The organism is Mycobacterium ostraviense (assembly GCF_002705925.1).
In the GTDB taxonomy this organism is placed as follows: Bacteria; Actinomycetota; Actinomycetes; order Mycobacteriales; family Mycobacteriaceae; genus Mycobacterium; species Mycobacterium ostraviense.
The window spans coordinates 5,698,812-5,813,184 of the sequence record NZ_NKRE01000001.1; the positions used below are offsets into that span (position 1 = coordinate 5,698,812).

Genomic DNA, 114,373 nt, shown 5'->3' on the forward strand with positions numbered 1-114,373 from the left:
CCGCCTCCGCCGACACCGGGAATGGTGCCGCCACCGCCGCCGGGTCCACCGCCGCCGGTGGGACCGCCCGGGATGTTGCCGCCACCGCCGCCCGGTCCGCCGCTGCCGGTGGGCCCGCCCGGGACACCCCCGCCACCGCCGCCGGGTCCGCCACTACCGGACGGACCACCCGGTGCCGGTGACGTTTCGGACGGCGGCATGCTGGACGGGGCCGTCGTTGTCGTCGTTGTCGACGGCGTCGTGCTGCTGCTCGGCCCTTTGTTGCCGCCGCCACAGGCCACGGCCATGACCAGCATGGCTCCCCCGCCCAAAACCGCGAACGCTGTCCTGGCTTCAGTTCTCATCAGAACCCCACTTTCAATTTCAGGCGCATGCGCCGCATACCCCTGGATGTGCTGATGCAAACGGCGGGGTTGGTCCCATGGGAAGCTGATGACAACCGCGGAGGCCGCAGCCGGCTGCCGTCGGCTGATCAAATTCGATGCGCTACGCAAATCGGTCTACGAGTGCGCCGGCCCCGCGATGCAGCGTTTCCGGACAGTTGGCAGAGGTCATGCAAGGTCGTGACCATTCCGTCGTGACGAGCTCACTTTGACCGACGTACCGCACCGTGTCCGAGATTGCTTCCAAGCGTTTTCTGGCAACATGTTATTCGTTCGAATTATTGTGTTTGGCGTCCGACTTATGCACGCATAGATGGCAGTGCCGACATTCCGAAATGTGAGGGAAAAATTGAAACTTCAGGGTCGGCAAATAATATTCTCCCCTCAGTCGGAAGTCGTTTACATTGACACCTAAGCGCCCGATCACCATAGCGCATGTAAAGAAAGTTGGCATTGGCCAGGCGATATAATCACATTTATGTAACGATTCTATATCGTATTGATGAATCCCATCAGGACTTTGTCCTCACCGCGTAGTTTGTGCGCAACGCGCGGCTCGCGCCGGCTGTGCCGGCCGCCGGCGGCTGCCGGCCGAGAAAGGTTGAAGTCATGAATTTCGCAGTTTTGCCCCCGGAGATCAACTCGGCTTTGATCTTTGCCGGTGCGGGGTCCGAATCGATGCTGGCGGCCGCGACGGCCTGGGACGAGTTAGCTGAGGAGTTGGTCTCGGCTGCGGCTTCGTTCCAGTCGGTGACGGCTGGGCTGGCCGCTGGATCTTGGCAGGGACCGGCGTCCGCGGCGATGGCCGCAGCGGCGGCGCCTTACGCGAGCTGGCTTTCCGCGGTTGCGGCGCGGGCGCAGCAGACGGCCACGCAAGCCGGCGCCATGGCGGCCGAGTTTGAGGCCGTTCGGTCGGTGATGGTGCAGCCTGCGCTGGTAGCGGCCAACCGGAATCAATTGCTGTCGCTGGTGATTTCCAACTTATACGGGCAAAACGCTCACATCATCGCGGCTATGGAGGCTGCCTACGAGGAGATGTGGGCCCTCGACGTGTCTGCGATGTCTGCCTACCATGCCGGCGCTTCGGCCATTGCGTCGGCGCTGACGCCCTTCAACCCGGCTTTGGTAGCCCTAGCGGAGCTGCCGGCTCGGTTGGCCGCCGCACCGGCCATGGCAGCCGCCGCCAAAGCTGCCGTCTCCAGCTTCCCGAGCACGATGAGCAACTTCAGCGTGGGCTTTGCAAACGCCGGTTTCGGCAACGTGGGCAACGCGAACCGCGGCGCTTTCAACCTGGGTGCCGCAAACCTCGGCAGCTACAACTTCGGCAGCGGAAATATCGGAAGCTTAAATCTCGGCAGTGGAAATATCGGCAACAATAACCTCGGCTTTGGCAACCTCGGCAACAATAACGTCGGCTTCGGCAACATAGGTCCCGGTTTGACGACGGCCCTGAGCAATTTTGGTTTCGGTAATACCGGCAGCAACAACATTGGCTTCGGGAACACCGGTAGCGGCAACATCGGTCTCGGAAACACCGGCAACGGCAATATCGGTATCGGGCTGAGCGGGAACAACCTGACCGGGTTTGGCGGGCTGAACTCGGGCGCCGGCAATATCGGTTTGTTCAACTCGGGCAGCGGCAATATCGGCATCGGAAACTCCGGCACCGGAAACTTCGGTATCGGAAACTCGGGCAACAGCTACAATACGGGCATCGGTAACTCGGGCGAAGCCAACACCGGAATCTTCAACGTCGGCATCGCCAACACCGGATTCGGCAATACCGGCAACTACAACACAGGCAGCTTCAACGTCGGCAGCTTCAACACCGGCGCCTTCAATCCGGGCAACACCAACACCGGTTACTTCAATCCCGGCAATCTCAACACCGGCGTGGGCAACACGGGCAACGTCAACACCGGCGCCTTCATCTCAGGCAACTTCAGCAACGGCTTCTTGTGGAGAGGCGATTACCAAGGCCTGATCGGCTACTCGGGCACCCTGACGATCCCCCGCATCGGCCTGGACCTAAATGGCTTAGGAGATTTCGGACCAATCACCGTGCCGTCGATCGAGGTGCCCCAGATCGGACTAGGCATCGATAGTTCCGGTGCCGTGGTGGGTCCGATTACGGTGCCGCCAATATTGATACCAGAGATTGGTCTGGGCATTGATAGTTCCGGTGCCGTGGTGGGCCCTATTAAGTTGCCGCCGATCACCATCCCAGAAATCGGCTTGACGGTCAACAGTTCCGCTGCCGTGGCGGGCCCGATTACGGTGCCGCCGATTGGAATACCCGAGATAAGTCTGGGCATCGATAGTTCCCAGGCCCTGGTGCGCGAGATTACGGTGCCGTCGATCTTCATTCCCCCAATTGGTCTGAACATCCAAAGTTCTTATGCCGTGGTAAACCCGATTAGTATCCCGCAAGTCACCCTCGATCCGATTTGGTTCTCGCTCAACAGCCCCGGCCCGGCGCTGTACTACATCAATATCCCCGAGTCCCCGCTGGGGCTTGGCTTGTTCGGCATTACTCCCACCGTAGGCACGGTCGGACCGGGCACCATCGAGCTATCGGTAGGACCGATCATCGTTAGCGGGGGTATCGGCTCCGCCACCTTCTTCCCGAACGGCTACTCAATCCAGCAGATACCGTTAAGCCTCAACGTGACAGGTGATATCGGTTCGTTCACCGTGTTCCCGGATGGTTACACCCTGCCGGAAATTCCGTTGAATATCAATGTGTCTGGTAAAATCGGGCCGTTGACCATGTTCCAGGATGGCTACACGCTGCCCGGAATCCCATTGAATATCAATGTCAGTGGTGGTATCGGTCCGTTCACCATGTTCCCGGATGGTTACACGCTGCCCGGAATCCCATTGGATATCAATGTGGGTGGTGGTATCGGTCCGTTCACCATGTTCCCGGATGGTTACACTCTTCCGGAAATTCCGTTGGGTATTAATCTCGGTGGCAATATCGGTCCATTCACCACGCCGTCCATCACCATCCCCGCAACCCCGCTGGGCCTGGATCTGTCCGGCGGCGTCGGCCCGATCAACATCCCGATCAACTTCGGGGGTACGCCGGGATTCGGAAACTCCACCACCAGCCCGTCATCGGGCTTCTTCAACAGCGGCGCGGGTGGCGCATCAGGATTCGGCAACGCCGGCCCGGGCGGCTCAGGCTTCTGGAACATCGCTGGAAGCCTCGGTAGCTCGGGCTTCCTCAACGTGGGGCCGCTGGCATCGGGCGTAGCAAACTTCGGCAACACGGTGTCAGGCCTCTACAATACTAGCACCCTGAGCCTGGCGACGCCGGCTCTCAACTCGGGTGTCGCTAACGTCGGCGACCACTTGGCCGGCCTGTTCCGCGGCGCCACGGCAGGCGCCACCACCCTCAATTTAGGCTTCGCCAACCAAGGTGGCCTCAATCTCGGCAGCGCGAACCTTGGTGATTACAACCTGGGCAGCGCAAACGTCGGCAGCTACAACCTCGGCGACGGGAATGTCGGAAACGCAAGTTTCGGTTTCGGAAACATCGGCGGAAACAACGTGGGATTCGGCAACGTCGGCAGCGGCAACGTCGGCTTCGCAAACACCGGCTCAGGGTTGACGCAGGCGCTGCGGAACATCGGCTTCGCGAACATCGGCAGCACCAACGTCGGGCTCGGAAACCTGGGAAACAGCAACATCGGTTTCGGCAACACCGGCAATGGAAATATCGGTATCGGGCTCAGCGGTGACAACCAGGTCGGATTCGGCTCCTTGAACTCGGGTACGGGCAATATCGGTCTCGGCAACTCGGGCAATGGGAACATCGGCTTCTTCAACTCCGGCAACGGAAACTTCGGCATTGGAAACTCCGGCGACTACAACACCGGACTCGGCAACGCGGGCGCTGCCAACACCGGGTTCTTCAACGTCGGGAGCGTCAACACCGGCATCGCCAACACCGGCAACTACAACACGGGCAATTTCAATGTGGGAGATTTCAACACGGGCGATCTCAACCCGGGCGACACCAACACGGGTTACTTGAACCGAGGTGACTTCAATACCGGTTGGGGAAACACGGGCAACGTCGACACCGGTGCGTTGATTTCGGGAAACTTCAGCAACGGTCTGCTGTGGCGGGGTGATTTCCAAGGCCTGATCGGATACGCGGGCACCCTCACGATTCCGGCTATCCCAATGGACCTCGATGTGCTCGGCGGGATTGGGCCCATTACGGTGCCCGATATCACGATTCCGGCTATTCCGCTGGACTTCAATGCGATCGGCGGGATTGGCCCCGTTACGGTGCCCGATATCACGATTCCGGCTATTCCTCTGGACCTGAAAGCGATCGGCGGGATTGGCCCCGTTACGGTGCCCGACATCCCCATTCCCGCAATTCCGCTGCGATTCATCGAAGACGGCAGTGCGGGACCCATCACGGTGCCCAGCATTGTGGTTCCCCCCATCCCAATTGATCTCCTTGCAATGGCCGGGATTGGCCAGATCACGGTACTCTCCATACCGATTCCGGAAATCCCCGTGGGTTTGGGCGTGGGCGGGCAGATCGGTCCGGTCGGATTCCCCGGCATACCCATTCCGGCACTCTCGCTGGGCATCCAGATAGATATACCGGTAAGCGTGCTCCTGCAGGAGCTTCCGCTCAACGTCGCAGACGTCATTACCGGCTTCATCGGGCCCGTCCAGCTCAGCGAGTTCACCTTGAGCATCCCGCTGGTGGGTGGCACCTCGCCGTCGACCATCGGTGGCTTCACGATCCAGCCTTTCGGCCTGAACGTTCCGTTGAGCGGTAGCACCAGCGCGGTTGACATCCCTGGCTTCACCATCAATGCGGTCAGTTTGGAAATCCCGTTGAGTGGCAGGACCGGAGATTTCACCATCGAGGGCTTCCAAATCGGCAAGTTTGAGCTGGATATCCCCTTGTACGGTAACACCAGAGCGGTTACTATGCCGGGCTTCACTATTGCCCGGTTCGGCTTAGACATCCCGTTGAGCGGCACTACCGACCCGGTCACCATCCCGGGCTTCACCATCGACCCGTTCGGATTGAACATTCCGCTGAGCGGCAGCACCAGCGCCTTCACCATCCCCGGCTTCAGCATTGGCGGATTCCCGCTGAGCGCCGAACTCAACGGCGGCTTGGGACCGGTGGATATCCCCATTGACATCGCGGGCACTCCAGGGTTCGGAAACCTCACCACCAGCCCGTCGTCGGGCTTCTTTAACAGCGGGGTGGGGAGCACTTCGGGTTACGGCAATGTCGGATCCGGAGTTTCGGGCTTCTGGAACCAGGTGCCGAACCTGCTGCCCGGAGGACTTTCCGGCTACCAGAACTACGGCCAACTGGCGTCAGGCGTGGCCAACTTGGGAAACACCATCTCGGGTTACTACAACACCAGTACGGTTGGGTACCTCACGGCGGCGCTCGACTCCGGGCTCAGGAACATCGGCCAGAAGCTCGCGGGCTTCTTCCGCACGTAGCACCGGGCCGCAACCGCACCGGTAGGGGGCACGGGCCGCCTGACCGGCGGTGTCGTGTGGGAAGGCTGCCTGCCCCGCCTTCTACCCTTCCTTGGTGATCAACTTCCGCAGCGCCACGCGATCGGGCACCAGCAGCTCTTCGATGCGCGGCTTGTTCACCTCGGCGACGATGATCTCGCCGACGTCCTGGTTGACCTCGCTGAAGATGCCGTGCGACTTCATCTTTGAGGTCTGATACTGGTTGTCCTCGGTCGGCGTGACGTAGTAGACGGCGTCGGCCTTGAACCGGTGGACCAGCCAGAGGTGGATCAACGTCATCAGCCGCTTCTGCCGCAGCTTCTGCGCGAAGGTGTTTTGATCGCGCACCGTGAGAATGCTGCGGCCGTGCCGGTCCTTGATGGGGTCGAAGACGACGTTGGCCAGCGGCTCGTCGTCGTTGCCGTAGATCCCGAGTTCGAGCACGTCCGAGCCGGCGCGGCGGGGCCGCAATTGCACCCGCAGCTTCTCACCGAGCTGGTAGTGCTCGCTCCACAGCGCCAGCCATTCCTCCAGCAGCTTCTTGGGCACCTCGGTCTGCACCAGATGCTGGTGCTGGGTGGAGCCTTTGCCCATCGCCTTGGTGGTCGCCGTGCGCCCGGACGAGGCGGCCAGCGCCGCGTCGCTGCGCGGCCCGCCGACCAGGGTCTGCGGTGTCCGGTAGGGCGACTCGACCAGGCGCATCTTGCGCTGCAGGCGGGCCAGCGCAAGCATGCCGTCTTGCTGCAGCGAGGTGGCGAACTCCTCGGCCGCGACGCCGTCGATTTGATGTCCGCCGTAGGTGATGAAGTTGAAGACGAAGCCCATCTTGCCGAGCTCAACGGGGAACTGCTTCATCTCCTCGTCGGTCATACCGGTGGTGTCCCAGTTGAACGACGGCGAAAGGTTGTAGGCCAGCATTTGGTCGGGGAACTCGGCATGGATCGCCTCGGCGAATTGCCGGGCATCGGCTAGATCGGCGGTCTTGGTTTCCATCCAGAGGATGTCGGCAAACGGTGCGGCGGCCAGCGACTTGGCAATCGCATACGGAATGCCGCCACGGACCTGGTAGTAGCCCTCCGGGGTCTTGGCCAGCTCGCAGTCCCACCCCGGGTCGGCGCCCAACTCCTTGGCTTTTGTCCGCGCGGCGTAGAGCGAGGCGCGGCCGGCGAACGCCCGCCATTCCTCGGGACTCATGCCTACGGATTCGCCTTCGCTCTCACCGAACGCGAGAACGTCGGCCACGGCTTCGCCGTACGTCATCAGCCCGGCGTCGTCCTCCCAGGCGGCCACGAACCGCGACTCCACCTGGTCGAAGAGGTCGTCGATCGATGTCATGCCGTTTTCCCGCCAGGTGTTGACGGCATCGGTGATGACGCCCATGATGCCTTGGCGCTCGAGCCAGGCGGTGGCCGTCGCGTACTCGCCCTCGGCGAGCGCGTAGAGAAGGTGGCCGTTGAGTTCTTTGACGCCCAGTTCGTAGAAGCGCCGCAGCATCGCCAGGAAGCACGCTTTGTACGAGGGAATGTTGAGGTTGGTGGCGCCGAGCAGGAACGGCTGGTCACGTTCGTCGGCTCGGCTGTCGATCAGGTTGGCGGCCTCGGCATCGGTGCGCGCGACGATGATGCCGGGCACCCCCATGACGTCGAGTTGGAAGCGGGCGGCGTTGAGGCGCTTGATCTGTTCGTCCGACGGCACCAATACCTTGCCGCCCTGGTGACCGCACTTCTTGGTGCCGGGGCGCTGGTCCTCGATGTGGTACCCCGGCACGCCGACCTCGACGAAGCGGCGGACCAGGTTGCGCACGTGCGGATCACCGCCGTGACCGGTGTCGGCGTCGGCGATGATGAACGGCCGGAAGTCGTACACCGGGGCCGCAGTTCGCTGCTGTTCGGTCATGTTCAGCCGCAGATACTCCTGGTTGCGGTCGGCGGTCAGCAGTGCCCGCACCAGGACGGCGGCGTCGTCGGGCACCTGGCTCAGCGGATAGCTGGCCAGGTCGGGACCGGGATCTTCGGTGGTGGAACCCTTGGCTGACGTCGCCCATCCGCCGAGGTAGATCGCCTCGATACCCATACGCTTCATGCTCACCGCCTGCCCCGGCGAGTAGGGGCCGAACGTGGTGATGCTCTTGTGCTCGGCGAAAAGCTCGCGCAGGCGCTCGTAGAAAGCCGCCGCCGCAGTGCGAGCCACGCTGTAGTCGACCGGGATTGTGCCGCGCTGTTCTACGACCTGCCGGGCAGTGTAGAGCCGGATGATTCCGGCGAAGCGGGCACTGTCGAAGTATCGCTGCGTCTCGGTGACGTCTTGCTCGAATGGTGTACGGACCTCAGTGTCCGTTTCGGCGATAGCCATGGGCTTGCGCTCCTTTGTGCGCCCGATTCCGCTGACGCAGAGAGTGTATCCCTGGGTTGGGCAGTTAATTCACCGGCTGACCGGGTGGTTACCTACCCGGTCCGAGATACGGGGGTGAGGCCGCGCAGCCGGTGGCCAACACGCCCGGGAGCGTGAGTTATGTCCAAGGGCGCGCCGGCTCGTTCAACCAATCCCGCTGACGCCGGACGAACTCCGCGTCGACGACGCTTCCGTGGCCGGGGACGTAGACGGCGTCGGGTCCGCCGAGTGCCAGTAGCCGATCAAGCGTCGCAGGCCAGGCCGCGACATCGGAATCGGCGTCGATCAGCGGATCGGCGGACTCCTCGACGAGGTCGCCGGTGAAGACCACCACTGGTTCGTCGCTGGCGGCTGCGCCCGGAACCACTACCACCAGGTCCGCAGTGGTGTGTCCGGTGCCCGGATGGGTGACCGTGACGGAGCGGTCGCCGAGATCGATTACCGCGTCGTAGATACCTCGCCGAGGTGGCCGCAAGGCGGCGATCGCGCGGTCGATCTGCACCGCGTCCGCGCCGTATTGCAGTGCATGGGCGCGCAGCTGATCGGTCGCCGACGACAGATAGTCGACAACCTCGGGAGCGGCGTATATCTGGGCACCGGCGAAGCCCGCTGACCCCAGGACGTGGTCAAAGTGCTTGTGTGTCAAGACAATATGTGTTACCCGGCAATGGGCGATCTGGCTGACATCGGCCTGGATCGCGGCCGCTTCAGCCAGCGTGGTGCCGGCGTCGACCAGCAGCGCCGTGCCGCAGCCCAGCACCAGGCCGACCGTGACGTCGCAAAACGGCAGCCGGCAGCGGTACACGCTTGCGGTCAGCCGCTCCCAGCGGTAATGCACAGCTAGCACGATAGGCCGCGAAGCCCGGCGCTGTCCCAGCCATTCCGGCTTGGTACCGGGCGACAAACGGATTGCCGGCGTGTTCAATCGCAAGGGACTCCCCGCGTGCGGGGTTGCGGCAAGGCCGGGTGCTGCGAGTAGACGAGCCGATTCGGAGGAACACAATGCGTGCAGTCGTTATCACCAAGCATGGTGACCCATCGGTGCTGCAGGTGCAGCAGCGGCCGGACCCGCCGCCGCCCGGTCCGGGCCAGCTGCGGATTGCCGTTCGCGCCGCCGGGGTGAACTTCGCCGACCACCTCGCCCGCGTCGGCCTGTACCCGGATGCACCGAAGCTTCCGGCGGTGGTGGGCTACGAGGTCGCCGGGACGGTCGAGGCCGTCGGCGAAGGTGTCGACCAAAGCCGGGTCGGCGAACGTGTCCTGGCCGGAACACGATTCGGCGGCTACGCCGAAATAGTCAACGTGGTCGCGACCGACTCGGTGGTACTTCCCGAGGCGTTGAGTTTCGAGCAGGGCGCCGCGGTTCCGGTGAACTACGCGACCGCGTGGGCGGCACTGCACGGCTACGGGTCGTTGCGCGCCGGCGAGCGGGTGTTGGTTCATGCGGCCGCGGGCGGGGTGGGCATCGCGGCGATTCAATTCGCCAAGGCTGCCGGCGCCGAAGTACACGGCACCGCCTCGCCGGGAAAGCACCAGAAGCTGGCCGAGTTCGGTGTGGATCGTGCCATCGACTACCGCCGCGACGGCTGGTGGAAGGGCCTGGGCCGCTACGACCTTGTGCTCGACGCACTCGGCGGCACCTCGCTGCGGCGGTCCTACGATCTGCTGCGCCCCGGGGGAAGGCTGGTCGGATACGGGATTTCGAACATGCAGCAAGGCGAGAAGCGCTCGTTGCGCCGGGTGGCTCCGCACGCGTTGGCGATGCTGCGCGGCTTCAATCTGATGAAGCAGCTCGAGGACTCGAAAACCGTGATCGGTCTCAACATGCTGCGGTTGTGGGACGACCGTGGCACCCTCGAGCCCTGGATCACGCCGCTGCGCGAGGCTCTTGACGAGCGTACGGTCCGGCCGATCGTTCATGCGGCTGTGCCGTTCGCGGAAGCGCCGGCAGCGCACCGGATTCTGGCGGCACGGGAGAACATCGGCAAGGTTGTCCTGGTCCCCTGAGTCCTGGAACGCCGGATGGCGGCTCCATTGAATGTTGTTTTAGCCGGCGCGGAGTTGGCTATGTTTCCTCCCATGGCCGTCACCGAGTCCCGCGAGCTCGTCATCGAGGCGACGCCCAAGGAAATCCTAGACGTCTTGTTCGACCTCGAATCCTTGCCGCAGTGGTCCGCGATTCATCGAAAGGTCGAAATTCTCGAGCGCGACGATCAAGGCCGTCCGACCAAATCTCGGCAAGTGGTCAAGGTCGTGGGCATCAGCGACGAGCAAGTGCTGGACTACTCGGTTCACGACGACGGGGTGAGCTGGACCTTGGTCAGCGCCAGACAACAACGCGGGCAGCAGGGCCGTTACACACTGACCCCGGACGGCGATTCCACCCGGGTTCGGTTCGAACTCACCGTAGACCTGCTGGTGCCGCTGCCGGGATTCGTCGTCCGACGAGGCGCCAAAGGCGTGATGGACACTGCTACCCGAGGCCTTCGTGACCGGGTGTTAGCGGTCAAGGGGCGCGCCGGCTAAGGCACGGCGCAGGCGCACGGTTGATCGTCGATCGGCGGCATCCGGCGGCTGAAACCGCTTTATTCCGCAGTCGCTGCGCGCGACACTGTCCTTATGAAACTCATAGCGGCGCACCTACTTAAGTCGATCGCCCCGGCTTTCACAGGGATGGCTCTAGTGCTGGCATGGGTTGGCGACGGCGGCGACGGCAACCCTCGAAAGCTTTCGTCGGCGCCGACCCTGGTGACGGCCGGCATCACGAAGGCGGCACCCGCCGGCGGGCCATTGACGATCAGCAGTCCCGCGTTCGCCGACGGCGCGCCCATCCCGGTGCAATACACCTGCAAAGGGGCCAACATCGCGCCGCCGCTGAGCTGGTCTGCGCCGTTGGGGGCAGCGTTGGTGGTCGATGATCCGGACGCGGTCGGGGGAGACTACGTCCATTGGATCGTGATCGGAATTCCGCCCGGAGCCGGCAGCTCCGCGGATGGGCAAACTCCTGCCGGAGGCACCAGCCTGCCGAACTCGGGTGGCCAGGCCGCATACAGCGGGCCGTGCCCGCCCCCGGGCACCGGGACGCACCACTACCGGTTCACCCTTTACCAGCTTCCGGCCACGCTGCAGCTTCCCCCGGGATTGGTTGGGTTGCGTGCGGCTGAGGCGATAACGCGGGCCACCACGGCGCAGGCCCAACTCACCGGAACGTTCGGAGGCTGAACCGATCCCGTCGGCTACCGGTCGTCCAGTGCCTGATAGGCGGCGTTGTAGCCGGGAATGAAGATGATGCCGGGACCGCCATGGCATCCGGCACTGCCGAGATATAGACCGTCGATCGGAATCGGGAAGTCGCGAAATCCTTTGGGTCCCGGCCGGTTAGGGCCCATCAAATCGGGGTGCAGCAGCCCGTGGCAGAAATCGCCGGCGGGGGCGCCGAACATCGTTTGCATGTGGTGCGGCGCGAAGGTGATCTGGCGGATCACGATGTCTTTGAAGTTCGGGGCGAAGCGGGTGATCTTGTCGATAACGCGTTGAGCCATCTCATTTTTGAGGTGGCCGTGTTGGTTGCGGTCGGCTTCGACCGGGAAGGCGTAGGCGAACGCGCTCGCGGCGTGCTTACCGGGCGGCGCAAGGCCGGAGTCGTGCACCGAGCTCCCTGGTGATTTGGCTTGCCGTGGGGAACTGCACCGAACCCGCGATCTCGTGCCGGAAGCCCTCGATCAACTCCACCGTCGCCGCCGTCCCCCGCGTAGGTGTTGGCTTCCAGGCACAGAGTGCGCAGGCCCGCGCGTTGCAGAACCGCGGCGGCGGTCAGCCCGTTGTGCCCCGCTCCCACCACAATCGCGTCGTAGTCGGTCATCTTCCCAACGATATGTCAGTACTGACACAATGAGGAGATGTCAGTACTGACTACTGCCGGCCGGGTTACCATCGGTCCGAAATGACTGTGCTTCGCAAACCGCCCAACCGTCGTGAGCTACGCCGGCGATCCACGCACGAAGCGCTGCGCCGGGCCGCGCTGAAAACCTTCGCCCGCAAGGGATTTGCGAATGTGACGGTTACCGAGCTGGCGCGGGAGGCCGGGGTGACCGAGCGCACCTTCTTCCGGCATTTCCCGACCAAGGAGGCGGTGCTCTTCCAGGACTACGAGACCCACCTGGAATGGCTGGCCGAGGCGCTTGCCCAGCGTCCGCCAGCCGAGCCGCTGTTCGATGCGGTGCTGGCCAGCGTCGCGGCGTTTCCCCATGACGTGGAGGTAGTCCGCCAGGCCGCTACCGCCCGCGCCGAGCTGATCAGTGCGGACCGTATCGCGAGTCATCTGCGGGTAGTGTGCAGGCGTCGTTTGCGCGGGTGCTGACCGAATTAGTGCGCAATCGGCACCCGGAGATGCCCGACATCGATCTCGCCGCCGAGGTTGCGGGCTCGATGCTGGCAGCGGCACTGGTTGTGGCAGTTGAGCATTGGGGTCGCAACGGTTGTGCCGGCGATCTCGGTGAGCTGGTGGTGGCCAGTGTGGATTTGGTTCGGTCCGGTCTGGCGCCGCTGGCTTAGTCTTAGTCGGCTTGCGGTTGCGCACTCCTGGAATGGATGTCGGCGACCGGATACGCGGTCTGCACTAGTGGCGCGCTTCGGCGGCAGCCGACGACATGGTCGCGGTCTTAGGGTGCCAGCCTGATAACGCCCGGCGGCGAGGGGCGTGCCGGCGGCGGCTGCACCGGACCGGCTCCGCCATTGCCACCACTGCCGCCACTGCCGCTGCCACCGCCGCTGCTGCCGCTACCGGCCCCGGGCTGAGGGCCATCAGCCGGAGGCTCCACGACCTCTTGCGGCGGTGGTGGCGGCTCTTGCGGTGGTGGCGGTTCTTGCGGTGGTGGCGGTTCTTGCGGTGGTGGCGGTTCTTGTGGTGGCGGCGGCGATTGCTTTGATGGCGGCGGCGCCGCGATCGGCGGGGGTGGTGTCACGATCTGCGCCGTGGGCGGCGGTGATGCCGGAGTCTGCGGCGGACTCGGTAGCTGAGGGTCGCCCTCAGGAACCGCTGCGATCAGCGAGGTGAGCATCGTGCCAAGTGCGTTACCGGCCGACTGGTCCCCGTAGCGGCCCGCCACGACAGCACCGCCATCCGTCAACGGCAGCCGGATCGTGGCGATGCCGGTCGGTTCGTGCCACGTCGCCGGCATGTTGGTCATGTCCAACGCCGGCGGCGTTAGTACCGCGCACCCCGCGTTGACTGCGTCTCGGGTGTACGTGGCGATCCAGCCGGTCGGTTCATTCGATTGCGGCGCCGGAGTAGCCGTGATGGAAGCTATCTTGCCCCGGTCGTACGGACAGTAGATCTCCACCGCCGCAGTGACGAATCGGGTCATGGTGGACGTGACGCGCGCGGCGGGATATCGACGCAAGGTCGGGTCCATGTTGTAAGCGTCATTCCGCAGCCCGTCGACTATTTCGTGTACCGGCATGCCGCCGTCGAGTTTGCGACAAACTTTGTGGGCTGCGGCGATCACGCGTGGCACATTCGAGAGGGCGGGGATTTCTTTCTTCTCGAGCAGTGCCAGGAATTGATCGTCCTGGTTCGGATCGGCCGCTGCCGCGCCGCCGTCGAGAATTGCTGTGCCGGTTACCACCACGACGGCGCTAACCAGGGCGCCGACGTAACTAGTGATGCCGCTGAACATGACAGGGCTTCCATTCCGCTAGAGGCGTCACTTGGCGGGCTTTGGATCGCGATCTACGCCGCACGAGTGGCTGTTCAGTTACGTTTCCCGGATATCTCCATATCTGTCGTGTGTTTTCAGCCTGCCACACATATACCCCACCTGGGTAGGGACGAAAGGCCTCTAACTTGGGCCGGGCCGCAGGGTTGCCTGCCAAGGCCGCCGCGCGCGGCCGCGCTTCGCCGCCGTTAGCCTGTAACGAGTGGCATCCGGCGGCGACAGCAGCAGCATGCCTTCCCCGAGAACAGCCGACGGTGCGGCCGCTGATGGTCTCGGGCACCCAAAACGGCCGAGAGGACTGCTCTTTCGTCCTTAGCCGGGCACGGTACTCACCGGAGAACTCGAAGGAGCGTGGCAATGTCGCTGACCACCCGCCTGACCGAATTCTTCGGGATCGAACATCCGATACTGCTCGCGCCGATGGCCCTGGTTTCCGGGGGCAGGCTCGCGGCGGCAGTGACCATAGCCGGGGTCTGGGTTTCGTCGGCGGCGGCTACGGCGAGGCCGAATGGCTGCGAACCCAAATCGGCGAAACCGACGGCGCGCGAGTCGGATACGGGTTCATCAGCTGCAGCCTGGCCCGCAACCCCGGGCTGCTCGACACCGCGCTGGCACGGCAACCCGCAACCATCATGCTGTCCTTCGGCGATTTGACGCCGTTCGCCAACCGCATCCGCGGCGCCGGAGTTCCGCTGACCGCGCAGGTGCAAACCCTGCACCAGGCAGGCGTTGCCCTGGCAGCCGGCGCGCAGATCATCGTGGCCCAGGGCGCCGAGGCGGGCGGGCCGGAATGGGTGCCCGGTCGACGTTCACGCTGGTGCCCGACGTCGTCGACCTCGTAGCGCAACGCTCGCCGGAAACGCTGGTGGTGGCCGCCGGCCGCGTCGCTGACGGCCGCGGACTGGCGGCCGCGCTGGCGCTCGGGGCCGACGGCGTGCTCGTCGGCACCCGGTTCTGGGCGTCGACCGAGGCGCTGGTGTCACAGCGAGCCCGGCAGCGAGGCATCGACGCCGGCGCTGACGACACCGTGCGCACCAGGGTCTATGACATTGTGCGGCAGCGTGATTGGCCTGACGAATACGACGCTCGAATGGTCGGCAACGCCCTGACGGCAAGGTGGCACGGCCATGAGGCCGAATTGTCGGCCCGGTTGCCGGACGTACTCAATAAATTCGAAAGAGCCACTGCGGCCGAGGATTTCAATGTCATCACGGTTCTCGTCGGCGAGGCGATAGGACTCATCCACGACGTTCGCCCCGCCGCTGAGATCGTGCATCAGATGGTCCGCGCCGCGGCACGAATCCTGAATCAGTAAAGCGGCGACCACGCCGATGTTCGCAGCAGCCGGCTCTGCCACTGGTCGCGGTATTTCAGTGCCTCGTACATGTAGCTGCCCGGCCCCCGGTGCTCCGGCGGAGTGTCGTTGGTCAGCAGGTGCATCAGCGCGGCATAGTTGTTGGAGTCGTCAATCTTTTGCCACAGCATCGCTTCTCGGCGCCGGTAGCTGCCGTGTGCGACCTGGAAGCAAGCCTGGATGTCGAGTATCCGCATGCCGGCGGGGGCCTTCGACAGCGGCCGGTAGTAGATCTCGTCCCAGGAACGGATGTAGTCGTCCAGCGGCGCGTAGGGCCAGCCGGTGTCCTCCATGAACAGGCTCAGCGGATAGGTCGCACCGTCGGTGGGGACCGCTGCCAGGTCCACCGCCTGCAACGGGGACCAATCGACTGGCAGCAAGATCTTGCCCGTCGCGTCGTACCGGAGCTTGTCGAGCTCGCGCATCCAGGGCCGAAGGTCGCCCTGCTGGGCGCGACGTACCAGTCGCTCCCAGGCGGCGCCGTCGGTGATCGCGGTAATGGTGACGACGGTGTAGGAGGCCCCGGAACCATGCGCGTGGTTGGTGTACCAGAGCAGCCGAGCATCGTCGTCGGTGGCCAGCGTCGGCATCCAGCCGTCCCGGTAGGCGGCCTCGAACTCATCCTGCCGCGCGCCGACCACCCGGTGGGTCTCGTGGAGGAACAACATCCCAACTCCCGTTCAGCCCCAGCTCAATCCACGCCCGAGATCAACGCGGCCAGCTGACGGCGATTGACTTTGCCGGTCGCGCTGTACGGGATGGCCTCGACGATCGCCAACTTCTCGGGCAACTTGAAACACGCGATCAGATCGCGACAGTGTGATCGCAGCTCGTCCAGCGTCACCGGACTGCGGACCACCACCGCGGCCCCCACCCGCTGGCCCATCTCCTCGTCGGCGATTCCGGCGACGGCGACGTCGGTCACCGCCGGGTGGGAACGCAGCGCCTCCTCCACTTCGATCGGCCCGAACTTCTCTCCCCCGCGATTGATGGTGTCGTTCACCCAGCCGCTCGGGTAGAGATAGCCGTCGGCATCCTGTCGGCCAAGGTCACCGGTGTGCAGCCATCCCTCGGTGACGTTCTGGGCGGTCTTGACCCACAACTCGCCGACCGTTCCCGGTTCGACATCCTCGCCGGTGTCGGGGTCGACCACCGGCACCTCGACACCGGGCAGCGGACGGCCGACGGATCCCGCCCGCGCCGGGTCGTGATGGTCGTCGGGCAGCAGCGTCGTATACGCACCAAGCGTCTCGGTCTGGCCGAACACGTTGGCAAAGGCCACGTGAGGAAGTGCCGCCATTGCCCTGCGCACCAACGCGCCGGGCGCGGCGGCGGCTCCATAGGCGATGGCGACCAGCGAGGTGAGATCGGTGCTGGCGAAGTCGGGATGGTCGAGAATGCGTTACAGCATCGTCGGCACCAAGAAGGTGGCCACAACCCGGTGCCGCGACACCAGACCCCAACCACTCACCGGCGTCAAACCGTGTTTGCACCACCGAAGTGTTGCCCGAGTACAGGCTGCCCAGCATGCCGAGAGCACCGCCGACGTGGAAGAAGGGCACGCACATCATCCCCACCGACGGCGTCGCGTCCACCCGGAACGGTGGCGACATTCGTTGGATCCGCGTCGTGAGCTGCCGGCCGGTGATGCCGACCGCTTTGGGGAGTCCTGTTGTGCCGCTGGTGAACAAGATCAAGGCCTCGCGGTCGTCGACGTCTTCAGCCGGTGGCGCCGCTGCGGCGCGGTTTTCATCGACGAGATCGGTCACCACCGTCAGCGCGCCGGCGTCGCGGACCCGGTCCGCGTAGGCAGCCCCCGCCACCGCCACCGGCGAGCAGCCGGCGCTTTCCAGCAGCACTCGCAGCTCGGCGGGAGTCAGCGCCGGGATCATCAACGCCGCCGCGGCACCGATACGCGCCGCCCCGAGCACGGCCGCGATCGACAGCAGACTTCCGCCGTCGACGACGGCGACGCGCTCGCCGGGTCCAACCCCATGGGCGGCGAGGCCGACGGCGCACTGCCGCACCGCCGCACCGAGGTCGCCATAACTGATCCAGCGCTCACCGAAGATGAGCGCCGCCCGGTCGGGAGCGCCGGCCGCGGCCGCGTCGATGATGGCGCCGACGTTCATCTGCGGCCTAATACAGGGGTGACCACGCGGAGGTGCGCAGTAACCGGCCGGTCCACTGGTCGCGCAGGTCCAGGGCGTCGTACAGCCAGGTGCCCGGGGCGCGGTGTTCGGGCGGAATGGGTCCGGAGCAGGTCCAGCAGGGCCTCCGGCCGCCGGATGCGCTGCATCAAAATCACCTCCCGCCGCAGGTGGCTGCCCAGCGCGGGCTGGAAGGCGGCCTGGATGGTCAGCATCGACGACGGCCGCTCCAGGCTGCGGGCATATACCGCGCCGCAGCGGTCGATGTACTCCTCGAACTTCTCCTGATAGGGCCACATGGTGTCTTCCAGGTAGAGGGTCAGCTCGTGCTCGCGCCCATCGGACGGCACCTCCGCGACCGACATGTCATGCAGCGGCGACCACGGCAGCGGCACCAGTAGTTTGGCTTCGACGTCGTGACGAAGCTCGTCTAGTTCGCGCATCCACTTCTGCAGATCGCCTTTTTGCACCCGCAGCGCCAGGCGTTCCCATGCCGCACCGTCTTCGACGGCGGTGATGGTGACGACGGTGTATGCAGGGCCGCTGCCGTGTGCGTGATCGGCATACCAGAGCAGGCGGGCGTCGTCGCCGGCGGCGAGCATCGGCATCCAGCCGTGGCGAAACGCAGTCTCGAAATCGTCTTCCGCGCGCCCGCGCACCTTGTGTACCTCGTGCATGAACAGCACGCCGAGACCTCCCACGCGGCGCCGCCCGATGAACGCCCTCGTCCACGGACGCTAATCCTGAGCGTCCGGTCTGTCCACGTCGGGGTTGACAGATGCCGCATGCCAACTAGGACACCGGCCCCGAACGGGACCGGTTGGTCCGTATCACGCTGTGCCCGTTCGGGTTTGGAGAACCTGGGCGCCGTCGCTTGCAACGCCGCCGCGGGGCTGCACACGGCCGCGACGGCATCGAGCCTGCGGCTGGGGCATCGAGCCTGCGGCCAGAGACGACCTGCGCGACCACGTGGCGCAGTAAGCGCAGGCTCGATGCCAACATTTGCCGAATAGCGGCCTGGGCGCCGCGCCCACCGGCACGCGGGACGGCCCACTCCGGCGCCGCCGCCTGTCGAACAGCCGGGCCGATAGCGCAAGACTCTCAACGGCCCAGGTGTTGTTCGCCGAGCCACCCGGCTGCCACCGTCCCGGAACTGCGAAGCATATCTGGACAGTCGAGCCGAGAATCTGGTTTGCTCCAATCGGAAGTCGTATTCACCCGGCAGGAGTTCGCGCATGGCCCGACTTGACGTGCCGGACGGCCCCGGCGGCGAAGCCGCGATGATCTGGACGCTGCGTCCCGAGCTCGGTGGCATGGTCGAGCGGATGATCCGCGGCGCATACCAGCAGAGCATCGTGCCGGCCGACGAGCGCGAACTAACCAGGATGCGCATCGCGCAAATCAACGACTGCGTCGCGTGCTCGGGCTTTCGGGCGCCGTCGCTGCTGGACGCCGGCCCGAAAGCCCCGGCACCCGAGCTCTACGACCACGTCGCGGACTACGCTGGCTACCCCGGCTACACGCCACGCCAACGCCTTGCCATCGAGTTCGCCGAGCGCTTCGCCACCGACCACGCGTCGCTGGACGAGGCATTCTTCGGGCGGCTGCGGGCGCTGTTCTCCGATGCGGAGATCCTCGATTTGACGCTGTGCGTCGCGGTGTTTCTGGGCCTGGGGCGTTCACTGACGGTGCTCGGGATCGACCAGTCCTGCGCGATAGACATCTAGGAGACAAATGGACTTCACGTGGACCTAACCTCGGTCGACGAGCTGCTCACCACCACACGGTCGGTACGCCGACGCCTCGATCTGAACCGGCCGGTGGGCCGTGAGGTGATTCTCGAGTGCCTGCGGCTGGCCACCCAAGCGCCCACCGCCAGCAATGCCCAGGATTGGCGCTGGCTGGTGATCACCGACGCCGACAAGCGGGCCGCGATCGCCGACATCTACCGCAGCGTCGGCGCCGAGTATCTCGCCCGGGCCGCGGCCACCGCGTCCGATCCGCAGACCCAGCGGGTGTATCGCAGCGCGTTCGGCCTGACCGAGACGCTGGCCCACGTTCCGGTGCATGTCATTCCCTGCCTGCAGCGGCGCATCGACGAAAGTAACCGGCTGGTCGCCGCGTCGGCCTGGGCGTCGATCATCCCGGCCGGCTGGAGCTTCCTGCTTGCGTTGCGGTCCCGCGGATTGGGATCGGTGTGGACGACGATGCATCTGGCAAAGGAGAAAGAGGTGGCCGGGGTGCTCGAAATCCCGGACACGGTCACCCAGGCTGCGCTGTTCCCGGTGGCCTACACCATCGGCACCGACTTCCGTCCGGCCGCGCGGCCGCCCGTGGAGACCATCACGTATTGGGATACCTGGGAACAGCCTGTTGGAGAAAGCTGATGCAGTCCTACACCGTGCGATTTCACGTCGACGCGCCCCCGAGCAAGGTGTGGCGGGTGCTGCATCCGCCCGCGCCGCCGAATTCTCCGCGGCCGCGGGTGCTCAGGTGGCCGACGGGCAGCATGGAGATTTTGCACGAGGGAGACGAGGCCGGCGAAGGTCTGGTCCGCACCTGCATTTTCGAGGTGCCCAAGTACCTGCTGTCCGGCGGCAAGGGGCGGTCGTTCGAGACCGTCACGGAGGCAAAGGTCAACAAGCTGTCGCGGTATGTGGCGGTCGGCGCGCCGCTGTGGTCGCGCGCCGAGGGCTATCACCAACTCGACGAGCAGGCCGACGGCAGCACCATACTGACGTTCCACGAGACCTATCACGCCTATAACCCGGTGTTGCGCCTCCTCCTCGAGCGCCCGGTGCACGCGAAGATTTCCCGCGACAACCTCAAGACGTACCAGCACGCGCTCGGCTACGCCGGCACGGTGCGGCGACTGGACTGAACGGCTGCCCGCCGGCTCACACCAACGCGGTGATTACCGCCAACACGGCGATGCACCACGCCAGCGCGGCAATCAGCACGCACAATGACCCAACCGCGGCCAGCCGGTCACTACGGTTCGCGTTTTCGTCCATGGTGACGGCGAAACTACTGGGAATTCGCCGGAATACGTCCGGCCATGCCACCCGGGAGGCGGCCCGCTTGACACCGGTCGGGTCTTCTTTGGTACGGCGGCGCGGTGCCACCGTGGTCCCGTTGGTGACGAGCACAAAGCCCACCACAAACGACGCGACACCCATCACGACGAGCAGCACGGCAAGCCACAGCATCGTGTCCTCCTTTACTGCCGATCCGTTACCGGTGTTGTTGGCTCCAGTTGCATTGCGGCCCAACGTGGTAGGGGTACCCTGTCCCCCGTTTGGGGAAACGACGCTCGCCGTCGTCGCCGGCTGGTGGTGCGCACGTTCTGGAACTCGTTGGCGCACAATGCACTTGCCGAGCATGCCTGGGCCGGCCGGCACTGGTCAGGAGTCGGCATGGCCGCGAAGTCGATGCGCCTTGTTCAAAGACGCCGGTGGGAACTCGGGCGCCGCGTCGTCGGTGCCCACGCCGGCGATTCGTACCTTGTCGGCGGTTCGAAATTGGCTGCCCGCCCCGGTAGGCTGCTGAGCTATGAGTTCGAAGGCGCCAGCCGCCCGATTTCTTGCTGCGGGGCTGATCCTCGCTGGCTGGGCCGGGTCCGCAGGTGTCGCCGCTGCCGACCCGCAACCGGCACCGCAGCCCGCACCCAAGACGACCATCGATCACGACGGCACCTATACGGTGGGCACCGACATCGCGCCGGGCACCTACAGCTCTGCCGGACCCGTTGGTAACGGCACCTGCTATTGGAAGCGGTTAGGCAATCCCGACGGCGCCCTGCTCGACAATGCACTGAGCAAAAAGCCGCAGGTAGTGCAGATCGAACCGACCGACAAGGCATTCAGGACATCCGGCTGCCAGCCCTGGCAGATCACCGGCGAGAGCAATGCGCCAGCCGAATTACCGGGCCCTGCCGCAGGCGCCCAACTGCAAACCGATCTGGCGATCCTCAACGGGCTGCTCGGCCCGACCGGCGAACGGGTGCCCCAGTCCTGACGGCCGGGTGACGCGGCCATGCCTGACCGGATGCAACAGATCGTCGTCATCGGCGCCGGCGTCAGCGGATTGACCTCAGCGCTGTGTCTGGCCGAAGCGGGATGGCCGGTGCACATCTGGACCGCCGCGATGCCGCAGGACACGACCTCGGCGGTGGCCGGAGCCGTCTGGGGCCCGGTGTTCACCCAACCTGTTGCCAAGACGCTGGCTTGGACGGCGGAATCGCTGCATGTGTTCGGCGAACTCGCCAAGGACCCCGCCACCGGAGTTCGCATGGCACCGGCCCTGACCGTCGGTGACGTACCCGTGGGCGCGGAACTGCCGCCGCAGGTCGCGTTGATCCCCGACCTGCGGCCGGCCGATCCGGCCGAAATACCCGAAGGCTTCCCGGCGGGGTTTCGCTCCACGCTGCCCATGATCGACATGCCCCACTACCTCGACTACCTGACCAAGCGGTTGGCCGCGGCCGGCTGTGAGATCGAGATCCGACCGGTGCGGTCGCTGGCCGAGGCCGCCGACGCGGCACCGATCGTGGTGAACTGTGCCGGTCTCGGTGCCGCAGAGCTGACCGGCGACGACACGTTGCGGCCGCTTTTCGGCCAGCACGTTGTCATGGCCAATCCCGGTCTGCGGCAGATATTTCTGGAACGCAACGACGCCCCGGAATGGGTCTGCTACTTCCCCCACCCGCAGCGCGTGGTCTGCGGCGGTATCAGTATCGCCGACCGCTGGGACACGACCGCAGACCCCGCGGTGACCGAACGGATCCTGCAGCGCTGCCGGGGGATCGAGCCGCGGCTTGGCCAGGCCCCGGTGATCGAGACGATCACCGGCCTGCGTCCCGACCGTCCGTCGGTGCGGGTGGAATCCGAGCCGCTCAGCCGGGCGCGGTGTATCCACAACTACGGTCACAGTGCCAACGGAGTAACGCTGTCGTGGGGATGTGCGCGGGAGGTGGCGCGCCTCGTCGGCGCGCCATGAGCGTCAAGCCGGTGGCGCCAGCGCGTTCTCGACAGAGGTGTACATCGGCAGCAGGCGACGCAGGCCGCACGCCGCGATGGTGCGGGCCACGATCGGTTGGTTGCTGACTAGCCGCAGGTTCACGCCACGACGGCGGCACCGCACCGATTCCTGGGCCAGCACGGCATACGCGCACGACCCCATGAACTCGAGGTCTCTGACGTCAATGACGAACGGACCCGGCGCGATGGCGATGGCGGCGCTGCGGGTCACCAACCGTTGCCAGAGTGTCTCGTTACTGGCATCGATGTCACCACCGACGTGGACCACTACCGCCGAGCCGGTAGATTCGGTGACCGCCCGTAGACCGCTTTGCGCGTCACCTAGTTGCAAACTCAGCCGCGTGCTCGTGGGACCGGAGGATGCTCCGAGCGCGACAGTGTCCATCTTGTGCAACGTCCCGTCCGTCGTGTGGTGCTAAGTGCTGCCATCCTGGCTGGGGGAAGGCGCGCGGGTGATCGTCCTGGCTAGGAGTGCTGCCCTGTTTTCACAGTGGTAGTAAGCATATGTGTAACAGATCCTGAAAAAGAAGGATGTCTAAAACCAAATTTTGCGTAATTCATGACGGCGGGCACGTTCTTGGCTGTGCGACCACCGGGCGCGGCGACATCACTACTATCTGACCAAAGCTTGCTACTGCTAAGAGAAACCGGCCAATAACGCGGTGAGCATCGATTACACGCTGCGCGACCACATTGTCACCATCACAATCAACCGCCCCGAGGCGCGCAACTCCCTCGACATGGCGCATTTCCGCGACCTCGCCCACGCCTGGGCCGCCTTTCGCGATGACGCCAATGCCTGGGTCGCCGTCGTCACCGGCGTTGGGCAGGACTTCTGCACCGGAGCCGACCTCAAGAAGTTCATCCCTGAGCTGACCGGTGATCTCCCCCGGCCCGAAGGGTGGGACAAAGACGACGCCATCCATGCCGTGTTGCATCGGTTCCCGCTCTACAAGCCGGTCGTCGCCGCGGTGAACGGCACGTGTGTCGCGGGTGGCTTCGAAATGCTGGGCCTGACCGACATCCGGGTGGCGGTGCCCGAGGCGAGATTCGCGGTGATGGAACCCAGACGCGGCCTTTTCGCCGGCGGCGGCAGCACCGTGCGACTGCCCCGCCAGATTCCCTACGCGTTAGCCATGGAACTGCTGCTGACCGCCGACCTGGTGGATGCGCAGCGCTCGCTGGCCATGGGGCTGATCAACCGCGTGGTCGCGGCCGACCGGCTGATGGATACCGCCTATGACTACGCCGCGCGGATCGCCGCCAACGCTCCGCTCGCGGTATCGGCAACCAAGCAATCCGCCGTCGAAGGCCTGGCACTCGACCTGGAGTCGGCATACGACAACGAGACCCGGCACAGCGACCGCATTTTCCAGACGCAGGACGCCAAGGAAGGACCGCGCGCGTTCGCCGAGAAGCGACCGCCGCGATGGCAGGCACGCTGACCGGTTAGCCGTTGCGGCTGCGCGCGGCGCGGCGAGTCAGCAGCGACAACAGCCAGCTCACGATGGACAACAGGATCGCGGCCCAGATTGCGCTCCACCAGAAATGGTCGATCTGCAGACCCCAGTGGGTGGTGTCCTTGGTGATCCGGGCGGTGATCCACAGCATGAACGCATTGATCACGATGTGAAAAAGACCAAGCGTGACGATGTAGAGCGGGATCGACAGGAATTGCACGATCGGCTTGATGATCGCATTAACCAATCCGAAGATGACCGCGACGACGAAGATGATGCCGACCCGCTGCAACGTCGTATCACCGCCGACAAAGCGCACCCCCGGGACGCACAGGGTGACCACCCACAACGCAAAACCCGTCAACGCCGCACGAACCAGAAAAGGGCCCATGCGCCGATCCTGCCACTAATTCAGCGCGTAGAAGCGCTGGGCGTTGCGGCCGCCGATCTTTTCGCGCGACCCTTCGCTGATGTCGGACCGGGTGCGCAGATGCTTGGTGCTCTCCGGCCATTCGCCGTCCCAGTGCGGGTAGTCGCTGGCGAACATGATGTGGTCGTCGCCGAGTACATCGATCACACCCGGCAGAATCGGCTCCTCCGGCTCACAGGTCACCCAGATGTTGCCGGCCCGCCAGTAGTCCTGGGGGTCGCGGCGCCAGCCGCCCTCGATCCAGTCGCCGCGCTTCTCGTAGTGCTCGTGCAAGCGATCGATGAAGAACGGCACCCAGCCGGCGCCCGCCTCGAGGAAGGCGACCCGCAATCGGGGATGACGTTCGAAGACCCCGCCGGAAACCAGCGCCGTCATCGCGGTCATCTGGTCGAACGGAAAGCTGATGCAATGCACCTGGATGTAGTTGGTGAAGCGGTCCACGCCGATCTTCGGCAGATGGATCCCCGGGGCGCCGTGGATGCCGAGCGGCATCTCCAGCTCGACGGCGGCGGCGTAGAACGGGTCAAGATCAGGATGGTCGAGGTTGCGCGTCTTGAGTGCCGGCGGGACCAGCGTGGCGACCAACCCCAGTTCTTTGGCCTCGGCCATGATGTCGATGGCCATCTGCCCGTGTTCGATCGGGGTCACGGCGACGCCGCGTAGCCGGCCGTTGGACGGCGCGCAGAAATCGGCGATCCACTGGTTGTACAGACGCGCGAAACCCGCAGCGAACTCCGGGCTTTCCAGGCTGGGCACGCACAGCCCGAGGCTGGGATACAGCACCATTGTGTCGAGGTGATCGCGGTCGGCGTCACTCAAGACACCCTCGGCGGTCGCGGTGTGGATGTCGCCTGCCGTGGTGATCCCGTGCTGGGGTGGGCAACCGGCGCCGGGCCCCGCGTCCTCCGGGTAATTGCGGCCTTCGATCCGCAGCCCTGGTCGTCCGTCGGTGCTGGGTTGGACGTATTCCGGCCAGCGCTTGAGCGCTTCGATGGCCAGCGACGGGTTTTCGGCGACGTGTCCGTCGGCATCGATGATTCGCATGTTCCCGAAGTTACTCGCGCGCTTGGCATACCCCAAGGTTCGCGGGCGCGCGCGCGTGCTGCACGATGCTGACGTGACCACACCGGGGCTGACGGTCGACCAACGAAACTCGTTCATTGCGGCGTTTCTGGGCTGGACGATGGACGCCTTCGACTACTTCATCGTGGTACTGGTCTATGCCGACATCGCAAAAACCTTCCACCACACCAAGACTGAAGTCGCATTCGTCACGACGGCCACCCTGGCGATGCGCCCGGTGGGTGCGTTGCTGTTCGGGCTGTGGGCCGATCGTGTCGGCCGGCGCATTCCGCTCATGGTCGACGTGATGTTGTATTCGGTGGTCGGATTCCTGTGCGCCTTCGCGCCGAATTTCACCGTGCTGGTGATTCTGCGCCTGCTGTACGGCATCGGCATGGGCGGCGAGTGGGGGTTGGGTGCTGCGCTGGCCATGGAGAAGGTTCCGGTCGGCCGGCGCGGGTTCTTCTCGGGGCTGCTGCAGGAGGGCTACGCGTTCGGCTATCTGCTGGCCACCCTGGCCTGCCTGCTGGTGGTGAACTGGCTGGGTCTGTCGTGGCGCTGGCTGTTTGGCCTTTCCATCATCCCGGCTCTGATCAGCCTGATCATCCGCTACCGGGTGAAGGAGTCCGAGGTGTGGGAAGCCGCGCAGGACCGGATGCGGCTCACCAAAACCCGAATTCGCGACGTGCTGGGCAACGCCGCGATCATCCGCCGGTTCTTTTACCTGATGCTGTTGATGACCGCGTTCAACTGGATGAGCCACGGCACCCAGGACGTCTACCCCACCTTCTTGACCGCGACCACCGACCAGGGGGCCGGGTTGTCCACCGCGACCGCCCGCTGGATAGCGGTCGTCTACAACATCGGCGCCATCATCGGCGGCCTGGTTTTCGGCACGCTGTCGCAGCGCTTCAGCCGCCGCTACACCATCGTTTTCTGCGCGGTCTTGGGGTTGCCGATCGTGCCGCTGTTCGCCTACTCCTACACCGCGGCGATGCTGTGCCTTGGTTCGTTCCTGATGCAGATCTGTGTGCAGGGCGCCTGGGGGGTGATCCCAGCTCACCTGACCGAGATGTCGCCGGACGCCATTCGTGGTCTGTATCCCGGTGTGACCTACCAGCTCGGCAACCTGTTGGCAGCACTGAACCTGCCCATTCAGGAACACCTGGCCGCATCGCACGGGTATCCCTTTGCGCTGGCCGCGACGATCGTACCGGTGCTGACCGCGGTCGCGATCCTGGCAATGATCGGCAAGGACGCCACCGGTGTCCGCTTCGGCACTGCCGAAAGTGCCCTTATCCCAACCGAAGTCACCTAATCCGCGCCCCGCAAGGTGCGTCGCAGCAGGTGCATGGCCACCGTGGTGGAGCGCTCGCGGATGTCGGACCGGTTGCCGGGGAGCCGCAACGTGCGGGTGACAGTGCGGCCATCGGCGAGCAGCACCGTGAAGCACACCGTCCCCACCGGCTTGTCCGCCGTTCCCCCTCCCGGTCCGGCGACCCCGGTGATCGCGACGGCGGTGTCGGCGCCGAAGCGTTGCAGCGCACCCGCCGCCATTGCCTCGGCCACCGGTTCCGACACCGCGCCGTGCGTCTGGATCAGGGCCCGGTCGACGCCCAGTAGCTCGGTTTTGGCGTCGTTGGAATAGGCGACCACGCCGCCGGCCACGTAGTCCGACGAACCGGGACGATCGGTCAACCGTGCCGAAAGCAGCCCGGCGGTGCAGGATTCAGCGGTTGCTATCCGCCGTCCGGCCAGCAGCCGGGCGACCACATCGTCGATCTGGGAACCGTCTTCGGAGTAGAGCTGTCCGCCGTGTTTGTTGCGGAGCAGCCGGGTCAGCTGGGTGTACACGTCCGCGTCATGCGGCTCGTATCGGGTGACCATTTCTATCTCGCCGCGCCGCAGGCAGGTGGTGATCTCGAGCCGGTCGTAGCCGGGAATGGATGCCTGTGCGGCACGCAGGGTCTCGGCAAGACCGGACTCGGGCAGGCCGAACATCCGCACGGTCTCTTGCCGGTAGACAGTTCGGCCGGCGATCGCCTCCTGCGCGGCGGACGTCTGGATTGCTGTGCGCCACATCGGCTGTAGCTCGCGCGGGGGTCCCGGCAGCACGATCACCGCCGGCTTGCCGGGCACGACGACACCTGGTGCGGTGCCCACCGGATCGAGCACCTGCGCGCCGGCCGGCACCATGGACTGCTTGCGGTTGGCTGCCCGGACGGCTTCGAAGTCGCCCGGGTTGAAGTGGGCCATCAGCTTCTTGAGGATGTTGGCGATGGTGTTCTCGACCTCGGTGTCCAATACCAGCTCGCGGCCGCAGAACCGGGCCACCACTTCGACCGTCATGTCGTCGGCCGTCGGCCCCAGACCGCCGCTGGTGACGATCAGGTCCACGCCCTGGTCGGCCATGAAGCGCAGTTGCGCCTCGATGTCGGCGGGGCGGTCGCCGCAGATGGTGATGTGGGCCAGTTCGACCCCCAGCTCCAGCAGCCGATCGGCGATCCAAGGCCCGTTGCGGTCTTGAACCCGCCCGGTCAGGACTTCGGTTCCGGTGACGACGATGCCCGCGCGTGCGCTCACCGGGACGAGCCTACGTACCGGGTTGGCCTGGTTCCCCGGGTTGGCCTGGTTCCCCGGGTTGGCCTGGTTGGCCGCCCGCGCCGCGGGCGCCACCGGGGCCGCCCGCCCCGCCCTTGCCGGGCTGACCGCCGGGGCCTGGCGCTCCGCCCATGCCGCCGTCACCGCCTCGACCGCCTTGGCCACCCGGCCCGCCGTGGCCACCCGGCCCGCCGGTACCGCCCTGGCCACCTTGTCCGCCTCGACCTCCGGCGCCACCTCTACCCCCGGCCCCGCCGGCACCGCCTTGGCCACCTGCCCCGCCCGGACCGCCGGGCTGGCCGGGTGAGCCCGCCGAGGGCGTGTCGGCGTTCATGCCCGTAGGGCCGGTGCTGAGGTAGGACAAAGAGCCATGTGTCTGCCTTCCTGCGAGGCGCCTGGTTTGTGCGCTCGAGTCAAACTACCCGACCTGTCTGACGATCCGCGATGATCTGCGGCCGGTCTGCGACGGGCTCGTCCGGTTGATGATCGTTAGCCATCGAGGCAGCTGGTGCCCGCCGCCGTTGGCGACGGCGCGGCGCGCTCGCGCCCAGCAATAGCGACCGGACTCAGCCGTGCGTACCAGGGGGTGCCGGCCGTGCCGTTTGGGCTGCCTGCCGTCGCCACCGTTGCCGGCAGTAGCCGGGTCGATACACATTGCGTTCGTTGGCTGGATACCGCTGCAGCGATCGCCCGTTGTTCGCCGGCGACGCTCTTGGTATTTGGTGGTGATGCCAGTGCTCGCCGCGCAAGAATGTGTGAATGATCGACTTAGAGGTACTTCGGGCTGACGTGACCAAACTCGAGGTCGACGCGATCACCAACGCCGCCAACACCCAGCTTCGCCACGCCGGTGGCGTCGCTGCGGCGATAGCGCGCGCCGGCGGACCGGAAGTGCAGCGCGAATCAAACGAGAAGGCGCCCATCGGGCTCGGGGAAGCGGTCGAAACCACCGCGGGCGTGATGCCGGCGCGCTACGTCATCCACGCGGCGACGATGGAGCTCGGCGGACCGACCTCGGCCGAGATCATCAGCCGCGCAACCGCTTCGACCCTGCGCAAGGCCGACGAGCTGGGCTGCCGCTCGCTGGCCCTGGTGGCATTCGGAACCGGTGTCGGCGGGTTCCCGGTCGAGGAGGCGGCACGACTGATGGTCGACGCCGTTCGTCGCCACCTAGCGAATTCGCTCCAGCGTGTTGTGTTCGCGGTCCACGGCGACGCGGCCCAGCGGGCGTTCACGGCTGCCGTGCAGGCTCACGGTGACAGATAGCGTTCGACGGACGCGACTTTCTGCGTCATCGCGTCCACCGCTCCCTGACGCCAGTCGGCTTTGATCACCGTGCTCACCCGCGGCGCGCGAGCGGCCACCGCCTCCACCGCGCGCTGCACCACCGCCATCACTTCTTCCCAGGTATCGCCCTCGATCACGGTGAACATCGAATCCGTCTTATTGGGCAGGCCGGAATCACGGACCACCCGAACCGCTTCGGCCACAACCTCGCCGACACCCTCCCCCACGCCCAGTGGAGTGACGGAAAACGCGACCAGCACCGACATACTGACGAGACTACCCAGCGCGTTCGCGGTCAAAGCCGGCCTGGCAGCATCGAACTCCATGCGGGTTCTGGTCCAACGGGTCTCATCGGCGGCGGTGGTAGTCGACGGCGAGGTCGTCGGCGCCATCCGGCCGGAGCGACAGGGCCTGCTGGCATTCGTCGGCGTCACCCACACCGACGATCCCGACAAGGCGCAGCGCCTCGCAGAAAAGCTGTGGAACTTAAGGATTCTCGACGACGAGAAGTCTGCTTGCGACGTCGGCGCACCGATCTTGGTGGTCAGCCAGTTCACCCTCTATGCAGACACGGCAAAGGGCCGGCGCCCGTCGTGGAACGCCGCCGCGCCGGCCGCCGTGGCCGAGCCGCTGGTCACGGCGTTCGCCGAAGCGCTGCGGGGGCTCGGCGCGCACGCGCAAACCGGAGTCTTCGGAGCCCACATGCACGTGGAACTCGTCAACGAGGGTCCCGTGACCGTAATGCTGGAGCTATGAGCGCAGAGGACAGCCCGTGACAAGACCTGAATTCGGATCGCTTCGCTCCGACGACGACCAGTGGGACATCGTCAGCAGCGTGGGCTACACCGCGTTGCTGGTCGCGGGATGGCGCGCGCTGCATGCCGTCGGCCCACACCCGCTGGTCAACGACGAATATGCCCAACACTTCGTCGCCGCGTCCGGGGACCGGTATCTGGCCGAGCTGCTTGCTAACCCCGGAACCTCCGCCGACCAGACCGCCTTCCCCCGGCTTTACGGCGTGCAGACCCGGTTTTTCGACGACTTCTTCCGGTCGGCCGCCGACGCCGGAATCCGGCAAGTGGTGATCGTCGCCGCCGGCCTGGACTCACGCGGCTATCGCCTTGACTGGCCCTCTGGTACCACGGTTTTCGAGATTGACCTGCCCAAGGTCCTGGAATTCAAAGCGCGCGTCCTGGCCCAGCGGGACGCCGAGCCCAAAGCCCGCCGCAGCGAGGTGCCCGCCGACCTGCGCACCGACTGGCCGACACCGCTGAAAGCGGCCGGCTTCGATCCGCGACAACCCGCCGCCTGGTCGTTGGAAGGCCTGCTGATGTATCTGACCGGCGAAGCCCAAGACGCGCTCTTCGCAAGGATCGACCAACTGTCGGCGCCCGGCAGTCGAGTTGCCGTGGGCGCCTTGGGCACCCGCCTCGACCACCAGCAGCTCACCGCTCTGGAAGCCGCGCACCCAGGGGTCAATCTGTCTGGGAACGTGGACTTCTCGGCTCTCAGCTATGACGACAAAACCGAACCGGCGCAATGGCTGGCCAACCGCGGGTGGGTCGTCGAACCCGTCCGCAACACCCTCGAGTTGCAGGCCGGCTACGGAATGACGCCCCCGGAGGTGGACGTGCAGATCGACAGTTTCATGCACTCCCAATACATCACGGCGACTAAGGCGTGAGCAGAACCTTCACGTCGTCGCCCGTCCGGGAACCCGCTATCGCATAGCCCTTGGCCGCCTCGTCCAACGGCAGCGCCGTGGTGAAGATGCCGTCGACGTCAAGGCGTCCCGATCGAAGCAGCGGGATCAACTCCGCCCAGGTGCGCTGCACCGGCGCAATCGTCAGTCGAAGCGTGATGCTACGCAACAGGCAAGCCAGGGCCGGAAGCGGGAACGGCTGCAGATCATGCACCCCGACCACGGAGACGGTGCCGCCGGGCCGCACCGCGGTAAGCGCGTCGGTGATGGACGCGTCGGTGCCGACGGCGTCGATCACCGTGTCCGCGCCCCGGCCACCGGTTGCGGCCAAAATAGCCTCGGCCGCCGGTGAGGCGACGGGTGTGGCCCCCCACCCGGCGGCGCGGCGCAGGCGGCCTTCGACTCGGTCTACAGCGAAAACCGTTGCTGCGCCTTGGAAGAACGCGGAGCGCACCGCGCACAGCCCCACCGCCCCCAGACCGACGACCGCCACCGTTGCGCCGAACGGTATGTCGGCCCGGCAGGCGGCCGCCCAGCCCGTGGCGAGATTGTCGGTAAGCAGCAGCGCCTGCTCGGTGGTGATCCCGTCGGGAACCTTGAGCACCTGGAAGTCGGCGGCGGGCACTGCCAGCAGCTCGGCCTGCGCGCCGCCCAGCGCGCCGGAACCGAAAATCTGTGGACCGAAACGACACATTGCCGGATCACGGGTGGCACACCCCTCGCAGCCGCCGCAGCCGGCCACCGACGACACCATGACCTGATCGCCAACCGTGACGGAACGCACCTGCGGTCCGGCTTCGACGACGGTGCCGAGCGCTTCGTGACCGAGGGCGACCGGCTCGGCCAGTGGATAGTCGCCGTCGTAGAAATGCAGATCGGAACCGCAGATGCCGGCGGCGCTCACGGCGACGATGACGCCGTCGGGTCCGGTAAGCGCCGGGTCCGGACGGGTATCGACGCGGATGCTTCCCGGCCCGTCGATGACTACCGTTCGCATGGCAGGGTGCTCACTTTCTTTGTCGCAGAACGAATTGAGACCAGTCCGGTTCTCGCACCGCGGCCCGGTACTCGCTTAGCCGCCACGGGCTGACGGTGTGGATTTCTCCGTCGGCGTTCTTGAAGTAAGAGTGTTTGACGGCCGGATGTGACCACACCATCTGCTGTATCTCGGCCTGCGTACGTTGATGCCATTCAGCGGCGGCTCGAGCCGTCGGCTCCATCGAACGCACCTCGTTGGCAATCAGGTGTTCCAGGCACAGATTGATGTAGCGCATCTGGAGTTCGGACTGGAAGATCAGGCTACCGCCATGGGCCAGATGAGTGCCGGGCCCGTAGAGGAGGAACAAGTTGGGGAACTCCGGCACCGTGATGCCAAGGTAGGCGTAGGGTCGGGTGCCCCAGCTATCGCGCAGGTCAATCCCGTTGCGGCCGAGGATCTTCAGCGGCCACAATACGTCGGTATGACGGAACCCGGTGGCGTAGATGATCACGTCGACGGGGTATGGCTGACCGTCTTCGGTGACGATGCCGCTGGGTGTGATTCGCCGGATCGGTGTGCGCACCAGTTCGACGTTGTCCCGTTGCAGGGTCTGCAGCCAGCTGCCGTTATCTTGCAATGTCCGCTTACCCGTGGCGGGATAGTCGGGCATCACCTTCGCCAGCAGCTCGTCGTCGTCACCAACCTGGCTGCTGATCCACTGGCTGAACATCATCCGGGCAGCGGCGTTCATCTCGCTGACCGCATAGTCCTGGTCGGGGTAATTCGGGTCGGTACGCGCCGCGTCGAGTCCCTTGTCGGCGCCCGGCCACAGCAGCAGGAATCGATACCATCTGCCATAGAACGGCAGGTGCCGCATCGCCCAGCGCACGCCGTCGCCCACTTCGGTGTGATACATCGGGTTGGGGAACATCCATTGGGCGGTGCGCTGGAAGACGGTGAGCTGCTCGACGTCGCCGGCGATCGCCGGCGCGATCTGGAAGCCGCTGGCGCCGGCCCCGACCAGCGCGACCCGTTTTCCGGTCAAGTCGACGCAGTGGTCCCAGGCCGCGGAGTGAAACGACGGCCCGGCGAAGGTGTCGGCACCATCGAATGGCGGGATATACGGTCGGTTCAGCTGACCGACCGCGGTGATGACGGCCCGCGCGTTCACGGTGGTCTGGCCGTCGGGCGACCGCAACGAAAGCGTCCACATGCCGTCTTCGTCGTGCCACTCGGCGGCCAGTACCTCGGTGTTCCACCGAACCTGATCGGCCACATCGTGTTTGTGCATGACATGGGTGAAATAGGCTTGCAGCTCGTGCTGTTCGGCGAAGAAGTGTGTCCAGTCGTTGTTGGGTTCGAAGCTGTAGCAATAGAAATGGTTTGCCACGTCCACACGGGCTCCGGGATAGGTGTTCTCCCACCATGTTCCGCCGGGGCCGGCGTTTTTCTCCATGATGGTGAAGGGAATGTTGGCCTGTTTCAACCGGATTCCCGCCAGAATGCCGGATTCGCCGCAGCCGATCACGACGACCGGCAGCTGGGCAGCGCGCTCGGATGGGACGGGGGCGGGCCGGCGCGGGTCGACCCCGTCGAGGTCCATCTCTTCCAGGACCAGGGGCAGGTAGTCGTCGGGAACGTGTTCGCAGGCCGCCCAATCCATCATTTCCCGGATCAGCTCGATGCTCAGCGGCTCGGGTTCGGGGCAACCGCGGTCACGGTACCGCGAGATCACCGTCAGGGCTTCGGCGCGGGCGCGGGCCTTGTCCTCCTCGGACATAAACCCCTGGACTTCGTTGAGGAAGAGCCCCATCGGCTTGAAGTCACGAATAAAACGGGGATCGCCGGTGATGTGCACCAACGACAGCAACAGTGTCGGGATGCTGACGTCCTCGAGCGCGGACGCGATCTCCGGGGTGGAGGTGGTGAAGGGCAGGCCGGCGTACCCGCTGCGCATCGAAGCCGATCCTTTCGTACGATCCAATTACGATACCGTGCGTTTCGTAATTGTCCGGCACTACGCTACCCCCACGCCCGGTGGCCGATCAAGGGAATCTCGCGGCGCCATGGCGCGCTCGACGCAAGCAGTGCTCGCGGCGAGGATAGGACGCATTGGGCACGCCACGAGGCCACGATGTCGCTCCGCGCCGGAGCGTCGTGTCCATATTTCAGTCGTCCACGCGTCACCGGCAGCGCCTGGTCAGCGCGCTCCATCCGATTGCGCCACCCGCGGGATGTCGGTGAAGGTGGGTCAAAAATATCTTGCTCCTCGTCATTGGCGAAGGCGAAAAGCCGCCGTTGTTATCGGCGAACGGAAAGACAGTCATCGGTGCAGCGGCCCGACCACTCGCGCGAATATCCTCAACCGGACTTCGAACAACGCCGATCCGGATTTCGAGGAATGTGCTGAAGCAACCGATACGGGCTGATACTTCCGACCCTCAGGCTCGATACTGAACACCACAGGAATTCCGATACCGCGAAATCACCAAGTGATCGGTGACCGGATCGACAAGGCCCGAAAGCGGGTATGCATCTGCGCATTGAGGCTACGAATCGACCGCGCGGACATTGGACGCTTCGGCGCAACAAATTGCGAGCACCCCGGGGCCCCCGATACGCTGTGCCGCGATGGACACTGAGTACACCGTGCGCGCGGAGCTCGCGAATACCCGGAGTTTCGCGGAATCGTCATGTGCTGCCGCGTCCGAAAGATGCGGGCCGACCGGGCGACCCGGACGGGACGACGCGAGGCTGTTGATGCCGCCGCCGAGTTTGCCGATTTCGCGGATGTCGATCGGGCACGTAGGTGTCGCTTATCAGATCAACGCGACAGGGTCCGCGCGGGGTTTGCGCGAGGTCGCCCATGGTTGAGCCGTTCACGGCCGATGCGGTCCCATTGGTCGACGCGGTCGAGCGGGCCGCTGAGTTCGGGTGTTATGCCGAAAGTCTGCTTGCCGAAATGGACCAGCTGTTCGGCACGCCGGATGAGACGCGGACGACGGAAAGTGCGGCGCGCCGCCCGACAACCACCGGCCCGGGCAGCGAGGACCGTCTCCGACACAGCGACAGCCTGAGCGAAGACGAGAAACCACGTGAATTCTGCAATTCAACCGATGGCCTCGCTGTCGATAGCAACTACTATCTGCCGGGCAGTTTGCCGTCATACGACGAGCTGGTGGAATTGACAAAGACGGATCCCGATACGGCCTACTATTGGTCGGGGCTGGATGCGCGGGGAGTGAGCGTCGGGCCGGACGGTTCGCGAATCGCCGAACAGCTGGCGGGTGAGGCGAACGGCACAACACTGAAAATGCTGCTGGAACGAAATGGGATGCAGCCAATTCCGGGATGGAATAAGCGTGACCCGGAACTGGTCCGGTTTTGGCATGACGCGGCCAGGGCATACGCCGATAACTGCAGTGGGACAGTCACCGCTGTCGTGGGATGTGATGTGCGACCCGACAACATCTGGCAGACAGTCGAGGTCCCCCGGCTGACGGATAATCCGAACCTAGCCAAGATCGTTCAAATCGACCCGGACTCTCGTCTGACAACCGTGATATTCGAACGGTATCTCGAGGAGTGCTCATGGCGGGGCCCGGCCCCGGCGGCAGTTGTCGAACCAGGCCGGGCGATCCACTTCGTCGAAATACCATCCGCACGACAATGACGGGGAACTTTGGCACATCTCGCGCAGGCTCGTATGGCTGAGCTGGCACCGCCAGGAAGCGCGTGGGTGACGGCCGGGGGTGAGCGGGTGCTCGGTGCTGATTGATGGTGTGGGTCGGGTGGTGGCGTGACGGTTTTGTTGGTCAATCCTCCCGGGGTCCGCGCCAACGGGCGATCCTATGTTGGGGCGCAAAAACTTTGGGGTCCGTGGGTGTATTCGTCGATGCCGATGGAGCATTTGGGGTTGATGTCGATCAAGGCTTACGCCAAGGCGCGTGGGCTTGAGGTTGTGACGGTCAATGGGTTGGTGGCCGGGCATGAGGGTGTGGAGCAGACGTGGCAGGCGATGCTGGCTGCGGTGGCGGTTTCGGGTGCGCCGCGGTTGGTGGGGTTTTCGTGTATCGACACCTTTGCTGAGGTGTTGTGGTTGGCGCGGCGGGCGCGGCAGTGCTGGGAGGGTGTGCAGATCGCGTTGGGCAATGTGATTGCCACGTTGAACTATGAGCGCATTTTGGATGAGTATGACTGTTTTGATTTCGTGGTGGTCGGCGATGGCGAGGTGGCGTTTACCGAGTTGGCGTTGGCGGTGGTCAATGGTGCTGGGGTAGACAACATTGCGGGGCTGGCGCGCCGTGACGGGCGGGGTGGGGTGCTGTGTTCGCCGTCGGGGTTGGTTGATCTCGACGAGTTGGCGTGGCCGGCGCGTGCGGAGTTGCCGACGGTGCTCGGTGATGGTTTTGCGGCGTCGGTGTTTACCAGCCGGGGTTGTCCGTATCGGTGCACGTTTTGTGGGACTGGGGCAGTGTCGGCGATGTTGGGCCGCACCAGTTACCGGGTCAAGTCGGTGGAGGCGGTGGTCGAGGAGATCGATTATCTGGTGTCGGATTTCGGTATCGGGTTTGTGTCGATTACCGATGACTTGTTCGTGTCCAAGCATCCTGGTTCGCAACAGCGTGCGGTCGAGTTTGCCTCGACGATGCGTAGCCGGGGTATCGATGTCGACTTCATGATCGATATCCGGTTGGATTCGGTGGTCGACCTCGAGGTGTTCAGGCACTTGTACCGGGCCGGGTTTGCGGCGGGTGTTTGTCGGGTTGGAGACCGGTTCCTATGATCAGCTGCGCGCCTACCGTAAGCAGATCCTCAACCGTGGCCAAGACGCTGCCGACACCATCAACGCGTTGCTGCAGTTGGGGATTGACGTGATCCCCGGAACCATCATGTTTCACCCCACGGTGCGTCCCGACGAGCTACGCGAAACCGCCCGCCTGCTCCGGGCAACCAAATACCGGCATCCCTTCAAGTTCCTCAGCAAGATCACGCCGTATCCGGGAACGCCGTTGTACCAGGCGTATTCGGCGGCAGGCTATCTGAGTGCGGAATGGCCGCTGGGGCAATGGGACTTCGTCGACCCGCAAGCCGCCCGGGTCTACGCCGACCTGGTCGCCCGCATCGTCCCCGACGAGAACATCAGCTACGACGAGGCCGAAGCATTCTTCCTGGCCCGCCTCGACGAATGGAACAACGCCACCGCCTTCAGCGCCGGGTGACGGCCCGCTATTGCTTGTGCGAAACGTCGGCGACCAAACCGCCGTCTATGACGAACTCGGCGGCGGTGGCATATGACGACTCGTCGCTGGCAAGGAACAGCACGAACATCGACACCTCCTCGGGTTCGCCCGGGCGTCCGAGCGGAATGTGGAGCACATCCTGAGGCAGTTTGGCGGTCATCGGGGTGCGGATAAAACCCGGGTGAATGGAGTTGACCCGAATGTTGTTGGGCGCCAACTCCAATGCCGCGGACTTCGTCAGGCCGCGCACCGCCCACTTCGACGTCACATACCCGTGCACCCACGCCGCACCGCGCAGGCCCTCGATGGATGAGACGTTGACGATCGAGCCGCCGCCGGCAGCGATCATCGGGTCGACAACAGCCTGGATGCCCAACAAGGCGCCGGTGACATTGACGTCGAGGATCTGTTGCCACTTGGTCAGGTCGAAAGTCTTGAGCGGACCGTAATTGATGATCCCGGCGTTGTTGACAAGGACGTTGAGCTTCTCGAACTCCCCCACCGCCGTTTCGACGGCCGCCGTCCACTGCCCCGGTTGGGTCACGTCCAGATGCACGTAGCGTGCCGCGGGACCCAACTCGCCGGCCAGTGCCCGGCCTTGGTCATCGAGAATGTCACCGATCACCACCCTGGCGCCCTCGGCGACGAGCAACCGGGCATGGGAGGCCCCCATCCCGCGAGCACCGCCGCTGATCAGTGCAACCTTGTTGTCCACCCGGCCCATGACGGGCCAGGCTACCCCCAGCACATCGCGGCACCAGAAGCTGTTCGACTACGTCGCGGCCGGTCACACGAAACAATGATCGACGTAATGGCCGGCGCCGGTAGCCAATGGGAGGTGAATGAGCGTCGTGGCCCCGTTACTCACGGCCTGCGGCGGGTTCTTGCTCGCTGTCTTGTGGATGGACTTGATTTTCGACGTCCAGGTTCTGCGCTACCGACGCGCGAGCGACCAACTGCCCGAGCCGGTGCTGGCATCCATTGCGGGCTACTACCACCGCGCGACCACCACGTCGCGGCCCATGAGCCGGCTGATCGCGCTGGTGATGGTGATGTTGGTCGGCGCCCTGGCATTCGCGGTCGTGCGCGGTCCCGAACCCGGTTGGTTGCTGGCGGCGTCGGCCGTTCTCGCCGGTATCCCCGTCGGGCTGGCCGCAGTACACACGGTTCCCTGCGCGGTTCGACTGGGAAAGCGCGTCGATAGCCCTGCCGAACAGACCCGCCTCGCGCGAGCCATCTGCCGGGATCACCTTGTCTGCGTCGGTTTCATGCTGGTGTTCCTGCTCCTGTGGCTGACGTACAGCCTTGCCCGCTGAAGAGCCCTAGTCGCGATGTGCGCCACCTTGCTGGCAGCGTCGCTGGCGACGGTACTAAACTAGAACACGTTTCAATTCGGCGCGCGTCCTAGGAGCAGGCATGCACACCGCCATATGTGACGAACTCGGTATCGAGTTCCCGATCTTCGCTTTCACTCACTGCCGCGACGTCGTGGTGGCCGTCAGCAAAGCCGGCGGGTTCGGCGTGCTCGGCGCCGTTGGCTTCACCCCCGAGCAGTTGGAGATCGAGTTGGACTGGATCGACGAGCACATCGGCGATCACCCGTACGGCGTCGACATCGTGATCCCGAACAAATACGAGGGCATGGACTCGCACCTGTCCGCCGAGGAACTGGCCGAGACGCTGCGCAAGATGGTGCCCCAGGAGCATCTGGACTTCGCCCGCAAGATCCTCGCTGATCACGGTGTGCCGGTCGAGGACGGCGACGCGGAAAGCTTGCAGCTGCTCGGCTGGACCGAGGCGACGGCCATCCCGCAGGTCGAAGTGGCGCTGAAGCACCCGAAGGTGGCAATGATCGCCAACGCGCTCGGCACCCCACCGGCGGACATGATCAGCCACATTCACGACGCCGGACGCAAGGTTGCCGCGCTGTGCGGCTCGCCCTCGCAGGCCCGAAAGCATGCCGACGCCGGCGTCGACATCATCATCGCCCAGGGCGGGGAGGCCGGAGGGCATTGCGGTGAGGTCGGCTCCATCGTGCTGTGGCCACAGGTGGTCAAGGAGGTGGCCCCGGTACCCGTCTTGGCCGCCGGCGGCATCGGCAGCGGCCAGCAGATCGCGGCGGCGTTGGCACTGGGCGCGCAAGGAGCCTGGACCGGCTCGCAGTGGCTGATGGTCGAGGAAGCCGCCAACACCCCGGTTCAGCAAGCCACCTATGCCAAGGCCAGCAGCCGTGACACCGTGCGCAGTCGATCATTCACCGGCAAGCCGGCTCGCATGCTCCGCAATGACTGGACCGAGGCGTGGGAGCAGCCGGACAGCCCGAAGCCACTTGGCATGCCGCTGCAGTACATGGTGTCCGGCATCGCTGTGCGAGCCACCAACAAGTACCCGAATGAGAGCGTCGACGTGGCGTTCAATCCCATCGGGCAAGTTGTCGGTCAGTTCACCAAGGTCGAAAAGACCGCCACCGTCATCCAGCGGTGGGTACAGGAGTACCTCGAGGCGACCAACCGGCTCGATGAGCTCAACGCCGCCGCGACCGTCTGAGACGCCCTGAGACGCCCAAGCGTTGGACTAATCCTCGTCGTCGTCCTTGCCGGTGAACACCTCTTTGACCCTGTCGACCGCGTGAGTGGCGATGTCGATCGAGCTCTGCACGATGCCGCTGGCGCCCCCGGCGATGTCGCCGCGGATGATGTCGCCGGCGTTTTCGACGATGTCCGAAGCCTTCTCGACGGCGTTGGTCGCGATGTCCTTGGCTGCGTCGACTGCGTCTTTGGGATTGATGGCCATCGGTGGCTCCTAATTCGTTGACGGGATGCTTGCTACGACTGTAGACCCCACAAGGGGCGTGAGTTCCGGGTCAGTAGTCGACCAGCGTGCGCCAGTAGTGCTCCGGAATTTCGTCGCCGGAGCGCAAGACGCGTGCCAGTCCGACGGCCATCGCGATACCGAGCAGCCCCAGCCATAACCCCGCCAGTCCGATGATCCACCACAGCACCGTGGTGACCGCCGGCCACGGCGACAACAACGCCAGCACCGGCGCGAACAAGAAACCGGTCCCGACGTACCACGCCGAGCCCGCCCGATCCGACGCGAGGACCAACCGCAACCATCGTGGAATCGGAGACCCGGCTGGCTTGCGGTCGGTCGTCATCGCACTAGGTCAACCGATCATCCTTCGGGGGGGAAGAACCCGGCCCCGGTGAACCACCCGGCTTGCCATCCCTGCGCTCCCAGGCACAGCATCGGCAGGCCGTCCGGCGTCTGCGCCGCCGCCTGCGGACCCGGGCAGGGGGCACCGGCCTGCTGCACTCCGTACAGCGGGTAGGAGATCACCCAGTAACCGGTGGTGGCTGCCGGGAACTGGTTCGGTGGCGGGAAATGACAGGCTTCGGCCTGGCCGCTGGTGCCGCGGCCGAAGATGAAGCGCTCGTAGTTGTCACACGGCGCTCCCAACGAGGCGTCATAGTTCATGCCCGGCACATCACCCGGGTAGCGGCCGTTGTCGGCGCCGGCGACCGGCACCAGGCCGATCGCGGACCCGGTGAGCGCAGCGGTGGTCAGCAGTTCCCGAATCATGTCCACCCCTTCATGCGCCGCCTAGTTCCACCACAGCATAACGACTGTGGCGCAGCCCACAACAGCTGCCGCTACCCACGCTGATCTTGTCGACGCAGCGCAGCTGACCAGGGCGTTTCCCATTAGCTGCTGATCGCCTGGCGATCCAGCACACTGGCGCCGATAGTCGGCCGGCATCCGTCACCTCATGCCAGGCCGCTCCCCCGCCCGACGAACCCTTGCTCGACCGGTCGGCACCACAACTCACCCGGAACGACGCGGCAGCCCGTCCGGACGCATCCGCGGCCGCAGACTAGGGCCGGCTGAACACGTTGCAGTTCGGCGTTCGCCAGGTTGCATCAATGCTTCCCATCTCAGGTGGAGCAATGGATTATGGCAGTAGACGACCACTAGCAGAATTCATATTGAGGAGTGGGCCTTGTCGACAGCCAAGTCAACAGCCAAGCCAACAGCCAAGCCAGCACCCAACCTGCCCCCAGGGTTCGACTTCACTGACCCTGACATTTATGCCGAGCGCCTGCCGGTGGCAGAACTGGCCGAGATGCGTCGATGCGCGCCGATCTGGTGGAACGAGCAGCCGATCGGCTGCGGGGGCTTCGATGACGGCGGCTATTGGGTGGTGACCAAACACAAAGACGTCAAAGAGATCTCGCGCCGCAGTGACGTCTTCTCCAGCCTGCAAAAGACTGCGCTGCCACGCTACAAAGACGGCACGGTCGCCGAGCAGATCGAGCGAGGCAAGTTCGTCCTGCTCAACATGGACGACCCACAGCACACCCGGCTGCGCAAGATCATCTCCCGCGGCTTCACGCCGGGGGCCGTCGAGCGGTTGCGCGACGACCTCAACGAGCGCGCCCGGCGCATCGTCGAGGCCGCGGCAGCGCAGGGTTCCGGCGACTTTGTTGAGCAGGTGTCCTGCGAACTGCCGTTGCAGGCCATCGCCGGGTTGCTTGGTGTGCCCCAGGAAGACCGGATGAAGCTCTTCCACTGGTCGAATCAGATGGTGGGCGACCAGGATCCTGAGTTCGCCAGCAATGACGCCATCACCGCCTCGGTCGAACTGATCATGTATGCCATGCAAATGGCGGCCGACCGGGCCAAAAACCCGGGGCCGGACATCGTCACCAAGCTGGTCGAGGCCGACATCGACGGCCACAAGCTCTCCGAAGACGAGTTCGGGTTCTTCGTCATTCTGCTGGCCGTCGCCGGCAACGAGACCACCGCAACTCCATCACCCAGGGCATGATGGCGTTCACCGACTTTCCCGACCAGTGGGAGCTGTACAAGCGGGAGCGTCCCGCCACCACGGCCGACGAGATCGTGCGGTGGGCCACCCCGGTCACCTCGTTCCAGCGGACCGCGTTGCGGGACTACGAGCTGTCGGGGGTGCGGCTCAAGAAGGGTCAGCGAGTGGTGATGTTTTACCGCTCAGCCAATTTCGACGAAGATGTGTTCGACGACCCGTTCACCTTCAACATTCTGCGTAATCCCAATCCGCACGTGGGATTTGGCGGCACCGGCGCGCACTACTGCATCGGTGCCAACTTGGCGCGGATGACCATCGACTTGATGTTCAATGCGATTGCCGACGCGATGCCCGACTTGGAGTCGACGGGCAAACCCGAACGGCTGCGGTCGGGCTGGCTCAACGGAATCAAGCACTGGCAGGTCGACTATCACAGCACCGCGTCGGCGAAATGCCCTATCGCACATTGAACTTGGTCCGATAGGCTAAGCGCATGCCCACGCATAAGGCTGTTCGGATAGCGTCGGTGGGTGCGGCTTTGGAGCTTGTCGACGTGGACACCGCGCCGCCTACTCATGACGAGGTACGCATCGCGGTTTCCGCGTGTGGGGTATGCGGCACCGACCGGGCGTTCGTCAACGGCGGCTTTGCGAACACGCCCTGGCCATTGACGCCGGGGCATGAGATCGCGGGCAGGGTAGTCGAACTCGGTGAGGGTGTCGATGATTTCGAGATCGGCGACCGAGTCGCCGTCGCCCGGCTGGTTCGGCGGGTGTTGCAACCGGTGCGGCCCCTGCCGCAAAGGCGCCTTTATCCACTGCGCGAACATGAAGGTGCCCGGCTGGCAGTACCCCGGTGGCTACGCGAAATAGGTGACGGTGCCCGCCAACGCGCTGGCGGGAGCAGCTCCCATGTACTGGGCCGGTGTCACCACATATAACGCAATGCGCCACACCAAGGCGCTGCCCGGTGATCGGGTGGCGATTCTTGGTATCGGCGGTCTGGGTCACCCCGGTGTGCAATTCTCCCGGGCGATGGGCTTCGAGACCATCGCCATCGCCAGAGGGACCGCCAAAGCCGAGGATGCGCGCCAGCTGGGCGCCCACCACTACGTCGACTCCACCAGCGGCGATGTCGCCGAAGCGCTGCGCAAGCTCGGCGGTGTCGCGGTCGTGCTGGCCACGGCGGGGAACTCAGCTGCCATGGCCGCGACGGTGCCCGGCTTACTTCCTCGGGGTGAACTGGTTGTGGTCGGTGTGACGACCGATCCGCTCCCGATCAGTCCGAGGCAGCTGATCAATCCGGCCCTCAGCATTTCCGGACACCCCTCCGGTACCGCGAAGGACGTGGAGGACACCATGCATTTCGCGGTGCTGTCCGGCGTGCGGCCCTGGGTCGAGGAGGTTACGCGGCGATGGAGCAGGGACGGACACGCTACCGCACCGTCCTTACCATGTGAATACGGCGCCGAGCTAATAGAGTCGTGCCGTGAGCGACACGGTGTGGACGCTGGACCCGTCCGGCGGTGAGTTGATCGTTCGTACCGGTGTCGCGGGTCGAGCCGCCCGAATGGGCCATCGGCTCACCATCGCGATGACTCGCTGGCAGGCCACGGTGAGCTGGGTGGCTGACGAACCCGCCACCGCAGAGCTTGCCGTGGAAGTGGATTCGCTGGAGGTGTTGCGCGGCGAGGGTGGTGTCAAGAGCCTGTCCGGGCCGGAGAAGGCCCTGGTCCGGTCGAATGCGCTGAAGTCGCTCAACGCCGGTCGCTTTCCGGATATCCGCTTCACCGCATCAGAGATCGCCAAGACCGAGGACGGTTACCGCCTGACCGGGCAGCTGCAGATCCGGGGCAAGTCGCGTCAGCACGTGATCGACCTGCGCACCGAGGATCTTGGGGACTCCTGGGCGATGTCTGCCGAGTCGACGGTTCGCCAGTCCGATTACGGGGTCAAGCCCTATTCGCTGTTGATGGGCTCGCTGCAGGTCGCCGACGAGGTGACCGTGTCTTTTACCGCGGTTCGGCCCAAGGATGGTTGACCGACCGATGCGGGGTAGGCGCTGCAGCCAGCGTGCCGCCGTCAAACTCGCATCGGCGAAAAACCATCCGACAGTTCGACTACTCCGGCGGCTCCATGCCGGTGTCGCCGTAGGTGCCGGGAATGTGCTTGAGCACCCGGGTCAGCAGCGGCGATCCATCGCTCGGACTCGGTTGCGACGCAAGGTCGTTCGGCTGCTCGGGGATGGCGTCGGTGAGCTCTTCACCGGAGGTGAGCCGGATGGGCTCCCGCTGTGTCGCGGGCCCCGGAAGAGGAGGGGGCAGCTCGGCACTCGCGGGCACCGGAGCTGCCGTCGCAGCTGCCTCGGCGATTTCCGGTGTCGATGTGGGTATGGAGCGCTGTGCCGTTTGGGAATGCCTGTCCGGAGTCAGTTGCAAGCCAACGGCCAGCGACACCGAAGCCACGAAGGTCACCGCAGCCGCCGCCAAAGTGGTTGCAGCTCGGGCGTATTGGCGTGACCGCTTGGACACGGCGGTGGTTTCACCGGTGTCTGCCACCAGTCGCTCGTCGGTGAACTCGGTGGTTCGGGCCGCCGCCTGCGCCGTGCCTCGCGCGATTGTCACCTGCGCCATGGTCTGCGCGAAAACCGGTACCGGAAGGGCGGTTTCGAGTTGCCAGGAAAAGTCGCTGATGTCAAGGTCGGAACCCACCACCACCACGGCGGCCGGACGCCACGCACTGCGGTCGAACATTCCGGTAAGCCACGAGGTCAGTCCGTCATAACCGCCACGGACATGTTTGATGGCTGTTTGGGTCTTTCCGTCGTGGGTGTCAACCATGACGACCGTTGCCCATTCGTGCTCGAGGATGCACACCGCGGTCTGCTCGTATCCGATGACCGGTGCGACCGCCTCGGCCAGCGTCTCGACGGCATCGAGCAGCCGAACCGGTACAACGTTGTCAAATCCGGCGTCGGTCAAGGCCTCGACCAGTAGCGCGGCTAGCGCGGAAGCTTCGTCGTTCCAGGTCACGCCGACGACTCGCAAACGGTGGCCGGCCGCGGCTGCCAATTCCCCGGCACGAATGACTTCCGCCGCCGCCTGTTGCGCGGCATGGACGACGCCCACTCCTCGGCCACCGCGCAGCTGCATCTCGTTGTGATGCAGGATGGTGCCCTCTGCGCTGTGCCCTTCAGCCAGGACCCAACCCACGGCGGTCGGTGTCACTGACAGCCCAAGTACCGTCTCCAAAATTTCGCACCTCAATCGTTCCCGAATCGTTGCCGGTCCTTCAGGCGCCTCGAGCCAACGCCGTCGCACCCGCATACACCGAGGGGTCTGGTGTGCTGGTGCGTGAGCGCCGGAACGGACCGGATAGCCCGGAAGATCGTTGTCTCCGTCGGCTTGCCTGACAGAGACTACGCGGTCGGCGCAAGTTCGGCTTCTCCGGTGGGTAAACCGCCAGGTGACTCACATGAAACGGACACGGCGACCAGATCGCCGGCCGCCGTCGCAGGGGACCGGGCTTCCCGGTCGTCTGGGCACAAGCTCGGGGTAAACCCGCGAAACGTTGCTCGAGCTGCGTCCGGCGTGTCGAGGTCCGACGTGCCATATCGGTTAACTATTGTTTGTACCGCTCCCCGCCTGCCGCCTTCTGCCCTGCTCCGTGTGCATAGCACTCGTTTGCGTTCCCGATTGTCCGGGCCGCAACGGGGCAATGGGCGAAGCGGTGAGTCCGTCGCCGACTCGCGCAGCACAGTTGCTGTGTCGGCGGGGGTAACCGATATCGAAATGGAATGACTTCGCGTCCCGATCGACATTTACCCTACTCACACGGTAAGTTCTGCCGGGAGCAAGCGAGACATACGGACAAGGGGCAGGGTATGACAGACGTGAGCGGGAAGATTCGGGCGTGGGGCCGGCGCCTTGTGGTGGGCGTGGCGGCTGCTGCGGCCCTTCCTGGCCTGGTCGGACTCGCCGGTGGTGCGGCGACCGCGGGAGCGTTCTCCCGTCCAGGTTTGCCGGTGGAGTACCTCCAGGTGCCGTCGGCGGCCATGGGTCGCAGTATCAAGGTCCAATTCCAGAGCGGCGGGGACAACTCGCCGGCGGTGTACTTGCTCGACGGTCTCCGCGCTCAAGACGACTACAACGGCTGGGACATCAACACCCCGGCCTTCGAGTGGTATTACCAATCGGGGCTGTCAATCATCATGCCGGTCGGTGGACAGTCCAGTTTCTACAGTGACTGGTACAGCCCGGCCTGCGGCAAGGCCGGCTGCACAACCTACAAATGGGAGACCTTCCTGACCAGCGAGCTGCCGCAATGGCTGTCCGCGAACCGGAGCGTCAAGCCCACCGGAAGCGCCGCGGTCGGCATCTCGATGGCCGGCTCGTCGGCCCTGATCCTGTCCGTCTACCACGCGCAGCAGTTCGTCTACGCCGGTTCGCTGTCGGCCCTGATGGATCCCTCCCAGGGAATGGGGCCGTCGCTGGTCGGCCTGGCGATGGGTGACGCCGGTGGTTACAAGGCCTCGGACATGTGGGGGCCGTCGAGTGACCCGGCCTGGCAGCGTAACGACCCGTCGCTGCACATCCCCGAACTGGTCGCCAACAACACCCGCCTGTGGGTCTACTGCGGTAACGGCACCCCGTCCGAGTTGGGCGGTGCCAACGTTCCCGCCGAGTTCCTGGAGAACTTTGTTCGCAGCAGCAACCTGAAATTCCAGGACGCCTACAACGCCGCTGGCGGCCACAACGCCGTGTTCAATTTGGACGCCAACGGAACGCACAGCTGGGAGTACTGGGGCGCGCAGCTCAACGCCATGAAGGGTGACCTGCAGGCGAGCCTCGGCGCCCGCTGATCGCGCAACGCTTGCGGCTACTGGGTTTGACGGCAAGACGCCCAGTAGTGTGTTGGGCACCGTTCCTAGACACTGAGCGAAACTGAGTTTCGCCCGGTGGGCGGCCCCGAACGGTCGTGGGTCGCCTGGATTCTCGCCGTGGTCCTGTGAGCACGTCTGGTCTTGGTGCCTGTCGGCTGCCAGTAGCCTCGTGGGGTGGCGGGTTTCCTGGGTGCTCGCTGGGTTGCCGGGGTAGTCCGGGTGTCGCGGTTGTTGACCCGGGTCGCCTCCGCTGGGGCGGGCGGGTTCGTGTTCACGCGACGCCGGGCCCGGTGACCGAGTCCGCGTCTGCCGATCACCAACGCGGCTGCATGGTGCCCGGAAGTCTGGGGGTGATGGTGTTTCATGGGGGCCAGCCAGTGTTGAGCTGCCCATTTCGACGTGTAAGCGGGGTCGACGACGATGATCGCGAGCCCGGTGTTTGACGCCATCTGGGTCAGCCGGTCCCGGAATTTAGCCGTGGGAATCCCGGCGATCTGCCGGCGGAACCGGCGGCCCTTTCGTCCTCGGCTGGGCCGGTTGCCGGTCTTCTCGCGGCCCTGTGTTCGGGCGTCGGCGAAGTCGAGGTTTTCGATCACGATCGCGCCGGCACCGACCGCGTGAGCGTGGGTGAGCAGGTCGGTGATCGCAGCCCGCAGCCGGCCGTCACGAGTCGTAGCCGACTGTCCTGTCAGATCGAGGTCAAGGGTGCGGGCAGTCCCGAGGATGTTGCCGTCAGAGCAGACACTGGTGACGGCCAGATGCCCATCGTTGACATCCACCGCCACGACCGGGTGCCGACGCAATTCGTTACCAGCGCCCCGACTCAGGGTCGCAGCTGATGTCGTAGCGGACCGCTCCAGTAGCGGCCTGGGCAGCGACCTCATCACCGCGATAGGTGAACTCGACTGGACACGAGAGCCGGTAGCGGCCGTGGGGCCGGTTCGCCAAGTGTGTCAGCCGCCGGGGGAGTTTCAGTTCCAGCCACCGCTCATCGGGGTTCCAGCGGATTGTTTCGTTGCCCCATGCTTTGTCCTTTTCCCCGTCGGCGGTCAGAAACAACCGCGCCGACCCCCACTGTTGGCGCCACTGCTGCGCAGTCAGGCCAGCGTCGTCGAGGTTATTGCGTTTGTGCAGCAACGCTTTCCCGCCCCGCACCACATGAACCGTCCCGTTAATCAGGTCAGCCTCGACCGCGGCCAGACGCGCGGTGAGGGTTTGCAACCGGACCGTCTTCGCGTGCCGCTCCGACTTGCTCGCATACCCGCGCACTGCCTTCTTACCGGCGGCGACCTGATCGCCGACCGGAGCAGCTAAACGGGTAGTGATCGTTTGTATCCGCGTGGCCAGGCTGGCGCGTTCAGCCCACAGGTTCTGTTCGGCCAACCGGTACTGGTCCTCGCTGGTGCGGGTGATCGCCCCCGCCCACCGCGACGACGACTCGCTCGTTAACGTCTTCTTCCGCTTCTGACGCGACTGCGCTTTACCTTTCGCATCCAACCGGCCTTCCCGGCACCGCGCGGCCAGGTCACGCCCCGCAAGCGAGCCCAGTAACCCACCGACTTGGGTGAGCACCACCGCATCAGTGTCGTTGACGCGCAACCGGGTACGAACCCGTGCACCAGACGGTGCAGCGGCGACAAACGGATCGGCGATCGCGCGCAGGTTCATCAGTGGTATGCCCGTTGACGGGCGCACTCTGCCGCCAGATACGGGTACTGGTCGGCGATAGCGTTGAGCACCCGCTCACGGATGAGCTGGCGGGCTTCGGTGACGCCCACCCGGCCGGTCACACCGTCCAATAACCAGTCGTAGTCGGTTTCGACATGGCGCAGATAATTGACCGCCCACCGCTGCAGCGCAGCGGGATCGGCCGAGGACACCGTGGCGGGATCGTGGTTGTAGTGGCCCCTTTCGGCCGCGTGCCATTCTGACTGGGCGTTACGGTTGGCGACCGCCACACCGAACAGCTCGTCCTTCGCCAAGTGCGGAATACGGATCACGACCGCATTGATCTGCGCGGCCAGTTCCACGCGAGAAGCGTTCATCCGCTCACTTTGTTGAGCCGACGCCTTCGCCCGCCGCACCCTGGTCTTGTCAAACCATGCACGCCAGCGCTCACTCCGCTCGGCGGCCTCCACACGAGGCAGGTCGTAAAGGCGCATCTTCGGACCACTTCGATAATTCGGGTTCGTCACCAGGGCATCCGGCTCGCCCAGAAACCGTGTGACAGCACCATCGGTCCAACCTCGCTGTTTGAGCGTGGACAACGTGACACGTTCGATCTTCTCCGCAGTCTCACTCATGGCCGCCATCATTCCCCCGGCCACCGACAACCGCCTGCGGGCCGACATCACGCTGTGCGCACCCGACCGCCTTCAACGCCCTGTTCCGCGCGCTGCGCCGGCCGTAGAGTCGCGCACAGAAACTTGTGAGCACCTCCACCATGTCGCGCACCAGATCATCGGTCACCTCACCGTCGTCGAGCACCACCAGCCGGCGGCCGTGCGCCGACAAAGCGGCCTCCACCAGCTCAGTGTTCATCCGCCCCAACCGATCCCGGTGCTCGACCACCACGGCGGTCACCTTCGGGTCAGCCAGCAGCCGGCGTACCTTCGCCCGTGACCCGTTCATCCCGGACCCGACCTCGGCCTCCACCCGCACCACCGTCCCGCCCGCTTCGGCGGCCCAACTCGTCAGCCGCGCGACCTGGCGATCCAGGTCCGACTTCTGATCATGAGACGACACCCGCGCGTACAAACCGAACGCGCCCGCCGCCGCCGATCCCGTGGGCGCATCCGGTGACACCAACACCGTGCGCTCATTCACCCGCACCGCCGGCACCGGCAACATCCCCTCCCGAAACCACCGGTACGCCGTTTGCGGATGCACGCCCTGAGCCCGCGCCCACTCCGTCAAATTCACACCACCAACATACTCACTAGAACGTTCGTACGCTCACTATCACTCAGTATTCCGCCAACTGCTCAGACCCTGAAGGCTGGTCCGGCGCGTTCAACCTGCCCGGTCTACCTGCCCGCGCCGAACTGGCTGGTGATATCGACCCATGCGGTGCTGTCGCGGCGGTGGTCGTTGACGTTGCGGCACTGACCGTATAGACGCAGGACCCCCGCGCCGGTGTCGTCACCGTGACGGTAGATGATCGCCGTGACGGCGTCCTTGGACAGGGTCCTGCCGAACACCTGGTCGTTGGGCGGCAGCCCCTCGGTCCAGCCCTGCCTGACCAGCGCTGCCGTGACGTCGCGAAGGTACCCGTCGGCGCGTGCCTCGGCGGGCAGCGCGAAGGTCAGATAGACCGCCCCTTGATACGGCGGATCGTCGCGGTTCTTGCACGACATCAAGAGGTACCCGGCGGTGGTCGTCTGAAGTCCGGCGACCCTGACGATCTGTTTTGCCTTGTCGACAACCTGGGCCTCGGTTGCGGCGTCGCTGAGGGGGTGATCGGGGTGGTCGAGAGAGTTGGCGGACGAAGCACGATGGCGATTCGCCACCAGCAGGACAGCTGCACCGAGCAACAAACACGTCACCAGCGCGGCGGCGAGTACGGCCCGAACCCCGCTCGCCCGCAACCAATCTCCGCTAGTACCGGCGTGTCGAACCATCAGCCGACCTGGTCACCTCCGGAGATGCCGGCGATCAGGTCGCCGATACACGACGGACAACTGACCGGCGAGACGGCACGTGCGACGGTGTAGCCGGGCCTGCGGACGGCTGCGGCTTCAGCGGCCGCCCGGCCATCGTTGACTGTCATATGCCGTGATGCAAGAACTTCCGGACCGAGAGCCTGGGGGTCTTCCGCAAACCATACCTGAGTCAACAGCCGCTCTCAGCACCATCCATCCAGGGGCGGCCAACCGGGAGTCCGGGTCGCGGGCTGCAGGCCCGGCCACCCCATCGGCCGCCCCCCGAGCCCTCGGCACCAGGGCCTGCGCCCGAGGTTCCCAACACTAAGATTTTGTCTCAGATTGCGGCCTCGTGAAGTTTGCTGGACTGGTCGGCATACGTCCGCCGAACCGGCAGCGGACCCCGCCGAGTCAACGCGGGCTCCCCGCTTGAACAAGCCGTTGTCAACGGGTGATCCGGGCCACAGCATGACCCGTCCGCCCAGTCCCCGCCGGTGGGCTGATTCGCTCGGCTGGACGCCGTTTGCGCAAATCACAATGCGGCGGCTAACCAATTTCATAAGTTTTTCTAGGCGGTAACGCTTTAGCCACGGCCGCCGAAATGCCGGACATGACACGCATCGCAAAGCCCCTCATCAAGTCCGCCACGGCCGCAGCTTTCGTCGCAGCGTCGATGTCGCTATCCACCGGCATCGCCCACGCCGACGTCATGAACTGGGACGCCGTCGCGCAGTGCGAGTCGGGTGGGAACTGGACCGCCAACACCGGCAACGGCGCCTATGGCGGACTTCAGTTCAAGCAAGCCACGTGGAACGAGTACGGCGGCGTCGGGAACCCCGCGACCGCCTCTAAGCAGGAACAAATCGCAGTGGCCAACCGAGTCCTGGCCGGCCAGGGACCCGCCGCGTGGCCGAAGTGCGCCGGTGCCGGCGGCCTGCCGCCGGTGCCGGTCGTGTTGCCCAAGCCGGTACGGCAGCTGCAGCAGACGGTGACCGAGATCATCTCGCTATTCACACCGCATCAGTGAATATCGGTGTTTCCGTTCCCAGCGTTACAGGGACGTGATTGGATTATGCTATGGAGGGTTCGGCAACGGTTCACATGGCGGCCCCAGCGGAAAAGATCTGGGATTTAATCGCCGATATTCGTAACACCGGACGGTTTTCGCCGGAAACGTTCGAGGCCGAGTGGCTCGACGGTGCGACCGGCCCGGCGCTCGGCGCCCGATTCCGCGGACACGTCCGGCGCAACGAGATCGGTCCCGTCTACTGGACGGTGTGCAAGGTGACGGCGTGTGAGCGCCCTCGCGAGTTCGGGTTTGCTGTGATGGCCGGCGGTAGATCGGTGAACAATTGGCACTACCGGCTCGCACCGGCGGGTGATGGCACCGATGTCACCGAGTCGTTCCGGCTCACCCCATCGGTGTTCACGACCGTGTATTACTGGGCGTTCGGTGGCTGGTTGCGCAAACGCCGCAACATCCGGGACATGACCAAGACGCTGCAACGCATCAAAGATGTCGTCGAAGCCGACTGAGGGCGGGCGTTACCAGATCGTATGAAGTCGATATTCATCACCGGCGCCGGCAGTGGAATGGGCCGCGAGGGGGCAAGGCTCTTCCATGCCAAGGGCTGGCGCGTCGGTGCGGTGGACCGCGACGACGCCGGTCTGGCAACCCTGAGCGGCGAGCTCGGCGCCGGGTTGTGGACACGAATGGTCGACGTGACCGACAAGGCCGCGCTCCACTCGGCGCTCGCCGACTTCTGCGCCGGCAATGCGGGCGGCGGGCTCGACATGATGTGGAACAACGCCGGCATCGGCGAAGGCGGATGGTTCGAAGACGTGCCGTATGACGTCGCGATGCGCGTCGTCGATGTCAACTTCAAGGCGGTGCTGACCGGGGCTTACGGCGCGCTGCCCTACCTGAAGAAGGCCCCGGGCAGTCTGATGTTCTCGACGTCCTCGTCGTCGGCCACGTATGGCATGCCACGACTTGCCGTCTACTCGGCCACCAAGCACGCGGTCAAAGGGCTGACCGAGGCGCTCAGTGTGGAGTGGCAGCGGCACGATGTTCGGGTGGCCGACGTGTTACCCGGTCTGATCGACACCGCGATTCTCACCTCGACGCGCCAGCATTCCGAGGAGGGCGCGCCCACGCTTTCGGCCCAGCAGATCCGTGCCGCCGCGCCCAAGAAGGGCATGTTTCGACTGATGCCCGCGACCAGCGTCGCCGAGGCGGCCTGGCAGGCCTACCAGCATCCCACAAGATTGCATTGGTATGTGCCCCAAAGCATCCGGTGGATCGACCGGCTCAAGGGGGTTAGTCCGCAGTTCGTCCGGCGCCGCATCGTCAAAGCCCTGCCCAGACTGGAGCCGGGGCAGCAGTAAAGTTTCGTGCACAAGACCCACAAGGCCCACAAGGCCCACAATGCCCACACAAGGGAGGTGGCTGGTGCGAAGCCGGTTGGTCAGGGTGGCAGGGATTGCCGTGGTCATGGTCGCAGGTCTTTCCGGGTGCGCCGAGGCGCAGACAGTACCGCGCAAGGCCGCACATCTGACAATCGACGGATACACACGCACCACGCGTCCCGCCGCATGCAGCCAGGAGCAGTCCTATCGGACCATCGACATCCGCGACCGCGACGGCCAGGTGCAGGCCGTGGTGTTGGTCAGCGGTGAGCGGGTGATCCCGCAATGGGTCAAGATCCGCAATGTCGACGGGTTCAACGGCAGCTTCTGGGAAGGCGGCGTGGGCCAGGCTCATGCCGACCTGTCCCGTGGCACCTACACCATTACCGGCAGCGCCTACGGCATCGGCAACAGTAACCCCAACAAAGTCGTGACCACTGACTTCAAGATCGTCGCCGACTGCTGAAACATCACTCGCGCTGCGACCCGACGGGCCTACGCTGGGTCGCATGGCGCCCGGGCCCCGCCAATGGATGGAGGAGCGGTGACGGACCGAATGCACTGGTTGGCGTTGCACGGGGTGATCCGCGGCATGGCCAACGTCGGCGTTCGACGAGGTGAACTGCAGGCCCGGTTGATCGCGGACCCCGCCGTCGCTGCCAACCCGGTGCCTTTCTACGACGAGCTGCGCCGGCACGGTCGCTTGGTGCGGACCCGAGTCAACTGCCTGACCGTCGACCATCAGCTCGGCCACGACATCTTGCGCTCCGACGACTTCCAGGTCATCTCGCTCGGCGAGAACCTGCCGGCACCGCTGCGATGGCTGGAGCGCCGCACCCGCGATAATCAGCTGCACCCGCTGCGGCCGCCGTCGCTGCTGGCGGTCGAACCGCCCGATCACACCCGCTATCGCAAGACGGTGTCGGCGGTGTTCACCGCGAGGGCCGTTGCCGCGCTGCGTGATCGGGTCGAGCAGACCGCCATCAATCTGTTGGATCAGCTCGCCGCCCAACCCGGTGTGGTCGACGTCGTCGGCCGCTATTGTTCCCAGCTGCCGATCGCGGTGATCAGCGAAATCTTGGGAGTGCCGGCCCACGACCGCCGCCGGGTCCTGGAGTTCGGTGAACTGGCAGCGCCCAGCTTGGATATCGGCGTGCCCTACCGGCAGTACCAGCGCGTGCAGCGCGGTGTGACGGGATTCAACGCCTGGCTGGTGTCGCATCTCGAGCAGCTGCGGCGGGCCCCCGGCGACGACCTGATGAGTCAGTTGATCCGAACGGCCGAAAGCGGGGACCCGGAAACACATCTCGACGACGACGAACTGCACGCGGTCGCCGGGCTGGTGTTGGTCGCCGGCTTTGAAACCACAGTCAACCTGCTGGGCAACGGAATTCGGATGTTGCTGGACATGCCCGAGCATCTGGATACCCTGTGCGAGCGTCCTGACCTGTGGCCGAACGCGGTCGAAGAGATCCTGCGGTTGGATTCGCCGGTCCAGCTCACCGCGCGGGTGGCCCGCACCGACGTCGAGCTGGTCGGTGTGCCGATCCACTGCGGCGAGATGGTGGTGATTTGTCTGGCCGGGGCTAACCGCGATCCGGCGGTGTTCCCCGATCCGCACCGCTTCGACATCGAACGTCCCAATGCCGGAAGACATCTCGCGTTCTCCACCGGCCGCCACTTCTGCCTCGGCGCCGCGCTTGCCCGCGCCGAGGGCGAAGTCGGGTTACGCACGTTCTTCGAGCGCTTCCCCGAGGTGCGGGCCGCCGGTGCCGGACGTAGGCGCGACACCCGAGTGTTACGGGGCTGGTCGACGTTGCCGGTCACCCTGGGGCCGGCCCGCACGCTGGCCGCCCAGTAGCCGCTGGTCCGGCCGCTGCTCGCCGACGGTGTCGCGGTGCCATCGACGGTACAGCGGGCCACTCGCGGCGGTTGACACCGGCACCGGTACCGAGTGTCATGGGCCGTTATGACAAACACTTCTCCGATCGAAGTCAGGGATGTGGTGCTCGGGCTGTGGCGGGCCCTCGCGCAGCGCGATTGGGATGCCGTCAAGACATTTCTCGCCGCGGACTGCCTCTACGTCGACATGCCGGTGCGGCGCTGGCCGCGCGTGGTCCCGACGACATCGTTACCCGACTGAAGCTCGGACTGGAGCCGCTCGCCGACTACCAGAACCACGACGGGCTGCTGCTGTCCAACGGATCCGACGTGATGTACGAGCATTCCGAGACCTGGACGTTCAGCACCGGCGAACGCGGCCTGCTCAGGTTCGTCAGCGTCCACAAGGTGGTCGACGGGAGGATCACTGTATGGAAAGACTATTGGGACTTCAACAGCCTGGTCAGTTTCGCGCCGCCGAACCACTTTGAGAACCTTGCAAATGCGGACACCAGCTGGGTATTTGATGCCACTGCGTTAGTTTGACACGACCCGCGCCACGTTTAGTGATGGTGATGGTGATGCACGCCGCTGCCGAGGGGTGTGCAAAATTGCCTGCATCCCGCCAGGAACGTCGGAGTCGCTGTCGGGCCGGTTTCAGTCAGGACGGGCTTCCACTGCCAGTATGTTTCGATGGCGTTGTCGGGAGTTTCTGCGCGGTCGATGACGTCGCAGTGCAATGCTCGGCGCCACGGGTCGCACGTCTCGGAAAGCACTTTTGTTTCGGATAGCCCCAACGGGTTGCGGATTAGCCGCACGCCGAAGCGATCGATTTTGCCGTGGGCATGCATCCGTTGGACCAGCCCGGCCAACACCTCTTCGTCGGAGTCGTTGATCGGCACGGTGTCACCGAAGTCGGCCGGTCCGGCGAACTCCATGCCAACGAGGCTCATTTCGCAGGCCACCTCGCTCTTGAAGCGCACTGCAGTAGCACGCAAACCCTTTGGGGAGAACGCATTTCGCTCAATCGGGGTGGTGTGGGTCTGCGGCGGCCAGTCGATGACACGTTCGACGAATACCTCGCCCGGTTCGGGATCGAAATGCTTGTGCAACAGCCACACACCAAACCGCTGCCAGGCATCAGCCGCGACCAGATAGGCGCCGAGATCGCTCAGACAGTCTCGGTCATCGTCAGTCAAGACACCCACATCGGTGCCGTCCATATCGGCTAGTTCCGTGTAATCCTCGACTCGATGATCGCGCAAAGAAAGCATGACACTTCTCTCCTACCGCTCCTACAGATTGACGGCCCCGAAAAGGGTGCACAAACCAAACCGTAACAGCAGAATCGCATATATTTCACGGTACAGCGGCGTACGAATGCCGACGCCGGCTGGCTCATCGACGCGACCGACTTTGTCTGAATTTCCAGGTTACGAATTCTGCTGCGTCACAACGTCACCCAACACAGCGTCGGGCCTGTTTTCAGGCTCGGCTGGGTAAGGTCACCCGGCAAGCCTGACCGATTTCTAGGGTCCGCAGGACGCGTCCCATGCCTACCCACAGCGCGCAAGACAAGGCCAGGTCGGCGAGCAATTCGTCGGAGAAGTGTTGGCCGCAGCGGCGCCAGAAGTCATCGTCGTCGCGCAGCACGGTGTGCTCGGTGGCGAATCGGTAGGCAAATTCGGCTGCCAGCCGCTCCTGCTCGCTGTAGCCGGGCCAGGTGCGCCATTCGGCCGCGTGGGCGTAGAGGTCCTCGTCGACCCCGGCGGCCGGCCCGTCGGCATCGCGGGTGTTGGCGCAGACAATGCACTCGTTGTTGTCGGCAATCACCGCGCGGGCCAGCTCGCGGGTGCGCAACGGCAACCGGTTGCTGGTGTAGACCGCCCGGCTGAAGGCAGCCAGCGCGCCGCCGAGTTCAGGGGATTTTGCGATCCAGCCGGCCACGTCGTCGTCGGCGAAAGTTCCGATTCGGCTCATGGCGCGATGGTACGCCCGGGCGCCGCGCCGTCGGTCAATGCGGGTGGGGTGTAGCGCCGGTGGGCGTGGAGGCTACCGCAGGGATAGCCACAGTCGGCGCGTCGCCTGCCCAGTCATGGCCCCAATCACGCTGCGCCAGAACATGATACGCAATATGTCGGAGAGCCGTTTGCACTTCGCAGCGATCCGGCCGGCGTGCGAAGCCGGGCGACCTGGCCAGTTTGTCTGCGATCCAGTTCAACAGCAGCGAGTACACGTATTCGACCTGGTGGACCCCCGCGGCGGTCAGCGACATGTAATCGCCGTCGCGCACCACATATCCCGTGGTAACCAGTCGGCTGAAGGTGGGCCAGGAAAATGAAGTAGCGCCGCTGCGCGCTGATCAGCGCGCTGCCGGATCCGGTATCGGTCGCGGCGGCGGCTGTCGGGGTTGCCATGCCTGCCTTTCCCGTCGGCGTCGGATGCCGGCCCGGCGAAGCGTGCGCCTGACGCCGCGCACCGCGGAGCACCCGGCTCGGCAGCGGCGGCAGGGGCGCGGGTCGTCAATTCTCGGGATGCCCAGCGTAGCCGCCGGTCAATCGTGGCGGAGTCGGAACTCCCGGGCCGGTAGTGGCCAGAAATGCGTTAAGACCCTGCGGCGACTGCGCGGGTCTTACTTGGCAGCAGCGAGGTTGGCTGCCGGCGCCAGCTCGTCCAAGTCTTCGTACCAATCGCGCTGAACCAGCACCCCGTCGGTGAGTCGTTGTAGAGCGGCTTCGAATTCGTGGTGGTCGGGCTGCTGCTGCATGCCGGGCGCTACGGCCAGGTGGTCGACCAGCCACTTCCGGAGCAAGCCGGAGAGGACTTCGACTTGGCCGAGCCCGGCGGCGGTCAGTGACAGCACGTCGCCGTCGCGTGACGCATAGCCGGTCTGAACCAGCCGGTCGAAGACCGGTTCCAGCACCTGATGGGGCAGGTGCAGGTGTTTGGCAATGTCGGTGAGCTTCGCGGTCTCGAAAAACCGTTCGTACTGATAGATCCGCAGTACACCCCACAGCACGGCGACGTCGAGCTCCGAATCCTGGTACGCCGCAGCAAGGTTCGGCAGCCGCACCTCGGGAGCTTCGTGCAGCAGATGGGTGACCGCGATTTCCAGCACGTCCTCCGGAGTTTTCGTTCTGGGCACGGCGAAGCCGTCTCCGAGGCAGGCCGGGCTGTCATGGATATCGGCGAGCGGAACCTCTCGCAGGAACAACGCGAGGATGAATCCGGTCAGCGCGACCACGGCCGCACACAGAAATACTTGGTTGAGCGACTCGGCATAGGCTCGCACGATCGGTGAGGCCACGTAGTGCGGTAGACGGTGTAAGACGGCCGGCGAGTGGGCGGCCTCGACGGGCGCGCCGCTGGCGACCAGCGCGGGACCTATCCGCCGGCCCAGGAACGTTGCGAACAGCGCGCCGAATATCGCGGCACCAAACGAGGCGCCGACCACGCGGAAGAAGGTCACGCCCGAGGTGGCGACGCCGAGGTCCTCGAAGCGGGAGGTGTTCTGCACGATGAGAATGAGCACCTGCATGGACAAGCCGATCCCGGCACCCAGGAGCACCAGGTACATCGACTGCACCGGCCACGGCGTGGACTCGTCCATCCGGGACAGCAGCAGGAAAGCGATGGACATCAGCGCCGTCCCCGCGACCGGGAAAATCTTGTACCGGCCCGTCCGGCCGACCATGACGCCCGCGCTCACCGAGGTGGTCAGCAGGCCGACCACCATCGGCAACGTACGCAGCCCCGAGACGGTCGCCGAGGCGCCCTCGACGTAGCGCAGATACATCGGCACGAAGGTCAGCGCGCCCAGCATCGCAAACCCGACCATCAACGACAGCACGGAGCACACGGCGAACACCTGGTTGCGAAACAGGCGGGGCGGGAGGATACCCGCAGCAGCTCGGCCCTCGACCCACACGAAGACACCCAACGCCACCGTGGCCCCGACAAACAGCCCCATAATCGGCGTCGAGCCCCACGAGTAGGTGCTTCCACCCAGGCTGGTCGCCGTGATCAAGGCCGTCGTGGCCAGGGCAATGACCATGATCCCGAGATAGTCGATAGCCGGTTTGGGGCGCCGGGGCAATGCGGGAATGGCCGTTGCGGCCACGGCGATGACCACGATCGAGATCGGCAGGTTAATCCAAAATGCCCAACGCCAGTGCAGATAGTCGGCGCAAAATCCGCCCAGCAGCGGGCCCGCGACCGTGGTCACCCCGAACACGGCGCCCAGAATGCCCTGGTAGCGGCCGCGGTCTCGCAGCGGGAAGGCCTCGCCGACCAACGCGGCCGCCGTCACCGAAATCGCCCCGGCGCCCACGCCCTGCACGGCCCGCGAAATCGCCAGCATGGTCATCGTTTGCGCTACCCCGCACAGCACGGAGCCGAGCAGGAAGACCAGGACCGAGCCCTGCAGCACCCGCTTGCGACCCAGCAGGTCGCCCAGCTTCCCGGCCACCACGACAACGATGGTGCCGCCCAGCAGATAGCTGGTGATGGCCCACGATTGGTGAACAGAGGCCCCCAGCTCGTCGACGATCGTCGGCAACGCGGGCACGACGATGGTCTGGCCCATCGCCGCGACCAGCACCCCGAGCATCAACGCCATGAAGATGACATTGCGTCGTGCCGGGCTGATCGATAGGCAGGGAGATCGAGTATCCGCCGCAGCAGTCCGGGATACCGTCGGGCTCGTCATATCTGCCTCCCGTCGGAGTTCGAGCCCGTGCGCGATACCCAGGAGTGCTGCCCGCGGAATCTCGATCGGATATCAGGTCGGCGGCCGGGAGACGCACTGCGCCGAGTACAGCGCCTCTCCGAGTTTCTCCATCAGTTCCAGCTGCGTTTGCAGGTAGTCGAGATGTAGCTCCTCATCGGCCACAATTTGTTCTAGCAGCTGCGCACTGGTGGTGTCCTGCTTTTCGCGGCACATGATGATTCCGGGCTTGAGCCGATTCAGTACTTCGATTTCGATCGCGATATCGCTTTCGAATTGTTCCCGCAGTGTCTGGCCCACCCGTAACGAGCCGATGCGCTGGTAGTTCGGCAACCCGTCGAGCAGTAGGATCCGATCGGTAATCGCCTCGGCATGCCGCATTTCGTCGAACGACTCGGCGCGGGTTTTGGCCGCCAGTTCGGTAAAGCCCCAGTTCTCCTGCATCTTGGAGTGCAGAAAGTATTGATTGATAGCGGTCAGCTCGCTGGTCAATTGTTCGTTGAGCAGACGCAAGACATCCGGATCACCTTGCATGATCACTCCTACGGTGTGAAGGCTGGCATCTTTTACCGCAGCAGATGGGCTGGGCTGGAGCACCATCATGGCGGGTTCTAGCAGCACCTTCGGGTGCTGCGTTTCAATCTAGTGCAGCAAGTGGGCCCGGGCGCAGTCTTTGTTGCGACGTCGGCGCGTCATGCGCAGCGCCGGCAGGATGGGCCGGGATGGGCTTAGGTTAGACTGCACTAACCTACTTAGGTTAGACTCTACTAATATGCGGACCGTTCGTTCGGTGGCTCCCGTGGCCACTCCGATTGCGGAGGATGTCATGAGCGAGCATCGGGTGGGAGTTTGCTGATGTACGTGTGTCTGTGTGTTGGAGCTACCAATCAGACGGTGTGTGAGGCCGTCGCCCGTGGTGCGGCGACTTCCAAGGAAGTCGCCGCGGCCTGCGGCGCGGGCAGTGATTGTGGACGTTGCCGCCGCACGTTGCGGGCGATCATTGCCGCGGCCGCCCAACCGGCTGCGGTCTGAGGCCACGCCCCGTCGGGCTGTGCCTTGTCGGCTTGTCTATGTCTGCCGCTTGGTGAAATCGGCCAACGCCGCGGCGTTGGCCGGCGCGCCCATCAACTCGGCGAAATGGGCATTCTCCCGGGCGCTGGCGGCAGCTATCTCGGGACGGATCGGTTCGACGATGGTGTTCTTGACCGCCATCAGGCTCGAAAGCGGCCGGGCCGCAAGGATTTCGGCATGCCGGCTGGCCTCGGGGAGCAGCGCCTCCGGTTCGCAGACACGCCAGACCAGCCCCATCCGCAAAGCCTCCGCGGCGTCCACCCATTCCGAAGACATCAGCAGCCAGGCCGCGTTCTGCCGGCCCACCAGCTGCGGCAGCAGATATGACGACGCCGCTTCGGGTGCCACCCCAAGGCTGGTGAACGGGCATTTCAGGCGCGCCGTCGAGGACATGAACGCCAGGTCGGCGTAGCCGAGAATGGTGGTGCCGATCCCCACGCCGACGCCGTTGACCGCGCAGATCAGCGGTTTGGGGAAACTGCCGAGCGACTCGATGAGCCCCCGGAAGCCGTAGCGGCCCTCTTCGAAGCCGGGGTCGGTGACGCGTGCCTGCATCTCGGCGAGATCGGTACCGGCGCTGAAGCCGCGACCCGAGCCGGTCAGCAAGACCACGGAAACCCCTGGATCCCGGGCCGCGTCCAACAGGGCCTGCGCGGTGGCGTCGTAGAGGGCTTCGTTGAAGGCGTTGAGTGCTTCGGGCCGGTTCAGGGTGAGCGTGCGTACCCGGTTCTGGTCATCGATCAGCAGCGTCACGGCGGCAGCTTAACCGTTGCCATACACCCGGGTCGGCTCGATCAACACCACGGCGCGGCGCTCCGCGGCCATCACCCGGTCGTACTCGTCCCAGTCGTCGTGGGTGCCACCCGCCGCAAGGAAGACATCGCGGAGCAGCAGCCGCAGCTGGTCCTTTTCGCTCAACCACGGCTGGGAGTCCTCGGGTCCGACTAGTTCGGCGCGGCCCTCGACGGTTGCCCACCGCCAGCCATTGCGGAAGGTGACGGCCAGTTGCGGCCGGGCCCGCAGATTGGTGAGCTTGACCTTGCCGTACGTGGTGAAGCCCAGGACGGATTCGCCACCGGCGGGATGCGTCAACAGCCCGACATTGACCAGCGATGCCTGCACGGTTCCGGCTGCGCGAACGGTGGAGACCACCGCCAAGCCTTTGTCGGCGGCGGCCAGGGCCACGGCTTCGTTGAGTGTCGTCATGAGCAGCCCTCACATTTCGAATGGTGTGGTGAACATGTAGCGGCTGGTGGGCACCGTGTCGATATTCTGGTTGGCGCCGAATGCGGTTGTGCTGGCCACCATTCGGCTTATCCGGTGCTGCAGGTCGGCGTCGTCGTCGGCCCCGAAGAACGCCTTGAGGTCGGTGATGGCTTCGACCGGGAACAGCTCCTCGACGATGCCGGAGATTGCCGGCGCCCCGGAAATGAGGGTGCGCACCACCCAGTTCTGGGTGTAGCCGAACGTGGCCTGCGTTTCGATGGCCACCGACGTGTGGTCGCGCTGCCAGCGGGCCAGCCAGGTCGCCTCGGCCATCCCGGGAGGCCGCCGCAGCAACGCGATATTCGCCAAACCCGGTGTGCGACGGCCTGGTTCGGTGGCCGGCGCGGCAATCGGAACCGATTCGGTCACCAGGTATGCGCCCAGTTGCGCGCACTCCCGGCCGAGCAGCTGCAGGGCCGCCGCTAGCTGGTCGCCATAGCACTGCTGGGTCCACATGCTCACCACCGCGGCCACCGGTGGCTGCAGGGTGGTCAGGGTCATCAGGGATTTGCGTACTGCGCCGTCGCGGATATTGACCGAAAGACCGGGAAGGCCCAGCTCCACCAGCGCGTCGGCGACCGGCCCCCGTTGGCGAGCACACCAGTCGTCGTCCGGATCGTCGCGCATCAGGACGGCGATGACCTTTTCCATAGACCGAACTTACCTTCGTTGCTACCGGTTCAGAGCTGACCGCCGGCGCTGTGCGTGAGCAGGCGCACCGGTTGTTCCGCGGCGACCACTTCGCCGATGATCCGGGCAAGCCGCCGATACGACTCATCGCGACCACTCGACGAGCGGTATGCCAGGCCAATTCGTCGACCCGGGCGGGGCGCGTCAAAGTGCGCGAGCCCGACGCGGCTGCGCGCGGCCTCGACGGTCACGGCGCTCTGCGGTATCAGCGTGACCCCCAATCCGGCTGCCACACATTGGGCGGCGGTGGCCAACGACGCTGCCCGCGTATCAGCGAGCTCGGCGCGGACCCCGGCTTTGTGGCAGAGGTCCAGGGCCTGATCGCGCAGGCAATGGCCCTCGTCCAGCAACAGCAGCGGCAACGTCGCCAGCGTCGCGGCCGGTACCCGACGCTTGCCGGCGAGCGGGTGCCCAGGAGGTAGCGCCAATACGAAGTCCTCCTCATAGATGGGGATCTGCGTAACGCCGCCGGAATCGGCGGGTACCGCGATCATGGCCGCATCCAGCGCGCCATCACGCAAAGCCGCCAGCAGGCGTGGGGTCTGATCCTCGATCACTTGCGCGGTCAGCGCCGGGAGTCGGCGGGTGAGTCCGGCCAGCACCGTCGGCAGCACGTAGGGCGCCACCGTGGGAATCATTCCCAGCCGGATGCTGCCGTGCAGCGGATCGGACACTCCCCCGGCGGCGGCGCTGAAGGCCTCCGCCGCCTCGACCACAGCCTGCGCGAGCGGTAGCAGTTGCATGCCCTCGGCCGTCAAGAAGACCCGACGCGTCGAACGCTCGACGAGGTGGGTGTCGAGGCCGGCCTCCAGCGCTGCCAACGCTTGCGATAATGTCGACTGGCTTACACCTAAAGTGGTTGCGGCACTGCTGAAATGCTGCTTCTTGGCGACGGCGACGAAGGCCCGTAGCCCGGCAAGCGTCGGCTGATAGCTCTTATCGGCCATGCCGATAAGCATGGTGTGATATATCACCTCTACTTTCGGGCCGGTTTCGCGGCATCATGGGTGTCGCGCCGGCTAATCTTGACTAAATCTAGATTAAGGAGTGGGTATGTCCTTGTTGACAATCGGCGATCAGTTCCCCGCCTACCAGCTCACCGCGTTGATCGGCGGCGATCTGTCGAAGGTCGACGCCAAGCAGCCCGGCGACTACTTCACCACCATCACCAACGAGGACCACCCCGGCAAGTGGCGCGTGGTGTTCTTCTGGCCCAAGGACTTCACCTTCGTGTGCCCGACCGAGATCGCGGCGTTCGGCAAGCTCAACGACGAGTTCGAGGACCGCGACACGCAGATCCTCGGAGTGTCGATCGACAGCGAGTTCGTCCACTTCCAGTGGCGCGCCCAGCATGAGGACCTGAAGAAGTTGCCCTTCCCGATGCTTTCCGACATCAAGCGTGAGCTCTGCCTGGCCACCGGCGTGCTCAACGAGGAGGGTGTCGCCGACCGGGTGACCTTCATCGTCGACCCGAACAACGAAATCCAATTCGTCTCGGCCACAGCCGGTTCCGTCGGGCGCAACGTCGACGAGGTGCTGCGGGTGCTGGACGCCCTGCAATCCGACGAGCTGTGTGCCTGCAACTGGCGCAAGGGTGACCCGACGATCGACGCCGGCGAGCTGCTCAAAGCTTCGGCGTGACGGCCGGAGGAGAACAGGTGAGTGTCGAGGATCTGAAGGCCGCGCTACCCGAGTTCGCCAAGGACCTCAAGCTGAACCTGGGCTCGATCACGCGCAGCACCGTGCTGAACCAGCAGCAGCTGTGGGGAACCCTGCTGGCCAGCGCCGCGGCCACGCGAAACACCCAGGTGCTGGCCGATATCGGGGCCGAAGCGGCCGACAACCTGTCGGAACCGGCATACCAGGCGGCGCTGGCGGCGGCATCGGTCATGGGCATGAACAACGTGTTCTACCGCGGCCGCGGCTTCCTCGACGGCGAGTATGACGACCTGCGCCCCGGGTTGCGGATGAATGTCATCGGCAACCCGGGGGTAGACAAGGCCGATTTCGAGCTGTGGTGCTTCGCGGTGTCGTCGATCAACGGCTGCTCACACTGTGTGGTCGCCCACGAGCACACCCTGCGGGCGGCGGGTGTGGGCCGGGAGGCGGTGCTGGAGGCCTTGAAGGCCGCAGCCATCGTTGCCGGTGTGGCACAAGCGATTACCGCCGCCCAGACATTGGCTGCCGTTGGCTGACCGCCCGATCTAGGAACCCTTCAGGCGCGCCAGCGTCGCCGGATCCTGCTGCCCGCCGCAATACCGGGCGATCAGCGCGACGAAGTCCTCGTTGTCAGCGGTGGCGCAGGCGAACAGCGTCATCGACGGGCGCAGCTTGAGGTTGTCGGGCCAACCGAAGATCTCTTCGATGGAACGGCCCTGCACCTGGTTGACCAGCTGCGTGCACTCATGCAGGCGCGGTCCGAGCACGTCATGGTCCAGATACGAGCGTGCCTCCGCTATCGACGAGATGCCGTAGTGATCCGCCATCGGGCTGTGGCCCAGCCCTTGCAATTGCGGGAAGACGAACCACATCCAGTGAGTTCGCTTGCGTCCCGACCGCAGCTCCGCAACCACGTCGCGGTAGACCGGAGCTTGCGCGTCGACGAAACGCTTCAAGTCGAAGGGGTCGGATGGTGTTGTCATACGACCACGGTTGCACACTGGTTGGGTGACACGGCTGAGCATCGGTTCCCGCGGGTAATGGCGATCCGGCGACGGGTGCCCAAGGTTGGCGACCTGGCGCCGCTGATTCAGTTGAGAAGGCCCCGATTCGGCCGCACCAAGCGGCGCCTGGATGCCGCGCTGACCATCGAGGACCTGCGACGCATCGCCAAGCGGCGGACCCCCAGGGCCGCGTTCGACTACACCGATGGCGCTGCCGAGGACGAGCTGTCGATTCGGCGGGCCCGACAGGCGTTCCGCGACATCGAGTTTCACCCCACCATCCTGCGTGACGTCACCACGGTGTGCCCGGGTTGGGACGTCCTCGGCCGGCCGGTGGCGTTGCCGTTCGGGATCGCGCCGACCGGGTTCACCCGGTTGATGCACACCGAAGGGGAGATCGCCGGCGCGCGGGCGGCAGCCGCGGCGGGGATTCCGTTCGCGATGTCCACCCTGGCCACCTGTGCCATCGAGGATCTGGTGGCCGCGGTTCCCCAGGGCCGCAAGTGGTTTCAGCTGTACATGTGGCGTGACCGGGACCGGTCGATGGCGTTGGTCAAGCGCGCGGCGGACGCGGGATTCGACACCATGCTGGTCACCGTCGACGTTCCGGTGGCCGGTGCCCGGCTGCGCGATATCCGCAACGGCATGACGATCCCCCCGGCGCTCACGCTGCGCACCGTCCTCGACGCACTGGGGCACCCGTGCTGGTGGTTCGACCTGTTGACCACCGAACCGCTGGCGTTCGCGTCGCTGGATCGCTGGTCGGGCACCGTCGGTGAGTACCTGAACACCATGTTCGACCCCAGCGTCACGTTCGAGGACCTGGCCTGGATCAAGGCCCAATGGCCGGGCAAACTCGTCGTCAAGGGGATTCAGACGCTCGACGACGCGCGTGCCGTGATGGATTGCGGGGTCGACGGCATCGTCTTGTCCAATCACGGTGGCCGCCAACTGGATCGGGCGCCGGTTCCGTTTCACCTGCTGCCGTTGGTGGCCCGCGAACTCGGCAAGCACACCGAGATCCTGATGGATACCGGCATCATGTCGGGCGCCGATATCGTCGCGGCAATCGCGCTGGGAGCGCGGTGCACGTTGGTCGGCCGGGCCTATCTCTACGGGCTGATGGCCGGCGGCGAGGCGGGCGTCGCACGCGCCATCGAGATCCTGGGAAGTGGTGTGATCCGGACCATGCGGCTGCTGGGTGTGACCTGCTTGGCGGAGCTGTCGCCCAGGCACGTGACGCAATTGCAGCGGTTGGGGCCTCGTCCAACTGCGTGATGCTCGCGTCGCGATTGCCGCATTCTGGCTCCCGGGCTGTGCCTGCCGACCTCGAGCGCGACCATGTCGGTGCCGGTGCTGTTCACCGGAACCATCGTGTTGCCCGGAATGGTGGTCCGCTTTGACGTCGGCATGACCGGTGAGGTGACGCTCAACGGGCGGGTGTTGCCGATTGGCGGAGTCAAGAAGGAGCTGCTCGCCGCCCAACGTGCAGGACTGTCAACGGCATTATTCCGTCACGCAACGAACCGGACCTCGACGATGTGCCTGCTGAAGTGCTCGAAACGCTCGACGACCGACGTCACAGGAATCGTCGCGCAGGGGCTCGAGGCGGCGGCTGCCCGATACTGCTGGTCAGTCCATTGATCCCCGGCGAACGATGTGAATTTCCATGCCGAGTGCCGTAGAGACTGCTGGCAAAAAATCTGACTAGGGCGTTTCCGCCTTCCGGAGTCCGGGTAGATCACGCTAAGGGGGTCATCCCCCACCCCCATGACCAAATGGGGAGTGGGCGGTAAGTGAACAGCACGTCCAAGCTGTTGCGCTGCCAGCGTGGCAGTCAACCGCTCGACAAGGAGTCCGCATGAAGATCAGCAAGATGGCGGCTACGGCTGCGATGACCGGTGCTCTCGGGTCTGCGGCGCTGGGAATCGGCGCCGGTTTGGCGCAAGCCGATCCCCCGGGGCCAAATGTGCCCGGTCCGGTTCCCGGCCCAAATGTGCCGGGGCCGGACCCGAATTTGACGGGGCCGTATATACCGGGGCAGCCCATTTGTAGCGGCGGCCCGGGAGTCAACTGTAACGGTCCAGGCAGCCCGCTTCCGCCCGGACAGCGCGGCGCCCCGCCGCCGGGACACTACAATGAGCCGATCCGCTACGGACTGCCGGCCACGTGGAGTCCGCCGGATTTTCCTGACGTTAACCTCCCGGTCGTGTACAACCCAGCCGTCAATGCCTGGGGTGTGTTCACCGCGGACGGTCAGTTCCACGTATTCCCGGGCGCGGAGGCCGGGGGCAGCGTCGGAGGCGGTACGGGCGCCGAAGTCGGGTAGGGAGCGCATGCCATACACAGCTCCTGAGTAACAGAAGTGGTGACAGCCGCCCCCACGTGGGGGCGGCTGTTCGCATGCTGGTACCCCACCGTAAACCGGCGGCGCTGCAATCCAGCGCATAGACCACGCAGCCCGAGAAATGCGGCAGAATTGCTAACCGTGAATAATGTTCGGGATTTGAAGCGTCAGGTGGTCCATGGTTTTCAACGGCTGGTAGCCAACCCCCTTGGTCGGAAGTTGCCGCTGACCATGCTCGAAACGATAGGCCGCAAAACAGGACAACCACGCTGCACCGCCGTCGGCGGAAAGGTCATCGGCAATCAGTTCTGGATGGTGTCCGAACACGGCGAACATTCGGATTATGTCTACAACATCAAGGCCAACCCGGCCGTCCGGGTGCGCATCGGCGGCCAGTGGCGTACCGGGACCGCGCATCTGCTGCCGGAAGACGACCCGCGGCAGCGGCTGCGCGACCTGCCCCGGGTCAACAGCGCGGCTGTGCGCGCCATCGGGAGCGACCTGCTGACCATTCGGGTCGACCTGGATTGACCGCGGATGGCCTACGACATCGACCTCGTGGAACGGATCCGCGAGTTGCTGGCGTCGCAGTCCGGCGTGGACGAAAAGCGGATGTTCGGCGGGCTTGCCTTCCTGATCGATGGGCACCTGGCCGTGGCCGTCAGCGGTGAGGGCGGACTCCTGGTCCGGGTGCCGCCGGCGGCCACCGACAAGCTGCTCGGTGGCGCCCACGTCAGCCCCATGGTGATGGCCGGCCGGCAAACCCGCGGGTGGTTGCGTATTGCCGCTGAAGGGGTGAAAACCAAACGGCAGCTTCAGGGTTGGGTCACGCGCAGCGTGACCTGGGTGCACAGCCTGCCGCCGAAATGACCACCCGGTTTGCGGCCGGCAAATCCGGGTACGCCGCCCGTATGGACAGGCCCGAGCAACGGGTGAAACGACTGCTCGAGGTTGCCGGTACCAGCTACGCTGCCGAGGCCGGCATTCGCATCGATGACAAGCCGATGCCGCTGTTTCAACTGCTGGTGCTGTGCATGCTGGCCAGCAAGCCGATCGACGCCACCATCGCCATGCGCGCCGCGCGGGAACTGTTCGGGGCCGGCCTGCGCACCCCCAAAGCGGTGCTGGAATCCCGGAGACAGACCATGATCGATGCGTTCGGCCGGGCCCACTATGTGCGCTATGACGAAAGTTCGGCCACCCGGCTTACCGAAATGGCCGAGCGAGTTCGCGACGAATTCCGCGGCGACCTGCGCGAAATCGCGCGCCGCAGCGACCACGACCCGCTGAAGGCCAGGCGAATCCTCAAGCAGTTCAACGGGATTGGCGACACTGGTGCCGATATCTTCCTGCGCGAGGTGCAGGATGTGTGGACCTGGGCGCGACCGTATTTCGACGACCGGTCCACCGCCGCGGCCAAGGAGCTGGGCCTGCCCACCGATCCGGCAAAGCTTTCCGCGCTGGCCGCCGGCGCTAACGCCCGGCTGGCGGCGGCGCTGGTCCGCGCGTCCCTGGACGACGAGGTGCGCCGCCAGGTGACCGATTGAGCACCAAATGACCGTCCGGATCGGCACATCGGGCTGGTCGTATGACCACTGGTCCGACGTGCTATATCCGCCCGGGCTGGCATCTGCCCGGCGATTGTCCTACTACGTTCAGACGTTCGACACCGTCGAGCTGAACGCCAGCTTCTACCGCTGGCCCAGGGATTCGACGTTCGCGGGCTGGCGAGCCCAGTTGCCCGACGGGTTCACCATGTCGGTCAAGGCGCACCGCGGTCTGACCCACTACCGCCGGCTGGTGTCGCCCGAACCCTGGATCGAGCGGTTCGAACGCTGTTGGCAGTTGCTGGGTGATCGTCACGGCGTGCTGCTGGTGCAGCTGCATCCGGAGCAGCGCCGCGACGACGCGCGGCTGGATTCCTTCCTGCGCGGCGTTCCGGCGTCGATCCGGGTGGCCGTCGAGCTGCGCCACCCGTCCTGGAACGACCCGGCGGTATATGCGGTGCTGGAAACCCACCGCGCCGCCTACGTGGTGATGAGCGGCGGCGGTCTCGCGTGTATCCCGCGGGCCACCACCGACCTGGTGTACGTCCGGATGCACGGTCCCGATCGGGACGCGATGTACGCGGGTTCGTACTCGCCCGATGACCTGCGACGCTGGGCCGACTGCATCACCGACTGGGACGTCGAGGGCCGCGACGTGTGGATGTACTTCAACAACGACCTGGGCGGCCACGCGGTCCGTAACGCGCTGTCATTGCGGGAGCTGCTGAGCTAAGTAGGCTGGGGGCATGGCCAGTTCGACAACATTCGTCATCGTCGGCGGCGGGCTTGCCGGCGCCAAAGCGGCAGAAGCGTTGCGCTACAACGGTTTCGACGGCACCATCACGCTCTTTGCCGATGAGGAGCAGCTGCCCTACGAGCGTCCCCCACTGTCCAAGGAATTCCTGGCGGGCAAGAAGTCGCTTGACGAGTTCACCGTGCAGAACTCGGATTGGTATCGCGACCATGATGTCGACCTGCGGCTGGGCGCGCGGGTGTCGTCGCTGGATCCCGCCGCTCACACCGTCGGACTTCCCGACGACACCACCGTGCACTACGACAAGCTGCTGCTGGCGACCGGATCGGCTTCGCGTCGCCTGCCGATACCCGGCGCCGACGCCGCCGGCGTGCATTACCTGCGCACGTTCGAGGATGCGTCGGCGCTGAATTCCGCGCTGGCCGAGGGCTCTTCGCTTGCGGTCGTGGGTGCGGGCTGGATCGGTCTGGAGGTGGCCGCCAGCGCTCGGCAGCGCAACGTCGATGTCACCGTGGTGGAGGCGGCCCGGCAGCCGCTGTCGGCCGCGCTGGGCGACACCGTCGGCAAGGTGTTTGCCGACCTGCATCGCGATCATGGTGTGGACTTGCGGCTGGAAGCGCAGGTGGCCGAGATCACGACCGAGGGCGGCCGGGCCAGTGGGCTCAAGCTGGGCGACGGGTCCGTCATCGCCGCCGATGCCGTGCTGGTGGCTGTCGGCGCGAAACCCAACATCGAACTCGCCCAGCAGGCCGGCTTGGCGATGGCTGACGGCGGTGTCCAGGTCGATGCCTCGCTACGGACCAGCGATCCCGATATCTACGCCGTCGGTGACATCGCCGCCGCGGAGCACCCGCTGCTGGGCACCCGGATCCGCACCGAACACTGGGCCAACGCGCTCAAACAACCCGCGGTGGCAGTCGCCGGAATGCTCGGCACCCCAGGCGAATACGCGGAGCTGCCCTACTTCTTCACCGATCAGTACGACCTCGGGATGGAGTACGCCGGCCACGCGTCCGGCGTCGAGCGGGTGGTGTTCCGCGGCGACGTCGCCGGCCGCGAGTTCGTCGCGTTCTGGCTCGACGGCGACAACCGGGTGCTGGCCGGGATGAACGTCAATATCTGGGACGTGCTCGACGACGTCAAAGCCTTGATCCGATCGAAAGCCCCGGTCGACGCCGGCAGGTTGGCTGATCCCGCATCGCCGTTGGCCGAAGCGCGGGTCGGCTCTTAGCGCTCTTAGCCCATGGGCTTCCAGGTGTGGTCGATGACGTCGGGCGGCGGCTGAGCCTGCAGCCGTTCGCGCTCGGTGCGTCGGCGTTTGACCCGCAGCCGGGCGTCGGCCGGCATGGTGACCAGCTCGTCGCAGGTCAGGTAGTACACGTCGTCGACGGTGTCGATCAGGTCCGCCGCAGCCCGCCGAGATCCTAACTCGCGCAGCGTCATCCGGAGTTCATGGGTGAACCGGATGGTGGTGTCGTGAGCCAACTCTCGCGAACTGCGAGCACTGGCCGCCAACCGCTGGGCAAACGTCGCCGGTGGTGCCGGCTCGGCGGGCGCCGTAGCGGCTTGCGCGGCGAGGATCAAAAGTGGCGACGGGTCGTCGCCGAACGCCGGGTTGGCCAGCTCCGCTTCCCCCGGGCCGCGGTGCCCCAGCTGGGCTACGACGGCGTCGAGGGCCGCGGCGGCCGACGGCGACAGCGCCCGGATACTGTCGACGTTGCCTTCGCGGGCCAGGGCGCACAGCGGTGCATCGGCGCGCAGGATATCCGTCAGCTCAGTGCTCACCGCCGCGACGCGACCGCTCTCCATGATCACCCCGATACCGGACACGCTGGATTTCGCGTGTGTGTGCTCCAGCGTCGCCGCGGTGATGCCGGTGTCGATGACCCATAGCGCCGTGAGGATCCAGCCTTGGTGAATCCGGTCCCGCAACAAGCGAACTCGTACTTCCAGGCTGGCGTCCGGCAGTTCTCTCAGCTGCCCGGCATCAACGTGCTCTGCCGACACTGCGGCAACGTAGGCCTGCGTGTCAGCCCGCAGATGACGCAACAGCGACAGCGACCGAGCCGTCACGACCACCTTGGCGACCGACCCGAGTGCTCCGCCGGCCAACTGGGGTCGCCCAAACGGCAGCAGGCCCGTGGGCGGTTGATGGTCCCCCAGCGTCCGGCGGGTGATGGCCTGCTCGTCCCAGCCCGGCAGCTGGCTGGCGGCGACGATGTTGGCCGACACGCCGACGTAGGGGCGATGACCGAATACCGCGATGGCCCGGCTCTCCCACTCCTGGGCAACCACGTCTCCCAGTGCCAGGATTCGACCCATGGCCCGACCTGCGGCACGCAGTCCAACCATCTGGACGTCCAGTGTCATCGGGGTCAGCGGGCCGGGCAGCGCTTCGGCGAGACCGGTTGCGCTGAATACCGGAAACCGCGGATCGATCCGGTCGTCGAATTCACCCTCGAGCCCGTCGGGCCCCACCGAGTTCACGGTCGCGCCGTAACGGGGAAACGACCGCGGGACCGGCTCGACCGGCAGCGCGAGTTGGCCTGACCCGATGGTCGCGCCACCACGATCCAGCCGCCGGCCCACCAGTCCGCGACCGGTATCCACGATCGCCTCGGTCGCCTGCCACCCGTACTGAAATTTCCAATCTTCTTGGGCCGCAGCGGTGTCCATCTGCGGAATCAGGTCAGCCCAGCGGCGAATCCGGTGCGTTCGCAGGCGTGGATCGGCCGATTGCAGCAGCCGCCACGCGGTGACCAGGTTCGCGGCGTCCGGTGTGGCGAGGTCGACGACACCGTTGCGGTCGGTGTTCAGCGCCAATACCAGGAAGCGAACCAGGTCGTCGAGGTGCAGCACCCGCATCGGCTGCGCTGACACCCTGCTGCGCAGCAGCGTGGCCACCGTCCGGCAGACCATCCAGTCGAGGTGCCGACCGACCGGCGGCGCGATGCGAATCACCAAGTTCGGCGCCCAAGAACTGGCCACCAAGGCCTCGGCCTGCTGATAGAGATCGGGTGACCCCGCCGCCTGGGACACGAACAGCAGCCGTGCACCCGCGCGGGAGGCCGCATTGCTCACATGCGCCAGGCCGTTGAGGCCGGCCGCGCCCGGTGCGCTGGTGTCCACCGGGGCCAGATGGATCACCGCGTCCGCTTCGGCGGCTAACTCCAGCAACACCGGGTCGCGCAGCGACGCGCAAACAAAATCGACACCGGAATCCAGGGATGGGTGTCGGTGCGGGGCGGTGCCGCTGACCGTGTGTCCGGCTGCGATCAGCTGGCGTGCTACCAGTCGCCCGACCGCGCCGGCAGCATCGGTAACCAGGACGTGCACCCTGCCCACCTTCCCCAACGTCTTGTCATGACAATAAGCACGCCGGCCCTACTTGCGCGACAAATTGAGTCCGGACCGTGACCCGGAAGGGCGTTCGAAATCGTCGCGGCCGGTTACCGCAACGTCGCGCTGCCGTCGGCGGCGATGGCAACCTTGGCCCCGGCAATGTCTCCGGTGTCTTGGTGCACCGTCGCTTCGGCCGTATCGGGATCGGTGATCACCCCCAAACTTCGTGCCCCGTCGGGCGTGCGCACGGCCACAAAGGTCTTCTCGGGCCGGCCCTCCCGGGTGAACGGCGTGGTCCACGCCTCGACCGTGCCGATTCCCTCCCACTCGACCAAACCCGCCGTCGTGGGCTCGCGGTCCACGACCGGCTGCACATCTTCCCATCGAAATTCCGCGGGCGGCTCGGTGCTGTATACGCCGAAGCTGTGTTTGGTCAGGTAACCGCCGTTTGCGGTGATCAGGCCGCGGCTGCCGGGGTTGGCCGCCAGCAGTTCGGCCATGGTGGCGATGGAGTGGGTGACGTAATTGCTCCACGGGCCCCCGGCGAAGGTCAGGCCGCCGGTGACCGTCAGCGGGCGGGCGGGGTCGTCGGTCGCCAGGCCGAGTTCAGCCGCGGCGACCTGCACGGCAGAGGGGAAGCACGAGTACAGGTCGACGTAGTCGACATCGTCGGTGGCCAGGCCGGCCAGCTCCAGCACACGCGCACCGCCGATCCGGATTGCCGGCGACCGGTAGAGCTCGGCCCGCTCGGCGATCGCGGGTGTGTCGTGGGCGTCGGTACCCGCGTGCGGGTAAACCCAGCGCTCCCGGGGGACCTGCAGGCGGGTGGCATGCTCGACCGACGTCAGGATCAGCGCCGCACCCTGGTCAACCATGTTGTTGGAGTTCATCAACTTGGTGTAGGGCCAACTGATCATCCGGTTCTGCGGGCCGGGCCGGCAAATCTCCTCGGCGGTCATCGGGGTGCGGATCCAGGCGTAGGGATTGTCGACCGCGACGGCGTTGAAGCGGGCCCACAGCCGACCGACCCGGCGCCGGTGATCCTCCATCGACTCGCCGTTGGCGATGCGCAGGGCCTGCTCGAACAGCGGGTAGACGTAGGCGGGTCGGTCCAGCTTGATCCTGAGCTCGGCCTCCCCCGCCATTGGGACGTCGTCATCGGCGATTTCAGGCAGCGGAACGGATTCGTCCTGTCGGGTCCACACCAGCCGGCTGCCCTGGGACTTCAGTCCGGTCCTGGTACGCCAGGTTTCGGCGCCGCCGATCAGCACCACGTCGGCGCGACCCTGCTGGATGTCCAAGCATGCCTGGCTGACCAGCGACTGCGGCGTGTTGCCGCCGACGCTGCCGTAGCCCGTGGTGAAGCTTGCCGCCTCGAGGCGCTCACCGAGCAACTGCCCCGGGTTTCGGTAGTGCGCCGACAGCATGTGCACGACGCGGATCGAGTCGACGGCCGCCAACACCCGAGAATCGGCGGCTTGCCGGGCCGCGGCGACCATCAGGTCGACCGGTTCGACCGACGGCCCGGCCGGGTCGATCTCGTCGCGATGGTTGACCTGACCGTAGCCGATCAGCACCGGAGTCCTGGGATCAACGGGCATGCCTCGAACCTAGCGCCGAGCCTGGGTCAGGCGCACACGAGCGTGACGTTCGCCGATCCCTACCCGCCGTCCGCCTCGAACAGCACGCCCTCGGCGATCAGCCGCTCGATCTCGTCCGGGCTCATCTCCAGCAGCTCGTGGCAGACGGCGTGAGTGTCCTGCCCCGCCTGGGGCGCCGGTCGGTGCGGTGAATGCGGGATATGGCGAAACGGCGCCGGGCCCGTCTCCGCCGGCAGCGGACGTGAAATCAGCGGATGCACCATGGTCGCGAACAGCTGTCGCTCGGCCAGCTGAGGATCCTCGAGCAGGTCCGGCGGACGGTTCATCGGGCCCGCAGCAACACCGCCCGACTGCAGTAGTTGGGCCGCCTGCAACGGGGTGCGAGTGCGCGTCCACGCCGACATCTCCGCCGCCAAGTCGGCGCGGTTGGCCCTGCGAGCCTCGGCCGTCGCGAAACGCGGGTCGTCGGCTAATTCCGGCTTACCGAAAATGGATGCAGCACAACGCCATTCGTCATCTGTACAGATCGAGATGACGCACCATTCGTCGTCACCGGCGCACGGGCAGACGGCATGCACGCTGATGTCGTCGCGGATTTCGGCGGGGCCGGCGGCCCGGGCCGCTTCCGTGACGAACAGCGTGTCGAGTTGATTGACGACGACGTCGGCCTGAGAGACGTGGACGTGGGCACCGGCTCCGCTGCGATCGCGGTGGATCAGCGCGGCCAGGGCCAGGATCGCGACGACACGTCCCACCACGTGATCGGGGAAGATCGTCGTCGCGTCGTAGAACCGATGCCGGGAGCCATCGGAAGGGGCTTCTTCAGACGTCCACACGCTGGTGACACCGGTGGTCGCGCGCACCAACGGGCCATAACCCAGCCGGCGGCTCCACGGGCCGCGGTTGCCGAACGCGCTGCTGCCGGCGAGCACGATCCGAGGGTTGAGACCACGCAGCTTGTCGTAGTTGAACCCCAGTGAGGTCAGCGTTCCCGGCTTGAAGTTGGCGAAGACGGCGTCGGCCTCGGCCACCAGGCGGGCGAAGATTTCCTTGCCCACGGTGCTGCGCAGGTCCACCCCGAATGCGCGGTGATTACGGTGGGTCCAGGCGAACGACTCGCTCATCGCCTCGCCGACGCGGGCCTGTCGCAGCCCGTCGGGGTAGTCGGCACTCTCGACTTTGATGACCTCGGCGCCTAAGTCGCCGAACAGGCGGCTCAGTTCCCCGCCGGCGACGATGATGCCGAGATCGAGAATGCGCAGCCCCTCGAACGGGTAGCCGCCCACCTCGCCCGCGGGCGGCGGCGGTGCCGGGTCGGCGAGCCAGCGCGGGTCGTGCCGGCCGGGGGTGGGCGCGGGGATGCGAAAGCCGGCGCGCTGCTCGTTGACGGTGAAATATCCGGTCGGCACCTTGGCGTGCACACCGGGGACGAGCTCGGCATCGGTGATCGCGCCCACCGCCTGGAAATGTTCGGAGGCCAGGATCCGCGACGGCGTCAGCACCGCCGCGATCGGCACCCCATGAGCCTGTCCGGCGGCCACCAACTCTTTCATGGTCTGGCCGGCGAACAGCGCCGCCACCAACAGACTGATCTGGGGCCACGCGGCAAAACGGGCCCCGATCACGTCGTAGCTGGGATCCTGAAAGTCTTGCGGCTCCCCCAACCAGCGGCGCAGGCCGCGCCACTGGCGCGGCGCCATCACGCACAACCGCACGTAGCCGTCCTGGCACGGATAGATGGGGTACGCGTCCTGGTTCCTGGGGCGTCCGCGCCACCGTGCGCTACTGCGGATGCCGGCCGCGACCTGCCCATGCGCCCCGAAGGCCGGGTCGAGCGCCATGACAACCGCGTCGAACCGCGCGAAGTCGATGTAATCGCCTGTGCCACAACGCAATCTGTTGTAGTAGGCGACCAACAGCGCCCAGGCGGCTTGGACGGTGGCGGTCGCCGAAGCGATGCCGTCCGGCGGTAACACCGGGGTGCCGGTGGTGGGACCGGGCCGCGACAGCGAGCCCGACATCGCATACAACACCGGATCGGTGGCACGCCACCAGGATCGTGGCCCCGAGGTACCGAAGTCGGTGAACGACAACACAACCAGGTGCGGGTGGCGATCGGCTAGTTCGGCACACGGTGTCCCGTAAGCGGACGCCGCTCCGGGAAGGCCGCTGTCGACCACGATGTCGGCGTTGGCGGTGAGTTCCTCGAAACGCCGGCGGTCGCGCTCGTCGAGCGGGTTCAGCACCGCGCTGCGCTTGTTGGCGTTGTGCACGGCGAACGCGATGCTGGTGCCGGCCAACGTCGGCGGGACGACGCGTCCCGGACTGCCGCCGGGAGCTTCCACCTTCAGGACGTCGGCACCCAGATCGGCCAGTAACCGGGTGACCATGTCGGCGCTACCTCGGGATAGGTCCAGGACGCGTACCGCATCCAGCAACCCGTCGGCCATCCGCACACCGTACCGGCGGCCGCCCACCCCCGTGCGCCTCATCCCGACGCGGGAACTCGAAAGCCGTGCCGCCCGGGATCAGACCGGCATGCGTTGGTAGCGCAGTTGTTCCACCGTCGTGGCCCCGAAGACCTCGGTGCGCCGCGTGCCGTCGAAGCGCCACCCGTCGCGCTCGTAGAACCGCCGGGCGCGGACATTGCCGTCCAGCACCCACAACAAAGCGTGCCTGACCCCGACCCGACGCAGCCGATCTCGGGCAGCGGCCATCAGCAAACGGCCGACCCCGCTACCCATCCAGGCCGGATCGACGTAGATTGCCATCAGCTCACCGGAATTCGGCAAGTCGTGGTCCCGGCACAGGCCCGTGGTGGCCAAGCCGCAGATGGCCAAACCGTCGACGGCCACCACGGTGGTCGGCAGCCGAAGGCCCATACGGCCGAACGTATACCGGCGCGCCCACACCTCGGGCCGCAGACCGTCGAGGTATTCCTGGTCGATGAGTCCCGGGTAGGCGCACTGCCACGACCGGACGTGGACCCGAGCCACCGCTTCGGCGTCCTCCGGGACGGCCGCGCGCACCTGCGTCACCGTTGCAGTATCGGCGCGGTTGTTGCGCAGCGTGCGGCCGGGTGGTGTGCTTACCGGATTGCCTAGTTGACACCCGTCAAGCCCCGGAGAGGACGAACATGGCAGACACGGCATCCCTCGGTGTCAAGGTGCGCGGCAAGGTCATCGTCATCACCGGCGGCGCGCGAGGCATCGGATTGGCGACGGCAACCGCCCTGCACAGGTTGGGCGCCCGGGTTGCGGTCGGCGACATCGACGAGGCAAAGGTGAAGGAATCGGGTGCCGACCTTGGGCTGGACGTCTACGGCAAACTCGATGTCACCGACCGAGATTCGTTTTCGGACTTTCTCGACCGGGTCGAGCGCCAACTCGGCCCGATCGACGTGCTGATCAACAACGCCGGCATCATGCCCGTCGGCCGGATTATCGACGAGCCGGACTCGGTGACCCGCCGCATTTTGGACATCAACGTCTTCGGGGTCATCCTGGGCAGCAAGCTGGCCGTTGAGCGGATGGTCCCGCGCGGGCGTGGGCAGGTCATCAACGTCGCCTCGCTTGCCGGCGAGCTCTATGCGGTGGGGCTGGCCAGCTACTGCGCCAGCAAGCACGCGGTCGTGGCGTTCACCGACTCGGCGCGGCTCGAATACCGCTCGGCGGGCGTGAAGTTCTCGATGGTGTTGCCGACGTTCGTCAACACCGAACTCACCGCCGGGACCGCCGGGGTCAAGGGATTCAAGAACGCAGAACCGGAGAACATCGCCGACGCGATCGTGCGCCTGGTGGCTCACCCGAAGCCGCGGGTGCGGGTCACCCGGGCGGCGGGCGCGATGGTCGTCTCGCAGAAGTTCATGCCGCGGCCGGTGGCCGAGGGACTGAACCGCATCCTGGGCGGCGAACACGTCTTCACCGACGACGTCGACGTCGCCAAGCGCAAAGCCTACGAGGCCCGCGCTCGTGGACAGGACTGAACGGCTTCAGCTGGCAGTTCACCGAGGGCGCGCACAATCGGCCCGGTGAGCCCTGAAACCCCGACAGCCGCGACCCTCTCCGACGACGAACTGGCCCGCATCGACGCGTATTGGCGGGCCGCCAACTACCTGTCGGTCGGCCAGATCTATCTGCTGGACAACCCGCTGCTGGCTGAGCCGCTGTCGGCCGAGCACGTCAAACCCCGGCTGTTGGGACACTGGGGCACCACACCGGGGCTCAACCTCGTCTACGCACACTTGAACCGGGTCATCCGCAACCGCGACGCCAACGTCATCTACGTCACCGGTCCCGGGCACGGCGGCCCCGGCCTTGTCGCCAATGCCTACCTCGAAGGCACCTACAGCGAGGTGTACACCGGCATCGGGGAAGACACCGAAGGACTGCGCCGGCTGTTCCGGCAGTTCTCCTTCCCCGGCGGCATCCCCAGCCATGTGGCGGCCCAGACCCCGGGGTCTATTCACGAGGGCGGCGAGCTGGGGTATGCGCTGGTGCATGCCTTCGGCGCGGCGTTCGACAATCCCGATCTGGTGGTGGCCTGCGTGGTCGGTGACGGCGAGGCCGAAACCGGCCCGCTGGCGGCCAGCTGGCATTCCAACAAGTTCCTCAACCCCGCGATCGACGGGGCGGTGCTGCCGATCCTGCACCTCAACGGATACAAGATCGCCAATCCGACGGTGCTGGCCCGCATCCCGCCCGACGAGCTGGAATCGCTGTTGCGGGGCTACGGATACCGGCCGATCACGGTGTCCGGCGACGACCCGGCCGGCGTGCACCAGCAACTCGCCGCAGCGCTCGATGACGCGTTCGCCGAGATTGCGGCCATTCAGCACGCCGCCCGCGCGGGCGAGAATTCCGTGCGGCCGGTGTGGCCGATGATCGTGCTGCGCACCCCCAAGGGCTGGACCGGGCCGAAGGTGGTCGACGGCAAGAAGGTCGAGGGCACCTGGCGTTCGCATCAGGTCCCGCTCGCCGACACCCACGACAGCGCCGAGCGGCGCCGGCAGCTTGAAGAGTGGCTGCGCAGCTACCGGCCCGATGAGCTGTTCGACGACAACGGCACGTTGCGGGCCGAGCTGCGGGCGCTGGCACCGACCGGTGATCGGCGGATGAGCGCCAACCCGCACGCCAACGGCGGGCTGCTGCTGCGCGACCTCGATCTTCCCGACTTCCGCGACTACGCGGTGCCGGTGGCACGTCCGGCCTGCGAAACGCACGAGGCCACCCGGGTGCTCGGTACGTATCTGCGCGACGTGATCCGGCGCAACCCGGATCGGTTCCGGCTGATGGGCCCGGACGAAACCGCGTCGAACCGGCTCAGCGCCGTGTTCGAGGCGACCGGGCGAACCTGGCTGTCGAAGACCACCGCCGACGACGATCACCTGTCTCCGACAGGCCGGGTGATGGAGGTGCTGTCGGAGCATCTGTGTCAAGGCTGGCTGGAGGGCTATCTGCTGACCGGCCGCCACGGCATGTTCGACTGCTACGAGGCCTTCGTGCATATCGTCGACTCGATGTTCAACCAGCACACCAAATGGCTGTCGACCAGCCGGGAACTGCCATGGCGGCGGCCGATCGCGTCGCTGAACTACCTGCTGAGCTCGCATGTATGGCGCCAGGACCACAACGGCGCCTCGCATCAAGATCCCGGATTCATCGACCTGGTCGCCAACAAACGACCCGAGGTGGTACGCGTTTACCTGCCGCCCGACGGCAACACATTGTTGTCGGTGGCCGACCACTGCCTGCGCAGCCGTGACTATGTCAACGTCATCGTCGCCGGCAAGCAACCAGCACTGTCCTACCTCGCCATGGACGAGGCCGTCGCGCACTGCACTCGCGGGCTCGGCATCTGGCAGTGGGCAAGCACGGCGACCGGTGAGCCCGACGTGGTGCTGGCCTGCGCGGGAGACGTGCCGACGCTGGAGACCCTGGCAGCCGCGGACATTCTGCGGCGGGAGCTGCCCGGGCTGGGTGTGCGGGTGCTCAACGTCGTCGACATCATGCGGCTGCAGCCGGAGTCCGAACACCCACATGGCTTGGCCGACAAGGAATTCGATGCATTGTTTACTCGCGACAAGCCGGTCATCTTCGCCTACCACGGGTATCCGTGGTTGATCCACCGGCTCGCGTATCGCCGCGCCAATCACCCCCGTATCCATGTCCGCGGGTTCAAGGAACGCGGGACCACGACGACACCGTTCGACATGGTGATGCTCAACGATCTGGATCGCTTTCACCTGGTCATGGATGTCATCGACCGCGTTGACGGGCTGGCAAGCCGAGCCGCCGTGCTACGTCAGCGGATGGCCGACGCCCGGCTCGCGGCGCGTCTGCACACCCGTGAGCACGGCGCCGACGACCCCCGGATCGCGGGATGGGCCTGGGAGTCGAACGAGCGGACCGAACGCAGGCAGTGACGCCGAGCGAGACGACCAATTAAACCGACCCGGCGACGTTCGTAATCCATGGCCCTGCCACTGGCCGCGCTGGCCGAAGTGGAGCCCTTGCTCGCCGCCGAGCGGCCGCGCCCGACTGCTCGGTCCACCGCTTTTCTCTCGACTGGCCATCGCGGCCCGAAACCGGTTACCCAGGAAGCCGACTGACCCGGAACCAGACGATCGCGCGCCGTGTCTGCCGGCCACCAGCGCTGCAGCGCTAGCCTGTGCGGGTGGCGCATGTCTTGTCGGTGAACCTGGCCCGTGCCCGAGTAAACCCTGATCCGCGCGCATTGTCCAAGGTGACGGGCATCGACAAGGTGGCGGTAACCGAGCCGGTCATGGTCAGAGCGCCGGGCCCGATGCACGGTGGTCTGGGCAGCGGGCTGGTCGGCGACACCATCGGCAATCAGAAATTCCATGGCGGCGACGACCAGGCCGTTTACGCGTATGCACGAGAAGACCTGGACGGGTGGGAATCTCAACTCCAGCGCACGCTCAGCAGCGGAATGTTCGGCGAGAATCTGACCACCGTGGGCATCGATGTGACCGGCGCGCGGATCGGTGACCGATGGCACGTCGGCACCGACGGCTTGGTGCTGGAAGTATCCGCGCCCCGGACACCGTGCCGGACGTTTTCGGCGTTCCTGGAATTGAGCCATTGGATCAACACCTTCACCCAAGCAGGGAAACCCGGGGCCTACTTGCGGGTGATCTCGCCCGGAACGGTTCGGGCCGGTGACGCGATCACGATCGACCACCGCCCCGATCATGACGTGACCATCGGCCTCGTCTTCCGCGCCCGAATGTCGGAACCCGAGCTGCTGCCCCAGCTGTTGGTGGCCGACGCGCTCTCAGCCGAACTTCTGGCCTACGCGCGCCGCAGGCTGACGTCGAACGGGGGTTGACCCGCTGCGGCTCCGAGCTGGTTCGATGATCGTGTCGACACGTGGTCCGGTCTGCGCCGCCCGAAGCAAGCGGGCATTCGGCTGCGCGCAGGTAGACTCGCCACAATGCCTAACCCAGCTCCGGACCAAGCCGCCGTCAGCGCTCAGCCAGACACGCCGGCATTGCTGATGCCGAAACTTGAGCGGTTGCGGATCCACGTCGATGTCGCCGTCGTCGTCGTGGTGCTGGTGCTGACCAACCTGGTGGCACACTTCACCACGCCGTGGGCCAGCATCGCGACCGTCCCGGCTGCCGCCGTCGGTCTGCTGATCCTCCTCCGGTGGCGTGGGCTGGGCTGGACCGAACTGGGTCTGGGTCGTCAGCACTGCAGATCCGGCCTGGGATATGCGCTGGCTGCCGTGGCCGTGGTGGTGTCGGTGATCGCCGTCGGCGTGCTGGTGCCGGTGACTCGACCGATGTTCCTGAACAACCGCTACGCGACGGTCTCGGGCGCGCTGGTCGCCTCGATGCTCGTCATACCGCTGCAAACCGTCATTCCCGAGGAGCTGGCGTTCCGCGGTGTCCTGCACGGCGCCCTCAATCGTGCCTGGGGATTTCGCGGCGTCACGATGGTGGGCTCGCTGCTCTTCGGTCTTTGGCATGTCGCGACGTCATTGGGCCTGACCAGCACCAATATCGGCTTCACTCGATTGTTCGGCGGCGGGATCGTCGGGATGCTGGCCGGGGTGACGTTGGCGGTGTTGGCCACCGGCGCTGCCGGCTTCGTGTTCAGCTGGCTGCGTCGTCGCAGCGGCAGCCTGATCGCACCGATAGCCCTGCATTGGTCGCTGAACGGGTTGGGCGCGCTGGCCGCCGCTGTGGTCTGGCACCTGAGCACCTGAACCCGGTTAGACCAGCAGCACGGCTGCACCCGCGATGCGCCCAGAGCTGAGGTCGCTCAGCGCACGATCGGCTTGTCCCAACGGGTATTCCGGAGTGGTGACCTGGATGTGATGGTGCGCCGCGAAGTCGAGAAACGCGCGCGCGTCGGCCCGGGTGTTCGATGTGACCGACCGGATCTGGCGCTCCTGGAAGAGGTGCCGCTGGTAGTTCAGGGCCGGGATATCGCTGAGGTGGATGCCGGCGATCGCCAACGTACCGCCCCGGTCCAGGGCCTCGCAGGCGGGCAGCACCAGGTCGCCGACCGGAGCGAACAGAATGGCAGCGTCCAGCGGCACCGGGGGCGGGTCGGCGGCGCCCTGGGCGGAGGCGGCGCCGAGGTCGAGCGCCAGCCGGCGCGCTTGCGCTCCGCGGGTCATCACGTGCACCTCCGCGCCCTGGGCCAGCGCGACCTGCGCGGTGATATGGGCGCTGCCGCCGAAGCCGTAAAGACCCAGCCGACCGCCGGGCGGCAGCCCCGCCCGCATCAGTGAGCGGTAGCCGATGATGCCGGCACACAGTAGCGGCGCAAGCTCGCTGTCGCTGTAGCCGCTGGGCAGGTGGTGCGCGAAAGCCGCTGGAACCGTGGTGAATTCGGCGTATCCGCCGTCGGCGTCCCAGCCGGTGTAGCGCGACTTCGGACACAGATTCTCGTCGCCCCGCAGGCAGTACTTGCACACCCCGCAGGTGTGGCGTAACCAAGCGATACCGACCCGGTCCCCGACCTGGAACTCGTCGCCGGCGTCGGCGCCCACCTCGATGACCTCCCCTACCACCTCGTGTCCGGGAGTCACCCGTTCGCGGTGCACGGGAAGATCGCCCTCGGCGACATGCAGATCGGTGCGGCAGACCCCGCACGCGTGCACCGCCACCAGCAGGTCAGCCGGCCCGGGCTGCGGCATCTCGGTGCTGACCCGCTCGAGCGGGCGGGTGTCCATCGGGCCGGGCCGGCGTACCTGCCAGGCGGTCATTGTCGGGGCGGTCACCGCTGCGGACACCACCTCATCATGCCGCAATCCGCCACCGCGGCAACGGGTTAGCGGCTGTTAGCGCTTCTGCGCCATGCCGACTAGCCAGAGCAGGATCACCGAGCCGAGAATGGCGGTGAACAGCGTGAACCACCACCCCCCGGCCGCGGTGTCGACGAAGAAGCTCAGCAGGAAGCCGCCGATCAGCGCTCCGACGACGCCGATGACGATGTTCATCAAGATCCCGGATCCCGAGCCTTTGACAATCTTGCCCGCTATCCAGCCCGCGATGGCACCGATGATGATGTAACCGATCCAGCCGACGCTGGTCAGCGTCGTCGAGCGGGCCAGAAACTCGGTTGCTGCCATGACACCCATCGCGATCTCCTTGTCATCACCGGCTCATCACCGGCAAAGCCCAACTCGACTGCTGGACCGTGATCCCGGTATACCCGGTTCGCGCGGCGATGGGAATGGTCGACTTCGCGACTGCCGGTTACGCCGGTTGGGTCCGCTGCGGTGTGGGCGTGAGGGTCGGGGTCACTCCCGCGGCCGGAGCCTGGACCGGTGCGGGAGCGGGCGCCGGCGCGGGCGCACCAGGTTCCGGCACCGGCTCGCCCGGAGCCGGTGCCGGCGCGGGCGCCGGCAGGGGCGTCCAGGGACGGATCGACTCCGCGAGAACCTTTGCCGCGCCCTTGTCCACCGGGTTGTTCGAGGTCCCCAGCCACACCACGAACCAGCGCTGCGGAGGCCCGGCATTGGGCGTACTCCCCGCGGGCGTACCGATCACGCCGGTCCAGATCTGTCCGTTCGGCTTGGCCGGATCGCTGAATTTGACTTCGTAGTACGACGCGCTTCCGGACACCCCGTTGGCGTTGAGCGGAACCGTTTCCTGGTTGATTCGGGTGCCCGGGTACGGCATGAAGAACTCACCCATGTCCGAGCCCAACCGGACCGCGGCCTTGGGATTGGTGGTTTCGGCGCTGGCGTAAAGCCGTTGGTCCAGTCGCCCCAACACGATACGAGTGTCGTTGGCGACCGGCGGTGCCTGTCCGGGCATGGGTGGCTCCCCGGTTGCCTTGCTCAGCAGCGCCGACCCGTAATCGAGATGCGAAGCGTCTGACTCCACCCAGCCCGGCGGCAGGATGAAGCTGAATCCGCCGACTGCGTTGGTGATCGGGGCGGGTTCCGGTGCATTGGGGTCGGCGACCGGTGGGGGCGGTGCATTGGGGTCGGCCGGCGGCGGTGCCGCATTCGGATCGGCCGGCTGTGCCGCGGGCGTGCTGGTGGTTCCCGGTGGCGGCGTCGCCGGAGTGGTGGCCGGTGCGGGTGCAGGCGACGCCGCGGTGGTCGAGGGGGGCGCGACCGCTGTGGTGGTGGTGGCCGGCGCGGGTACCGGCTCCGGGTCGGCGCCGGAGGTCGCCGGCAGCGCGATGGTGAGCGCGCCGGCGCTGCTTACGGTGGCGATCGCCAGCGTTGCCCACAGTCCGTTGCGACGTCTCGTGTTGGAGTCCACCTGATGCATGGCGACGAACCTACCGTGTTGTCGCCGTGAAGCAAGGATGGCCTGCCGGTGTCGACGCTGTTCGTCATCGGCAGCTGCTACCGGCGAGCTGCCGGGTGCAGCGCCACTTCATGCGCCTTGATGCTGTACCACACGCGCGTCCCGGGCGTCAGCCGCAACTCCGCCGCGGCATCGGCGGTGATGCTGGCGGCCAGCCCTGGGGCGCCGTCGGGCTGCTCCGGACCGCGCACCAGGACCCCGGAACCGCGGGTCTGCAACTCCGTCACGGTCACTTCGACGGTGTTGCGGGGGCTGCCATGCGGCTGTTCCAGGTGCACGGCCACCGCTGTCGGCGCGAACACCGCGACGGCGTCGCGGCCGCTGGTGAGATCCTGGGCCGCGATCCCATGCCAAACGGCGCCGCTCGGGCTGTGCAGCGCGCCGTCGGCGCCGAAGGTGCCGCTGACCAGGTTGATGCCCGCGACGCGGGCCCCGAAATGGCTCCGGGGCGCGGCAAGCACCTCGGCCACCGGACCGATCTCGGAGATCTTCCCGGACTCGACCACCATCACCCGGTCAGCCAGCGCAAACACATCCAGCAGGTCGTGGGTTATCAGAACCACGGCGCAGCCGGTGTCGGCAACCACGCCCCGCAGCACCGCCCGTATCGCCGCGGCCGCAGTCACATCCAGCCCGGTCAGCGGCTCGTCGAGCAGCAGTACATCAGGTTCGGCAGCCAGTGCACGCGCAATGGCCACCCGCTGGGCCTGACCCCCGGATAGCTGCCGCGGCTTGCGGTCAACGAATTGCGCGGCGTCCACCTCACTCAACCAGCGCAGCGCCGACTCCCTGCGCCGGGAGCGGGCGAACCGGAACATCCCGCGACGGCTGAGCGGTCCGAATACCACGTTGGCGGCCACGCTCAGGTGCGGAAACAGCAGCGGTTCCTGGAGGAGCAGCCCCACCCGGCGGTCGTGTGTGGCCACCTCGATCCCGGCCGCGGTGTCGGTCAGCACCCGGTCTCCGACGCGCACCAGACCCATGTCGGGGCGAACCAGCCCGGCAATCACATGAAGTGCGGTGGATTTGCCGGCACCGTTGGGGCCGAGTATGGCCAGCACCTCCCCCGCCGAAACGACGAATTCCACGTCTAGACCGCGGTCCGTCACGACGGCGTGAAGCTGCAACCCGCTCATGTCCGGCTACCTTGCGTTAGGTGCGTGCTACCCGCCGACTCCCAGAACTGACACTGCGAGCACCGTCAACCCACCGCGCTGCCAGGCATGGCTCACACCTTAGGCGACGATTTCAATTCCCGGACAGCACGCGAAGCAGCACCCACTGTTCTGTGGGTAGTTTCCCTGGCGTGCCGTAGCAGCTGCGGTTGGTTAGCTGATCACAGCCCTAGCCTTAGTTTTAAAGTCGTTTTAGGGCCAATGATCGAACTTCGGCAGCGCAATTGCCGCATTCCGCGCCCAACGCCAGGCGACCGAAACGGTTCCCACGGCAAGCTCAGGGCCGGTTTACCCGGCCGTCACCTGGTGTCCGTCCCGGTCAGCCGTCGGGCACCCAGAGTGAGCACGACCAGCGCCGCCACCGCTACCAGAAGCAGCGACAATGCCACCGCAGCGTCCGGATCGTTCACCCGCTGCAGGTAGATCTCCAGCGGAAGGGTGCGGGTGACTCCTTGCCGGGAACCGGCAAACGTCAAGGTTGCGCCGAACTCGCCCAGCGACCGGGCGAATGCCAGCACGGCTCCGGACGCCACGCCAGGCAGCAACAGCGGCAGGGTGATCCGCCACCAGATCGTGCTCGGCCGGGCTCCGAGTGTGGCAGCGACAACCTCGTAGTCGGCTCCCGCGGTGCGGGCCGCCCCCTCCAGGGATATCACCAGGAACGGCAGCGAGACGAAGGTCTGCGCCAGCACCACCGCCGTCGTGCTGAACGCGATCTTGATGCCGGCCGCCTCCAGGTAGTGCCCGATCAAGCCGAGCCGGCCGAACGCGTACAGCAGCGCGATACCCCCCACCACTGGCGGCAGCACGAGGGGCAGCAGGATCAGCGGCCGCAGCAACCGCACCAGCCGCGCCCGGCTGCGGGCCAGCACCAGCGCCATCGGCACTCCCAGCAGAACGCACACCATCGTGCTGGCCGCGGCGGTCTTCAGGCTCAGGACCAGTGCTGTCTTTGAGGAGGTGCTGGCGATCAGCGACCAGAAGTTGGGCCAATCGACTTTGAGGGCAATCGCAATCAGTGGTAGTACCACGAAGAGCGTCCCCGCCGCGGCGGGGACGTAAACCCAGCGGGGCAGATCGGCGGGCCAGCGCACAGCAGCTCGTCAGGGCTTGGCAAACCCCGACCGACTCAGGATCTGTCGCCCTGTCTCGGCCGTTACCAGGGCCACGAACTTCCGCGCCAGCTCAGGCTGGGGCGCCTTTCTCAACACCGCGATGGGATACACGTTCACCGCGCCACTGGCCTCGGGAAACCTGACCGTCGCCACTTTGTCGCCGGCGCTCATTGCGTCAGTGACATAGACCAGCCCGGCATCGGCCTGTCCGGTCGCCACCTTGTTGAGAACGTCGGTCACGCTGAGTTCTTCGCTGACCGGCCGCAGCTGGATACCGGTGGCGTTCTCGATGCGCCGGGTGGCCGATCCACAAGGCACCGGCTGCTGGCAGATCACCACGCTGAGCCCCGGCCCGGCCAGGTCAGCGAATGATCCGATCCGTTTCGGATTTCCCGGCGCGGTGACGATGACCAGCGTGTTGGATGCAAAGTTGGCCGGATCTGCGGCCACCAAGCCGGCCTTGACGACGGTGTCCATCTGGGCGGTGTCTGCTGAGGCGAAGACGTCGGCCGTCGCGCCCTGGGTCAGTTGTGTCGCCAACTCAGAGGAACCGGCCAAGTCGAAGTCGACTCCAACGCCGGGGTTGTCTTTCCTGAATTGCTCGCCGATCTGAGTGAACGCGGACTTCAGCGATGCCGCGGCGAACACCACTATCGATCGCGTACCCGGGGCCGGTTGTGCGTGCGAACTACACGCCACCACGCTCGCGACCAGCCCCCAGATCAGCAGCCTCGATACCCAACCGCCCAGGGCCCCGATCCGGCGCATTGGTCAAACGTAGCAGCCGGAGCCCATCAACCACCGCCGGCCAAAAAAGCGCTCCCGAACAGGCCTCAACAGTTATGAAACTCGTCTGCGCGTCGTAGCGGCGCGGAGTTTCGCCGAATAGCTACTGTCCAGTAACATGTACCGGGATTGAGGCCACAACATGCCGAGATCCCAGGCAAGGGTCCTGTGGCGGGCGAACTTCCAAGGTCTGGGTTCAATGGTGAACACGAGGAGGTCATGGCAGTGGAGGTGCTGGTCACCGGCGGCGACACCGATCTGGGGCGTACGGTTGCCGCGGGCTTTCGCGACGACGGTCACAAAGTGACGCTGGTCGGTGCTCGACGCGACGACCTGGAGGTTGTCGCCAAGGAACTCGATGTGGACGCCATCGCCTGCGACACCACCAATCCGGCGAGCCTGACCGAGGTCCGCAGCTTGTTCCCCCATCACCTGGACACCATCGTCAACGTGCCGGCGCAGTCCTGGGAGGCCGGTGATCCACGGACCTACTCGCTGTCCGACACCGCCGCCGCGTGGCGCAACGCGCTCGATGCGACGGTGCTCTCGGCGGTATTGACCGTGCAATGTGTGGGCGACCATCTGCGCTCCGGTGGTTCCATCATCGGCGTCGTGGCGGAAAACCCGCCCGCAGGCAGCGCCGACGCAGCGGTCAAAGCCGCCCTCTCGAATTGGGTCGCGGGGCAGGCCGAGGTTTACGGCACCCGCGGCATCACCGTCAACGCGGTCGCGTGCGGCCGTAGTGTCCAGCCCGGATATGAAGGTCTTTCCCGCACACCGCCTCCTGTTGCGGCCGAGATCGCCCGGTTGGCGCTGTTTCTGACCACCCCCGCAGCACGCCACATCACCGGCCAGACACTGCACGTGAGCCACGGCGCGCTGGCGCACTTCGCCTGACTCTGTTGGGTTACCCACGCCGATCGCTAGGGTAGATGCCGTGGCTATCAGGCTCGGCTTTCAGATCCCTAGCTTCTCCTACGGCACCGGCGTCGAAAAGCTGTTTCCGTCAGTCATCGCCCAAGCGCGCGAGGCCGAAGCTGCCGGCTACGACTCGCTTTTCCTGATGGACCACTTTTATCAGCTGCCCATGCTCGGGACGCCCGACCAGCCCATGTTAGAGGCGTACACCGCCCTGGGCGCGCTGGCCACCGCGACCGAGCGGCTGCAGCTGGGCACCCTGGTGACCGGTAATACCTACCGCAATCCGGCCTTGCTGGGCAAGATCATCACCACACTGGACGTGGTCAGTGCCGGCCGGGCGATTCTGGGCATCGGCGCCGGCTGGTTTGAACTCGAGCACCGCCAGCTCGGATTCGAGTTCGGCACATTCACCGATCGATTCCAGCGGCTCGAGGAGGCGCTACAGATTCTCGACCCGATGATCAAAGGCGAGCGGCCGACCTTCTCGGGAAACTGGTACACCACCGAATCGGCTATGGCCGAGCCGCGTTACCGTGACCGCGTCCCGATCCTGATCGGCGGTGGTGGCGAAAAGAAGACCTTCGCAATCGCGGCGCGATACGCCGACCACCTCAACATTGTTGCGGCGCTCGACGAATTGCCCCGCAAGATGGACGCCGTCGCGGCGCGCTGCGAGGAAGCCGGTCGGGACCCCTCGACCTTGGAGACCAGTCTGATGTTGACCGTGGTGATCGACGAGAAGGCCAAGCCGGATCAGCTGCCGGCGGAGACCAGCCGACGCATGGTGATCGGCAGCCCGGCGCAGATCGCCGATCAGGTCCAGGCCAAGGTGCTCGACGCCGGCGTCGACGGTCTGATCATCAACCTGTCCGCGCACGGACACAGCCCCGGCCTGATCACCACAGCCGCCGAAACCCTGCGCCCGCTGCTCGGTTCATAGCCGGGTTTATAGCCTGGCAGGTACCGGTGTGGTTGATTACACACGCTCGCACCCGGGTATTCAGCGCCCGGCTTGGCTACCGTAGTAGCTAACTGCCGTTCGCCGGTCAAGGAGACCCCTCAGGAGTAGCGGAGCATGAGCCCCCAGCCAGATCCCACAGCTGAAACACGTCGTCGGCATCGAGTCGTCATCATCGGATCTGGCTTCGGCGGCCTCAACGCGGCAAAGAAGCTCAAGCGTGCCGACGTCGACATCAAGTTGATCGCCCGTACCACTCACCACCTGTTCCAGCCGCTGCTCTACCAGGTTGCGACGGGTATCGTGTCCGAAGGCGACATCGCGCCGCCCACCCGGGTCGTGCTGCGCCGACAGCGCAACGTGCAGGTGCTGCTGGGTGACGTCACCCATATCGATCTGGCCGGTCAGTTCGTCGTGTCCGACCTGCTCGGCCACACCTACGAAACCCCGTACGACAGCCTGATCGTCGCCGCCGGGGCCGGGCAATCCTACTTCGGCAACGACCATTTCGCCGAGTTCGCGCCGGGCATGAAATCCATCGATGACGCACTCGAGGTGCGGGGACGGATCCTGAGCGCGTTCGAACAGGCTGAACGGTCCCGCGATCCGGAACGACGGGCCAAGCTGCTGACGTTCACAGTCATGGGCGCCGGCCCCACCGGTGTCGAAATGGCCGGGCAGATCGCTGAACTGGCGAGCCACACGTTGAAGGGCTCGTTCCGGCACATCGACTCGACCAGGGCGCGGGTGATCCTGCTCGACGCCGCCCCGGCTGTGCTGCCACCATTCGGCGAAAAGCTCGGTCAGCGCGCGGCCGCCCGGCTGGAAAAGATGGGCGTGGAGATTCAGCTCGGCGCCATGGTCACCGACGTCGACTGCAACGGAATCACCGTCAAAGACTCCGACGGCACCATCCGGCGCATCGAGTCGCAGTGCAAGGTGTGGTCCGCCGGGGTCTCGGCCAGCGCGCTGGGCCACGATCTCGCCGAGCAGTCGTCCGTGGAACTCGATCGGGCCGGCCGGGTCAAGGTGCTGCCGGATCTGACGATCCCCGGGCACCCCAACGTGTTCGTTATCGGCGATATGGCAGCGGTCGAGGGCGTGCCCGGGGTGGCGCAGGGAGCCATCCAGGGCGCCAAGTACGCCGCCGGCACAATCAAAGCCGAACTCGCCGGGGCCGATCCGACACAGCGTGAGCCCTTCCAGTACTTCGACAAGGGGTCCATGGCCACGGTGTCGCGGTTTTCCGCGGTGGCCAAGATCGGTCCGGTGGAATTCAGCGGCCTCATCGCCTGGTTCGCCTGGCTGGTGTTGCACTTGGTCTACCTGGTCGGGTTCAAGACCAAGGTCAGTACGCTGCTGTCCTGGACCGTGACCTTCCTGAGCACTCGTCGGGGTCAGCTGACCATTACCGAACAGCAGGCGTTCGCGCGCACCCGGCTCGAGCAGCTGGCGGTTCTGGCGGCCGAGGCGCACCGCCCGGCGGCTCGGCGGGCGAGCTGACCGGTAACCGGTCCCCCTGCCAGGTGCTCAGTGCCCCGCCGCCGGCCAACGTCAAGATGGTCGACGCGCTGGGTACGTCGCCAGCCGATACCGTTGCGGGATAACGCAGCTCGTTGATCGTCGCCCGGGGCGCCGAGATGACGTCATCGGCCAGCGATCCGGCACCCAATTCCACCCGGTGTCGCAGCATCGGGCGGCCATCCCGGTCGGCGCGCAGGGAGCCTGTCCAAAACCCTTGGCTTTCACCGTATCTACCGATCTGAACGCGTTCGCAGAAGCGGACCTCGCACCCGTCGTGCAGCCGCAGGGCAACGATCGACAGGTGCCGGGCCGCGGCGGCGACGACCGTCGGCTCCAGATCCACATCCAGGTCGCCGGTCACCTCGATGTCCCAATGGGCTTGGGATGTCGATGTTTCGGCGCCGGGCAACACCACGGTGCCGGCTGCGCTGCGCAGCCGCAGCCGAGCGCCCTGTTCGACGACCACCCGGATGTCGACAGTGTCGCCGCCGAGCGGGTTTGCCGCCGCCGACACCAGGTACACGGTGTCGGGCGCGGTGCAGCGAGCCGTGATACCACCGCGGGATTGGATGCGCGGCAACCGGTTCCGGGATGCGACCAGCAGGACCTCAGAGTGCATCAGCTGCTGCCAGTTGGGCACGAACCCAGGCCAGCACCGCGGTGGCGGCCGGGTCCTCGGTCAACGACTGCAGCACCGTCGGCCGGCCGTCGCGCACCGCGTCGGCGTCGTGGGACATGACTTGCAGGTCGGCGCCCACTAGCGGAGCCAAGTCAGTCTTGTTGACTACCAACAGATCCGAGTAGGTGACCCCCGGCCCGCCCTTGCGCGGCACCTTGTCGCCGCCGGCCACGTCGACGACGAAGATCTGCACATCCACCAGGCCAGAAGAAAAGGTGGCCGTGAGGTTGTCGCCCCCGGACTCGACCAGGATCAGATCAAGCGGGTCGTGAGCGGCGATCAAGTCGTCGATCGCATCCAGGTTCGCGGTGATGTCGTCCCGGATCGCGGTGTGCGGGCACCCGCCGGTCTGCACGGCCGCAATCCGGTCGTCGGGCAGCACCGCGTGTTTGCGCAGGAAGTCGGCGTCCTCGGTGGTGTAGATGTCGTTGGTCAGCACGGCCAGGGACAGCTCGTCGCGCAACTGCCGGCACAACGCCGCCACAAGCGCGGTCTTGCCGGAGCCCACCGGGCCGCCGATGCCGATGCGTAACGGCTCCCCCGGTTGACGGATCCGTCGTGGACGTTGGCTGTGGGCGTGTGAGTGTGAATGTGTTGACAATGCTTACCTTTCAGGAGGCGAACAAAGGTCGCTCGCGTTCGGCATGACGTTGCGCCAGCGTGTCGAGCAACGGATCGGACAAGTCGGCCAGTCCGGCGGCGGCTTCGGCGGCGGTGTGTTCGCACAATTGCGACAGCCGGAAGGTCAGGACTGTGACGTCGGCGGGATCCAGTGCCAGCAGTCGCTGGGCGGCGGTGGCCGAACCTGTCATGGTGATGTAAACGATGTGCAGTGAGTTGTGTTCCGGGGTGAGTCCGCTGACCGCCCCGACGTGTCCCGCGGCCACCGCCAGATGCGGCCGCAGGCCGAGATCGTCCCAGCCGGCTTCGGGCCACACCGTCCGGGCCAACCGAGCCAGCCCGCGACCCTGGCTGCGTGAAGCCTCTCTGGCTGCGGGAGCCGGTGTGCGGGCGTCGGTTTCGTGATCGGCGTCCGCCGGCGTCAGCTCGCCCCGGTGCACTGCCGCCGCGATCGACGCCGTGACCAGTCCGTGACTGCGGATCCGTCGTCTCAGAAACGCTTCCAGGGTAACCAGATTGGTCACCAGGCCGCTGGTGACGGCCTCTTCGATACCGCCGGAGTGCACATGAGCACCGGTGGGCAGCCGCGAGTCGGCTAGCGCGAGGAGGACGGCAAGTGAGGTCACTAGAACAAGAAATACCGTTGCGCCATAGGGAGTTCGGTGGCCGGCTGCTCCTGCCACACCTGACCGTCGATACGCACGGTGAAGGTGTCGGGATCGACCTCGATGGTGGGCAGTGCGTCGTTGAGCGGCAAATCGGCCTTGGCCACGGCGCGCACATCGGCCACGGGAACCAGCCGCCGGTTGATGGCGAGCCGATCGGCCAGTCCCGCATCGATCGATACCGGCGCCACGAAGTGCACGGAAGTGGCCGCCGCGGTGGCCGGGGCGGCGCCGAACATCGGTCGCGGCAGTACCGGTTGCGGCGTCGGTATCGACGCGTTGGCGTCGCCCATCGCCGCCCAGGCGATCGCACCGCCCTTGAGCACCAGGTCCGGGCGAACCCCGAAAAATGCCGGTTCCCATAGCACCAGATCGGCGAGCTTGCCCACCTCGATGGAGCCGACCTCGTGGTCCATGCCGTGCGCGACGGCCGGGCAGATGGTGTATTTGGCGACGTAGCGACGTGCCCGGTTGTTGTCAGCCCGGCCATCACCGGGCAGCGTGCCGCGTCGGCGCTTCATCACGTGGGCGGTCTGCCAGGTGCGCAGCACCACCTCGCCGATGCGGCCCATCGCCTGGGAGTCGCTGCCGATCATCGAGATCGCCCCCATGTCGTGCAGCAGATCTTCGGCGGCCATGGTGGACGGGCGGATCCGGCTTTCGGCAAAGGCCAGATCTTCGGGCACCGAGGGATTGAGGTGATGGCAGACCATCAGCATGTCCAAATGCTCGTCGAGCGTGTTCACCGTGTGCGGGCGAGTCGGATTGGTGGAACTGGGCAGCACATTCGGCTGCCCGGCCACTCTCATGATGTCGGGTGCGTGGCCGCCGCCGGCCCCCTCGGTGTGATAGGTGTGGATCGAGCGGCCGGCAATGGCGGCAAGGGTGTTTTCGACGAATCCCATCTCGTTGAGGGTGTCGGTGTGCAGCGCCACCTGCACCCCGGCGGCATCGGCAACCCTCAGGCAGGTGTCGATGGCCGCGGGGGTGGATCCCCAGTCCTCGTGCAATTTGAAACCTGATGCGCCCCCGCGCAATTGCTCCCACAACCCCTCGGGGCTGACGGTGTTTCCCTTGCCGAGCAGGGCAAAGTTCACCGGCGACGAATCCAGCGATTCCAGCATCCGGGCCAAGTGCCATGCCCCGGGGGTCACGGTAGTGGCCTTGGTGCCCTCGGCGGGGCCGGTGCCGCCGCCGATGATGGTGGTGATGCCGGCCCCGAGCGCCTCGGGTATCAGCTGCGGACAGATCAAGTGCACGTGACAGTCGATGGCGCCGGCGGTAAGAATGCGCCCATTGCCGCCGATGACCTCGGTAGAGGGTCCGACGACCAGATCCGGATGGACACCCGACATGGTGTCGGGATTGCCCGCCTTGCCGATCGCGACGATGCGGCCGTCGCGAATTCCTATGTCGGCCTTGATAATTCCCCAATAGTCGATAGTCACCGCACCGGTGATGACGGTGTCGGGCGCGCCGTCGGCCCGGGTCGCGCGGCCCTGACCCATCGACTCGCGCAACACCTTGCCGCCACCGAACACTGCTTCGTCACCGGCCAGTCCCGGCCCACCGCAGCGGTCTTCGGTGATTTCGACCAGTAGATCGGTGTCCGCCAGTCTGATCCGGTCACCGGCGGTAGGGCCGTACAGTTGCGCGTAGCGCTCCCGGGTCAACCGCACCATTATGCGTCGAGCCTTCCCGGCGGATCCAGTGTCAGCCCGTGGACCTCTCGGCGCCCGCGCAGCGGAACCAGCCGGACGGTCCGGGAAACGCCCGGCTCGAAGCGGACCGCGGTGGCCGCCGGAATGTCCAACCGGTAACCATGCGCCGCCGCGCGATCGAACGACAGCGCCGCATTGGCCTGCGGAAAATGGACGTGGCTGCCGACCTGTACCGGGCGGTCACCGGTGTTGACGACCTGCATGTCCAGCCGCTGCGCGCCCGCGTTGACGTCGATGTCGCCGGTGCCGTAAAGGATTTCGCCGGGAATCATGCGATCGGGTGATGGACGGTGACCAACTTGGTGCCGTCCGGGAATGTCGCTTCCACTTGCACATCCTTGATCATCTCCGGTACTCCCTCCATCACGTCGTCGCGGCTCAGCACATCGCATCCGCTGGTCATCAGCTCGGCGACGGTGCGGCCGTCCCGCGCGCCTTCCAGGATGTGGTCGGTGATCACTGCGACGGCTTCGGGGTGATTGAGGCGCAAACCGCGTGACCGACGGCGGCGGGCCAGCTCGGCGGCGTAGGACAACAGAAGTCGCTCTTGCTCATGCGGCGTCAGACGCATGGCCTTCGATCCTGCCACGGGTCCAGTGGTGTTGTCCGGGGGAGCCATATTCACAGCTGTCTTCAGGTTGAAGCCCGTCGCGGCTGCCGATCTCCCAGGTGGCCAGCACGTTGAGTGACCGCGAACGCGATGAGCTCGACAAGTTGCGCAAGGAGATCGCCGAAGTGGCGATGGAGCGCGATGCGGCAGCCCGCTTGATCAAGAAGGCGATCTTGTGATCAGCCTCATGGATTTTGCCGGGCTGCCGCCTGAGATCAATTCTGCCCGGATGTATGCGGGCCCGGGTGCGACGTCACTGGTGACGGCAGCCGGAACCTGGCAGGCGTTGGCGGCAGAGTTGGGGACGGCGGCAAGCTCCTATCGGGCGGTGGTCGCAGAGCTGACCGGCGGGCCGTGGCTGGGTCCGTCATCGGGCGCGATGGCCGCGGCGGTGGCCCCCTATGTGCTGTGGCTGACCACCACAGCCGCCCGGGCGCAGCAGACCGCAAGTCTGCTGGGATCCGCGGTGGCCGCCTACGAGGCGGCATTTGCGGCCACGGTGCCCCCGCCGGCGATCGAGGTCAACCGGGCGTTGTTGGCGTCGCTGGTGGCCACCAACGTTCTGGGACAGAACGCGCCGGCGATCGCGGCCGCCGGGCAGTACGCAGATATGTGGGCCCAGGATGCCGCGGCGATATGTACGGCTATGCCGGCGCGTCAGCGGCGGCAACCAGGTTCTCGCCGTTCACCGCGCCCAAGCAGGACACGAAACCGCCCGGGACCGCCGCTCAGTCCACCGCGATCAGCCAGGCAGCCGCCGCAGGGACCGGCGCCGGCACCCAGTCGGCGTTTTCGAGCGTGCCCTACGGCGTCGCGCGATCGTCAACATCTGCTGGCCGCGGACACCCGAGGCGCCCAGGTACGACAACTACGTCGTGCTGCTGATGTCGGGGGCCATCATCAGCCTTGGCATCCTGTACATGGTCTTCAGCCCGGGCCTACGCCAACAGCGACGCCCCGCACGCTGACGCGATTCCGCGGCGCCCGAGATCGATCGGGCAGTCACAGCGGGCCGGCAATGCCTGCGGTGCGAAATCAATAGACGGTGAAACACCGGACCGCGGTGTGCCGGGCAGTCGCCTCAGCCCGTCGACACCCGGCGACGTTGGGGTCAGGAGTCTGGCGACGGCTCCAGATTCTGCAGCCGCACCTGACCCCGGGCCACCACCCGATCGGTCTCGTCGGTGATGACGACCAACCACAGCTGTTGACGCCGACCGCGATGCAATGGTTCGGCGGTGCCGTACACCATGCCCGACTTGATGGCATGCAGAAAATCGGTGTTGTTGTTGACGCCAACCACGCCCCCACCGCCACGGGTACTGAGCCAGGTGAACGCCGCCACGCTGGCCATGCTCTCGATCATCGAGCAGTACACACCGCCGTGCACCAGGCCCATCGGCTGCAACAGCTCGGGTCGGACCTTCAGCTGCGCGCGTGCGCCGTCGGGGCTGAGCTCGGTGAACTGCAGACCCAGTTGATTGTCGAACGGCGCGGTGAACGTCGGCGGGCTGACACCTGGGTCCGGGTCCGGGTCAGCTGGCACGTTCATGTGTCTACACCATCGGTATCGGCCGGTTCCCGCAGGTCTGTCGGCGCTAAGGATCCGCCCCGGGGCGAACAGCGGGCGAGCCCCGCGCCAACAGCACGGGGCTCGCCGATCGAGTAGACCGGGGGTCACTGCAGCCCTCAGGACTCCGGCACGGTCATGTATTGCTCGACCACACTAAGGATAGGCAAGGCTGCCCTAATTCCGCAAGCATCGAATGGACAGAGTTGCCTAAACCTGTCGAAGGGTGTCGAACTCCGAGTTTCCACTGCTGCGGCAGGCGGCCTTGACGGCGGAGCCGGCCATAACTCGCGTGGCTTCAGAACCGACTGGATACGACAGTCGGTAGTAAACCGGAGTACGCTGGGAGCAACGCTCAGGGAGAGAACGAACTATGGCCAAGCTGACGCGGTTGGGGGATCTGGAACGTGCAGTGATGGACCACCTGTGGTCCACGCCGCAACCCCAGACCGTCCGCCAGGTCCACGCAGCGTTGTCGGCGCGACGTGACCTTGCCTACACCACCGTCATGACCGTGCTGCAACGGTTGGCGAAAAAGAATCTGGTCTCGCAGATCCGCGACGATAGGGCCCACCGTTACGCACCGGTGCACGGCCGTGACGAGTTGGTCGCCGGTCTGATGGTCGATGCGCTGGCCCAAGCCGAGGACTCCGGTAGCAGACAGGCCGCCCTGGTGCACTTCGTCGAGCGCGTCGGCGCCGACGAAGCCGACGCGCTTCGGCGCGCCCTTGCGGAATTGGAAGCGGGTCACCGTATTCCGCCGTCTGCTGGCGCTACGGCGGAGGACTGAGAGAGACTAGCAGCGTGTCCGCGCTGGCCTTCACCATCCTCGCGGTGCTGCTGGCTGGCCCGACACCAGCCTTGTTGGCACGAGCGAAGTGGCCGCTGCGCGCCCCGCGGGCCGCGATGGTGCTCTGGCAAGCGATAGCCCTCGCCGCGGCCCTTTCGGCGTTCAGCGCGGGCATCGCCATCGCCAGCCGGCTGCTCATGCCCGGCGCTGACGGGCGGCCTACGGCCGGTGTCTTCGACGCCCGAATCCGGCTCGGCTGGCCGTTGTGGGCGGCATACATCACCGTCTTCGCGCTGACTGTGCTGGTCGGGACCCGGCTGATGGTTGCCATAGTGCGGGTGGCCGTCGCCACTCGGCGCCGTCGGGCCCATCACCGCATGGTGGTCGACCTGGTTGGAGTAGGGCACGGCGTCGCGCTGGCCGAGCCTTGCGCGCGAACCCGGGATCTGCGCGTGCTCAACGTGGCGCAACCGCTTGCCTACTGCCTGCCCGGCGTCCGCAGCCGAGTGGTGGTCAGCGAGGGAACGTTGACCACGCTGACCCACAAGGAAGTTGCCGCAATCCTCACCCACGAGCGGGCGCATCTGCGGGCCCGCCACGACCTGGTCCTGGAAGCATTCACCGCCGTGCACGCGGCGTTTCCGCGGCTCGTCCGCAGCGCGAACGCGCTGCGCGCCGTGCAGCTACTGGTCGAACTGCTCGCCGACGACGCGGCGGTGCGCGCGGCCGGTCGCGCGGCGCTGGCCCGGGCCCTGGTCGCCTGTGCCTCTTCCGGAGCGCCGTTGGGTGCCCTGGCCGCGGGAGGCCCCAGCACCGTGGTGCGGGTGCGGCGGCTGGCCGGGCGCGGCAACAGCCGGGCGCTATCGGTGACCGCGTATCTGGCCGCGGCCGCGGTGCTGGTGGTGCCCACCGTCGCGCTGGCCGTCCCGTGGCTCACCGAGCTGCAGCGGCTGTTCGGCGTCTGACACAGGCCCAAACACCTTGGAAGACCGCGACGCCACTGTGCCACAGTGTGTCGGACCAGCCTTGCCAGACAGCTTTGGCAAGACTTCGCCAACCTGACACGCCCGACCGAAAGGCAGCACATGAGTTCCTCGGAATCGAGCACCGCCACCGCGCAGATCGGCGTCACCGGCCTGGCGGTGATGGGTTCGAACATCGCCCGCAACTTCGCCCGGCACGGCTACACCGTGGCGCTGCACAACCGGTCCATCGCCAAGACCGATGCGCTGCTCAAAGAGCACGGGTCTGAGGGAAAGTTCGTGCGCAGCGAAACGATTCCGGAGTTTCTGGCCGCGCTGCAAACCCCGCGCCGGGTGCTGATCATGGTCAAAGCCGGTGACCCGACCGACGCGGTGATCAACGACCTCGCCGACGCCATGGAACTCGGCGACATCATCATCGACGGCGGAAATGCGCTCTACACCGACACCATCCGTCGCGAGAAGGCGATGCGGGAGCGCGGACTGCATTTCGTCGGCGCCGGCATCTCCGGCGGCGAAGAGGGCGCGCTGCACGGGCCGTCGATCATGCCCGGCGGGCCCGCCGAGTCGTACGAATCGCTGGGCCCGCTGCTCGAGGAGATCTCCGCGCACGTCGACGGGGTGTCGTGCTGCACCCATATCGGCCCCGACGGCTCCGGGCACTTCGTCAAGATGGTGCACAACGGCATCGAGTACTCCGACATGCAGCTGATCGGCGAGGCATACCAGCTGCTCCGCGACGGACTGGGGCTGAGCGCACCGCAGATCGCCGAGGTGTTCACCGAGTGGAACAAGGGCGACCTGGACAGCTATCTGGTCGAGATCACCGCCGAGGTGTTGCGGCACACCGACGCCAAGACCGGCAAACCGCTCGTCGACGTGATCCTCGACCAGGCCGAGCAGAAGGGCACCGGCCGCTGGACCGTCAAGTCCGCCCTGGATCTGGGGGTACCCGTGACCGGCATCGCCGAGGCGGTGTTCGCCCGTGCGCTATCGGGATCGGTGGAGCAGCGTACGGCGGCCCGCGGGCTGGCTTCGGGACGGCTCGGCGACCAGCCCGCCGATCCCGACACGTTCACCGAGAACGTCCGTCGGGCCTTGTACGCCTCCAAGATCGTGGCCTACGCGCAGGGTTTCAACCAGATCCAGGCCGGCAGCGCCGAATACGGCTGGAACATCTCACCCGGCGACCTGGCGACCATCTGGCGCGGCGGCTGCATCATCCGGGCGAAATTCCTCAACCGCATCAAGGAGGCGTTCGACGCCGAACCCAACCTGGCCAGCTTGCTCGTCGCGCCGTATTTCCGCAGCGCGGTTGAGTCGGCTATCGACAGTTGGCGGCGCGTGGTGTCCACCGCCGTGCAGCTGGGTATTCCCACGCCCGGGTTCTCGTCCGCCCTGTCGTACTATGACGCGCTGCGCACCGAGCGGTTGCCTGCCGCACTCACCCAGGCCCAGCGCGACTTCTTCGGCGCACACACCTACGGGCGGATCGACGGACCGGGCAAGTTCCACACCCTGTGGGGCGCAGACCGCCGCGAAGTGCCCGCTTAGCCGGGCGAAAGGGACTCAACCAGAGGGCGAGCCATGAGGTTTCTGGACGGGCACAGACCCGGATACGACCTGACCTACAACGACGTGTTCATCATGCCGAACCGATCGGAGGTGGTGTCGCGGTTCGACGTGGATCTATCCACCGCCGACGGTTCGGGAACCACAATTCCGGTGGTGGTCGCCAACATGACGGCGCTTGCCGGGCGGCGGATGGCCGAGACCGTGGCTCGCCGCGGCGGCATCGTGATCCTGCCGCAGGACCTGCCCGTCCCGGCGGTGCAACAGACCGTGCACTTCGTCAAGAGCCGTGACCTGGTACTTGACACGCCGGTGATGCTGGCGCCCGACGACTCGGTATCCGACGCGATGGCGCTGATCCACAAGCGTGCACACGGGGTCGCCGTGGTCGTCTTCGAGGGCCGCCCCATCGGTTTGGTCAGCGAATCGTCCTGCCTGGGCGTGGACCGCTTCACCCGGGTGCGCGACATCGCCGCATCGGACTTTGTGACCGCCCCGGCGGGCACCGAGCCGCGCAAGATCTTCGATCTGTTGGAGCACGCCCCCATCGATGTCGCGGTGCTCACCAGCGCCGACGGGACATTGGCGGGAGTGCTGACTCGCACCGGCGCCATCCGGGCCGGCATCTACACGCCCGCCACCGACGGCGAAGGCCGACTACGGATCGGCGCTGCCCTCGGCATCACCGGCGACGTGGCCGCCAAGGCCCGTGCCCTTGTCGAAGCAGGTGTCGACGTGCTGGTGATCGACACCGCGCACGGGCACCAGCTCAAGGCGCTGGATACGATCAGGGCCGTAACGTCGCTGGACCTGGGTGTGCCGCTGGCGGCGGGCAACGTGGTTTCGGCCGAGGGAACCCGCGAGCTGCTGGGCGCCGGAGCAAGCATCGTCAAGGTCGGCGTCGGCCCCGGCGCCATGTGCACGACTCGGATGATGACCGGCGTCGGCCGTCCGCAATTCTCCGCCGTGGTCGAATGCGCTGCCGCGGCAAGGCAACTCGGCGGGCACGTGTGGGCCGACGGCGGAATCCGCCATCCGCGCGACGTCGCGCTGGCGCTGGCGGCCGGTGCGTCCAACGTGATGATCGGATCGTGGTTCGCCGGCACCTACGAGTCTCCGGGTGACCTGATGCGAGACCGCGAGGACCAGCCGTACAAGGAGAGCTACGGCATGGCGTCCAAACGGGCGGTGGTCGCCCGGACTACCACCGACAGCGCGTTCGACCGTGCCCGAAAGGCGCTGTTCGATGAAGGTATCTCGACGTCGCGGATGGGGCTCGACCCGGATCGCGGCGGTGTCGAGGACCTGATCGACCACATCACCTCCGGCGTGCGCAGCACCTGCACCTATGTCGGCGCCGCCAACCTGGCGGAGTTGCATGAGCGTGCGGTGATCGGTGTTCAGTCGGCGGCGGGCTTCGCCGAAGGCCATCCGCTGCCCACCGGCTGGTGAGTGCGATCACCGGCGGCTGGGACTGATTCGTGCCGAATGGTTTCGCTACGATATGGATTCCAGTTCCGCGACGCCGCGCCGCGGGATCGAGCGAAAGGGATGACGTGCCGCAGGCACCCGTCGGAGCCGTTGGCTTCGGGGGCGGGCGGTGCCCGGCGTCGGAGCGGGCTGCTACGACATCACGACCACCGGGCCGCCCATGATGTTCGTCGGCACCGTCGTCAGCGTCGTCGCCATCTTGGCGCTGACCTTCGGCACCGCGGTGTTCGTCGCGGCGGAATTCTCGCTGACCGCGCTGGACCGCAGCACCGTGGATGCGAACGCTCGCGCTGGCGGCACCCGCGACAGGTTCATCCAGCGCGCGCATCGCCGGCTGTCATTCCAGCTGTCCGGCGCACAGTTGGGCATCTCCATCACCACTCTGACGACCGGGTACCTGACCGAACCCCTGGTGGGCGAGCTCCCGTACCCGGCGCTCACCGCCATCGGAATCTCGGATCGGATGTCCGACGCAATCACGACGTTTCTGGCGCTGGTGGTGGTGACATCGCTGTCGATGGTGTTCGGCGAATTGGTGCCCAAGTACCTGGCAGTGGCACGCCCGCTGCGGACCGCACGCGCCGTCGTGCTTCCCCAGTGGTTGTTCTCGGTGCTGTTCACGCCGGCGATTCGGTTGACCAACGGAGCGGCGAACTGGATCATGCGCCAACTTGCGATCGAGCCGGCCGAGGAACTGCGCTCGGCGCGCACCCCGCAGGAGCTGGTGTCGCTGGTGCGTGCCTCGGCTCGCCGCGGCTCGCTGGACGACGCGACCGCATCGCTGATGCGCAGGTCCCTGCAGTTCGGTGCCCTGACGGCAGAGGAGTTGATGACGCCGCGATCGAAGATCGTGGCGCTGCAGACCGACGACACCATCGCCGACATGGTCGCGGCCGTGGCGGCATCCGGTTTCTCGCGGTTCCCGGTTGTCCGCGGTGATCTGGACGAGACGGTCGGCATCGTGCACGTCAAGCAGGCGTTCGAAGTCGCGTCTGCCGATCGCCCGCACACCCGGCTGACCGCCGTCGCGCAGCCGGTCGCGGTGGTGCCGTCGACACTGGACGGCGATGCGGTGATGGCCCAGATTCGTGCCAATCCGTTGCAGACCGTGATGGTGGTCGACGAGTACGGCGGCACGGCGGGCATGGTCACCCTGGAGGACCTGATCGAGGAAATCGTCGGCGACGTCCGCGATGAACACGACGATGCCACACCCGATGTGGTCGCGGCCGGCACCGGATGGCGGGTATCGGGTCTGCTTCGCATCGACGAGGTGGCGACCGCCACCGGCTACCGAGCACCGGAGGGGCCCTACGAGACGATCGGGGGCTTGGTGCTGCGAGAACTCGGACATATCCCGGTGGCCGGCGAGTCGGTCGACCTTCCCGCCTTGGACCTGGACCATCTACCAGATGAATCGGTGTGCTGGCGCGCCAGGGTGGTGCACATGGACGGCCGCCGGATCGACTTGCTCGAGTTGACCGAACTGCGCGGTCACCCGCACGTTCATGGTGAACCCGGCGAAGAGCGGGGTAGCCGATGAATCCCATGCTGGCCGTGGCGCTGACGTTCCTGCTGATAGGTGCCAACGCGTTTTTCGTCGGAGCGGAGTTCGCGCTGATCTCGGCCCGTCGTGACCGTCTGGAAGCGTTGGCCGAGCAGGGCCGGACAAGTGCGGTCACGGTGATAAGGGCCGGCGAACAGCTCGCGCTGATGCTGACTGGTGCTCAGTTGGGTATCACGGTCTTCTCGATCCTGCTGGGCCGGATCGGCGAACCGGCGGTCGCCCAGTTATTGCAACCGCTACTGCACCTGGCTGGTATCCCTGATGCGCTGCTGCATCTGCTGTCTTTCGGGATTGCGCTATCCATTGTGGTGATGCTGCACGTGCTGCTCGGTGAGATGGTGCCGAAGAACATCGCCATCGCCGGACCCGAGAAGGCCGCGATGCTGCTTGTTCCGCCCTATCTGATCTATATGCGGGCCGCTCGCCCGTTTATCGCGCTCTACGACAGGTCCGCCAAAGCGATATTGCGTGGGCTCGGAGTGGAGCCTAAAGACGAACTCGACATCACGGTTTCCACGGTGGAGCTCTCGGAGATGATCGCCGAATCGGTCTCCGAAGGTTTGCTGGATCCCGAGGAGCACACCCGGCTGACCCGCGCGCTGCGGATCCGCACCCGGGTGGTCGCCGATGTCGCGGTCCCGGTGTCCGACATTCGGTCCGTGCCGGTGGCGGTGGGCGGATCGGGCCCGACTGTCGGCGCGGTCGAACAGGCGCTGGCCCGGACCGGCTTCTCGCGGTTCCCGGTGGTGGATCGCGGCACATTCATCGGGTACGTGCACATCAAGGACGTGTTGGCGCTGGGCGAAGACGACCACACCGTGATCAAGGTGGACATGGTGCGTCCGCTGCCGCAGGTTCCCAAGGCACTGCCGTTGGCCGATGCCTTGTCGCGGATGCGTCGTAGCAACAGCCACCTGGCTTTGGTAACTTCCGACGACGGCACCGTGGTCGGGATGGTGGCGCTCGAGGATCTGGTGGACGACTTGGTCGGCACCATGCGCGACCAGCGAAACCGCGACTGACCAGCCCCGCTGACCGGTACCGCACCACGGGCCAGGGATGATCGGCGGCCGAGGCGCCCGCCGCGACCGGGCAGCGCGAAAATGCCGCGAAAATGCCGCGAAAATGCGTTGCCAGAGCCCGGCCGGCCGGGCCGGCTGCCTACCGGCGGCGGGGCGTTGGGCGCGCCGTGACCTGCCCTTGCGGTTGGCCGGATAGGCTCGTCAGGCTACCGATCGGTAGGCTGAGGGCCGTAGCCAGTGAGAAGCCAGTGGGGCCCAAGTACCGGCAAGTACCGCCGAGTACCGGCCAATTTTGGAGGAGAACCATGACAGACCGCGTGCCGGCGGGGAACCTGCGCGTCGCTCGAGTGCTCTACGACTTCGTGAACAACGAGGCCCTGCCCGGCACCGGACTGGACCCGGACAGCTTCTGGGCCGGCGTCGACAAAGTGGTCACCGACCTCACCCCGCAGAACCAGGAATTGCTCAAGATCAGAGATGAGCTGCAGGCCCAGATCGACAAGTGGCATCGGCATCGGGTGATCGAGCCGCTGGACCCCGAGGCTTACCGGCAGTTCCTCACCGACATCGGATATCTGCTGCCCGAACCCGAGGATTTCACCATCACCACCTCGGGGGTTGACGACGAAATCACCACGACCGCCGGCCCGCAACTGGTGGTGCCCATACTCAACGCGCGCTTCGCGCTGAATGCGGCCAACGCCCGTTGGGGCTCGCTGTACGACGCGTTGTACGGCACCGACGTCATCCCGGAAAGCGACGGGGCCGAAAAGGGCACCAGCTACAACAAGGTTCGCGGCGACAAGGTGATCGCCTACGCACGCAAGTTCCTCGACGACAGCGTGCCGCTGTCCGCGGGGTCTTACGCCGATGCCACGGGCTTCACGGTGGAAGACGGCCAACTGGTGGTTTCCCTAGGTGACTCGTCGTCAGGACTGGCCGACCCCGGCCAGTTCGCCGGGTATACCGGCGCGGCCGAGGCCCCAACGTCGGTGTTGCTGGTCAACCACGGGTTGCATATCGACATCCTGATCGACCCGGAGTCGCCGATTGGCGCCACCGACCGCGCGGGGGTCAAGGACGTGGTTCTGGAGTCGGCGGTGACCACGATCATGGACTTCGAGGATTCGGTGGCCGCCGTCGATGCGGACGACAAAGTGCTCGGGTACCGCAACTGGCTCGGCTTGAACAAGGGTGACCTGGCCGAGGAGGTCACCAAGGACGGCAAGACCTTCACCCGGCTCCTCAACCAGGACCGCACCTACACCACACCCGACGGCGGCGAGCTCACCCTGCCCGGCCGCAGCCTGCTATTCGTCCGGAATGTCGGTCACCTGATGACCAACGACGCGATCGTTGTCAGCGACGGCGGTGGTGACAAGAAGGGCGACGAGAAAGGTGACGAGAAAGAGGTGTTCGAGGGCATCATGGATGCCCTGCTCACCGGCCTGATCGCGATCCATGGGCTGCGGGCTGGCGAGGCTAATGGCCCCTTGACCAATAGCCGAACCGGCTCCATCTACATCGTCAAGCCCAAGATGCACGGGCCGGCCGAGGTGGCCTTCACCTGCGAGCTGTTCAGCCGGGTGGAAGACGTGCTGGGGTTGCCGCAAGGCACCATGAAGGTCGGCATCATGGACGAAGAACGCCGCACCACCGTGAACCTCAAGGCGTGTATCAAGGCCGCAGCCGACCGAGTCGTCTTCATCAACACCGGGTTCCTGGACCGCACCGGCGACGAGATTCACACGTCGATGGAAGCCGGTCCGATGATCCGCAAAGGTGCGATGAAGAACACCACCTGGATCAAGGCCTACGAGGACGCCAACGTCGACATCGGGCTGGCCGCCGGCTTCACCGGCAAGGCTCAGATCGGCAAGGGCATGTGGGCGATGACCGAGCTGATGGCCGACATGGTCGAGCAGAAGATCGCCCAGCCCAAGGCCGGCGCCACCACCGCGTGGGTGCCCTCCCCGACGGCGGCCACCCTGCACGCGATGCACTACCACCAAGTGGATGTGTTCGCCGTGCAGAAAGAACTGCAGGGCAAGACCCGTACCACCATCGATCAGCTGCTGACCATTCCGCTGGCCAAGGAGCTGGCCTGGGCGCCCGAGGAGATCCGCGAGGAACTCGACAACAACTGCCAGTCCATCCTCGGCTACGTGGTGCGCTGGATCGACCAGGGCGTGGGCTGTTCGAAGGTGCCCGACATCCACAACGTGGCGCTCATGGAGGACCGCGCCACCCTGCGGATCTCGAGTCAGCTGCTGGCCAACTGGTTGCGACATGGCGTGATTACCAGCGAAGACGTGCGGGCCAGCCTGGAGCGGATGGCGCCATTGGTGGACAAGCAGAACGCCGGTGACCCCGGGTACCACCCGATGGCGCCGAACTTCGATGACAGCATCGCGTTCTTGGCCGCTCAGGACCTGATCCTGTCCGGGGGGCAGCAGCCCAACGGTTACACCGAGCCGATCCTGCATCGCCGTCGTCGGGAACTCAAGGCGCAGCGCGGGTGACCATCAGGACCCACTGGAAACAGTCGCTGGCTCATTCCTGGTCGACGCTGGGCAATCTTCGACGGAGAGGACGCTGACACCACATGGGTAGGCACAGTTTGCCCGACCCTGAGGATTCCGCTGACGAACCGCCTGACGAATACGCCGCGGAGCAGCAAGACTGGGGCGACCAGATAGCCGGCCAGCCCGGTGGCGGCAGGCATTCAGACGTCGGGTATCCCGGGTCGGCCGAGCCGTCGTCCGACCAACCCCCGAGCGGCTACGGCTACGCATACTGGGGCGAAGGTGGCCTATCCGAACAGGCTCCATACGCCGGCGCGGATGACCATCCCGCCGATGATTCGGCCCGCGGCGCAGACGAATACCCCGACTTCGGTTCGGGCCCGGCAGGTGAGGAGCCGCCGAGTCCCGAATCGCCGGCGGCTCCCCCCCGACCACCATTGCGCACCGCCGGCCATCGAGGGCTGGGCAACTGGCAGGGCGGCCACCGCAGCGCCGACGGATGGCGCGGAGTCAGCATCGGCGTGATCGTGGCCCTCGCCGGGGTCGTGGTGGTGGTCGCCGGGGTGATCGTGTGGCGCTTCTTCGGTGACGCACTGTCGCACCGCTCCCGCACTGCCGCAGCGCGCTGTGTGGGCGGCAAGGACACCGTCGCCGTCATCGCCGACCCGACGATCGCCGAGCGGGTCAAGGAGTTCGCCGACAGCTACAACGCGTCGGCCGGCCCGGTCGGGGACAAGTGCGTGACGGTGGCCGTCAAGGCTGCCGATTCCGACGCGGTCATCGCTGGTTTCATCGGCAAATGGCCATCGGAACTGGGTGGCCAGCCCGGACTGTGGATCCCCGGCAGCTCCGTCTCTGCAGCGCGGCTGTCCGCGGCCACCGGTAAGCAGACCATCAGCGACAGCCGTTCACTGGCGACCTCACCGGTGCTGCTCGCTATCCGTCCCGAGCTACAGCAGCCGCTGTCGAACCAGAACTGGGCAGCGCTACCGCAGCTGCAGGCCAACCCGAACTCGATGGCCGCGTTGAACCTGCCGTCCTGGGGTTCGCTGCGTCTGGCCATGCCCGTCGCCGGTGACGGGGATGCCACATTCTTGGCCGGCGAGGCGATCGCGGTCGCATCGGCGCCGCCGGGAGCGCCGCCGACCGCCGGAAGCGGCGCAGTGCGCACGTTGATGGCCGCCCAGCCCAAGCTGGCCGACGAGTCCTTGACCGAGGCGATGAACACGCTGGTCAAATCGGGCGACGCCGCGGCGGCGCCAGTGCACGCAGTGGTCACCACCGAGCAGCAGTTGTTCCAGCGTGCTCAGTCACTGTCGGACGCAAAGAAGATGTTGAGCTCTTGGCTGCCGCCCGGGCCGGTTGCGATCGCCGACTACCCGGCGGTGCTGCTCAACGGCTCGTGGCTGTCGCAGGAGCAGACCACGGCGGCCAGCGCCTTCGCCCGCTACCTGCAAAAGCCCGACCAACTGGCGAAGCTGGCCAAAGCCGGCTTCCGGGTCAACGGCGTCAAGCCGCCGAGCAGCCCGGTCACGAGTTTCGCGGCGCTGCCCGCCCCGCTGTCGATCGGTGACGACGGAATGCGCGCCACCCTGGCCGACACCATGGCCACACCGTCGATCGGCGTTGCCGCGACCATCATGCTCGATCAGTCGATGCCCACCGACGACGGCGGCAAGACACGCCTGGCCAACGTTGTTGCGGCGCTTCAAAGCCGATTAAAGACGCTACCGCCCAGCGCGGTGATCGGCTTGTGGACATTCGACGGCCACGAGGGTCGCAGCGAGGTGCCGACGGGACCGCTGGCCGACCCCGTCAACGGCCAGCCCCGCTCAGCGGCGCTGATCGCCGCGCTGGACAAGCAGTACTCGTCGGGCGGCGGCGCGGTGTCGTTCACCACGCTGCGCATGATCTACCAGGAGGCGCAGGCCAACTTCCGTGCCGGTCAAGCCAATTCGATTCTGGTGATCACCGGGGGGCCGCACACCGACCAAACCCTCGACGGGCGGGGACTGCAGGACTTCATCCGCACCAGCGCCGACCCGGCCAAACCCATCGTGGTCAACATCATCGATTTCGGTGCCGACCCGGACCGGTCAACCTGGGAAGCCGTCGCGCAGCTCAGCGGTGGCAGTTACCAGAACCTGGCGACGTCGGCCGGCCCGGACCTCGCGACCGCACTCAGCATCTTCCTAGGCTGAGTCCACCAGCAACGACAGCGCCGCCCCGGCATACGCCCGGGGATCCTCCAGCTGCGGATAGTGGCCCAAGCCGGGCAGTTCGACCACGGCGGCGTGCGGGCGTAGGTCCCGTAATCCGTTGAGCACGTTGGTCGTTGCCACGGGATCGGCAAGTCCCCAGACAAATCCCAGCGGTTTGGGCCAGTCGCGTACGGCCCCGTGCCAGCGCGCCGCATACCGCACCCGCTCTTCGAGGTAGCTGATCAGCAGGTGAGGTATCCGATGTCCGTCGTGGTAGCACAGTAGCTCCCACTGGGCCTCGGCTTCCCCGGCCGACAGCGGGTGCCCTACGGAAAACAACCTGCCACAACTGCGCCGGAAGGCCCCACGGGTGACCAATCGGACCGCGACGGGACCCAGCGGGCTTCGCAGCACCTTCTGAATCGGCCGCAGGCGGGCCCGCTCCAGGATCACGCTGCCGTTGCTCAGCGCTGCGCGTTGCAGATCGAACGGCAGACTCCGCTCCAAGTCCCGGGCGAGCAGCTCGGTGGCCACCGACGTGCTCATGTCGTGTGCCAGCACCACCACCGGGCCGGTGGTGGTTCGGGCGACCACGGCCTGCACCAGATCGGCCTGCTCCTGCAGGCTGTAGCGGTGCGGGCGAGGCTTGTCGGACAAACCGAAACCGAGAAAATCCATCGTCACCCACGCCTGACCAGCCAGTTGCGAAATGACCTCCCGAAAGTCGAATGAACTGGACGGATAGCCGTGCAGCAGCATGATGGTCGGCGTGTTGCCCGGCCCTGATCGGACGAACACCTTGCCGGCGGCGGTGTGCAGCCAGCGACCGCCGTCGCGCCAGGCTCGAACACTCGGTGATGTCACCCCTCCGACATACCATCATGAGCGACCAAAGGAGCGTAATGAGCCCGATTTTCACCCCCGATCCGGGGCTGTATCCATTCCGGTCGCGCTGGTTCGACAGCATGCACGGGCGTATGCACTACGTCGACGAGGGAGATGGCCCACCGATCCTGCTGTGCCACGGCAACCCGACCTGGAGCTTCCTGTATCGCAACATCATCGTGGCCCTGCGGGACCGGTTCCGTTGTATCGCACCGGATTATCTCGGCTTCGGCCTGTCGGAGCGCCCCGCGGCGTTCGGGTACCGGATCGATGACCACGTGCGGGTGGTCGGCGAATTCGTCGACCACCTCGGTCTCGGCGGTTACCTCACCATGGGTCAGGACTGGGGCGGTCCGATCGGTATGGCGGTATCGGTCGAGCGAGCGGACCGAGTGCGCGGAGTCGTGTTGGGCAACACCTGGTTCTGGCCGGCAGACACCCAGACGATGAAGATGTTCAGCAGGGTGATGTCCAGTCCGCCGCTGCAGTACGCGATCGTGCAGTGCAATTTCTTTGTGGAGCGGTTGATTCCGGCCGGTACCGAGCACCGTCCCGGCCCTGCGGTGATGCAGCACTATCGGGCCGTGCAGGCCAGCCCCGCGGACCGGGCGGGGGTGGCGAGGATGCCCAAGGAAATCCTGGCCGCACGGCCGCTATTGGCGCGGCTGGCCCGCGATGTGCCGGTCAAACTCGGCGCCAAACCCGCCTTGTTCGTTTGGGGTATGAAAGATTTCGCGTTCCGGCCCGGCCCATGCCTGCCGCGGATGCGCGCCACATTCTCCGATCATGTCCTCGTCGAGTTGCCTAACGCCAAGCACTTTATTCAAGAAGACGCACCGGAGGAGATCGCCGCAGCGATCATCGAGCGCTTCGGCTGAGACCTCGGGCTCAGCTCGAGCTAGGCAAACGCCTCCACCGGAGGACACGAGCAGACCAGGTTGCGGTCGCCGTAGGCGCCGTCGATACGGCGCACCGGAGGCCAGACCTTGGGCCGGAACGCGGCGCCGAGCGGATAGGCGGCCTCCTCCCGGGTATAGGGGTGGTCCCAGTCGGCCACCAGCAGGCACTCGGCGGTATGCGGCGCGCCCCGCAACGGGTTATCGTCCACCGGCCACTGGCCGGCCCCGACTCGGTCGATCTCGGCGCGGATGCTGATCATTGCTTCGCAGAATGCGTCGACCTCGGCCAGGCTCTCGCTCTCGGTGGGTTCTACCATCAGCGTTCCGGGCACCGGGAAGCTCATTGTCGGCGCGTGGAAACCGTAGTCCGCCAACCGTTTTGCGACGTCGTCGACGGTGACTCCGGTTGTCTTGGTGATGCCGCGCAGGTCCAGGATGCACTCGTGGGCGACCATGCCGTTCTCGCCGGTGTAGAGCACCGGGAAATACTCGTCGAGGCGCCGCGCGATGTAGTTGGCCGCCGCGATCGCGTTCAACGATGCCGCCCGCAGCCCGCCGGCGCCCATCATCCGGATATAGGCCCAGGTGATCGGCAGAATCGACGCCGAGCCGTAGGGCGCCGACGACACCGAATGTCCCGGCGGCAATTCAGGTGCGAACGGGTGGCCCGGCAGGAACGGCGCCAGATGTGAGCGCACCGCGACCGGCCCGACCCCCGGCCCGCCGCCGCCGTGCGGGATGCAGAACGTCTTGTGCAGGTTCAGATGGCTGACGTCGCCGCCGAACTTGCCCGGCCGGGCCAGGCCGACCAGCGCGTTGAGATTGGCGCCGTCGACATACACCTGGCCGCCGGCGTCGTGCACCGCCGCACAGATGTCGGCGATGTCGTGTTCGTATACGCCGTGCGTGGACGGGTAGGTGATCATCAGGGCGGACAGCCGGTCGGTATGGTCGCTGACCTTGGCGCGCAGATCGTCCAGGTCGACGTCACCGTTGTCATGACAGCCCACAACGACCACCTTCATTCCGGCCAGCGCGGCCGAGGCGGCGTTGGTGCCGTGCGCGCTCGACGGGATCAGGCAGATGTCGCGGTGCGCCTCACCGCGGCTGGCGTGGTAGTCGTGGATCGCCAACAAGCCGGCGTACTCCCCCTGCGAACCCGCGTTGGGCTGCAGCGAGACCGCGTCGTAGCCGGTGATCGCCACCAGCCAGCTCTCCAGGTCTGCGATCAGCCGGCGCAACCCGGGCGTGTCCGAGGCCGGTGCAAAGGGATGCTGGCGCCCGAACTCCGGCCAGGTGATCGACTCCATCTCCGCGGCGGCGTTGAGCTTCATCGTGCATGAGCCGAGCGGAATCATGCTGCGGTCCAAAGCGATATCTTTGTCCGCCAGCGTGCGCAGGTAGCGCATCATCGCGGTTTCGGTGTGGTATTGCGTGAACACCGAGTGGGTCAGGAACTCCGAGGTGCGGTCGGCGATTCCCGCGCACACCGGCTCGGCAAGCTCCACCCCGAAGGCCTGCAGCACCGCGGCCACATGCTCGTCGGTGGTGGTTTCGTCACAGGCCACCGACACGTGGTCGGCGTCGACCCGCCACACGTTGATGCCGTTGGCCTTGGCCGCGGCCAGCACTTGGTCGGCACGTCCGGGCACTCGCGCCAGTACGGTGTCGAAAAACCGGTCGTGCACCAGCGCATCGCCGAGCGCACCGGCGATGGTTTCGGCGTGGGCATGCACCCGCCGCGCGATGGCGGTCAGCCCTTCGGCGCCGTGGTAGCTGGCGTACATCGCGGCCATCACCGCCAGCAGCACCTGCGCGGTGCAGATATTGCTGGTCGCCTTGTCGCGGCGGATGTGCTGCTCGCGGGTTTGCAGCGCCAGCCGATACGCCGGATTACCGTCACCGTCGACGGACACCCCCACCAGCCGTCCGGGCAACTGCCGGGCATGCTGGGCGTGCACGGACAGATATCCCGCATGCGGACCGCCGAATCCCATTGGCACCCCGAAACGTTGGGTGGTTCCGAACGCGACGTCGGCGCCGATCTCGCCGGGCGGGGTGATCAGCGTCAGCGCCAACAGGTCGGCGCCGATGGCCACCAGCGCGCCACGGTCGTGGGCCTGCTGCACCAGAGCGGGCCAGTCGGTGATCCGGCCGCTGGCCCCGGGCAGCTGGGCGATGACGCCGAACCACTCCCCCTCGGGAAGACCATTGCGCAGATCGGCGGTGACGATCTCGATGCCCAACGGCTTGGCGCGGGTGGCCAGGACCGCGGCGGTTTGAGTGAACACGTCGACGTCGACGGCCAGCCGGTTCGACCGGCTGCGGGT

Annotated in this window: 106 protein-coding genes and 11 pseudogenes (2 of these 117 only partly in view); 59 read left to right on the top strand and 58 right to left on the bottom strand. The window is 66.0% G+C overall.

The annotated features are described in order from the left end of the window. Window positions 1-344: the 5' portion of a hypothetical protein gene (locus CDN38_RS29765; RefSeq protein WP_075511889.1), read on the bottom strand. The gene continues 58 nt to the left of window position 1, outside the view; the window shows 344 of its 402 coding nt (coding positions 1-344); its start codon is at window positions 342-344; the stop codon falls past the left edge of the window. A 648-nt stretch (window positions 345-992) separates the two neighbouring features. On the opposite strand from CDN38_RS29765, the gene CDN38_RS26520 reads away from it, so the two are divergent. Then, a complete protein-coding gene (locus tag CDN38_RS26520; RefSeq protein WP_075511901.1) occupies window positions 993-5,882 on the top strand; it encodes a PPE family protein in 4,890 nt (1,629 codons plus the stop codon). A gap of 81 nt (window positions 5,883-5,963) precedes the next feature. On the opposite strand, the gene aceA is transcribed toward CDN38_RS26520, so the two are convergent. Both aceA and CDN38_RS26530 read right to left on the bottom strand, forming a co-directional pair. Continuing rightward, window positions 5,964-8,252: an isocitrate lyase ICL2 gene (gene aceA / locus CDN38_RS26525; RefSeq protein WP_075511888.1), complete on the bottom strand. Its 2,289-nt coding sequence runs from the start codon at window positions 8,250-8,252 to the stop codon at window positions 5,964-5,966. A 157-nt stretch (window positions 8,253-8,409) separates the two neighbouring features. After that, a complete protein-coding gene (locus CDN38_RS26530; RefSeq protein WP_075511887.1) occupies window positions 8,410-9,129 on the bottom strand; it encodes an MBL fold metallo-hydrolase in 720 nt (239 codons plus the stop codon). A gap of 164 nt (window positions 9,130-9,293) precedes the next feature. Here CDN38_RS26530 and CDN38_RS26535 point away from each other — a divergent pair, with 164 nt between their 5' ends. The 3 genes from CDN38_RS26535 (at window position 9,294) to CDN38_RS26545 (ending at window position 11,513) form a co-directional block, all read left to right on the top strand. Next, window positions 9,294-10,298, top strand: a complete 1,005-nt coding sequence (locus tag CDN38_RS26535) for a zinc-binding dehydrogenase (RefSeq protein ID WP_075511886.1) — start codon at window positions 9,294-9,296, stop codon at window positions 10,296-10,298. A 72-nt stretch (window positions 10,299-10,370) separates the two neighbouring features. Then, window positions 10,371-10,817, top strand: coding sequence for an SRPBCC family protein (locus CDN38_RS26540; protein WP_075511885.1), 447 nt, complete (start codon window positions 10,371-10,373; stop codon window positions 10,815-10,817). Window positions 10,818-10,910: 93 nt separating this feature from the next. Continuing rightward, complete coding sequence (locus CDN38_RS26545; RefSeq protein WP_075511884.1) at window positions 10,911-11,513, top strand: YbhB/YbcL family Raf kinase inhibitor-like protein; 603 nt, start codon at window positions 10,911-10,913, stop codon at window positions 11,511-11,513. 14 nt (window positions 11,514-11,527) lie between these two features. Here CDN38_RS26545 and CDN38_RS26550 read toward each other — a convergent pair. Both CDN38_RS26550 and CDN38_RS31390 read right to left on the bottom strand, forming a co-directional pair. Further along, window positions 11,528-11,944 (bottom strand): annotated as a pseudogene (locus CDN38_RS26550) (phytoene desaturase family protein); the annotation flags it as partial. A 104-nt stretch (window positions 11,945-12,048) separates the two neighbouring features. Continuing rightward, a pseudogene (locus tag CDN38_RS31390) lies at window positions 12,049-12,153 on the bottom strand (NAD(P)-binding protein); the annotation flags it as partial. An 81-nt stretch (window positions 12,154-12,234) separates the two neighbouring features. On the opposite strand from CDN38_RS31390, the pseudogene CDN38_RS26560 reads away from it, so the two are divergent. Beyond that, window positions 12,235-12,845 (top strand): annotated as a pseudogene (locus CDN38_RS26560) (TetR/AcrR family transcriptional regulator). A 107-nt stretch (window positions 12,846-12,952) separates the two neighbouring features. Here CDN38_RS26560 and CDN38_RS26565 read toward each other — a convergent pair. Next, the gene (locus CDN38_RS26565; RefSeq protein ID WP_075511882.1) at window positions 12,953-13,969 is read right to left on the bottom strand and encodes a DUF732 domain-containing protein; all 1,017 of its coding nucleotides are present in this window, start codon (window positions 13,967-13,969) and stop codon (window positions 12,953-12,955) included. Between the two features lie 396 nt (window positions 13,970-14,365). Here CDN38_RS26565 and CDN38_RS26570 point away from each other — a divergent pair. Beyond that, a pseudogene (locus CDN38_RS26570) lies at window positions 14,366-15,323 on the top strand (NAD(P)H-dependent flavin oxidoreductase). Here the strand turns inward: CDN38_RS26570 and CDN38_RS26575 are convergent. From CDN38_RS26575 to CDN38_RS26585, 4 genes and pseudogenes are all read right to left on the bottom strand, one after another. Continuing rightward, the gene (locus tag CDN38_RS26575) at window positions 15,317-16,030 is read right to left on the bottom strand and encodes a hypothetical protein (protein ID WP_075511881.1); all 714 of its coding nucleotides are present in this window, start codon (window positions 16,028-16,030) and stop codon (window positions 15,317-15,319) included. The pseudogene CDN38_RS26570 and the gene CDN38_RS26575 sit on opposite strands and share 7 nt — an antisense overlap. A 23-nt stretch (window positions 16,031-16,053) precedes the next feature. After that, window positions 16,054-16,761 (bottom strand): class I adenylate-forming enzyme family protein, encoded by a 708-nt coding sequence (locus CDN38_RS32015; protein ID WP_306316112.1) that lies wholly within the window; start codon window positions 16,759-16,761, stop codon window positions 16,054-16,056. 133 nt (window positions 16,762-16,894) lie between these two features. Beyond that, window positions 16,895-17,494: pseudogene (locus tag CDN38_RS32020) on the bottom strand (AMP-binding protein); the annotation flags it as partial. Then, the gene (locus CDN38_RS26585; protein WP_233027057.1) at window positions 17,491-18,198 is read right to left on the bottom strand and encodes a hypothetical protein; all 708 of its coding nucleotides are present in this window, start codon (window positions 18,196-18,198) and stop codon (window positions 17,491-17,493) included. The pseudogene CDN38_RS32020 and the gene CDN38_RS26585, both read right to left, overlap by 4 nt. Before the next feature lie 549 nt (window positions 18,199-18,747). On the opposite strand from CDN38_RS26585, the gene CDN38_RS26590 reads away from it, so the two are divergent. The 3 genes from CDN38_RS26590 to CDN38_RS26600 are packed head-to-tail and all read left to right on the top strand — an operon-like array spanning window position 18,748 to window position 20,393. Beyond that, window positions 18,748-19,239, top strand: coding sequence for a carboxymuconolactone decarboxylase family protein (locus CDN38_RS26590; RefSeq protein WP_082277247.1), 492 nt, complete (start codon window positions 18,748-18,750; stop codon window positions 19,237-19,239). 18 nt (window positions 19,240-19,257) lie between these two features. Further along, entirely contained in the window at window positions 19,258-19,899 is a 642-nt protein-coding gene (locus tag CDN38_RS26595; protein ID WP_075511880.1) for a nitroreductase family protein, read from the top strand. Further along, window positions 19,899-20,393: an SRPBCC family protein gene (locus tag CDN38_RS26600; protein WP_075511879.1), complete on the top strand. Its 495-nt coding sequence runs from the start codon at window positions 19,899-19,901 to the stop codon at window positions 20,391-20,393. The genes CDN38_RS26595 and CDN38_RS26600 overlap by 1 nt, the downstream gene beginning before the upstream one ends. 16 nt (window positions 20,394-20,409) lie before the next feature. Here the strand turns inward: CDN38_RS26600 and CDN38_RS26605 are convergent, their stop codons facing one another. Continuing rightward, window positions 20,410-20,721, bottom strand: coding sequence for a hypothetical protein (locus CDN38_RS26605; RefSeq protein WP_075511878.1), 312 nt, complete (start codon window positions 20,719-20,721; stop codon window positions 20,410-20,412). A 343-nt stretch (window positions 20,722-21,064) separates the two neighbouring features. Here CDN38_RS26605 and CDN38_RS26610 point away from each other — a divergent pair, with 343 nt between their 5' ends. Together CDN38_RS26610 and CDN38_RS26615 are read left to right on the top strand one after the other, a co-directional pair. Continuing rightward, on the top strand, window positions 21,065-21,529 hold the full coding sequence (locus CDN38_RS26610; protein ID WP_075511877.1) for an Rv1352/Rv1906c domain-containing protein: 465 nt from the start codon (window positions 21,065-21,067) through the stop codon (window positions 21,527-21,529). Window positions 21,530-21,547: 18 nt separating this feature from the next. Further along, complete coding sequence (locus CDN38_RS26615) at window positions 21,548-22,510, top strand: FAD-dependent oxidoreductase (RefSeq protein WP_075511876.1); 963 nt, start codon at window positions 21,548-21,550, stop codon at window positions 22,508-22,510. A gap of 3 nt (window positions 22,511-22,513) precedes the next feature. Here the strand turns inward: CDN38_RS26615 and CDN38_RS26620 are convergent, their stop codons facing one another. After that, entirely contained in the window at window positions 22,514-22,936 is a 423-nt protein-coding gene (locus CDN38_RS26620) for an anti-sigma factor antagonist (RefSeq protein WP_075511875.1), read from the bottom strand. Between the two features lie 277 nt (window positions 22,937-23,213). Between CDN38_RS26620 and CDN38_RS26625 the strand changes: the two genes are divergently transcribed. Further along, the gene (locus CDN38_RS26625; protein WP_075511874.1) at window positions 23,214-23,996 is read left to right on the top strand and encodes an enoyl-CoA hydratase/isomerase family protein; all 783 of its coding nucleotides are present in this window, start codon (window positions 23,214-23,216) and stop codon (window positions 23,994-23,996) included. 4 nt (window positions 23,997-24,000) lie between these two features. Here CDN38_RS26625 and CDN38_RS26630 read toward each other — a convergent pair whose 3' ends face one another. After that, on the bottom strand, window positions 24,001-24,402 hold the full coding sequence (locus CDN38_RS26630) for a phage holin family protein (RefSeq protein WP_075511873.1): 402 nt from the start codon (window positions 24,400-24,402) through the stop codon (window positions 24,001-24,003). Between the two features lie 15 nt (window positions 24,403-24,417). After that, window positions 24,418-25,485 (bottom strand): amidohydrolase family protein, encoded by a 1,068-nt coding sequence (locus CDN38_RS26635; RefSeq protein ID WP_075511872.1) that lies wholly within the window; start codon window positions 25,483-25,485, stop codon window positions 24,418-24,420. Window positions 25,486-25,558: 73 nt separating this feature from the next. Here CDN38_RS26635 and CDN38_RS26640 point away from each other — a divergent pair, with 73 nt between their 5' ends. Next, window positions 25,559-26,821: a sialate:H+ symport family MFS transporter gene (locus CDN38_RS26640; RefSeq protein WP_099319486.1), complete on the top strand. Its 1,263-nt coding sequence runs from the start codon at window positions 25,559-25,561 to the stop codon at window positions 26,819-26,821. Here CDN38_RS26640 and CDN38_RS26645 read toward each other — a convergent pair. Beyond that, on the bottom strand, window positions 26,818-28,086 hold the full coding sequence (locus tag CDN38_RS26645) for a competence/damage-inducible protein A (protein ID WP_075511899.1): 1,269 nt from the start codon (window positions 28,084-28,086) through the stop codon (window positions 26,818-26,820). The genes CDN38_RS26640 and CDN38_RS26645 overlap by 4 nt on opposite strands. Here CDN38_RS26645 and CDN38_RS29775 point away from each other — a divergent pair. Together CDN38_RS29775 and CDN38_RS26655 are read left to right on the top strand one after the other, a co-directional pair. After that, window positions 28,067-28,411 (top strand): hypothetical protein, encoded by a 345-nt coding sequence (locus CDN38_RS29775; protein ID WP_161951661.1) that lies wholly within the window; start codon window positions 28,067-28,069, stop codon window positions 28,409-28,411. The two genes, CDN38_RS26645 and CDN38_RS29775, sit on opposite strands and share 20 nt — an antisense overlap. A gap of 452 nt (window positions 28,412-28,863) precedes the next feature. Further along, entirely contained in the window at window positions 28,864-29,370 is a 507-nt protein-coding gene (locus CDN38_RS26655) for a macro domain-containing protein (RefSeq protein ID WP_075511869.1), read from the top strand. On the opposite strand, the gene CDN38_RS26660 is transcribed toward CDN38_RS26655, so the two are convergent. Then, on the bottom strand, window positions 29,355-29,657 hold the full coding sequence (locus CDN38_RS26660) for an MTH1187 family thiamine-binding protein (RefSeq protein WP_075511898.1): 303 nt from the start codon (window positions 29,655-29,657) through the stop codon (window positions 29,355-29,357). The genes CDN38_RS26655 and CDN38_RS26660 overlap by 16 nt on opposite strands. Before the next feature lie 58 nt (window positions 29,658-29,715). On the opposite strand from CDN38_RS26660, the gene dtd reads away from it, so the two are divergent. Continuing rightward, window positions 29,716-30,147, top strand: a complete 432-nt coding sequence (gene dtd / locus CDN38_RS26665; protein WP_075511868.1) for a D-aminoacyl-tRNA deacylase — start codon at window positions 29,716-29,718, stop codon at window positions 30,145-30,147. Between the two features lie 16 nt (window positions 30,148-30,163). Continuing rightward, a complete protein-coding gene (locus CDN38_RS31400; RefSeq protein ID WP_075511867.1) occupies window positions 30,164-31,075 on the top strand; it encodes a class I SAM-dependent methyltransferase in 912 nt (303 codons plus the stop codon). Here CDN38_RS31400 and CDN38_RS31405 read toward each other — a convergent pair. Continuing rightward, window positions 31,065-32,090, bottom strand: coding sequence for an alcohol dehydrogenase catalytic domain-containing protein (locus CDN38_RS31405; RefSeq protein WP_075511866.1), 1,026 nt, complete (start codon window positions 32,088-32,090; stop codon window positions 31,065-31,067). The genes CDN38_RS31400 and CDN38_RS31405 overlap by 11 nt on opposite strands. 10 nt (window positions 32,091-32,100) lie before the next feature. Next, window positions 32,101-34,029, bottom strand: a complete 1,929-nt coding sequence (locus tag CDN38_RS26680; RefSeq protein WP_075511865.1) for a flavin-containing monooxygenase — start codon at window positions 34,027-34,029, stop codon at window positions 32,101-32,103. Between the two features lie 942 nt (window positions 34,030-34,971). Here CDN38_RS26680 and CDN38_RS26685 point away from each other — a divergent pair. From CDN38_RS26685 to CDN38_RS31415, 3 genes are all read left to right on the top strand, one after another. Further along, complete coding sequence (locus tag CDN38_RS26685; protein ID WP_142361338.1) at window positions 34,972-35,745, top strand: hypothetical protein; 774 nt, start codon at window positions 34,972-34,974, stop codon at window positions 35,743-35,745. A gap of 210 nt (window positions 35,746-35,955) precedes the next feature. Continuing rightward, window positions 35,956-36,858, top strand: a complete 903-nt coding sequence (locus tag CDN38_RS31410; RefSeq protein ID WP_233027058.1) for a B12-binding domain-containing radical SAM protein — start codon at window positions 35,956-35,958, stop codon at window positions 36,856-36,858. Beyond that, window positions 36,827-37,294: a radical SAM protein gene (locus CDN38_RS31415; RefSeq protein WP_233027059.1), complete on the top strand. Its 468-nt coding sequence runs from the start codon at window positions 36,827-36,829 to the stop codon at window positions 37,292-37,294. The genes CDN38_RS31410 and CDN38_RS31415 overlap by 32 nt, the downstream gene beginning before the upstream one ends. A 7-nt stretch (window positions 37,295-37,301) precedes the next feature. Here the strand turns inward: CDN38_RS31415 and CDN38_RS26695 are convergent, their stop codons facing one another. Next, complete coding sequence (locus CDN38_RS26695) at window positions 37,302-38,039, bottom strand: glucose 1-dehydrogenase (RefSeq protein ID WP_075511618.1); 738 nt, start codon at window positions 38,037-38,039, stop codon at window positions 37,302-37,304. 127 nt (window positions 38,040-38,166) lie between these two features. On the opposite strand from CDN38_RS26695, the gene CDN38_RS26700 reads away from it, so the two are divergent. Next, on the top strand, window positions 38,167-38,631 hold the full coding sequence (locus CDN38_RS26700) for a hypothetical protein (protein WP_075511641.1): 465 nt from the start codon (window positions 38,167-38,169) through the stop codon (window positions 38,629-38,631). 100 nt (window positions 38,632-38,731) lie between these two features. Then, entirely contained in the window at window positions 38,732-39,862 is a 1,131-nt protein-coding gene (locus tag CDN38_RS26705; protein WP_075511617.1) for a nitronate monooxygenase, read from the top strand. A 27-nt stretch (window positions 39,863-39,889) separates the two neighbouring features. On the opposite strand, the gene CDN38_RS26710 is transcribed toward CDN38_RS26705, so the two are convergent. The 3 genes from CDN38_RS26710 to CDN38_RS26720 all read right to left on the bottom strand — a co-directional run bounded on the left by CDN38_RS26710 (window position 39,890) and on the right by CDN38_RS26720 (window position 40,897). Then, window positions 39,890-40,108 carry an Rv1893 family protein gene (locus CDN38_RS26710; RefSeq protein ID WP_075511616.1) on the bottom strand — a complete coding sequence of 73 codons (219 nt, stop codon included), beginning with the start codon at window positions 40,106-40,108 and terminating at the stop codon, window positions 39,890-39,892. Window positions 40,109-40,178: 70 nt separating this feature from the next. After that, the gene (locus tag CDN38_RS26715) at window positions 40,179-40,472 is read right to left on the bottom strand and encodes a hypothetical protein (RefSeq protein WP_075511615.1); all 294 of its coding nucleotides are present in this window, start codon (window positions 40,470-40,472) and stop codon (window positions 40,179-40,181) included. A gap of 17 nt (window positions 40,473-40,489) precedes the next feature. After that, window positions 40,490-40,897, bottom strand: coding sequence for a hypothetical protein (locus CDN38_RS26720; protein ID WP_075511640.1), 408 nt, complete (start codon window positions 40,895-40,897; stop codon window positions 40,490-40,492). A 418-nt stretch (window positions 40,898-41,315) separates the two neighbouring features. Between CDN38_RS26720 and CDN38_RS26725 the strand changes: the two are divergent. The 3 genes and pseudogenes from CDN38_RS26725 to CDN38_RS26735 all read left to right on the top strand — a co-directional run bounded on the left by CDN38_RS26725 (window position 41,316) and on the right by CDN38_RS26735 (window position 44,183). After that, window positions 41,316-42,613: pseudogene (locus CDN38_RS26725) on the top strand (cytochrome P450). A 23-nt stretch (window positions 42,614-42,636) separates the two neighbouring features. Beyond that, window positions 42,637-43,602: pseudogene (locus tag CDN38_RS32025) on the top strand (alcohol dehydrogenase catalytic domain-containing protein). A gap of 29 nt (window positions 43,603-43,631) precedes the next feature. Beyond that, window positions 43,632-44,183 (top strand): YceI family protein, encoded by a 552-nt coding sequence (locus tag CDN38_RS26735; protein ID WP_075511613.1) that lies wholly within the window; start codon window positions 43,632-43,634, stop codon window positions 44,181-44,183. Between the two features lie 79 nt (window positions 44,184-44,262). Here CDN38_RS26735 and CDN38_RS26740 read toward each other — a convergent pair whose 3' ends face one another. Further along, window positions 44,263-45,393, bottom strand: coding sequence for a DUF7159 family protein (locus CDN38_RS26740; protein ID WP_075511612.1), 1,131 nt, complete (start codon window positions 45,391-45,393; stop codon window positions 44,263-44,265). 632 nt (window positions 45,394-46,025) lie between these two features. On the opposite strand from CDN38_RS26740, the gene ag85B reads away from it, so the two are divergent. Continuing rightward, on the top strand, window positions 46,026-47,003 hold the full coding sequence (gene ag85B / locus CDN38_RS26745; protein ID WP_075511611.1) for a diacylglycerol acyltransferase/mycolyltransferase Ag85B: 978 nt from the start codon (window positions 46,026-46,028) through the stop codon (window positions 47,001-47,003). Between the two features lie 65 nt (window positions 47,004-47,068). Here the strand turns inward: ag85B and CDN38_RS26750 are convergent, their stop codons facing one another. The 6 genes from CDN38_RS26750 to CDN38_RS29785 all read right to left on the bottom strand — a co-directional run bounded on the left by CDN38_RS26750 (window position 47,069) and on the right by CDN38_RS29785 (window position 50,793). Next, window positions 47,069-47,803 (bottom strand): hypothetical protein, encoded by a 735-nt coding sequence (locus tag CDN38_RS26750; protein ID WP_180276394.1) that lies wholly within the window; start codon window positions 47,801-47,803, stop codon window positions 47,069-47,071. Between the two features lie 28 nt (window positions 47,804-47,831). Beyond that, entirely contained in the window at window positions 47,832-48,692 is an 861-nt protein-coding gene (locus CDN38_RS26755; protein WP_075511609.1) for a hypothetical protein, read from the bottom strand. Then, a complete protein-coding gene (locus CDN38_RS26760) occupies window positions 48,692-49,327 on the bottom strand; it encodes a hypothetical protein (protein ID WP_142361340.1) in 636 nt (211 codons plus the stop codon). The genes CDN38_RS26755 and CDN38_RS26760 overlap by 1 nt, the downstream gene beginning before the upstream one ends. Then, window positions 49,320-49,946, bottom strand: a complete 627-nt coding sequence (locus tag CDN38_RS26765; RefSeq protein WP_075511608.1) for an IS607 family transposase — start codon at window positions 49,944-49,946, stop codon at window positions 49,320-49,322. Before CDN38_RS26765 ends, CDN38_RS26760 begins: the two co-directional genes overlap by 8 nt. A gap of 104 nt (window positions 49,947-50,050) precedes the next feature. Then, entirely contained in the window at window positions 50,051-50,644 is a 594-nt protein-coding gene (locus tag CDN38_RS26770) for a lipoprotein LppJ family protein (RefSeq protein ID WP_180276395.1), read from the bottom strand. Next, window positions 50,644-50,793, bottom strand: coding sequence for a hypothetical protein (locus CDN38_RS29785; RefSeq protein ID WP_161951653.1), 150 nt, complete (start codon window positions 50,791-50,793; stop codon window positions 50,644-50,646). Before CDN38_RS29785 ends, CDN38_RS26770 begins: the two co-directional genes overlap by 1 nt. A 482-nt stretch (window positions 50,794-51,275) precedes the next feature. Here CDN38_RS29785 and CDN38_RS26775 point away from each other — a divergent pair, with 482 nt between their 5' ends. The 6 genes and pseudogenes from CDN38_RS26775 (at window position 51,276) to CDN38_RS26800 (ending at window position 55,501) form a co-directional block, all read left to right on the top strand. Beyond that, the gene (locus CDN38_RS26775) at window positions 51,276-51,692 is read left to right on the top strand and encodes a transglycosylase family protein (protein ID WP_075511637.1); all 417 of its coding nucleotides are present in this window, start codon (window positions 51,276-51,278) and stop codon (window positions 51,690-51,692) included. 50 nt (window positions 51,693-51,742) lie between these two features. Next, on the top strand, window positions 51,743-52,201 hold the full coding sequence (locus tag CDN38_RS26780; protein WP_075511607.1) for an SRPBCC family protein: 459 nt from the start codon (window positions 51,743-51,745) through the stop codon (window positions 52,199-52,201). A 21-nt stretch (window positions 52,202-52,222) separates the two neighbouring features. After that, the gene (locus CDN38_RS26785; protein ID WP_075511606.1) at window positions 52,223-53,053 is read left to right on the top strand and encodes an SDR family oxidoreductase; all 831 of its coding nucleotides are present in this window, start codon (window positions 52,223-52,225) and stop codon (window positions 53,051-53,053) included. 64 nt (window positions 53,054-53,117) lie between these two features. Further along, window positions 53,118-53,540 carry a lipoprotein LpqH gene (locus CDN38_RS26790; RefSeq protein WP_075511605.1) on the top strand — a complete coding sequence of 141 codons (423 nt, stop codon included), beginning with the start codon at window positions 53,118-53,120 and terminating at the stop codon, window positions 53,538-53,540. 78 nt (window positions 53,541-53,618) lie between these two features. Beyond that, complete coding sequence (locus CDN38_RS26795; protein WP_075511636.1) at window positions 53,619-54,935, top strand: cytochrome P450; 1,317 nt, start codon at window positions 53,619-53,621, stop codon at window positions 54,933-54,935. Window positions 54,936-55,043: 108 nt separating this feature from the next. Continuing rightward, window positions 55,044-55,501 (top strand): annotated as a pseudogene (locus CDN38_RS26800) (nuclear transport factor 2 family protein). A gap of 17 nt (window positions 55,502-55,518) precedes the next feature. On the opposite strand, the gene CDN38_RS26805 reads toward CDN38_RS26800, so the two are convergent. The 5 genes and pseudogenes from CDN38_RS26805 to bfr form a co-directional block, all read right to left on the bottom strand. Further along, window positions 55,519-56,229 (bottom strand): hypothetical protein, encoded by a 711-nt coding sequence (locus tag CDN38_RS26805; RefSeq protein ID WP_153043592.1) that lies wholly within the window; start codon window positions 56,227-56,229, stop codon window positions 55,519-55,521. Between the two features lie 211 nt (window positions 56,230-56,440). Next, window positions 56,441-56,935: a carboxymuconolactone decarboxylase family protein gene (locus tag CDN38_RS26810; RefSeq protein ID WP_075511603.1), complete on the bottom strand. Its 495-nt coding sequence runs from the start codon at window positions 56,933-56,935 to the stop codon at window positions 56,441-56,443. Between the two features lie 34 nt (window positions 56,936-56,969). Then, window positions 56,970-57,284, bottom strand: a pseudogene (locus CDN38_RS31430) (hypothetical protein); the annotation flags it as partial. Window positions 57,285-57,587: 303 nt separating this feature from the next. Beyond that, window positions 57,588-59,663, bottom strand: a complete 2,076-nt coding sequence (locus tag CDN38_RS26820; RefSeq protein ID WP_075511601.1) for an MDR family MFS transporter — start codon at window positions 59,661-59,663, stop codon at window positions 57,588-57,590. Between the two features lie 72 nt (window positions 59,664-59,735). Further along, complete coding sequence (gene bfr / locus CDN38_RS26825; protein WP_036403411.1) at window positions 59,736-60,215, bottom strand: bacterioferritin; 480 nt, start codon at window positions 60,213-60,215, stop codon at window positions 59,736-59,738. Window positions 60,216-60,536: 321 nt separating this feature from the next. Between bfr and CDN38_RS26830 the strand changes: the two genes are divergently transcribed. Beyond that, on the top strand, window positions 60,537-60,713 hold the full coding sequence (locus CDN38_RS26830) for a (2Fe-2S)-binding protein (protein WP_082277212.1): 177 nt from the start codon (window positions 60,537-60,539) through the stop codon (window positions 60,711-60,713). Window positions 60,714-60,749: 36 nt separating this feature from the next. Here the strand turns inward: CDN38_RS26830 and CDN38_RS26835 are convergent, their stop codons facing one another. From CDN38_RS26835 to CDN38_RS26850, 4 genes are read right to left on the bottom strand one after another with little or no spacing between them, the layout of a single operon-like run. After that, on the bottom strand, window positions 60,750-61,505 hold the full coding sequence (locus tag CDN38_RS26835; RefSeq protein WP_099319279.1) for an enoyl-CoA hydratase/isomerase family protein: 756 nt from the start codon (window positions 61,503-61,505) through the stop codon (window positions 60,750-60,752). 9 nt (window positions 61,506-61,514) lie between these two features. Further along, a complete protein-coding gene (locus tag CDN38_RS26840; protein WP_075511599.1) occupies window positions 61,515-61,958 on the bottom strand; it encodes a TIGR03618 family F420-dependent PPOX class oxidoreductase in 444 nt (147 codons plus the stop codon). A 9-nt stretch (window positions 61,959-61,967) separates the two neighbouring features. Next, on the bottom strand, window positions 61,968-62,669 hold the full coding sequence (locus CDN38_RS26845; RefSeq protein ID WP_075511598.1) for a hypothetical protein: 702 nt from the start codon (window positions 62,667-62,669) through the stop codon (window positions 61,968-61,970). Between the two features lie 29 nt (window positions 62,670-62,698). After that, on the bottom strand, window positions 62,699-63,655 hold the full coding sequence (locus tag CDN38_RS26850) for a hydrogen peroxide-inducible genes activator (RefSeq protein WP_075511597.1): 957 nt from the start codon (window positions 63,653-63,655) through the stop codon (window positions 62,699-62,701). Window positions 63,656-63,761: 106 nt separating this feature from the next. Here CDN38_RS26850 and CDN38_RS26855 point away from each other — a divergent pair, with 106 nt between their 5' ends. Next, window positions 63,762-64,349, top strand: a complete 588-nt coding sequence (locus tag CDN38_RS26855; RefSeq protein WP_036418803.1) for a peroxiredoxin — start codon at window positions 63,762-63,764, stop codon at window positions 64,347-64,349. Between the two features lie 17 nt (window positions 64,350-64,366). Then, complete coding sequence (locus tag CDN38_RS26860; RefSeq protein ID WP_075511635.1) at window positions 64,367-64,903, top strand: alkyl hydroperoxide reductase; 537 nt, start codon at window positions 64,367-64,369, stop codon at window positions 64,901-64,903. Between the two features lie 9 nt (window positions 64,904-64,912). Here the strand turns inward: CDN38_RS26860 and CDN38_RS26865 are convergent, their stop codons facing one another. Then, entirely contained in the window at window positions 64,913-65,350 is a 438-nt protein-coding gene (locus CDN38_RS26865) for a DUF1810 domain-containing protein (protein WP_075511596.1), read from the bottom strand. A gap of 57 nt (window positions 65,351-65,407) precedes the next feature. Here CDN38_RS26865 and CDN38_RS26870 point away from each other — a divergent pair, with 57 nt between their 5' ends. From CDN38_RS26870 to CDN38_RS26905, 7 genes and pseudogenes are all read left to right on the top strand, one after another. Continuing rightward, window positions 65,408-66,649, top strand: coding sequence for an alpha-hydroxy acid oxidase (locus tag CDN38_RS26870; protein ID WP_075511595.1), 1,242 nt, complete (start codon window positions 65,408-65,410; stop codon window positions 66,647-66,649). Window positions 66,650-66,754: 105 nt separating this feature from the next. Next, window positions 66,755-67,015: pseudogene (locus tag CDN38_RS26875) on the top strand (S16 family serine protease); the annotation flags it as partial. 844 nt (window positions 67,016-67,859) lie between these two features. Then, the gene (locus tag CDN38_RS26885) at window positions 67,860-68,249 is read left to right on the top strand and encodes a nitroreductase family deazaflavin-dependent oxidoreductase (protein ID WP_082277211.1); all 390 of its coding nucleotides are present in this window, start codon (window positions 67,860-67,862) and stop codon (window positions 68,247-68,249) included. 6 nt (window positions 68,250-68,255) lie between these two features. Then, complete coding sequence (locus CDN38_RS26890) at window positions 68,256-68,588, top strand: TfoX/Sxy family protein (RefSeq protein ID WP_099319280.1); 333 nt, start codon at window positions 68,256-68,258, stop codon at window positions 68,586-68,588. Between the two features lie 41 nt (window positions 68,589-68,629). Further along, entirely contained in the window at window positions 68,630-69,265 is a 636-nt protein-coding gene (locus CDN38_RS26895) for an endonuclease (protein ID WP_075511592.1), read from the top strand. Window positions 69,266-69,272: 7 nt separating this feature from the next. Continuing rightward, entirely contained in the window at window positions 69,273-69,998 is a 726-nt protein-coding gene (locus tag CDN38_RS26900) for a DUF72 domain-containing protein (RefSeq protein ID WP_075511591.1), read from the top strand. Between the two features lie 13 nt (window positions 69,999-70,011). Next, on the top strand, window positions 70,012-71,250 hold the full coding sequence (locus CDN38_RS26905) for an NAD(P)/FAD-dependent oxidoreductase (RefSeq protein WP_075511590.1): 1,239 nt from the start codon (window positions 70,012-70,014) through the stop codon (window positions 71,248-71,250). Window positions 71,251-71,255: 5 nt separating this feature from the next. Here the strand turns inward: CDN38_RS26905 and CDN38_RS26910 are convergent, their stop codons facing one another. The 4 genes from CDN38_RS26910 to CDN38_RS26925 all read right to left on the bottom strand — a co-directional run bounded on the left by CDN38_RS26910 (window position 71,256) and on the right by CDN38_RS26925 (window position 78,000). After that, window positions 71,256-73,355, bottom strand: coding sequence for a Rossmann-fold NAD(P)-binding domain-containing protein (locus CDN38_RS26910; RefSeq protein ID WP_099319281.1), 2,100 nt, complete (start codon window positions 73,353-73,355; stop codon window positions 71,256-71,258). A 113-nt stretch (window positions 73,356-73,468) separates the two neighbouring features. Next, a complete protein-coding gene (locus CDN38_RS26915) occupies window positions 73,469-74,962 on the bottom strand; it encodes an acetyl-CoA acetyltransferase (protein WP_075511588.1) in 1,494 nt (497 codons plus the stop codon). A 59-nt stretch (window positions 74,963-75,021) separates the two neighbouring features. Next, a complete protein-coding gene (locus tag CDN38_RS26920; RefSeq protein ID WP_099319487.1) occupies window positions 75,022-77,412 on the bottom strand; it encodes a CaiB/BaiF CoA transferase family protein in 2,391 nt (796 codons plus the stop codon). A gap of 78 nt (window positions 77,413-77,490) precedes the next feature. Then, complete coding sequence (locus CDN38_RS26925; RefSeq protein WP_075511587.1) at window positions 77,491-78,000, bottom strand: GNAT family N-acetyltransferase; 510 nt, start codon at window positions 77,998-78,000, stop codon at window positions 77,491-77,493. A gap of 98 nt (window positions 78,001-78,098) precedes the next feature. Here CDN38_RS26925 and CDN38_RS26930 point away from each other — a divergent pair, with 98 nt between their 5' ends. The 4 genes from CDN38_RS26930 to CDN38_RS26945 all read left to right on the top strand — a co-directional run bounded on the left by CDN38_RS26930 (window position 78,099) and on the right by CDN38_RS26945 (window position 83,194). Continuing rightward, window positions 78,099-78,947, top strand: a complete 849-nt coding sequence (locus CDN38_RS26930) for an SDR family oxidoreductase (RefSeq protein WP_075511586.1) — start codon at window positions 78,099-78,101, stop codon at window positions 78,945-78,947. Between the two features lie 45 nt (window positions 78,948-78,992). Then, complete coding sequence (locus CDN38_RS26935) at window positions 78,993-81,386, top strand: phosphoketolase family protein (protein ID WP_075511585.1); 2,394 nt, start codon at window positions 78,993-78,995, stop codon at window positions 81,384-81,386. Window positions 81,387-81,637: 251 nt separating this feature from the next. Continuing rightward, window positions 81,638-82,312, top strand: a complete 675-nt coding sequence (locus CDN38_RS26940; RefSeq protein ID WP_075511633.1) for an MOSC domain-containing protein — start codon at window positions 81,638-81,640, stop codon at window positions 82,310-82,312. A gap of 168 nt (window positions 82,313-82,480) precedes the next feature. Then, on the top strand, window positions 82,481-83,194 hold the full coding sequence (locus CDN38_RS26945) for a CPBP family intramembrane glutamic endopeptidase (RefSeq protein ID WP_075511584.1): 714 nt from the start codon (window positions 82,481-82,483) through the stop codon (window positions 83,192-83,194). A 6-nt stretch (window positions 83,195-83,200) separates the two neighbouring features. On the opposite strand, the gene CDN38_RS26950 is transcribed toward CDN38_RS26945, so the two are convergent. The 6 genes from CDN38_RS26950 to modA all read right to left on the bottom strand — a co-directional run bounded on the left by CDN38_RS26950 (window position 83,201) and on the right by modA (window position 88,821). Then, complete coding sequence (locus CDN38_RS26950; RefSeq protein WP_099319283.1) at window positions 83,201-84,232, bottom strand: zinc-binding alcohol dehydrogenase family protein; 1,032 nt, start codon at window positions 84,230-84,232, stop codon at window positions 83,201-83,203. A gap of 45 nt (window positions 84,233-84,277) precedes the next feature. Continuing rightward, window positions 84,278-84,577: a GlsB/YeaQ/YmgE family stress response membrane protein gene (locus CDN38_RS26955; RefSeq protein ID WP_075511583.1), complete on the bottom strand. Its 300-nt coding sequence runs from the start codon at window positions 84,575-84,577 to the stop codon at window positions 84,278-84,280. A 118-nt stretch (window positions 84,578-84,695) separates the two neighbouring features. Next, on the bottom strand, window positions 84,696-85,724 hold the full coding sequence (locus CDN38_RS26960) for an alanine and proline-rich secreted protein Apa (RefSeq protein ID WP_075511582.1): 1,029 nt from the start codon (window positions 85,722-85,724) through the stop codon (window positions 84,696-84,698). Window positions 85,725-85,801: 77 nt separating this feature from the next. Next, the gene (locus CDN38_RS26965) at window positions 85,802-86,899 is read right to left on the bottom strand and encodes a sulfate/molybdate ABC transporter ATP-binding protein (protein WP_075511581.1); all 1,098 of its coding nucleotides are present in this window, start codon (window positions 86,897-86,899) and stop codon (window positions 85,802-85,804) included. A 338-nt stretch (window positions 86,900-87,237) separates the two neighbouring features. Then, window positions 87,238-88,032, bottom strand: coding sequence for an ABC transporter permease (locus CDN38_RS26970; RefSeq protein WP_075511580.1), 795 nt, complete (start codon window positions 88,030-88,032; stop codon window positions 87,238-87,240). Between the two features lie 9 nt (window positions 88,033-88,041). Continuing rightward, the gene (gene modA / locus CDN38_RS26975) at window positions 88,042-88,821 is read right to left on the bottom strand and encodes a molybdate ABC transporter substrate-binding protein (RefSeq protein ID WP_075511579.1); all 780 of its coding nucleotides are present in this window, start codon (window positions 88,819-88,821) and stop codon (window positions 88,042-88,044) included. Between the two features lie 237 nt (window positions 88,822-89,058). On the opposite strand from modA, the gene CDN38_RS26980 reads away from it, so the two are divergent. From CDN38_RS26980 to CDN38_RS26990, 3 genes are all read left to right on the top strand, one after another. Beyond that, window positions 89,059-89,736 carry an SDR family oxidoreductase gene (locus CDN38_RS26980; protein ID WP_075511578.1) on the top strand — a complete coding sequence of 226 codons (678 nt, stop codon included), beginning with the start codon at window positions 89,059-89,061 and terminating at the stop codon, window positions 89,734-89,736. A gap of 40 nt (window positions 89,737-89,776) precedes the next feature. Beyond that, window positions 89,777-90,700 (top strand): LLM class F420-dependent oxidoreductase, encoded by a 924-nt coding sequence (locus CDN38_RS26985; protein WP_075511577.1) that lies wholly within the window; start codon window positions 89,777-89,779, stop codon window positions 90,698-90,700. Between the two features lie 135 nt (window positions 90,701-90,835). Further along, the gene (locus CDN38_RS26990; RefSeq protein ID WP_075511576.1) at window positions 90,836-92,221 is read left to right on the top strand and encodes an NAD(P)/FAD-dependent oxidoreductase; all 1,386 of its coding nucleotides are present in this window, start codon (window positions 90,836-90,838) and stop codon (window positions 92,219-92,221) included. On the opposite strand, the gene CDN38_RS26995 is transcribed toward CDN38_RS26990, so the two are convergent. Genes CDN38_RS26995 through CDN38_RS27020 form a run of 6 tightly spaced genes read right to left on the bottom strand, consistent with a single transcriptional unit; the run spans window position 92,127 to window position 96,499 of the window. Further along, a complete protein-coding gene (locus CDN38_RS26995; protein ID WP_082277216.1) occupies window positions 92,127-92,861 on the bottom strand; it encodes an urease accessory protein UreD in 735 nt (244 codons plus the stop codon). The two genes, CDN38_RS26990 and CDN38_RS26995, sit on opposite strands and share 95 nt — an antisense overlap. Beyond that, window positions 92,851-93,522, bottom strand: a complete 672-nt coding sequence (ureG, locus tag CDN38_RS27000) for an urease accessory protein UreG (RefSeq protein WP_075511575.1) — start codon at window positions 93,520-93,522, stop codon at window positions 92,851-92,853. The genes CDN38_RS26995 and ureG overlap by 11 nt, the downstream gene beginning before the upstream one ends. A gap of 10 nt (window positions 93,523-93,532) precedes the next feature. Continuing rightward, a complete protein-coding gene (locus CDN38_RS27005) occupies window positions 93,533-94,168 on the bottom strand; it encodes an urease accessory protein UreF (protein ID WP_075511574.1) in 636 nt (211 codons plus the stop codon). Then, window positions 94,168-95,889: an urease subunit alpha gene (locus CDN38_RS27010; RefSeq protein WP_075511573.1), complete on the bottom strand. Its 1,722-nt coding sequence runs from the start codon at window positions 95,887-95,889 to the stop codon at window positions 94,168-94,170. The genes CDN38_RS27005 and CDN38_RS27010 overlap by 1 nt, the downstream gene beginning before the upstream one ends. Next, entirely contained in the window at window positions 95,889-96,200 is a 312-nt protein-coding gene (locus CDN38_RS27015; RefSeq protein ID WP_075511572.1) for an urease subunit beta, read from the bottom strand. The genes CDN38_RS27010 and CDN38_RS27015 overlap by 1 nt, the downstream gene beginning before the upstream one ends. Further along, window positions 96,197-96,499, bottom strand: a complete 303-nt coding sequence (locus tag CDN38_RS27020; protein ID WP_075511571.1) for an urease subunit gamma — start codon at window positions 96,497-96,499, stop codon at window positions 96,197-96,199. Before CDN38_RS27020 ends, CDN38_RS27015 begins: the two co-directional genes overlap by 4 nt. Before the next feature lie 226 nt (window positions 96,500-96,725). On the opposite strand from CDN38_RS27020, the pseudogene CDN38_RS27025 reads away from it, so the two are divergent. Beyond that, window positions 96,726-97,354: pseudogene (locus CDN38_RS27025) on the top strand (PPE family protein); the annotation flags it as partial. Window positions 97,355-97,649: 295 nt separating this feature from the next. Here the strand turns inward: CDN38_RS27025 and CDN38_RS27030 are convergent. Further along, window positions 97,650-98,090, bottom strand: coding sequence for a PaaI family thioesterase (locus tag CDN38_RS27030; RefSeq protein WP_075511569.1), 441 nt, complete (start codon window positions 98,088-98,090; stop codon window positions 97,650-97,652). A gap of 391 nt (window positions 98,091-98,481) precedes the next feature. Here CDN38_RS27030 and CDN38_RS27035 point away from each other — a divergent pair, with 391 nt between their 5' ends. From CDN38_RS27035 to CDN38_RS27070, 8 genes are all read left to right on the top strand, one after another. Beyond that, a complete protein-coding gene (locus CDN38_RS27035; protein WP_075511568.1) occupies window positions 98,482-98,898 on the top strand; it encodes a BlaI/MecI/CopY family transcriptional regulator in 417 nt (138 codons plus the stop codon). A 14-nt stretch (window positions 98,899-98,912) separates the two neighbouring features. After that, the gene (locus tag CDN38_RS27040) at window positions 98,913-99,863 is read left to right on the top strand and encodes a M56 family metallopeptidase (RefSeq protein WP_075511567.1); all 951 of its coding nucleotides are present in this window, start codon (window positions 98,913-98,915) and stop codon (window positions 99,861-99,863) included. A gap of 120 nt (window positions 99,864-99,983) precedes the next feature. After that, complete coding sequence (gene gnd, locus CDN38_RS27045; RefSeq protein ID WP_099319284.1) at window positions 99,984-101,435, top strand: NADP-dependent phosphogluconate dehydrogenase; 1,452 nt, start codon at window positions 99,984-99,986, stop codon at window positions 101,433-101,435. 33 nt (window positions 101,436-101,468) lie between these two features. Next, window positions 101,469-102,905 (top strand): GuaB1 family IMP dehydrogenase-related protein, encoded by a 1,437-nt coding sequence (locus tag CDN38_RS27050; protein WP_099319285.1) that lies wholly within the window; start codon window positions 101,469-101,471, stop codon window positions 102,903-102,905. 199 nt (window positions 102,906-103,104) lie between these two features. Next, the gene (locus tag CDN38_RS27055; protein WP_075511631.1) at window positions 103,105-104,487 is read left to right on the top strand and encodes a hemolysin family protein; all 1,383 of its coding nucleotides are present in this window, start codon (window positions 103,105-103,107) and stop codon (window positions 104,485-104,487) included. Beyond that, on the top strand, window positions 104,484-105,533 hold the full coding sequence (locus CDN38_RS27060) for a hemolysin family protein (RefSeq protein WP_075511564.1): 1,050 nt from the start codon (window positions 104,484-104,486) through the stop codon (window positions 105,531-105,533). The genes CDN38_RS27055 and CDN38_RS27060 overlap by 4 nt, the downstream gene beginning before the upstream one ends. Window positions 105,534-105,838: 305 nt before the next feature. Then, window positions 105,839-108,055, top strand: a complete 2,217-nt coding sequence (locus tag CDN38_RS27065) for a malate synthase G (RefSeq protein WP_075511563.1) — start codon at window positions 105,839-105,841, stop codon at window positions 108,053-108,055. Window positions 108,056-108,138: 83 nt separating this feature from the next. Next, window positions 108,139-110,259: a substrate-binding domain-containing protein gene (locus tag CDN38_RS27070; protein ID WP_075511562.1), complete on the top strand. Its 2,121-nt coding sequence runs from the start codon at window positions 108,139-108,141 to the stop codon at window positions 110,257-110,259. Here CDN38_RS27070 and CDN38_RS27075 read toward each other — a convergent pair. Then, complete coding sequence (locus tag CDN38_RS27075; protein ID WP_075511561.1) at window positions 110,251-111,123, bottom strand: alpha/beta fold hydrolase; 873 nt, start codon at window positions 111,121-111,123, stop codon at window positions 110,251-110,253. The two genes, CDN38_RS27070 and CDN38_RS27075, sit on opposite strands and share 9 nt — an antisense overlap. A 38-nt stretch (window positions 111,124-111,161) precedes the next feature. Here CDN38_RS27075 and CDN38_RS27080 point away from each other — a divergent pair, with 38 nt between their 5' ends. Further along, window positions 111,162-112,022 carry a haloalkane dehalogenase gene (locus tag CDN38_RS27080; RefSeq protein ID WP_075511560.1) on the top strand — a complete coding sequence of 287 codons (861 nt, stop codon included), beginning with the start codon at window positions 111,162-111,164 and terminating at the stop codon, window positions 112,020-112,022. Between the two features lie 20 nt (window positions 112,023-112,042). Here CDN38_RS27080 and gcvP read toward each other — a convergent pair whose 3' ends face one another. Then, window positions 112,043-114,373 carry the 3' portion of an aminomethyl-transferring glycine dehydrogenase gene (gene gcvP / locus CDN38_RS27085; RefSeq protein ID WP_075511559.1) on the bottom strand. Its footprint extends 495 nt past the window's final position, so only the last 2,331 of its 2,826 coding nucleotides appear in the window; its start codon lies beyond the right edge, outside the window; it ends in the stop codon at window positions 112,043-112,045.

Coding starts and splice junctions, on each gene's coding strand:
- CDN38_RS26520 (WP_075511901.1), top strand. CDS start 993: ATGAATTTCGCAGTTTTGCCCCCGGAGATCAACTCGGCTTTGATCTTT.
- aceA (WP_075511888.1), bottom strand. CDS start 8,252: ATGGCTATCGCCGAAACGGACACTGAGGTCCGTACACCATTCGAGCAA.
- CDN38_RS26535 (WP_075511886.1), top strand. CDS start 9,294: ATGCGTGCAGTCGTTATCACCAAGCATGGTGACCCATCGGTGCTGCAG.
- CDN38_RS26540 (WP_075511885.1), top strand. CDS start 10,371: ATGGCCGTCACCGAGTCCCGCGAGCTCGTCATCGAGGCGACGCCCAAG.
- CDN38_RS26545 (WP_075511884.1), top strand. CDS start 10,911: ATGAAACTCATAGCGGCGCACCTACTTAAGTCGATCGCCCCGGCTTTC.
- CDN38_RS26565 (WP_075511882.1), bottom strand. CDS start 13,969: ATGTTCAGCGGCATCACTAGTTACGTCGGCGCCCTGGTTAGCGCCGTC.
- CDN38_RS26575 (WP_075511881.1), bottom strand. CDS start 16,030: ATGTTGTTCCTCCACGAGACCCACCGGGTGGTCGGCGCGCGGCAGGAT.
- CDN38_RS26590 (WP_082277247.1), top strand. CDS start 18,748: ATGGCCCGACTTGACGTGCCGGACGGCCCCGGCGGCGAAGCCGCGATG.
- CDN38_RS26600 (WP_075511879.1), top strand. CDS start 19,899: ATGCAGTCCTACACCGTGCGATTTCACGTCGACGCGCCCCCGAGCAAG.
- CDN38_RS26605 (WP_075511878.1), bottom strand. CDS start 20,721: ATGCTGTGGCTTGCCGTGCTGCTCGTCGTGATGGGTGTCGCGTCGTTT.
- CDN38_RS26610 (WP_075511877.1), top strand. CDS start 21,065: ATGAGTTCGAAGGCGCCAGCCGCCCGATTTCTTGCTGCGGGGCTGATC.
- CDN38_RS26615 (WP_075511876.1), top strand. CDS start 21,548: ATGCCTGACCGGATGCAACAGATCGTCGTCATCGGCGCCGGCGTCAGC.
- CDN38_RS26620 (WP_075511875.1), bottom strand. CDS start 22,936: ATGGACACTGTCGCGCTCGGAGCATCCTCCGGTCCCACGAGCACGCGG.
- CDN38_RS26630 (WP_075511873.1), bottom strand. CDS start 24,402: ATGGGCCCTTTTCTGGTTCGTGCGGCGTTGACGGGTTTTGCGTTGTGG.
- CDN38_RS26635 (WP_075511872.1), bottom strand. CDS start 25,485: ATGCGAATCATCGATGCCGACGGACACGTCGCCGAAAACCCGTCGCTG.
- CDN38_RS29775 (WP_161951661.1), top strand. CDS start 28,067: ATGCCCGCGCGTGCGCTCACCGGGACGAGCCTACGTACCGGGTTGGCC.
- CDN38_RS26655 (WP_075511869.1), top strand. CDS start 28,864: ATGATCGACTTAGAGGTACTTCGGGCTGACGTGACCAAACTCGAGGTC.
- CDN38_RS26660 (WP_075511898.1), bottom strand. CDS start 29,657: ATGTCGGTGCTGGTCGCGTTTTCCGTCACTCCACTGGGCGTGGGGGAG.
- dtd (WP_075511868.1), top strand. CDS start 29,716: ATGCGGGTTCTGGTCCAACGGGTCTCATCGGCGGCGGTGGTAGTCGAC.
- CDN38_RS31405 (WP_075511866.1), bottom strand. CDS start 32,090: ATGCGAACGGTAGTCATCGACGGGCCGGGAAGCATCCGCGTCGATACC.
- CDN38_RS26680 (WP_075511865.1), bottom strand. CDS start 34,029: ATGCGCAGCGGGTACGCCGGCCTGCCCTTCACCACCTCCACCCCGGAG.
- CDN38_RS26695 (WP_075511618.1), bottom strand. CDS start 38,039: ATGGGCCGGGTGGACAACAAGGTTGCACTGATCAGCGGCGGTGCTCGC.
- CDN38_RS26705 (WP_075511617.1), top strand. CDS start 38,732: ATGCACACCGCCATATGTGACGAACTCGGTATCGAGTTCCCGATCTTC.
- CDN38_RS26710 (WP_075511616.1), bottom strand. CDS start 40,108: ATGGCCATCAATCCCAAAGACGCAGTCGACGCAGCCAAGGACATCGCG.
- CDN38_RS26715 (WP_075511615.1), bottom strand. CDS start 40,472: ATGACGACCGACCGCAAGCCAGCCGGGTCTCCGATTCCACGATGGTTG.
- CDN38_RS26720 (WP_075511640.1), bottom strand. CDS start 40,897: ATGATTCGGGAACTGCTGACCACCGCTGCGCTCACCGGGTCCGCGATC.
- ag85B (WP_075511611.1), top strand. CDS start 46,026: ATGACAGACGTGAGCGGGAAGATTCGGGCGTGGGGCCGGCGCCTTGTG.
- CDN38_RS26755 (WP_075511609.1), bottom strand. CDS start 48,692: ATGAACCTGCGCGCGATCGCCGATCCGTTTGTCGCCGCTGCACCGTCT.
- CDN38_RS26760 (WP_142361340.1), bottom strand. CDS start 49,327: ATGAGTGAGACTGCGGAGAAGATCGAACGTGTCACGTTGTCCACGCTC.
- CDN38_RS26770 (WP_180276395.1), bottom strand. CDS start 50,644: ATGGTTCGACACGCCGGTACTAGCGGAGATTGGTTGCGGGCGAGCGGG.
- CDN38_RS29785 (WP_161951653.1), bottom strand. CDS start 50,793: ATGACAGTCAACGATGGCCGGGCGGCCGCTGAAGCCGCAGCCGTCCGC.
- CDN38_RS26775 (WP_075511637.1), top strand. CDS start 51,276: ATGACACGCATCGCAAAGCCCCTCATCAAGTCCGCCACGGCCGCAGCT.
- CDN38_RS26780 (WP_075511607.1), top strand. CDS start 51,743: ATGGAGGGTTCGGCAACGGTTCACATGGCGGCCCCAGCGGAAAAGATC.
- CDN38_RS26785 (WP_075511606.1), top strand. CDS start 52,223: ATGAAGTCGATATTCATCACCGGCGCCGGCAGTGGAATGGGCCGCGAG.
- CDN38_RS26805 (WP_153043592.1), bottom strand. CDS start 56,229: ATGCTTTCTTTGCGCGATCATCGAGTCGAGGATTACACGGAACTAGCC.
- CDN38_RS26810 (WP_075511603.1), bottom strand. CDS start 56,935: ATGAGCCGAATCGGAACTTTCGCCGACGACGACGTGGCCGGCTGGATC.
- CDN38_RS26820 (WP_075511601.1), bottom strand. CDS start 59,663: ATGACGAGCCCGACGGTATCCCGGACTGCTGCGGCGGATACTCGATCT.
- bfr (WP_036403411.1), bottom strand. CDS start 60,215: ATGCAAGGTGATCCGGATGTCTTGCGTCTGCTCAACGAACAATTGACC.
- CDN38_RS26830 (WP_082277212.1), top strand. CDS start 60,537: ATGTACGTGTGTCTGTGTGTTGGAGCTACCAATCAGACGGTGTGTGAG.
- CDN38_RS26840 (WP_075511599.1), bottom strand. CDS start 61,958: ATGACGACACTCAACGAAGCCGTGGCCCTGGCCGCCGCCGACAAAGGC.
- CDN38_RS26845 (WP_075511598.1), bottom strand. CDS start 62,669: ATGGAAAAGGTCATCGCCGTCCTGATGCGCGACGATCCGGACGACGAC.
- CDN38_RS26850 (WP_075511597.1), bottom strand. CDS start 63,655: ATGGCCGATAAGAGCTATCAGCCGACGCTTGCCGGGCTACGGGCCTTC.
- CDN38_RS26855 (WP_036418803.1), top strand. CDS start 63,762: ATGTCCTTGTTGACAATCGGCGATCAGTTCCCCGCCTACCAGCTCACC.
- CDN38_RS26865 (WP_075511596.1), bottom strand. CDS start 65,350: ATGACAACACCATCCGACCCCTTCGACTTGAAGCGTTTCGTCGACGCG.
- CDN38_RS26870 (WP_075511595.1), top strand. CDS start 65,408: ATGGCGATCCGGCGACGGGTGCCCAAGGTTGGCGACCTGGCGCCGCTG.
- CDN38_RS26890 (WP_099319280.1), top strand. CDS start 68,256: ATGGCCTACGACATCGACCTCGTGGAACGGATCCGCGAGTTGCTGGCG.
- CDN38_RS26895 (WP_075511592.1), top strand. CDS start 68,630: ATGGACAGGCCCGAGCAACGGGTGAAACGACTGCTCGAGGTTGCCGGT.
- CDN38_RS26900 (WP_075511591.1), top strand. CDS start 69,273: ATGACCGTCCGGATCGGCACATCGGGCTGGTCGTATGACCACTGGTCC.
- CDN38_RS26905 (WP_075511590.1), top strand. CDS start 70,012: ATGGCCAGTTCGACAACATTCGTCATCGTCGGCGGCGGGCTTGCCGGC.
- CDN38_RS26915 (WP_075511588.1), bottom strand. CDS start 74,962: ATGCCCGTTGATCCCAGGACTCCGGTGCTGATCGGCTACGGTCAGGTC.
- CDN38_RS26920 (WP_099319487.1), bottom strand. CDS start 77,412: ATGGCCGACGGGTTGCTGGATGCGGTACGCGTCCTGGACCTATCCCGA.
- CDN38_RS26930 (WP_075511586.1), top strand. CDS start 78,099: ATGGCAGACACGGCATCCCTCGGTGTCAAGGTGCGCGGCAAGGTCATC.
- CDN38_RS26945 (WP_075511584.1), top strand. CDS start 82,481: ATGCCGAAACTTGAGCGGTTGCGGATCCACGTCGATGTCGCCGTCGTC.
- CDN38_RS26955 (WP_075511583.1), bottom strand. CDS start 84,577: ATGGGTGTCATGGCAGCAACCGAGTTTCTGGCCCGCTCGACGACGCTG.
- CDN38_RS26960 (WP_075511582.1), bottom strand. CDS start 85,724: ATGCATCAGGTGGACTCCAACACGAGACGTCGCAACGGACTGTGGGCA.
- CDN38_RS26965 (WP_075511581.1), bottom strand. CDS start 86,899: ATGAGCGGGTTGCAGCTTCACGCCGTCGTGACGGACCGCGGTCTAGAC.
- modA (WP_075511579.1), bottom strand. CDS start 88,821: ATGCGCCGGATCGGGGCCCTGGGCGGTTGGGTATCGAGGCTGCTGATC.
- CDN38_RS26980 (WP_075511578.1), top strand. CDS start 89,059: ATGGCAGTGGAGGTGCTGGTCACCGGCGGCGACACCGATCTGGGGCGT.
- CDN38_RS26990 (WP_075511576.1), top strand. CDS start 90,836: ATGAGCCCCCAGCCAGATCCCACAGCTGAAACACGTCGTCGGCATCGA.
- CDN38_RS26995 (WP_082277216.1), bottom strand. CDS start 92,861: ATGCACTCTGAGGTCCTGCTGGTCGCATCCCGGAACCGGTTGCCGCGC.
- CDN38_RS27010 (WP_075511573.1), bottom strand. CDS start 95,889: ATGGTGCGGTTGACCCGGGAGCGCTACGCGCAACTGTACGGCCCTACC.
- CDN38_RS27015 (WP_075511572.1), bottom strand. CDS start 96,200: ATGATTCCCGGCGAAATCCTTTACGGCACCGGCGACATCGACGTCAAC.
- CDN38_RS27020 (WP_075511571.1), bottom strand. CDS start 96,499: ATGCGTCTGACGCCGCATGAGCAAGAGCGACTTCTGTTGTCCTACGCC.
- CDN38_RS27030 (WP_075511569.1), bottom strand. CDS start 98,090: ATGAACGTGCCAGCTGACCCGGACCCGGACCCAGGTGTCAGCCCGCCG.
- CDN38_RS27035 (WP_075511568.1), top strand. CDS start 98,482: ATGGCCAAGCTGACGCGGTTGGGGGATCTGGAACGTGCAGTGATGGAC.
- gnd (WP_099319284.1), top strand. CDS start 99,984: ATGAGTTCCTCGGAATCGAGCACCGCCACCGCGCAGATCGGCGTCACC.
- CDN38_RS27050 (WP_099319285.1), top strand. CDS start 101,469: ATGAGGTTTCTGGACGGGCACAGACCCGGATACGACCTGACCTACAAC.
- CDN38_RS27055 (WP_075511631.1), top strand. CDS start 103,105: ATGATGTTCGTCGGCACCGTCGTCAGCGTCGTCGCCATCTTGGCGCTG.
- CDN38_RS27060 (WP_075511564.1), top strand. CDS start 104,484: ATGAATCCCATGCTGGCCGTGGCGCTGACGTTCCTGCTGATAGGTGCC.
- CDN38_RS27065 (WP_075511563.1), top strand. CDS start 105,839: ATGACAGACCGCGTGCCGGCGGGGAACCTGCGCGTCGCTCGAGTGCTC.
- CDN38_RS27070 (WP_075511562.1), top strand. CDS start 108,139: ATGGGTAGGCACAGTTTGCCCGACCCTGAGGATTCCGCTGACGAACCG.
- CDN38_RS27080 (WP_075511560.1), top strand. CDS start 111,162: ATGAGCCCGATTTTCACCCCCGATCCGGGGCTGTATCCATTCCGGTCG.